This is a genomic window from Paraburkholderia sp. AV2 (assembly GCF_054968425.1).
On the sequence record NZ_JBANLK010000016.1, the window covers coordinates 1 to 115343 of the forward strand.

A 115343-nucleotide genomic window follows, 5' to 3' on the forward strand; every position below is an offset into this window, starting at 1 on the left:
ATGCTGCGCCACCTCACGCGCAACCTCAATCCGCACCGCTACCAGACCATCTATCTGTCCGAGACCGAGTTCGGGCGCATCGACCTGTACCGCTCGCTGGCCCGCGAACTCGGGCTCGAACCCAGCTACCGGCGCGCGGACCTGTGGCGCGACATCAAGCAGCGCATCACCGAGCTGGCCAACGGCAAGCAGGTCCTGCCGGTGTGGATCATCGATGAGGCGCAGAACCTGCCGCCGGAGTTCTTCCGCGACTTCCCCTCGTTCCTGAACTTCGCCTTCGACGCCCGCAGTCTCATCACCGTGTGGCTTGCCGGCCATCCGGAGCTGGCCCCGATGCTCGAGCGCAACGCTTACGCCGCGCTCTACAGCCGCATCCAGACCCGCGTGCAACTGCAGCCCGTCACCGAGCACGCCCGCTTCGCACAGCTCATCGCCCACGCGCTCAAGGCCGCCGGCTGCAACCACACGCTGATCTCCGAAACCGGGCTCGAACTGCTGCGCCAGGCTTCGCGCGGATTGCCGCGCAATGCCGGGCGTATCCTGCGCACCGCCATGCAGCTGGCTGTGCCCAAAGGGCTGAACCATCTGCCCGACGAGCTGTTGCAGCAGGCGATTGGGGAAATGCGATGAGCCGCCGCCCTCAGCAGCCAGGTCAGTCACGCACACCGTCCACGCGTATCGGGCCACGACCGCCGCCGCTACCCGCGCTCACCGACGAGGCGGCGGCCCAGATCCAGCAACTGTTGTGCGACTGGCTGCTGTGGTTCAGCAGCGCATACGCAGAGCAGATCCAGCGCAGCAGGCAACCATGGTCCGCCCCGGTGCGGCATCACATCGACGATCCGTTCTGAGCGACGGCCCCGGGCGAGCATCCCGGGGCCGTTGCTCTTGCAGCGCGCGACAACATTGCGCCGGGTGTCGATCTACGTCTCGCGTTCGACTGCGGTTCATTCATTCTCGCTGAGCGCGAGACATCCGCCACTGTCTCAACGCCAAATATCTCGCACTACAGAATACCGTTTAGATCGCGACGGAACAGTGTGGCGCGAACAGCGGGCCGGATTGCATTCGCGCGCCTTTGCGTACAACGCGTGATGCGCGGCGAGAAGCGTACGGTCGTCGCCGGCGTGACGCTGCGCGGCAGTGTCGCAGTAAGGCACTGCGATGGAATTTTTCCTCCCCACCTGCGTGAAGACCACGATGACGAAAACGAAGAAGACACTGCCGCCCGGCATCGGCAAGGTACTCAAGCACCTTCATTATCCGCTTGACGTCATTTTGGTATGCGTGCGGTGGTATGTCGCCTACTCGTTAAGCCTGCGCAACCTCGAAGAAATGATGGCCTGACACGGCGTCGACGTGGATCATTCGACGGTGCACCGCTGGTTCCTCAAGTTCGTGCCGCTGTTCGAAAAGGCGTTTCGCCGGCACAAGCGGCCCGTGGGCAGAAGCTGACGCATGGTCGAAACCTGCATTAGGGTGAGTGGTCAGTCGAAGTACCTGTATCGCGCAGTGGACAAGGCCGCCAACACGGTCGACTTCCTGCTGCGCGCCCGGCGTGACAAGGTCGCTGCCGGGAGTTGCTTCGAGAAGGCGATCGAGCACAACGGCGAACCTGAGACGGTCACGATTGAGAAGAGCGGCGCGAACCGGGCTGCGCTCGATGTCCTGAACGGCGAACGGGAAACGCCCATCCGGATCAGGCAGATCAAGTAGCAGAACAACATTGTGGAGCCGGACCATCGCGCGATCAAGAGGATGGTCAGGCCGATGATGGGCTTCAAAAGCTTCCAGTGCGCCCGCGTCATTCTTTCCGGTATCGAGATCATGCATATGATCCGGAAAGGGCAGATGACGGGTGACAATAACCGCAGCGATGCAGAGCAATTCCACTCGCTGGTTATCTGAGGAATCCTGAGCTGATAGCTCCATTGAGCTCACGTCTACTATCGCGACACAACCGATCAGAGTGTCACCACTACGCGGTCCCTTAAGGTTTTCATCAGTTCCGGCCGATAGAATTCCGGCTTGCCAAACAACGCTCCGATCGACACTTCGTTTTGTTCGCGATTTCGATCGGCCTATCCAGAGAATTTGCAGGCATGCCAGGAGACCTGTAATAGATGAACACCAACCGAGAATGCGTACAATCCGACCTTTGGGCCAATTGGCTTCTGCGCGAGCGGTTTGCCGGTGATCCGGCACATGAGCGGGCTTTCCGTGCCGATATCAGTCGATATGCCGATCGTGTTCTCGACGGTGCGCGGCTTGAGGCGGGCATGACCCTTGTCGACGTTGGCGCTGGCGATGGACTTGTTGCGTTTCGCGCGATAGACCGCATCGGCCCTTCTCTGCATACTGTCCTGGTTGACATTTCTGCGGCGTTGCTGCAGCACGCCGAAGCGACCGCGACCCAATGCGGAATTCGAGGGCAGTGCACTTTTACCCAATGTTCTGCGGAGGCGCTTGAGGGCATTGGGGACGCCAGCGTGGATGCCGTTACCACTCGCGCGGTGCTGGCCTATCTACCCGACAAACGCGCCGTGCTGCGCGAGTTCTACCGCGTCGTGAAGCCTGGCGGTCGGATTTCCATCGCCGAGCCCATCTGCCGTGACGACGCGCTTGATGTGGTCGCCTTAAAAAAGAGTGTCGACGCGCTTCCGGCCGGAACTGACGATCATATTTCCCGTTTGCTTTATCGCTGGAAAATCACGCACCTTCCCGGTACCGAGGAGGATATCGCAGCGAATCCAATCACCAACTATAGCGAACGGGATCTGGTTCGGTATGCCATGGATGCCGGGTTTACAGACATTCACATGGAGTTTCATATCGACGTCGGTCCTTCGCCAACCACGTCATGGGATGTTCTATTGAAAAATCCGCCATTTCCTTGGGCGCCCCCCCTCGGTGAATTGCTTCGCAATACGTTCACGAAAGACGAGGGGAAACGCATTGAGCAAGCATTACGTCCTCTCCTCACATCAGGCCAGCAATCCTTTTCCATACGCACCGCATTCCTGAGCGCGACGAAGCCGCTTGCGTCATAGCAGATGCGCCGGAGCGGATTTTTAGATGCGACAGTGACCTCGGCTCGCCATTTGGCGGCGTGTCTGGGCGATAAGCGGTTCGGACGAAGCGAGCGGTTTGTGCTGGGACTACGGTCCAGAGTTCACCGGGAAGGTCCTGGATGCATGGGCTTGCGGCCGGTATAACGCTGTCGTTCATCCGGCCCGACAAGCCAGTGGAGCACGCCTACTTCGAGCGTTTCAACGGGCGCTTCCAGGATGGTTGCCTGAACGAGCACTGGTTTGTCTCCATCCAAAATACCAGAAGCTTGATTGAATCGCGGCGGGTCGGGCATAACACCGAGCGGCCCCACAGTTCGCTCGGCTGTCATACGCCCGAGCAGTTCGCACGGGCGTATGACGCTGCCCGGCAGTTTTTAACCTCGGACTCAAGCTGCGGTCCGGACTACAACCGGGGCAGGTCAGTCCGCGGAAAGCGCGTGTACGGACGCCAGAATGGATGGGTGAAACTGTAAGAAAGCAATAGCGCGATCGTTGGAACTGGCTCAGCGTACCTTAAGCTTCCGGTGTTATCGTCGGTCCGCATGTGTTGGAGCAAGGCAAATTTGTTTCGCACCAACGTCAATTTCGAGCTGCGAATTCCAGCCGGGATTTGAGCCGTGCCCTCTGGCCGGCGAGCAAGCGTCAGGAAAAGTGTCCGTGCGTTACGACAGGAGTGCCAGATTGACTCGTATTATCAGCACCCACCTTTTCGTGGCTTCGCTGTCGGCGATTTGCATCCAATTGATCCTCTTCGTCTCGGCAGCGATTTCGGATGAATCGCTGGAATTTCAACTACCCGAGTCATTCAGGCGCTACGTTTTCTCCCTGATCGTGGCCTCGGCCGTGTGGGTAAAGATCGTTGCTCGACGTGCCTTGATCGTGTTTCGGCCAACCGGGACGCCGTCATTTAAGGCGGCGCGTCACCTACGGTATCCGATTCGAAGCACTGCAGGCTGGACAGACTTGTGCAGCTGCATGTCGGTCGTTCTGGTTGGTCGAGCGAGCCGGTCCGCGGCGTACGAGGGGCAGCCGGGACTAGCCGGTTTTCACGGCAGTGCGTTCGACGACATTGCCCGGACCAGTCACGTCCCTTCAGCCGTATTTGCGCTCCGATAAACATTCAATCCATTTGTGGAGGTCGTACTGGAACGAGAGCACACGAATGAGACAGCGACGCGCAGGAGACTCGTCTGCGTCGCGTATAACTATGCCTTCGAGGCAGCTGTAACCGTAGGGGACGAGCTTTGAAACACCTCAATCGTACGCTCATCGCGACGTTGTTGCGCACACTCTCCATACTTCCCTATAAATTCGTCGCGCGGCTCGGAGTGGCCGCAGGTACCGCGTTGTATGCGCTGCCGAGCCGCCGCAAGCACATCGTCCTGGTGAACTTGCGTCTTTGCTTCCCGCAGAAGAGCAGCGGCGAACTTCGGAGACTCGCACGAGCGCATTTTCGCCATGTTGTTCGCAGCTATCTCGAGCGAGGTATCCAGTGGTTTGGCAGTGCTCAGGCGATCCGCGACATCGTTCAGATCGAAAGCAGAATCGATCTCAACGATGCGGCGGCCCCGCCTACCATTTTCATGGGATTTCACTTTGTGGGCATTGAGGTCGGCTGCATGCTCTACTCGACGCATCATCCCGTGGCCTCACTCTATACACGCATGTCAAGCACTGCCTTATGCGACCTCGCCAGGCAGCAGCGGGGCAGATTCGGCGCGGAGATGATCGAGCGCGCGACCAGCGCGAGAAAAATTGTAGGTTTGCTTCGGACCGGCAAGCCCGTCATGCTGGCAGCGGATATGGACCAGGGTATCGACAACTCAGTTTTTGTACCCTTCTTTGGCGTTCCCGCCTGCACACTCACGGCCGTTTCGCGACTCGCGAGACTCGGTCGGGCGCGGGTTGTGCCTTTTGTCACCGAGGTGCTCCCTGAGTATCAAGGGTACAAATTGACGATCTTCGAACCGCTCGCGGACTTCCCGTCTGGATGCGATGTGGTCGACGCGCGGCGCATGAATGCGTTTCTCGAAGAACAGGTGGTGAAATTTCCCGAGCAGTATTACTGGGTACACCGGCGTTTCAAGCACCGGCCACCGGGCATGGCGTCAGTGTATTGAGCCGCATGTCTGGCCATGGCCCCGGCCGACGGCGTGTTCGGGAATCCACTCGTTGCAGGGCTTCTTAGATTGCGCAGTCGCATGCTCGAGCAAGCCGGTCCTGCACGACGATAACGGTAGTGCACTCAAGGCCGCCACGGTACTGGCGATGCCCAATTGGCTGGGAGCGAAGCCGTCGTACTCTCGCCCGCGCGTCTCGGATGACAACGCCTTTGTGGAATCGCTGTTCAGGAAGGCCAAATACCGCCCTGAATTCCCGGCGAGCGGCTTCGCCGACCGGGTCGGGCATGGCGATATTTTTACTCGCGGGCCACGCGAGGGGGCATGCACATGCCCGTACTACCCAGCTTTCACGGTAACGCTATGACCTAGGACTATCGGCGGCGGAAAGGCAAGCGGCGAGCTGAAGCGTCTTCAACTGGGCGCTATACCAGTGCATGACCAAGAAGGCCGATGGCCCCGAGGACGAAGCTGGCGAGCGAACGTCCGGTGTACGCAGCCCCCCCCGACGTTCGACTGTCCGTCGATGCATGCTAGCGAACGGCCGAAATTGGCCGGCTAGCGCCCGATGACCGAACACAGTGATCGTCGCCGCCACGTCCATTCATGCAATGGGCATAAACGACCCGTTGCTGCCGTTGACAAGCTCCCCGCTCAAATGGCTGCATATGGTGTGCGCCGGACATCCAGAGCGCAGTTGAACAACACGTCTGCTCCCTCAGCTTTCCACCTTGGCGATCTGCGTCTCTCTTGCTAGCTTTGCCTGTCGCCGGGTCTTCTCGTTAAGGATCTGATGACGACGGTGGTCCGTCATCTTCTTCCAGCCCTGGATTTCGTCTCGCGTCCGAAAGCAGCCGATGCAAAGCCCGGTCTTGCCATCGAACGCACATACATCGACGCAGGGTGATTTGACTGCCATCAGTCAGGCGGCGGCCGTCGGATTCACTTCGACTGTCACATGCGACAATCCCTTGAAACGCTTGAGTGCCGCGCGGTAGAACCCCGGGTTGCGCTGCGCTTCACCGGTAGCCACCGATACGATCGCGCTCATGTGCCCCGGACCGACGCGCCACACATGGAGGTCGAGCACTGTGTCGCCGTTGTCTTCAATGACATGACGGACGTTCTCGGCCATGCGCTTGTCCGGATTCATGTCGAGCAGAATGCCGCCCGTATCGCGCATCAAGCCCCACGACCAGTTTGCAATCACCAATGCGCCGATTACGCCCGCCAACGGGTCCATCCAGACCCAGCCAAACGCACGCGCGAGCAGTAGACCGATGATCGCCAGCACAGAAACCGCCGCGTCGGCAATGACGTGAATGTAGGCGGAACGGATGTTGTGGTCACGGTTGGCGGCGGCTTGTGCATCGTCGTGATTGTGCTCGTGTTCCTCGAACTCGATCTGATGTTCACCATCGGGCAGGCGGACAATGGCCCTGAATGCGTGCGGCTCGGGAATGTCGTCCTTCGACTCCAGATAGCCGCCGCGATCGGCAAACGCGAAGGTCTGTTGCGTGCCGTCGGGACGAATTGTCGTCACTGAAACCGCATTGGCGTTCAGTGTCGAGGAAGCCGTTTCGGGCGTAATGCGGAAGACGGGCGGTACACCGTCTTCGAAGACCGACAGGGCAAATACGCCAGCGCTGCCGAAGATGCGGTGCACCTCGTCATCGTGACCGTGCTCGTCTTCATGGCCGTGACCATGACCATGACCGTGGCTATGCCCATGACCATGACTGTGGCCGTGGTGGTTGCCGCTCAGCAGCCAGACGCTCGCGAGATTGACCATCAGGCCAAGCACGGCGATAGGGATCGCCTGACCGAAGTGGATGGGCACGGGCGAGAGAAAGCGCGATACGGCTTCGTATCCAATCAGTAGCGCGATCATCGCGAGCACGATGGCGCTGGTAAAGCCCGCGAGGTCGCCCAGCTTGCCGGTGCCGAATACGAAGCGGTTATCGGCCGCGTGCCTGCGCGCGTAGGTGTACGCCAAGGCCGCGATCAGCATCGCGCCCGCGTGTGTCGACATGTGCAGACCATCGGCGACGAGCGCCAGCGAGCCAAAAAAGCTGCCGCCGACAATTTCCGCCACCATCATCGCGCTGCACAGCACGATCACCATCCAGGTCCTGCGCTCGTTGTCTTCATGGGCTGCACCCAGAAAGATGTGGTCGTGTCCCGCTCCGAAAGCGGAATCTTCGAAGTTGCTCATGGTTCCCTCTTACTTGAAGTAGCTGTGGACTACCTCAATCAGTTGCTCGGTGCCGCTGCCGTGCTCGTCGTCCGGCTCTGCGTCGACGAGATGCGTTCGAATGTGGTCCTCAAGAACCACGGCAAGCAACCCGTTCATCGCCCCACGGCTGCTGGTGATCAGCTGGAGCACATCCATACAGCCCCGCTCTTCTTCAAGTGCGCGCTCTATGGCTTCAATCTGGCCCTTAATGCGGCGAACCCGGTTAAGTAGCTTCTGTTTTTCGCGAATCGTATGGCTCACGGCTAGCCCCCTGAATACGGTAGGGGGCTATGTTACCACTGATAGGGTAGGGGGGTATACGTTTGTATCGAAGGGGATTTGGTTTTGTGCATAGAACATTGCCAGCGCGGCTTTGAGGTCAGAGGAACGTAGCCTGCCGGGTAGGTGCGCCCTTGCCCGCGTGGCTAAGGCAAGTACCGCTTCCAATCAGCTATCGCGACGCACGACCCCGGGCATTCTGGGGTAGCATCCCCATGCGTCCGCCTTGTCACCAGGTAATGAGAACCTTTTGTTTGTACGTCGCTACGGCGATCGCTGAAATCCTTGGCTGCTATCTCCCATACTTGTGGCTTAAGGAGGGCAAGAGCGTCGCGCTGGTGATACCGGCCGCGCTATCGCTCGCCATCTTTGCATGGCTTCTGACTCTGCATCCAAGTGCAGCGGGCCGCGTCTATGCAGCCTATGGCGGGGTTTACATCGCCGTCGCGCTGATCTGGCTCTGGCTTGTCGAGGGAATGCGGCCGACGATTTGGGACTGGGCCGGCGTGGCATTCTCGCTTGTCGGAATGGCGATCATCGCATTTCAACCGCGCTGAGCCGGGCGCTGCCGCGAAGGGCATCGCACTCGTTCATGTGGCCGCATACCGATGCAGACCGGTCGTCCGAATGTCTGTCCGATTGATTCGGCGAATGACGCTTCATGGCGTGCGCCGTGCAAAGGCGGCGCTTTTCCAGTGGGTGAAAGCCCCACCCGGCAACCGCTCCAGCCGGAAGCAACCGGAGCAATCGTGGAGGTAACGAAGCGGTTAAAGCCTTCGGTTGTGAAGCGCAGGGAGTCGCATTCTGTTCATGCGATCGTGGCTCCGCCAAACATGCCTTACCAAACTCGGATCGCCGGCGACGCCCGAACGCTTCGGCTGCCGTTCTCGCGGTCAGACCGCACAGGGGACTTTCACCCCGAAGCTTTCGCACCCTCCCAACACACGAAAAAAGCCCCGGTAGCCAGACCGGGGCAACGAGGAATTACCGCTAACGCTGCCTCGGGGACGGCAGCGATCCAAGTATCGCCTTTCCGGACGGGATATATCGTGACATCAGATGCAGAAAATTTTTAATCTTTCTTTAGAATTCCTTGCCACTTTTCCCAGGCCACTCGAGAGCAGTGTCGTACTCAGAGGACAACATACGCAAAGTCGAAGCGCAAACGGATCGCCCCCAGTGCCAATGGCACCACGATTAAGATCAACCTGCAAGGTCGCGATTGGCCCCGCCTCCGACCACACGACAGCGTCATGATCCGCCGTGTCCCCTTTGAGGGCCCGGGCGAGCTCCCCGCCATTTTTTTCACGTTCGTAATCGTATTCGTCAGCGGCCTGGATAGCGTCGACTAGCTTCCTGGCGTCACTGCTTAAACGCGGGCCCGATGCGCCTGCGCACCGGGCCATTTTCGTCCCGCTCAAGCGGTGGATCTTCGCGCCGATGAGATCCCACGCCAGCGGCGACAGGCTTCCTGTTCCAACGGACGTTGCCGCCGGGCGGACCCGGTGCTCCAAGCCGATGCGCGTTCGGATCGCAAGCTCACCTGGACCGTGCATAGTTCGTTTGCCGAACAATTAACCACTCTTAATGTTTGGACATTGCGCTGTGAAACCACGGTCGCTACGTTGTCACGACCGGAATGTCAAACAGGACGGTGCGGTGCCGCCTCAGGTTCACGGGTTGGCGGGAAGCGCTGGCGATGGCGAGCCGACCCTGCACGTGCACCGCCTCCGACACACCCAGCGTCGCTGGTAGTACCAGTCAATGATTCGCGCAAGAATGGACAACGAGATGCAGAAGCTGTGCGTGATGGGGGTCGCCGCTGCGCTCCTCGCAGGCTGCACGATGGAGCCGTGGTATCACCGGCCGCAGGCGCCGGTCTCGCAGACCTTCCCGGAAGGCGGCGTCTATGCGACGCAGCCGGGCCAGTCGGGCGGCGCGCCGAACGGCCGCAGCGCCAACGGCGCGTCGGCCACCGACATCGGCTGGCGCATCTTCTTCGTCGATCGGCGTCTGCAGGCGCTCGTCGAGATCGCGCTGAAGAACAACCGCGACCTGCGCGTTTCGGTGCTCAACGTCGAGGCGGCGCGCGCCCAGTACCAGATCACGCGCGCCCAGTTGCTTCCGTCTGCCAGTGCCGTGGGCTCAGACGCGCGCACGCGCGTTCCGATGGATTTCCAGTTCATTCCGGAGAATCCATATAGCGATTACAACGTGGGTCTGCAGGCGTCGTGGGAAATCGACTTCTGGGGGCGTATCCGCAGCCTGAAGGACCAGGCGTTGGCGCAGTATCTCTCCACGGCGCAGGCGCGCAAGGCGGCAGAAATCTCGCTCGTCTCGCAGGTGGCCGAGCAGTACCTGACGATGCTGGCCGACGATGACTTGCTGAACGTCACGCAGGGCACGTTGAAGGTCGCGCAGGACTCCTACAACATCACGAAGGCCCAGTTCGACAACGGCACGGGCTCCGAACTCGATCTGCGCCAGGCGCAGTCCGTGGTCGAAACCGCGCAGGCCAACCTGCAGGCCCAGCTGCGGGCCCGCGCACAGGCCGAGAACGCGCTTGTGCTGCTGATCGGCGAGCCGCTGCCGGCCGACCTGCCGCCTGGTCTGCCGCTCTCCTCGCAGAACCTGCTGACCGACATTCCGGCGGGTCTCCCGTCCGACCTGCTCACGCGGCGTCCGGACATCATGGAGGCGGAAGAGAGCCTGCTCGCCGCGAACGCGAACATCGGCGCGGCGCGTGCAGCGTTCTTCCCGAAGGTTTCGCTGACGGCGGCCTTCGGTACGGAAAGCCTGTCGCTTGGCAGCCTCTTCAAGGCCGGCACGGCGGCGTGGAGCTTCGCGCCGCAGATCACGATGCCGATCTTCGAAGGCGGTGCGAACATCGCGAACCTGGACCTCGCGAATGTCGAGAAGCGCATCGAGATCGCCGACTACGAGAAGGCCATCCAGTCCGCGTTCCGCGAAGTGGCGGACGGGCTCGCGGCGCGCGGCACCTACGAGCAGCAAATCGCCGCGCTCCAGCGCAACACCTTCGCGAACCAGCGCAGCCTCGATCTTGCGGAACTGCGCTACAAGAACGGTGTGGACAGCTATATTTCGGTGCTGCTCGCGCAAACCAACCTGTACTCGGCGCAGCAGACCCTGGTCCAGACGCAGCTGGCACGGCAGAACAACCTGGTCGATCTGTACCGCGCGCTGGGCGGCGGCTGGATCGAGCATGCGGGCGAAACGCCGCGCCCGGCCGATGCGCCGGCCGACTACGGCTCGGCGAGCGCGCCGGCCCCAGGCTAGTCTGCCACGCGCAAGTGGATGACGGTCATGTCTGCCGGGAACACCGCGGCGCAACGGCACAGTGTTCTGGCGCTGTGCTGTAGCGGTGACCGAGGTCAATGCCGGACGATTGAAGAGGCCAACTCCGTAGATGGAATTCGGCATCAAGCGACAAGAGCGCACCGCATGTCTGACCATGCACCGGATGTGTGCAAGCCCTCGGCAGGCTCGACTGCGACGAACTGCAGCGTGGCGAGCGCCCACTGCGACGGTGGGGCGGGCGGCCCGCTCAGGCACTTATGTCGCGCGTTCGGGGAACGAACCACAACGCTCGCAAGGCCGGAATCGACCAGCGCGGTTTTGGCCCGCAAAGAGGACGCACGCGCCAATGCGGCAGTCATGGCCCACACTGCTCTACCCACTCATGATGCTGCAGCACCTTGTGGCACACCTGAAAGCGGGCGGCATGGACCGGACTGGAGAGGGCCACAGCGAGCCCCAGAATGATAGCGACGGATGCGAGTTTCATGATGGAACCTCCTGATGGTCGAGCGAAGTCCGTCCGGCCTGGCCGGAGCAGCAGCGTCTGACCGTGCACACAAATGAGCGCGGCCAATGCCGTCGCATGCACAAGTTTAGTCGGAGTCCTCTGCGATAGTAACCGGCAAGGATTAAGCCTTCTTAACGCGCTGGCGCCAAGGCCAGCTAAGGCGCGTGGTGGGCACCGGCTTACATTCTTTCTCCGAACAGCAAGCATTCTTAATGTCCCGGCCATTGTTCCGCGCAGGCGCAACTGCTACGGTATGGTGACCGTAAAGCATATTTAGAAGGCGGTTCCACCATGCAACGTCCCTTGCGGATTGATCTGGTTGGCGAAGGCGAGCGCCGCAGTCTCCGTCTCAGTTGGGGCGAGGACACGACTGTGCTCGACGGCGCCGCCGTTGGCGAGTTGATCGAGAAGCTCGCGCTATACCGCGCCGCCATGCGACCGCCGGTTCGCAGTACCTTGCTGCCGGGCCACAGGTACCATATGACGGTTGATCCAAGCTGGTATGCCGAACCGAGCCAGTTGCTAGACGCGACCGTGCTGTTCTTTCGTCACGAGGGCTTAGGCTGGACCGGGTTCGCGCTCGAAAATGAACAATGCAGGCGTTGGCTTGGCGAACTGCGTGCGGCCGCGCGTTCGGTAGAGGGCAAGGACCGCAAGGGAGCGAGGCCATGCTAGATTTGCTACTCCAGTCCGCTAGCGCGTCTCACGTAGAGCTTGCGCTCGTCAACGAGTACGGGGCGAATGCGCTCATGCTCAGGATCGGCAAAAGCCGGGGGCTGCTCGATCCGGCAGACGTCGACAGTCTCATCGAAGCACTTGGCCACGCCCGCATCGCGCTGACGCCGACCGTCCCCACAGAGGTACCGTTGGACCAGCAGTTTCCCCTTGAAACGCAGCCGCTCTGGCAGACAATCGTCGATCCGGCGTTCGCCGGCGTCGTCGTCTTTCTTAGGCACAGCGGTTTCGGGTGGACCGGCTTTGCAATTTCGCTTGCAAGCGTTGACCGCCTACTCGAAATCGGGTACCGGCGTGCGATACCTCCCGTCAGCAAAACCTTGAACTGATCGCATCCGGTTTGTCCGTCACTCACCATCCGGAGGGAATTGCCATGTTGAGTCCCCACGAGCTTGCTACGCTGATGGTCGTAAAGAATACGACGGAACGGATAGAGCCGAACCTTGACGAGCTCTGTGCGCTCCGCGATCTTCAACTGATCGTGATGGAGTCGCCCGATTCTGGCTTTCCGGTACCGCGTGTCACTTCGCGTGGTGACGCGGTGCTGCGAGCAGTTGGCCGATTGCGCTAACCGGGCCTCGGTAGTTGATAGTCTACTTTCGGAGCCCTTGACGGAATTGTCGCGCCCGTAACTAAAGATCTGTTTGAGTTGGTGGAGCACCGCTCTTCTTTCGAAAGGGCGTCCAGACCACCTCGAGCTTCAGTTACGAAGCCGGGCGATGGTATGTGCAGCCGCGCCGTCATCGCGAAACGGCAGCGCTTGTCGACTGGCGAGTGATGACGGTACCAAGGGGTACGTACGTATCGCCAGGCATTGATGTCTGACGTGTACGGCAAAGATCTGGCCGCGCAAAGCGGTCAGAGCGGCTGGCAGCAGTATCGACGCAGCGGCCTTGGCCCGTTTCGCCCGGGGCCTTTCGGTTGTGCGCGCGCAACGCGTAGACCACAGCAACGGAAGCGATAACGTGGGATTTTCACGGTAAGCGCTTCATCAAGTCTTTTGGCTGAAGTCAATGGGTTCTGACGCTTACGGATAAGCCCTGGCATGCCGAATTTTCACGTTTCCCAGTGCCAACTCCAAGTATATAGGACTCTAAATTATGCAACAGCCTGAACTTTTTCGGCGATTGCAATGACCGGGATTGCATGCTCATGAAATACGGCTATATAAAATTTTAGATATATTCTTTTTGTAAGCAACTGCAGAATTCGGCAGGAGAGCATTGAAAATTTACGGCCACGTGGAATTTTGCATTAGGTCAACGCTGACAAATCAATATGGTTAAAAATTCGTCATTAAGATGATAAATATGTAGGCAAAGAATGGCATGTGCAAGTTAGTTATATGCGACCAAGATTAGCGAGAAATAGACTTGTCGCATGAAATAATGACTTGCTCCAGAAAGAATACTTCCGCCCCCAGAGCGGCCTTCCTCTTACGCAATTTGAGGATAATTCGCAACGCTCATGCATTCACTGCTCCATTCTTTGATTCGATCTTGATACATTGACGGCGAAAACAACAAGGCAGGCAGGAGAGTATCAATTAAGTTCCCTCGCATTGGCTGTGATTGTCCACGAAGCTGGCAAAGGCGGCTGAGTCCATGCATTTGTCGCCGGGGTGCTGCCCGCGACAGACGCTTTGGCTCATTCTGCAAACCATCGGGCAAGGTTAGCAATGCCGCGCCCGGATCCTTAGTGAAGGTATGGAGGCGAACAATGAAGAAGGCTTTGCTTGCCGCAGCACTTATGTCTGCGGGAATCGTCGCGCACGCACAAAGCAGCGTGACGATGTATGGCCGGCTGGATACTGGTGTTCAGTACCGCACTGGAATTCCTGGTGGCAATGCAGTGCAGATGGAAAGCGGTGACTGGGGCGAATCGGAATTTGGCTTCAGGGGTGTTGAAGACCTTGGCGGCGGCACGAAGGCCATCTTCAAGCTGGAAATGGGTCTGGACGTTATGAACGGCGCGTATCAAAACGGCTCGCTGTTCGGTCGCGAGGCCCGTGTCGGTTTGACGAACGATACGTGGGGTACGTTCAAGATCGGTTACGCGGGCGCGGCGGAAATCAGCCAGGACAGCTGGGACGTCGATCCGCAGCTCATGCAGTTTTACTCGATCGCCACGCTGGTGCGGGGCCGTAACTGGGCGCAGGCAGGCAACAGTGTGGAATATACGTCGCCGCAACTCGCCGGCCTCACGCTCAAGGGGCAATACGATCTCGCCAACAGCGCGAACTGGAACGGTAATGGCGGCACGGGTAGTGCACCGGGACAGCTCGGTACGACCTCGGGCTTCGGCAGCAGCCAGGGGCGTTCGGACGGCGCCAAGATTCAGTACAACGCCTCGGCGTTCGAACTACAGGCGATCTACGACGAGATCCGTGACCCGTACGGCCGCTTCAGCAATGTTTATCTGTACTCGCGCTCGATCCTCGCCGGCGGTACCTATTCGCTTGGCCCGGTGAAGTTCTACGCAGGCTACCAGCACCTCTCGGCGCCTGATGCCGACGAAGCCGGTTACGACTTCGCCGCCACGCCGGACGGCGCCAGCCTGCCGACCGCGGTCGATCACGAATGGGGTGGCGTGGGATGGCAGATCACGCCGGTCACGCTGCTTACAGCCGCGGTCTATCACGCCAACGCCAACAACGGCAACGGCAATGCCACGCTGTACACGCTCGCTGGCACCTACAACCTGTCGAAGCGCACGTTCCTGTATTCCGAGCTGGGCTACATCCACAACAGCTCGACGTCAAACATTGGCCTCGGCGACGGCTATGCAGATCCGTACGGTACCGGCGGCGCCAGCAACGCCGATGGCGGCGGCGCGGTGGGCAGCGGCATCAACGAAGGCCCGGGTTATGGTCACAGTCAGTTCGCCGGCAATATTGGCATCATGACCCAGTTCTGAGGGCGGGCCGGCCACAAGCATCGACTCATCGAGCGGGAAGCCGGGCTGGCAAGACCAGACTTCCCGCGCTTGAGGTTCGTCCCGTTAAGCAACGAAGAATTTTCAGAGCAAGGAGAATCGATATGAAGCTGATACAGGTTGCCAGGCTTTCCGTAGCCGCGTTCGCCCTGGTGTTGGCGGCGGGCGCCCACGCACAAGCCAGCGGTACATCTACGGATACGACGACGGCGGCAGCGCCGGCTTTGCCGAAGGCCAGCAAGGCCGCGAATCGGGCGCTCGCGAAGAAGGTCCATCGCGCCCTGTCGCGCACCAACGGCCTTGATCCGACACACATCTACGTCAAGGCCGTCAACGGTGCCGTGACGCTCACTGGCAGTTGCGAAAGCCAGAACCAGATGGATCTGGCGGTCCAGGCGGCGAAAGGGGTTGACGGCGTAACACTGGTAAAAAATGAATTGAGTATCAAGACACCGCAGTAACGGCTTTCTCGTGGTTGCGTCAGGCAGACGCCGAAGTCGCCTGGCGCCGCAAGACCCACACATCAGTTTCAAGAGATGTAGCGAAGCGCGATACCGGCTGCCAGCGGCTCACGACGCGACAGCAGCGCCCCCCGACTGCGCGATCCATCGCCCGCAGGTCCGTGAACTGCATCGCATGGACGAAAACCACCTGCGAATTCCGGTTCACGAGCATTGTGTTGTACTTTCCGTGTAATGCGTCCGCCGAGAGCACGATGCAACTCGGCTCCTGTTGAAGTCTTCCTCGAAGCTTTGCTTTGCAGGACAACGGTACGAAGAGACGAGTTTCTATATGAAAACTCGCGAGCGTGACTCGTACCGCTCAATTTGTCCGACCAGGATCTAATGGCCCCCACCGTGTCCTCCACCACCGTGGCCCCCACCACCGTGGCCGCCTCCGCCTCGGCCATCGTGCCCACCCCGCCCCCATGCGGTGTCGTGACCGCCGCCCCAAGCACCTGCGTGGCCGTGCCAACCACCGTAGTCACCGTACCCCCCACCTCCGCCCCAAATGCCGAGACCAACCCCTCCGTAGGCGGGAACATATCCGTAATCGCCGGGAGCATAGGACGGGTAGTAACCGTACCCATAGTCGTAGCCAGGCGCGACGGCACACCCGGCGAGCATTGCAGCCATCCCAGCCGCGAGAACGAATTTCCGCATTGCGTGCTTCTCCTTTCTATTTTAGAAACCGCGGCGGCGTTCCAGGTTCTCGGAGAATGATGAAGATTAATTAACGTGGATCGGCTAGCGGGTCGACCAAGAGTATCGACCGGCCCGCGCCGCGGGGAATTGCGATCGGAGCGGTAGTCTCGACACGGGTGTCTGTAGCGCGGCAAGGATGTGACTCAACCAGAGCGAATACGATCTCTCCAGCGTAAATCCATTTCTCTTTTGCGGCGATGGCCCGACGCCGACGGGATTTCTGACGGCAATAACATAGGCAACGCGCAGACCGGTCTGATCGAACACGGGCTGCCAGAAAGGCAGGAGGCGCGGATCCTTGAGCGCGAATGTCTTCGCGCGACACATCTCTCTCCGGGCCGAGACGGCCAATAACCAGCGGGAGGATGCTTGAACTCGTGGGGGAATCCACGCGAGTCGACCACAGTCCGTCAAGCGGATATGGCGACGCACGGGTACAGTAACAGAATCGATCGGGGATCAGGTCAGGCGCCATCGAATGCCTCGCGGGGCGGTACGACAGGCGTGCGCGGACGCACAATGCGCAAGGCCACCCCTTCGTCGGGATAATCCACCCAGAGCAGGCGCGTGGGGAAAAGCAGCGGTGAGAGGACGTAGCACCCGCTTTCCTGCATGCCGGAAGCGATCGCACACCATGCGTTCCAGGATTGACCCAGTGCGTGAAGGAAATGGCGATGCAGCCAGTCCCACGGGTCGACTGTGGGCGGCAAATGGGCAGGCATGAAGGCTAGCCATTCGAGCAGTCCAAAAGGCGGATAATCCCCCTGGCAAGGCGCGACTCATTAAAGGTATGTTCCGCGCTGTTCGATGCGGAATTCAAGATACCGTGCGAGCAGCTCGAGGATATTCTCGCGTCCAACGGGGTTTGCGCTGTGGACTGTGAAGTGGAAATCGTTCGGGATATAGCTCCCACCGGCATCCAGATCAAGATCGATAAGCCGCTTCACCACTGCGATGGCGGTGTCGTCGCCACCGAGGTCGTGGTCGAAGGAAATTTCGACCGGGCAACCCTGAGTTTCAAGCAGCTTGATTGCCGTTGCTGAATCACGTGCCACGACCCAATCGGGTGAAGTAGGGTCCCGGAGATCGTCGATGAAGAGGCGGTACTGCATGAGGGCACCTATGCTGCCGGGGTTCAGGGTGCTTCACAGAATACCGCAACGACTTCGCTCTCGTTACGCTCGGCCGTCCTGGTGCCTGTGGACCGCGGGCGGCTAAAAAATATCAAAATGCGGGACGCCTCGTGATACCGAGGGATGGAGGACGCCCAGATTGACAGGCGTCTCGTCGCAACATGCCGGGCGCGGCCGGGCGGGTATCAGCACAGATTGCATTGATTCTTCCGCACAGGGGAGTCAGAAAGAGCGGCACTGATGCGATCTATTGCCATAATTCTTCTTATCGCGACAGGTGCATTTTCGTGCCAAACTGGTGGTCATGAAAACGCGTCACACGCCGGAGCCGCTGGCAGCCAGCGCGCCGGATGTCTTTCCCGATGAGGACGAACTGGCCGCGCTGCGAGCCTGGTACGCCGGGGTGCCCGTGCGCAACGCTGTCTCGCGCTATCTGCCGGCCAGGACGGGGCAAGGGCGCTCGGCTCGCGGCGTGATCGGCGACATCCGGCGCCGGCTTGCGACAGCCGCACGGCGTGTTCATCGCCACGATCTCGCTGACCTGCTGTTGAAGCAATCGGCTGCCGGGCGCGAACGGGACGCGAAGGCGGTTGGGCAGGCCGTCGAAGTCCTGCGCCACGCGAAGCCGCCAGAACCGCAGATCACGGACGGCGTGGACCAGTGGTTCTCGCCCAGGGCGGCGCGCGCGCTGCTGGCGTGCGGCCTCGGAACGCTCACGGATCTTACCGTGCGGGTTCCGCGCCGGCGTCGGTGGTGGACCGCTATCCCGGGACTGGGCCAGACCGGAGCGCGTCGCATTGAGGCCTTCTTCGCCGCGCATCCGCAACTGACCGAACGGGCACGTGCCCTTGTGACTGCAGCTCGGCCCGGCGTGGTTGTCCCCTGGGAGCGGTTGCGGATACCTCAGGAAGTCGATGGCTCGATGGGGAGCTTCCGCGCGCCCAGGCGGGCCTGTGCGCTCGATGCGAACAACGATTACGACGCTGTGCAGGCCTGGCTCGCGTTGCATGAGTCGCCGGCCACCCAGCGCGCCTACCGCAAGGAAGCCGAGCGCCTGATCCTGTGGGCCATCGTCGAGCGTGGAAGGGCACTGTCCTCACTCACAATCGAGGATGCCATCGCCTACCGGAGCTTCCTGCGGCATCCGCAGCCGCGCGAGCGCTGGGTCGGGGCGCCGCGGCCGCGCAATGCTCCCGGCTGGCGCCCGTTCGCCGGAAACCTGTCGGCGCGCTCGACCGCCTACGCGCTTTCCGTGCTCGGCGCACTGTTTCGCTGGCTCATCGAGCAGCGCTACGTGCTCTCCAATCCGTTTGCCGGTATCAAGGTCCGCGGCAGAACGCGTGCCGCGTCACTCGACACGTCGCGGGGCTTCACCGAAGGCGAATGGAGCCTGGTTCGCACGATTGCCAGTGCACTGGAATGGTCCTACGGCTGGGGAGAACCTGCCGCGCAGCGACTGCGCTTTCTGCTCGACTTCTCCTATGCGACCGGTCTGCGCGCAAGTGAACTCGTCAGCGCGACGCTTGGCGATATCCGCACGGACGAACGCGGTGCCCATTGGCTCAATGTCGTCGGCAAGGGCGACAAGGCCGGCAAGGTCGCCTTGCCACCGCTCGCACGCGCCGCGCTCGAGCAGTATCTCGTCCAGAGGCGCCTGCCGGTGACACCGCAGCGGTGGAACCCGAAGACTCCGCTGCTCGCGAACCTTGAAGAGGAAAGCGCAACGGGCATCACGCGTTCCCGTCTGTGGTCCGTGACGCGCCGCTTTTTCCGTCTGGCCGCCGATGCCATCGGTGCCGATCATCCCGTGCTTGCGGAAAAGCTGCGACGTGCCAGTCCCCACTGGACGCGCCACACTCACGCCACGCATGCGCTCGCCCGGGGCGCCGAGCTCACGACTGTGCGCGATAACCTGCGCCATGCCTCTATTGCGACAACCTCGATTTACCTGCAGAGCGACGAAGTCAAACGCTCCCGGCAGATGGACCAGGCTTTCGCCGCACCATAACCGGTTACCTGGGTGCGTTGGGCTGGGAGGCGTCGTTCGAAAGTGTGGGCAGCCGTCGTGCCGCTATCCCTTGCCGCCTGTTGCCGTATCGACTTCAGTAGTGGGTCGAGGTCCAATCAGATGTCGAAGCCGAGTGCTCTGGTCGCCGCCTGCCTTTTACCGGCGCTGCAGTTCGACAGCCGACCGATGAAGGGCAAGAAGTCTCCACGGTCAGGCCGTCCCTGATTCTGGCCCACTCATTCGGCTGTGTCATCGCCAGTTTGCGCGAGGGCCTGGCCATCCTGCACAAGCCCTCGATGGCCTACTGGGTTGCGCTTTCAGCGTGACGCTTCATGACCGCGTCGCGATACGTGCGAGCGACGAGTGCTCCGGTTCTGGCGATGGTTCGTCCGGCTGCCGCTTCCTCAAGGCAGCGTAGCGCGTCGAGCGCATGCTCGCCGCAGGCATTGCCGTCTCGTCGCGCGAAGTCGAGTTCCGCCTTCAGTCCTTTGTGCGCCAGTTGAGACGAAATCCAGGCGAAGGCAGATGCGCTGTCCGTTGGACGCTCGTGAGCCGGCAACGCCAGCATCATTTCGGCGTTGGCTTCATCGAATGCCTTCACGTGCAGGAATTCTCCGACGTCCCGGAGCAGTCTGTCCGGGACGCCGTTGGTGCTCTCGAGAGCGTGCCGCCAGTCGGGGATACAGCGAGATAGCGCGACGGTGATGTACGCGATGTTGAAGTCCTGCCAAAACCGCGGGCGCGGTTGATACACGTATTCCATGGCCAGCGACAGGCACATGGAGTTCAGATGGGATTGGTCGAACCGGCAGTCGGTCATGTACGCGCACATCGCGTCGACCATGTTGGCGTGAGTGTCCTGGGGCTTTTGGGGTTTCATACTGGGCCTCCTCAAATATGCGATGAGCCAGGTATAGAAGCGCCCTTGTACCGTGACGCCGCTCAAGACGAAATCGGACTTATTCTCGCGGGTCTTTTCGAAAAGAGTAAGGGATAAGTCGGTGTAGTCGAGTGGTGGCCCCATCAACCATCGACGTGGGCCGACGAGATGCCGGCGACGTCTTGTCGACGCCAGGTGGGCGGTTGGCCGTTCTCGGTTGGGGTTGCCTATCAAGCTGCGCTCCGGACGCGGTACTGCCTGGCAGGATCAAGCAGGGCACAGCCCGGTAGTAACGGAGTGCGCTCACGGTAGCCACCTGGGGCTGTAATTTTCATCTAATTTGACCCACGTGATTGACTGGGAAGCATCTCCGTTCGTCGCCAGCCTCGACTAGAGGTTTCGAGCAATGATATGAACGCCTCCCACCTACGCCGACACCTCGGCAGTCGGACTATAGTCGGATGGCCAAGGAGTCTTGGTACAGATCGGAGATCGATATGCTGCTCACTCCTGTTGGAATTGATATCGCGAAGTCGGTGTTTCAGGTTCACCATGTAGACACGGACACGGTCAGATCACAAATAAGGCGATCAAGCGCGCCAGCTTTCTGCACTACTTCGCAAATCGGGCCCCTTGCCTTATTGGAATGGAGGCTTGTGGTGGCGCGCAGCATTGGGCGCGTGAACTGACAAAGCTAGGGCATCAAGTGAGGCTGCTCTCGTCGAGATTCGTCAGGGCATTCAACATTGGCAACAAGAGCGATGCGGCGGAAGCACGAGCAATCTGGCTGGCTGTCCAACAGCCTGGCAAGTGCGTTTCAGTGAAAACCGAAGCTCAGCAGGCAGTGCTCGCCATGCACAGGATGCGAGAGCAACTGGTGAAGATGCGCACGATGCAGATAAACGCGCTGCGCGGTTTGATGACTGAATACGGCGAGGTAATGGGGAGAAGCCGCGCGGTCCTGGAACGAGAAATGCCAGGCACTTTGCACCGACTCTCGGAACGTCTGCCGGCGATGCTGATCGACACGCTGCGTGACAGGTGGAACGAAGTTGCAAGAATGGATGAGCAAATCGCGAGGATCGAGCAACGGCTTCGCGTCTGGCTGAAGCAGGACAGAAGTTGTTCGGCCATAGCCGAAATTCCTGGCGTTGGTCTGCTCACCGCAACGGCGGCAGTGGCCACAATGGCCGATCCCAAATCGTTCAGATCTGGGCGAGAATTTGCAGCGTTTTTAGGGCTCGTTCCGCGGCAGCACGGTTCGGGCGGAAAGGTAAGTCTGTTTGGAATCAGCAAGAGGGGCGACACCTATTTACGCACACTCCTGACTCACGGTGCGCGCTGCGTACTGGCAAATGCCAAGGACCCGGGCCTCTGGGTCGAGCAACTGAAAAAACGAAGGCCGGCAAACGTGGTAGTGATCGCCTTGGCGAACAAGCTCGCACGGATCATCTGGGCAGTCCTTGCACACGGACGCCCGTATGAAAAGGGTTACGCGAGCGTTCGGCCAGTCTGAGCACGTTTGCCGGTGGGCCGTGGAATCAGGAAGTTCGTATCAACATCATCGTGTCGTACGTGAACCATCAAGCGGTTGCGCAGGCGCTTCATCTGGAATGACAGAACAGGTAGGACCGGGGCTCGCTGAACCTGTGTTGTAGTGAGAGCTTCGAGCTCGTTTGAGCAATGAGGTGCGAGTCAGCGGATTTCATAGTGGCCAGCAGCGGTAGTCCGAGCTGCAAATAGGCCGGATATACAGCTGCAGCCCGTCTTGTTCTGGAATGCCGACCGAAGCCTCTCGCAAAGGGAGGCGTTCATATACATTACAACGAGAAGCATCCCCATAGCGCGCTGAAATACCGCTCGCCTCGCGAGTTCTGGCACTCGATGGATACTTTAGTGTGACGCTGTGTCCGGGATTACAGGGGCAACTCCACTCGCACGGCCTTGTCGGAGCGCTCCAGCAACTGCATGCCCAGTTGCTCCTCGAACTTGCGGATGTCGAAGCTCAGCGCGGGCTGCGAAATGAAGAGCCGACGCGCGGCCCGGCCGAAATGCAGTTCCTCCGCCACGGCCACGAAATAGCGCAGTTGCTTGAGTTCCATGACGGTGTCTCCCGATCGATAGGGTTTCGTGACGCTGCTGCGCTTGGGAGGCGCTGGGCGCAAGGGAGCAGCGATTGGTATGTAAGGGAGGGTGCGCCGTGTAGGTTCGCGCGACTGGTGACCGAGGTGATGGGCTTGTGAAGGCTCGCGGGATAGCGTTCGCTTTGCGTAAGGCGCAGCGGCAGGCTTCAGGTCTGACGAGATCGAGGGTGCGGATTTGCCGGAGGGAGGGGCAAAAAAAGCGGGTTCGGCGGCAGTCGATTAGTTAGGGAGACACGTTGTGGCAGAAGGCGATGCGGGCGACGAATCGCAGTTGTCTCGGGAAGTATTAGCCCGTTGTCTCGCTAACTAATAGACCGCGACACGATTCGGGCAAGCTTAGGTGCGGTAACGATCACAGTCCAATACAAACGATGTCCTGTACGATAAACAGAATCTATCGAAAAAACCTGTGGAGACCCCGTCATGGAACTCAAGCAACTGCGCTACTTCGTGGCCGTGGCGGAGGAACTGCACTTTGGCCGGGCCGCGCGGCGGCTCTTTATTTCGCAGCCCGCGCTGAGTTTCGACATCCGCAAGTTCGAGGAGCAGTTGGGCGTGCAACTGCTCGAGCGCACCAACAAGGCGGTGTCGCTGACGAACGCGGGCCACGTGCTGCTGGAAGAGGCGCGGCGGCTGCTCGAACAGGCCGATGAGGTCAGGCGCGTCGCGGCGCGCTCGGCGCATGGGCTCGCGGGGCGGCTGCGCATCGGCTTCGTCAACTCGATGCTCTACCGTGGGCTGCCCGAAGCGGTGCGGCGTTTCGAGGCCGATCATCCGGCGGTGGAGGTCGTGCTGCGGGAGATGAATACGACCGAGCAGGTGCAGGCGCTGCAACGCATGCAGATCGATCTCGGCTTTGCGCACTGGGGACGCTTTCCGGCCGAGGTGCAGTCCGAGGTGCTGTTTTCCGAGCCCTTTTTGTGCTGCCTGCCCGTGGATCACGCGTTCGCGCGCAAACGGCGCATCGAGCTTGGCGCGCTCGCGCGCGAGCCGTTCATCCTGTTTCCGCGTTCGGTTTCGCCGCATTATCACGATCAGATCATCGCGACCTGCGTGGAGGCGGGCTTCAGTCCGCAGATCCGGCACGAGGCGCGGCTGTGGCAGACCGTGGTGACGATGGTGGAGTTCGGCATGGGCGTCGCGCTCGTGCCGGCTGCGCTCGGGCGCGCGGGCAGCGAGCGCGCGGTGTTCCGGCCAATATCGAGCAATCCTTACGAGTCGCAGGTGCTCAGGCTCGTGCGGGCCGGCGGGGCTGGCCGGCTCGCGGAGGGGTTTGCGACATATCTGGGTGCGCAGGTGCCCGCCGTGCCGGCTGTGCGTTTGCCCATAAGGTGAAATGGGACGGCAGTAAAACCAGGGGCTTATCAAGGTAAGGCGCATTTCAGCATGAATTGAAATCAATCCCGCTCATAAGCCGAAATTTTCATCTGCGTCGAAGCTTACTGGTGAACGCGTCACGCTTTGCGTATCGCGTCGCGTGAATTGCTCCACTTCCTCGATGGCGCTGGAGGCGAGAGTTGCTGTCGTTGCTTGCCGGGACCTGGTCTTTGCCGGCAGCTAAGCGGCTATCCCAGGACGTTGCTGAACATCCGCGGCACTGTCGAGACCAAAGGAGCGCGTGCATGCGTTCACAAAGCTGCGTACGCGATGCGCAATGGTACCTTGACGCAGGTAGGCGACACCAAGGGCGGCCATCTCGTCGATCAGCTTATGGTCCGGAAAGGCAAGTCGTAGTTTTCCATTGGCCAGATACGGCGCAGCCAGAAATTCGGGCAGTAAGGCCATGCCGAAACCCGACAGTGCTAACCGAACCGCAGTGGATTCTCCGACATCCATTCGAACGCTCCCACGGGATAACGTCGTAATTTTTCCGGCGTTTTCGAGGCGCAACGCCCTTTCATTCTTTGTGTCGTTTTGGCAGGAAAGAATAATGTGACCATTCAGGTCAGGCTGCGCACGATCGAGTTTGAAACTGCTCAAATAAGCATGGTTCGCCACAAGCAAGATAGGCGAATTGAGAACACGGCGGCAAACCGCGTCTGCATCCAGAATGAGATCGGGAGGATATAGGGCTACGTCATAGTGGTCCTGCTCCAGACGCAGAGGGCTCGTACGCATATTCAGTACGACTTCGACCTCCGGCGCACCGCGCTGATATTCACGGACGATCTGCGGTAGTCCCACTTCGATTGCGATCGGATGAGCGGCGATGCGGAGTACGCCGCGCGATGCAGCCCGATCGCCCAGAAGGCGCTGTTCGCCCTCGTAGAGGCGATCGAGCACGTCGACACACGTATTGAAATACTCGTGGGCACCCGGCGCCAGCGAGACGAATCGGGATGAGCGACTGACAAGTCGGGTTTGTGTATGGGACTCGAGATTACCCACGGCGCGAGATAAAGACGCGAGAGAGATGCTCAATTGTCGGGCGGCCTTCGTGAAACTCCCGAGGCGGACGACGGTAACGAACGCCCTGATCGATTGTATGTGGTCCATCGTAGGTTGCTCCCACGAAATGCATATCTTTGGGTTTATCGCAGCCGGCATGCTGGCGCGGCTCTTAACTCGCTATTCGGTGAATACGGAACGCTGTTAACATGGTTAGCGCCGGGTAGCCAAAGACAACAGTTCGAACTGGATGAGTTCCCCCCGGCGATACCCACTCCTGCATCGCAGGGATATCGAGCGGAATTGCGTCGCGGCCAACAAAGCGTTGTAACGACGACACAACCTTGTTGATCGAGTAAGAGAATTGAGTGTCCCTGCGCTCTTCCGCGAGAAGAAACTTCGAAGATACAGAAAATTCCACACGAGAAATACCCTTGTCTGATGCGGTTTGGCATGATCCATCCATTTTTTTTGTACTGCTAATTTTTTGTGAAAGACGCTTCCGCCTGATGCAACCTAGCTTTTCTGTTGTCCTCCACTCGTTAGACCGGAATACGGACCTATACTCGCGCAGCCTTGTGGTTCCGGCATTCAATTCGGTAAGCCCCAATCAAGTCGTTAGTGGAGAATCAAACATGAAATTACGGTATCTGGCGGCGGTGTCGGCGCTGTCTTTCACCTGTGCGGCTCATGCCCAAAGCAGCGTCACGCTTTTTGGTATCGTTGATGAAGGCGTGGTCTACGTAAATAGTCAGCGAACGGGCGGTGCAAGCAGCGGTGGAGCCAGTAGCTGGCTCCTCAATAGCGGTAGCGTGTCGACCACGCGTTGGGGCCTGCGCGGTACCGAGGACCTTGGCGGCGGACTCGGTGCCGTTTTCTGGCTCGAGAACGGCTTTAACGCGTCCACCGGTAAGTTCAACAATGGTGGCGATCTGTTCGGACGCCAGGCTTATGTTGGGCTTACCGACAGGCAATATGGCGCGCTGACGCTTGGCCGCCAGTACGACTTCCTCGTGGATTACCTTGCGCCGCTTTCGGCCGTTGGCGCTGGATTTGGTGGTAACTTCGCCGACCATCCCTATGACAACGACAACCTCGCGAATGATCTGAGGCTTAATAACTCGATCAAATTCAGCAGCGTGGCGTTCAATGGTCTGCGCGTCGGTGCGATGTACGGCTTCTCGAACGACGCGGGTGCGTTCGCGAATAACCGCGCCTACAGCATCGGCACGAGCTACGCTTATGGCACGTTTAGCGTGGGTGCCGCGTTCCTTCAGATCGATCGGGCTGCCGGGGCGGAAAATGCCAACGCGGCAGGCGCGACGAGTACTGCCGACACCAACGTGCTGACGACTGGCGGACGTCAGCAGATTTACGGTGTCGGTGCGAAGTACATGTTCGGCAACTCGCAGGTGGGGGTTGTATGGACCCACTCGTCGACCAACGACGTGACTGGCATCTGGCAGGGCGGCAGCATTGCTTCGCTTACGGGCAGCAATATCAAATTCGATAACTTTGAAGTCAACGGTCGATATTTCCTCTCGCCGGAGTTCAGCATCGGCGCGTCCTATACGTATACGATGGGCCAATTCGATGCTGCCTCTGGAACGCTTAAGCCAAAGTGGAACCAGGTGATGGGGCAAGCCGACTACCAGTTGTCGAAGCGTACCGACCTCTACCTCGAAGGTGTCTATCAGCGTGTTAGCGGCGGAGGCAACAATCCCGCGTTTGATGCGGGCGTTTTCAGTCTGACGCCGGCGTCGGGTAACGAGCAGGTTGTAGTGGCGGCGGGTCTGCGTCATCGCTTCTGAGCCTCGCGGGCTGAGTCGATGCCGGTCCGCGCAAGGCAGGGTGAATTGCCTCTCGCCATGTGAGCCATCTCCGTGGCCATCGCACTGACGGTACGTTGAAAGACGGTGGAGTGCATCGCGCTGTCCGTTACTCGAGGTACGCAGGTTGAAAAGGGGCAGCCGATTCAAGCAACACCCTTATCTGCTTTGGCTGATAGTGAGGACAGCATATCGGCCAATGGAGGAACGGAAAAATATCTTCATGATATTCGCGCGATGCCTTTTTGATATCTGCGTCAACCTTGGCATTTTTATTACGGTTCGCCTGCCATGCGTGGACGTCATCGCGACAGACCATCATCGGCGGGAGTGGAGTTCATTAAAAGCGGGCGATGGCAGTCGTTGCACAGGAGCCGTCCTCTGACCGGAGATGACTATTCTCCGCCACCCGGATTCTGGCCCGATACCTGCGTTGGTCGATTTCAGTTGAGTGAGTGGTAGGACCCAGGGCGCCATTGCTCCAGGCGCCCTTTACCCCGACGGATTAGTCTCCTCCAATCCGTCGGGTTTTTTTTCAAAAGCGATGTTCAGGGTCGGCGATCCGGATTACGGGCGGCCCGTGGCGAGGCACGGCGCATGGAAGAGCCGCTCGAACATCAGGCCACGAATCGTGCGGGTGAGCACGGCGACCCAGAGCAGATCGAGCACCACAGCGAGCAACAGGCCGAATTGAACGAAGCCGTGAAAATGGGTGACTCGCGCAAGGTTGAACGTGGCGAGCGTGTAGACGCCGATCGGAAAGGTGAAGCCCCACCAGCCGAGATTGAAGGGCAACCCCTCGCGGCGATAGCGCCACATGAAGAGTACGGCACAGGCGAGCCACCAGAGCCCGGCACCCCACAGCAACAGCGCACCGAGCACACCGAACGCCTGTGCGACCGTCGCCACGGGCTGGAGCGCGGTGCCGGCGAAAGCCTTCACCGCTGCGTCGCCGAGAGTGATGAGCCCCAGCGCGCCAGTGCCTATCGGGCCGAGCGTGAGCCAACTGGTGACGCCCAGTTCGCGATGCGGCAGTTTGTGAATGACAAGACGGAGCAGCACGATAGTCAGGATGGAGAACGCGAGCGGCACGGAGATGGCCCACAGCACATACCCGGCACCGACCACGAACTGGGCCGTCTGGGCAGGGAGATGGGGAGCAAGCAGAGCAGCACTTGCCGCAGCCACCTCAGGCGCGACGACTGGCAGCAGCAAGGCGGCGGTCAGGCGCTCGACGCTGTGCTGCTGCCTCGTGAAAATCAGATACGGGACACCGATGGCGACGGCGAGCGATATCGCGGCATCGATACCCCACAAATACAGTGCGAGGGAATAGGCTTCATTGCCATAGCGCGCGCCGGCGAAGATCACGACGCCGTTCACGATTGGCGCGAGGCCCATCGGTATGGCGCCGAGAAACATCGATTGCAGCGGGTGGTGCAGCAGCGGCTGGATCGTCTCGCTGAACAGCACAAGGCGGCCGACGAACATCGCGAAGAAGAGTGCATACAGGCCGATGTCTATCTGCCAGAGCAATTCGGCCGCCGCCGTCTTGGCGGGGGACGCGCCGGGTAACGCATTGAGGACAAGGTACACCACGCCAGTACCCATCGTGACAGCGAACCAGTTCGGCGTGAATTGGCGAATCTTCTCCAGCCATTGCGGACCCTGGCGGTTCACAGTGCGCGGCGATAAGCAGGGTTGCTTCATGTCGTTTCCCCATCGTTGTGTGACTGGATGGAGTCAGTTTATGAAGTCATGAGAGATACGAAAAATACATATTTATGATCGCCCCGATGCGTCCTTGATATAGGAAGCACGACAGCACTCACGCTATGCCTTGAAGTGATGGCGCCGATACGTTCATGGTATTTTTCGTGCGAACACGCGTTCCATACACTGGATTTGCGATGACATATCGCAATTCACTTGACCCTCACGCAAGGAACGACCATGTCCAATCTCCTCCAATCAATCGTCCCCGCTGCTATCGCGCTTACCCTGGCGTGCGGAAGTGTCGCCGCCCATGCGACTGGAAACGGTAGCGAAGCCGGTATGCCCGCCGTTGCCCAGTCGCACGTCGATTCGCCGCAGCAAACTGCGCCGGTGGGTACCTCCCCGGCGCAGCATGAACTCACGCGCCAGGATGTCTATAACCAGCTCGTGCAGGCAGAGCGCGACGGTACGCTTGCGCGCCTGAACGCGTTGTACTATGGCTCTTGAGAGAGCGTCCGGAGATCGGCCAGATTTTTTGTGCTAGTTCGCATGTCCGTGCTCACCTTGGCGCAGCACCGTTGGTGCGGCTGCGCAAGGTGCCTCTTGCAGTTCAGCTCGACGCCGTGTTCCTGGGCCGTGTAGAACGCCTGCAATTTGAACCACGGCCAGGCCGGGCCAGCACCCTTGACGAGAGTATTTCGACGCTTGCTTTCGGAACAAGTCGGCGAGCTAGTTGGAGCGCCAATGTCCCGACAATGAGCAGTAGTGCGCCGGCGATGCTGTTGTCGGTGCGCAGAAGGACGTCGGAGAGGGAGATTGACACCGACGTCAACGCCATGTGAAGGGCAAGGAGTACCGATGGCGGTTTCATCACGTCACCTTGTCTTCGTCAGGGGCGGTCGGCAGATGGGGGCATCGCCAGCGACGATGCCCACGAGCGGGCCGGTACTTAGGGTGGAACGTAGGCGGCGCCGTTTGGATGAGCCGTGCGCGATCAGGTTCTGAAACAGGGTGCGCACGACTTTCTCCTGCCGACGCATGCAGACGGCTAATGGCTGGTTGCTGCAGCCGGCCCCCCGGCTTCCGACGTGCCCGACATTGCCGAGCCGCCAACCGCGCTGTTTGCCTGCTCGGCGGCAATCTTCGCTTCCGCGGCCTGAATGTCTTCCGGATAGTTATCGCCATTACTGTTCGGGTTGTAGCCGGCCTTTTCCAGTTGAACCAGTTCCGCACGTACCTCGGCGCGCGTGACCGGCGCAGTGCTTTGGGCAAACGCCATTGCCGAAACGGAGAGGGCGCTGATTGCGATCGTGAGAGTTGCAAGTGCTTTCATGATGTGCTCCTTCAAGTGGATATAGCGAAGCGATGTACTACCCGATAAAGAATTTGGCGGATTGTCTGAGAATTGCTACTCAATGGAACATTGCAAACAAAGGCCTGTCATTTCTCATCGGGAAACTGGTATTCGTGATTTAACGGAAAAAATTAATAACCCTGTCGGCTGGTACTGACGTAGAGCGAACCAACAGTAAAGCCACCACCGATATCTGCTTTTCCCATGTTCGCCATTGAGGGAGACTTGCTGCCATCAATCGCGAGTCGGTATGCAAAGATTAATCGGGCGGAGGCGAAGCGAAAAATACAAACTTTCGATGCGAGCTATGTCAAGCGGTTATGGCAGCCGTGAACGAGGGCGAATAAAGCGCATCTTTGTATGGATGCACTTTCCCGTCAGACGCGATCGCCTCGTCCAGGGCGCCAAACAGGTGACCGTTTATCGGGCGTCTTTGGCGGCTCCGTGCTGTCCGATTGAGGCGTCCCCTGGATGGCCTCGGCCCGGCGTTGAACATTCCATGGAGGGGGCGGACGGTATGCTTTGAAGTGATGGCGGAGATGCCAATATTGTATTTTCGGCGACGAGGTCATTACTTTAGACTTCACGCCGGTAGCCAGGGACGGCCGCTTTAGCGGGAAAATGCAAGGGAAATGCATCACTGAACTCCTCTTCCCGCTTCGGTCCGTTTCCACTGCTTTGATGGTTGCGAGGTAGACGTCCGGCAGAGTTCCATTCTGGCTTTTGCAACAACGCCTGGCGCTGAGTGCCACCCCTCCAGCAAGTGAATCGAATGCGTCGTGGCGCATCGCTTGAATCTCCGATGCATCCGCGCACGATTGTTGGTCGGCCGGATTTTTTTGTACTTTTTCCGCGATATCCGCGAGCAGGAGTTGCTCGAATGACTCATGTTGTGACCGAGAGCTGCATCAAATGCCGCTATACCGATTGCGTCGACGTCTGCCCGGTGGATTGTTTTCGCGAGGGGCCAAACTTCCTCGCAATCGATCCGGACGAGTGCATTGACTGCGCAGTGTGCGTGGCCGAGTGCCCGGTGAACGCCATCTATCCGGAAGAGGATGTGCCTGCCGATCAGAAGCAGTTCACCTCCCTTAATGCCGAATTGGCAAAGGAGTGGCCCAGTATCACCAGGACCAGGGCGCCGTTACCTGAGGCTGAAGAATTCAAGAACATTGCCCATAAATTCGCCCTGCTCGAGCGTTGAAGCCGGCCATTTGCGGGCCGCCTGTGAAGGAATATTCACGTACTCTCCAGGCACATCGGCGAATGACGATGAATAAAAATCGGTCGATATCAAATTCCACTACATCCAACGCAATGAAAGAGCGCACGCCGTACAACGTTCGAAAACGCTTACCTGGTGGACGAAGATCTGCGGTGATCAATATCCGGACCGCGTGGATCGCGGTACTGCTCGGTTTCTCTTTTTGCATTCAACGCGTGGACGCCGGCGAGGACGTCGCGCAGTCGGGGCAGCGTATTGCAGTGATGGGCGATGGGCACGGACATGCGAGTTGCGCTGCCTGCCATGCAGCGAATGGCGCGGGTCAACCGGCATTGGGTATTCCCAGACTGGCTGGTTTGCCGGCCGATTATCTGGTGCGGCAGCTAGCTTATTTCGCTGACGGCGAGCGCGACAGCGTCATCATGGCACCCTACGCAAAGCGGCTCGACGCTGCTCAAAGGGAGGCGGTGGCACGCTACTTCGCGTCTCAGGCTCCCCAGACGTTGGACGCCGCATCACCTGCGCCGTCGGCTGAGTTGCTGGCGCACGGCAAGGATCTCTACGAGCATGGACTCAGCACATTCCATACGCCAGCCTGCGTGCAGTGCCATGGTATTGGCGCGCAGGGCGTCGATGGCTTTTCGCCGTCGCTCGCGGGGCAATCGCCGGGATATGTCGTGCGCCAGCTCAAGCAATGGCGATCAGGAGTACTGCGCGGCGCTACCGGGAAATTCATGCGAGCCGAGGCCGCGCATTTGAGCGATCGGGATATAGAGGCAGTCGCATCGTACGTCGCCACGCTTCCCGCCACTTCCAATGCCGGTTCGAATGGAGACGGACAATGATAAAGCGCGTGAGCGTGGCCGCCGCTGCCCTGATAATCGTCGCCGGCGCGATCTGGGCAGGCGTGTGCGCTCTTCGACATTCGGTCATGGCCGGAGGTGCCGCGCAGGCCGCGGCCTTCCAACCCCCGCCGGACTCCGCCATCCCGAAAGACCAATTCGGTGACATGGTCCGGCAGGGCGAGAGGATCTTTCACGATACCGGGAAGTACGCACCAGCGTTCGTCGGCAACAAACTCAGTTGCGTCAACTGTCATCTTGCGGGCGGGCGGCTGGCCAATTCGGCGCCGATGTGGGCAGCCTACATTTCGTATCCGGCCTACCGGAGCAAGAACGGTCATGTGAATACCTTCGCTGAGCGGCTGCAGGGGTGCTTTCGGTACAGCATGAACGGCAAGGCGCCGCCGCTTGGCGATCCCACGCTTGTTGCACTCGAAACCTATGCTTATTTTCTCGCGAAGGGCGCGCCGACTGGCGTGCCGATTCAAGGGCGTGGCTTTCCCAAGCTCCCGAAGCCGGACAAGCCGGCGGACTATCAACGCGGCATGGGTATCTATGCGCAAAGCTGTGCCATGTGCCATGGAGCCAACGGAGAGGGAAAATATTCAGACGGACACCTAACGTTTCCGCCTCTCTGGGGTGCGCAGTCGTATAACTGGGGCGCCGGAATGGCGGGCATCGGCAATGCCGCCGGGTTCATCAAGGCAAACATGCCGCTGGACCTCGGCGGCACGCTGACCGTTCAGCAGGCGTGGGACGTGGCTACCTACATCGACAGCCAGGTTCGGCCTCAGGATCCCCGCTTTACGGGAGACGTTGGAGAGACGCGCAAGAAGTACCACAACTCGAAATCGTCGATGTACGGGACGACGGTGAACGGCGTCCTGCTGGGCGACCCCGCCCATACGCCGCCATCGGGTACGGTGCCGCCGGCTTCCACTCCCGTGGTCGCGGGACCGCAAACGGAGGTCGATCATGAGTGAGCGCAACACGACCAGGCCGCGAACCCATGAACCGGTCAAGCCGGTGGGCACCTGGGTGGTAGGCGGCTTTCTGCTTGCGACGGTGCTGGGTGTCTGGCTGCTGGTATCGCTGGTGTTTATATCGAGAAGCTAAGGAGAGGGACTCTTGGATTCCATTTCATCGCAAGCGGCGTATGAAGATGCTTTTCACCGGGCCGCGGAGCGGCATGAGCGTGCATGGGTTTTCGTCGTGCTCGTCATGCTTGCCTTGCTGCTGGTCGGGACCATGTTCTACGTGGTATTCGACTACGGCGTCATTACGCGAGGAACCGCGTTCTTCCGTCAGCCTGACGCGGTCATGAACGATCCTGCTTTTCGTGAAGGCAAGGTCGTTCAGACCGGTGCAAACCAATACTCCGTTTACATGGTCGGCCATGCATGGGCCTGGTCGCCCGGCGTAATACACATAAAAGAGGGTGCGCAGGTGACCTTCTATGTCACGAGTACGGACGTACTGCATGGCTTCGAGGTGCAGGGCACGACTATCAACGTCACTGCGATGCCCGGGGCGGTGAGTAGGGTGGAATATAAATTCGAGCGAGCCGGAACGTACTACGTCATTTGCAACGAATATTGCGGAATCGAACATCATTCGATGATTGGCCGCATCGTCGTCGATCCGAAAGAGAAATCATGAGCGCCGTCTTCCCCTCTTCGCCGACATCGGGCACGTCGGCCACATCGGTACCGCGAATGACGCCGGCGCAACGCACGATGCTGGCGTTTCTCGTGACCGGCTTCTCTGCCCTGATGATTGGCGCAACGATTGGCCCGCTTCAGGCGCTCAACTACGGCGGCATCAACGCGTATCCGTTCCTGCGGCCCCTGCTGCAGACTTACTACCAGGGATTGACCCTGCACGGCGTCCTCAACGGCTATGTGTTCACCTTCTTCGTCACGTGCGGACTGCTTGTCTACCTGCCTTCGCAGGAGCTCGGGCTGACGCCGAACCTGCTCGTGTGGCGCGCCGGCTTCGGCTGCATGGCGGCGGGTGTGGTCATGCTGCTCGTGGCCATGTTCGACAATTCCTCCAGCGTTCTCTGGACGTTCTATCCACCGCTGAAGGGGAGTCCCTGGTTCTATCTCGGCATGACCCTGCTGGGTCTCGGCAGCGTGTTCCCGCTTCCTGTGGTGCATGGCATGCGAAAGCGCTGGAAGCGGCACAATCCCGGGCAGATTACGCCGCTTGTCACCTACATGAGTTTGATTACGATGTGGATGTGGGCGCTTTCGGCGATTGGCATCGTGCTGGAACTGGTACTGCAACTCGACCCGTGGGCGCTTGGCATGATCGATACCGTCGATCCGCTGATCAGCCGCACGCTCTTCTGGCTCACAGGCCATCCGGTCGTGTATTTCTGGCTTATGCCGGCCTACGTGTCCTGGTACGGCCTGCTGCCGAAGCAGGCCGGGGGCAAGCTGGTATCCGACCCGATGGCGCGGCTGACCTTCATTCTGCTGCTGGTATTCTCGCTTCCTGTGGGTAGCCATCATCAGTTCCAGGATCCGGGATTCTCAAACGTCTGGCGCGGAATTCTGACTGTGTTGACGATGTCCGTCGCACTGCCAAGTTTGATTACGGCTTTCACCATCGGCCTGTCACTTGAATACGCGGGACGGCTGCGGGGCGGGCAGGGCGTGTTCGGGTGGTTCAAGGCACTTCCATGGCGCGATCCGGGTGTAGCGGGCCAGGTACTGGCTGCCTTGACGTTTATTCTTGGCGGCGCGAGCGGCATCGTGAACGGTAGCTGGCAACTCGACAATGTGGTGCATAACACCACATTTTTGCCGGGTCACTTCCATCTGACCGTCGGCAGCGTTAGCGCGATGACGTTCATGTCGATTGCATTCTGGATGGTGCCGCATCTGACCGGACGAGAACTGATCAGTCGACGCCTCGCGCTCGTTGCTGTCTGGGCCTGGTTTGCAGGAATCCTGACATTCTCGCTCGGCATGCTGTGGGCCGGTCTTTACGGAGTGCCGCGCCGGGCATGGGTTTCGGAGCTGCCGTCTTCCGCATATGATGCGCTCTATGGTGCCGCACATGTCCCGCTCGCACTGGTGGCGTTCGGCGGCATTATCCTCTGGGTGGCCATCGCATGCTTTTACGTCGTGTTCTTCGGCTCGCTTCTTGCCGGAGCACGGCGGGAAGCGCGGGCTCCAATTCCTTTTGCCCAGGCGTTCGGCAGGCGGGAGAGCTATGCGCTCGATGCGGCCGGAACGGCAACTCCCCCGGAACATGAGCACGATTCGCCGACTGCTCGCGCGCTTGAACCGGTTGGCTGGTGGTCCTTGTTTGCCTTCGTGGTCATGCTGGCTGCCTATTTGCCGATCTTCTGGTCGTTGCTGGGGCACGTGGTTCACGCGCCCGGCTGGGTGCTCTGGTAACTGGACCGCCAGATCACGATGACCCGCTTGCTAACCCTCCGGCGCTCGACATGGCGGTCGGCCTTGAAAGCAGCCATGGTGCTCGTGGGCATGCTGGCGATGCTTTGGGGCTACGCTGTGCTGGGCAGGCAGGCGGCATTCGAGGGGACGCCCCTCGTCGCACGGCAGGCTCCGCCGCTCGCCCTGCTGGACGATGACGGCCGCGCGTTCACGCTGGCATCGCTACGGGGGCGCGCGGTGCTTGTCTATTTCGGGTACACGCATTGCCCAGACGTCTGTCCGACGACGCTGGCCGCGCTGCATCCGGTCTTCGACCAGCTCGGCGCGGAGGCGGCGCGCGTGCAGGTGCTCTTCGTTTCTCTCGATCCCCGGCGAGACACGCCTGCATTGCTGCACGGGTATCTCGCTGCGTTTGCGCCGACACCGCTGGGTCTGACGGGTACGCAGCAGCAGGTCGCCGAGGCGGCCCGCGCCTGGGGGATCCATTGGCGATATGCCGGGAACGGCCGCTTCATCGACCATACTTCCGTCGTCACTTTGGTCGACCCGGAAGGACGAATCCGGGTTCGTTACGGGTATGCGCAGCTCGCCGACTCTCGTGCCATGGCGCGTGATGTTCTGCGCATATTGCACGAGTCTGATGGACGGGCATCGTGAGGGCGGACTGGAATGCCGCCGCGCTGGCGGCGTGGCTGTGCATAAGCGGAACGATTCCCGTGATGAGCATCTATGGCGTCACCCGCAGAGGGTGGCACTGGCGCCACGGGCTTGCCGGTCTCGCTGCAGCCGTTTGCATGGCCGGCTCCGTACTCGGCCTGCGCAATCCCCTGGCGTCGATGGCCAGCTACAGCGCGGCGCTGATGGTGCTCAATCAGTGGGTGCCCCCGTTGTTGCTGATGTCGGTTCCCGCTGCCGAATGGACGCGCTGGCGAGGCGTAGCCGCACCGAAGCCGGCTCGCAGTCTGGCCGGCTGGCTGCTGGATCCCTGGGTAGCCATGACGGTGTTCGCGACATTTTCCGTGATGGTGAGCCTTCCAGGCCTATTTGAACCTGCGTTGGCAAATGCACTATTCAGCGCGCCGCTTGGCCTGCTTGAGCTTCTCTCAGGTCTGCTGTTCTGGGCTCAGTTGTCACGCAGCTTGCGCACGTTGCGATACGACTGGCAATCGGGCCTGTATGGGCTCGTCGGTTCGTTGCCGATGATGGCGGTTGCTACTGTCTGGATGCTCTCGGCCGACATTCTCTACATGCCCTACGTGGACGTCGTTTGCCAATGGAATATCTCGCCGCTGGCCGACCAGCATTGGGCGGGCTTCGTCATGCTGGCAATGGGCTTTCCGCTGCAGATAGCGGCCGCCTGGCGTCTGGCGCAGCCAAATGCGTCGGTGCTACAAGACTGAACGACACACGTTGCGATGCCGCGGGCGCACCCATTCTCCACACGGACGCCAGGAAGCCGTTCTCGTGCAGCAGAGCTACGGCAATACGAGTCAATGCTTCGTCTATCGTCTGTTGATTACCACGACACGTGGGTCGTTCACTGACCCGGAACGCACATCGATACAACCAGAAAAATATTCCCATCGCTCCGGAATAAGCGCTGCGCAGCAGTGTTTGCCGGCTTGTACGCCAATTCATAACAGTCCTCACGGAAACCCGTCATGAAGCTCGCAATTCGCGCCGCCGCTGCGCTCTGTCTGTCGCTCGCCTGCGGCTATGCCGCTGCTCAGTCCACACTGCATGTCTATGGCCCGGGCGGGCCGGCACCCGCGATGAAGGAAGCTGCCGCCGCGTTCGAAAAGGAGACCGGCACCCATGTCGAAGTTACAGCCGGCCCCACGCCCGCCTGGATCGACCAGGCCCGTGCCGACGCCGACCTCGTCTACAGCGGCTCTGAAACGATGATGTCCGACTTCGTCGTCGCCATGGGCGACCAGCTAACACCCGCGGCGCCCACACCGCTCTATCTGCGCCCGATGGCGATCCTCGTTCGCCCCGGCAATCCGCATCACATCCGGGGACTGGCCGACGTGCTCAAGCCTGGCGTAAAGGTACTTGTCGTCAACGGCGCTGGGCAGAACGGCGTCTGGGAAGACGTGGCAGGCCGCCTCGGCGACATCCGCACGGTCGAGGCGCTGCGGCACAACATCGTCAGCTACGCAGGCAACAGCGCCATCGCGCGCCAGGCATGGATCGCACAACCGGATATCGACGTCTGGCTCATCTGGAACATCTGGCAAGTGGCGAATCCCGCTCTCGCCGACACGGTACCCATCGAGCCGCGCTACGCCGTCTATCGCGATGCAGGTATTGCGGTAACGAAGCGCGGAACCGACAATTCCGCATCTCAGCAATTCGTCGATTTCCTGAAGTCGCGCGAAGGCGCGGCGATTTTCGCCCGCTGGGGCTGGGTGACGGGCATCCCGCACATGCGCGGCAAAACGGCCGCCTGAGCGCCACTTTTTTTTCGAGTCACCGACGTGATCAACTTCACCCATCTCCTCGCCTTTTATGAAGTGGCGCGTGCCGGCAGCGTCAGTGCGGGTGCCGAGCGGCTGCACGTAAGCCAGCCAGCCGTGACGCGCGAGATCCGCGAACTGGAAGACCGGCTGGGCGTGATCCTGTTCGACCGCCTGCCGCGCGGCGTAGCCCCGACCGAGGCGGGGAAGATACTGTTCGACTATGCGGACCGTATCTTCACGCTCGCGGACGGCGCGGAGAACCAGTTGAAGGAGCTGACGGGGCTCGGCGCCGGTCATATGAAAATTGGCGCGAGCGCCACGCTCGGCGTGTACTTCGTGCCTGAAATGATCGCGCAATTCAATGCTCGCCATCCGCGCGTCGCGATAGACTTGACCGTCACCAATACCGAGCGGGTCGAGACAGGCCTGCGCGACTTGACATTCACGTTGGGATTCGTCGAAGGCCCGTTTGACGACACGGTCCTACATGCGCGCCGCATTGGCTCCGATGAAATTGCGGTCGTCGCTGCGGCAGGCCATCCTCGCGCGGAAACCCGCCTGCGCGCCGGCGATTTGACCGATCAGGTGGTCATTATGCGCGAGCCGGGCTCCGGTACTCGCGCAATTGTTGAGGAGGCCTATTCACGGGCCGGTCTGGCTATTATGCCGCTGATGTCTATTAGCGATACTGAGGCCATCAAGCGCATGCTGCTTTCCCAGCGTGCGTTGGCCTACGTGTCCGTGCTCAGTGTGAAGGACGAACTTCGGCGTGGAGAGCTGAAAATCGTCGATGTCGAGGATCTGCGTATCGAGCGGCCGCTGCATATGGTCTGGAACAAGTGCCGTTCACTGTCCCCCAGCAATCAGGCCTTGTTCGATCTCGTCGTCACAACAGTGGCAGCTATCGGCGACGCTGGCTTATCTGCTGGAAGAGCGCACGATTAAAGTGACGGGAGAGGTTCAGCCTCTCTGAACGCCGTGCCGCTTCACTTATACCGGATTACCCGCACGCGCCCCGAAAAACGCAGCCAGACCACGCGCGTGTCCGGCTGGATCGACGTCCCGCATGATGGACATCTGCACGACGTAGCCGAGGATGATCGACTGCAGCGCCTTGGCCACCTCGGTCGCATCCGTGTGCGGCGTCACCTCTCCTTCCTCCCGCCACCTCAGCACCTGCGCGACGAGCTGTTCGCGAAAGCCCATATAAAAGCCGCGAATGAGCTCGCGCACCTTTTCGTCGCGTTGCGCCTCGCTCCAGCCGTGCATGGCAATGGCGGCGAGGTTGTAGTCCTCGCGTTGACTAAACGCTTCGATGTCGCTCGTCACGCGCTCCACAAGGGCTGCGGGCGCCAGACCCTGCGCGACGATCGGCTCCAGCAGCTTGCCTACCGCGGTGAGCGAACTGGAGATTGCGCTGAAGATGATGTCGTCCTTGCCGCCAAAGTACCGATACATCGCGCTGGCGGACAGGCCCGCTTCCTTGATGATCTGTTCCATGGTCGTGGCCTGGACGCCTTCCCGATAGAAGCAGCGCCAGGCGGCGTCGAGAATCTGCGCACGGCGCATATCCCGGTGGGCGTCGGAAATTTTCGGCATGACGCCAGTGTAGCAGGGAAAGGGAATAAATATTCCTTGATTTTTCAGGGGCGCGTCGTAACATAAGGGAATATTTATTCCTTTTTTGGGGCAGTCCATGGCCAGCCCGAGCACCCTCAAGGTCCATCACCTCAACTGCGCCTGCATCCAGCGTCTGCGCATTCATGGGCGACAACTGGCCTGCCACTGCCTGCTTATCGAGACGCCATCCAGCGGCCTCGTCCTGGTGGACACCGGACTGGGTATCCAGGATCTTGTTGACCCGGTGAAGCGCCTAGGCTTCGCCTTCACGCATCTCTATGCGAATCCCCGCCGCGATCCGTCGCTTTCGGCCGTGGCCCAGATTCGCGCGCTTGGTTTCGATCCGGGCGACGTGCGCCATATCGTGATGACGCACATGGACCTCGATCACGTGGGAGGGCTGGCGGACTTCCCGCACGCGAGCGTCCATCTGCATGACCGGGAGCTGGAAGCCTGCACCGCGCGCCGCTCTTTCAAGGACAAGCATCGCTATCTGCCCGCCATGTGGGCGCACCAGCCGCGCTATGAAACGTACAGCGAGGAGGGCGAGCCGTGGATGGGCTTCGAGGCCATCCGTGCACTGCGCGGTCTGCCGCCCGAAATCCTGCTCGTTCCGTTGTTCGGGCATACGCTGGGACATTGCGGCGTGGCCGTGCAGGATGCGCAGGGATGGATGCTGCACGCGGGGGATGCCTATTTCGACCCACGCGAAGTTCATGGCATTCGACGGCAATGTGCATGGCAGGTGGGCCTGTTTCAGGCGGCCGTCCAGACCGTGCGGCGCGAACGCCTGCGCAATCAGGCGCGGCTTCGCGCGCTGACAGCCACGCATCCCGAGATGCGTGTATTCAGCGCACACAATCCCTGGGAATACGCCGTTGCGCTTGGCGAACCCGTCACCGTCAACGGGGAACAGGCAACGCCCGCGCGGCCAGTGGCCCGGGGACCGCTCGGTGTTGGCTAGCGACTTCGCGTGCCCATCAGGGCAACGTCCGGCACCGCATCGCGCGCAGCGGCGCCGTGATTTGTCTCAGCAACGACATCATCTTGCTATCCGACTTTTCCTGGGGTTGCGCCAGTGTCAACTCGTCGAGATGGCACTGGGCGTCGAGAATCGCCACCTCGAGATCGGCCCGGTACGGCTCTTCGTCAGCGCGACTGACCGCGACCAGCGCGGCGAAAAGCTCGCGCACCTCGTGCGGTATCGCTTGCCTGTGTTCGAGTTCCTGCGTTCCGAATCGCCAGTGTTGAAGTGTCCGGTCGAGAAACTCGCGTTCGAATGTCCGTGTGCGTTCATTGTCGAGCGCGAATCCAAGATGTTTTGCAATCCTCTTCAACTCGTCGAGCGGGGCATCCAGCAGGCTGTCGTATTCGACGATCACGCGCGACTTGCCGCGAGTGGACTCCAGTGCGGAAAGCATGTGGCTCAGCCATAGTAAATACGATCTCTTCAGCGCAAAGCCATTCCTTCTTTGCAGCGATAGCCCGACACTGAGGGGATTTCTGACGGCAATGACATAGGCGACGCGCAAACCGATCTGATCGAACACGGGCTGCCAGAAAGGCAGAAGGCGCGGCAGGCGCGGATCCTTGAGCGCGAATGTCCTGGCGCGGCATTTTTCTCTCAGGATCGAAGCGGCTCTGGCTCGAAGCACAGCAAGTTTCATGGGGTCGATGCTCCCGAAGTCCACGGGTGTCAGCGTATGCCACGTGGACTGCGCAGCGGCGAGAATCTGCTCGTTGATTTCGACGATGTCGAGATCTTCGAAGAAGCCCTTGTCGTTTTCGCCGGCTTTGGGCGTGCCGAGATGATTGCCAAGATCGGCACCCATGGTGTCCATGGCACGGACGATGACGCTCGTGCCTCCCCGATGCATGCCGAGGACCACGATCAGCGTATTGGCATCGGGCGTGGCCGTCGGCGGCGCAATGGCCGGTTGCAGAAGGTCCAGTTCGTCATTTTCTACGGATAGCGGTGTAGTCACCTTGACCCCATCTATATGAACGAGACGCAAGTACGCGCCACCCGATCAGTGCGGGTTTCGACCGTGCGATGAGATGAAGCGATCGAGGAAATCCACGGCGCTACGCGGCTGGCGTGGCCGTGTTGTGCGAAACGCGCGAACACGTTTCCCCGGCGAGCCCGGCGTCGAGACGATCGCTGCGAACGGCGCTTCCTCATCCCTGGTAGCGCCACGCTCCGGATATTTCGGCAGCAACGGAAAGCTTCTGTCTGACCAGTTCTACGATATCCGTTCGCTGGTTTCCGGATTTCGTCATGCGTGCGAGCAGGAATCTTTGCGCGAGGGAATGCACGGGCCCCGGTACCCTTCCGTCGATTCCCAACATCCGGCGAACACCTCTCCGGGATTCGTCGACAAGGTTTCTCGCGTCATTGAAGTGTGGACAGATGCCGGTATGCGCCTGAAATTGCGCGCTTACCTCCGTCGCGTAGTCGGGAGATTGTCCGAGGCGATCCGTGTCGACAATCAGGTCCACGTGGCCAAGCATTTTCCAGGCGTTGAGAATCCATAGGGCAACGAATGCCGTATAGGCGTCGCTACCTTCAACCGTCCGGACATACTCGTTGCAAGCGGCTGCGTAGGCGTCTTGCGAGGAAGGCGCGGCAGGCGGCAGCTTGACCCCGCATGTGGCAATCACTTCCCTGACCAGCGGCTCGCTCTGGTTGAGTCCCAGGACGCGGTACGGTGCGGCAACAAAATACGGGTTTCCCCATTCCTGTTTCAGTAGCCAGCCCGACGCGAACTGCGAGGCAGGATTTCGCAGAACGCCAGCGTGTATGACATCGGGGAACGCATTCTTTAGCCACGCGGTGCGGCCTTGCGAGCGGCAAAACTTCAGGACGGGGATTTTTCCGCAATTTGTCGAGTTGTCGCAAAGATGCCGGAGATACGATTGCAGGGCCGCAAACCCGTCATCCGGTATGTCGCCGAAGCGGTCGATTCCGAAGTCTTTCCGGTATCCCGCTACGCCGCGCGCGTGTGCTTGCAGGAGGGGCCGATACTCTTCGAAGTAGGGCGCGTGCAGTGCCGGGTGGCCCGAGCTATGGACCGGACGCAGGTCGGACAGGGCGGCCGCGTCCAGCTCGCCGATCGTTGCGCTCAGCGGCTCATAAAGGGCATTGACCGACTCCAGTTTGCGGAATCGGGACCATACCCACGTTCCCGCGCTTCTCCACCCCGTATGTAAAAAAATGCCGCGTGCGTGTTCTTTTCCCGATTCGACCGGATTGTGATGATTGGTGGTTTGCATTGTTACTTTTCGAAATGACGGCTGCGTCTGCTGACGGTGCATCGGCAACAGCCCGATTCGGCCGGCAGGTCGGTGATCATGGTGCACTATGGCTGACGCGAAGTGAATTGTCGAAACATTACGATTGGTTTAATTGGGCATGATGGGAAGCAGCGAGAGTCTCTAAAACAAAGCCAGCAAAAAGTGGGAGAAAGGCGGTATGCCCGCTAACATCAAGGAAATTCCCGCGGAATTGGCGAAAAGGTTTAATGAAAATCGTGCTCCAAATTTAAAGTCCATGAACTTGCTGATTGCACTGATGGCGAACCTCCCCCCAACTGCCTGAACCGGCCAACCCCGGCTATCCGCACGATCCGATCTCTCCGCACGCCGTGCAGAAATCGCAGCCGTCCTTGCGGATCACCGCATTGGCGCCGCACGATCCGCACTTGCGGCCAAGCATCGCGTGCGGCGCGGCGAACGTCGCGTCGGGCGGCAGTGCATTGGCGCCGTCCACCACCTGATCGCCGGGACGCGTCGTGCCATCGGCGCCGGCTTGGCTCGATGGCGCCAGGCGTTGCGCCGCGAACTCGCCGCGCAGCGCCTGGCGCCGCTGCGCGAGCAGTCGCGACGGCACCTGGCGGCCTTCGGCATCGAGAAAGCCACGCCGGTGCAAAATCTGCTGGATTGCATACGCGATCGCCGCGACTTCCGAGTCGTGCCAGAGCGGTATGCGTTGCCCGTCGAGCCGCTGCGTTTCGCCGTAGCGCACCTGGCCGCGGTCCCACGACACCTTGCGCAGGTCCTGCAGATTGCGCGCGACGAAGCCGCCGCGCGCGGCGAGCGAGAGCGAGCGCATGGTCGCCGTGATCCATTGTTGCGACTCGTCGCGCTGTCCCACGGGAATGAAGAATTCGATGGGCCGCTCGATCGTCACGGACTCGCCGCCGACCTGACCCGTCACTTCGAGGAACGACACGGCCACGTAGAGCGAGACCTTGCCGGTCTGCGTGAGGTATTCGATCTTCTCGATCACCGCCGGCAGCTCGCCTTTGGGCCGATGGTCGATCGCCACGCGCAAGGGGTCGAGCAGGGCGTCGCCCAACGCATCCTCGGCGGCCGGCAGCGTTTGCAGCACTGCGCCGAGCGTCTCGTTCGGACGGTAGGTGGCGAGCCCCTTGAGGCCGCGCCGCCACGCGTCGAGGTAAAGGCCCTCGAAGGCCTCGAACGGGTAGTCGGCCGGCACGTTGACGGTCTTCGAGATCGAAGTATCCACGAACGGCTGCACCGCCTCCATCATCGCGATGTGATCCTGCGCGCTCATTTCCAGCGCGCTCACGAAGTAGCCGGGCAGCGCGTTCACGTCGCCGCCGAGGGCGCGATAGAGCCGCCACGCATAGTCTTCGACAGTGAAGGTTTCGTTGCTGCCGTCGTTCATCCGGCGCGTGCGTTGATAGGTCCACGAGAACGCGGGCTCGATGCCGTTCGAGGCGTTGTCGGCGAAGGCGAGGCTCACCGTGCCGGTCGGCGCGATGGAGAGCAGATGGCTGTTGCGGATGCCGTGCGTGCGGACCGCATGTTTGATGTCCTCGGGCAGGCGCGAGGCGAACGTGCCGTCTTCCAGATACGTGCCGGCGTCGAACAGCGGGAACGCGCCGCGCTCGCGCGCGAGCTCCGCCGAGGCGCGATAGGCCGCGTCGCGCATCGTGCGCGCAACGCGTGCGCCGAACGCGCAGCCCGCCTCGGTGTTGTAGCGGATGCCGAGCATCACGAGCGTGTCGCCGAGGCCGGTGAAGCCCACGCCGATGCGCCGCTTGGCGGCCGCCTCGGCGTGCTGTTCGGGCAGCGGCCAGAGCGTGACGTCGAGCACGTCGTCGAGAAAGCGGACCTGGGTGGCGGTGCGTTCGGTAAGCGCTTCCCAGTCGAACGATGGCGTGCCGCCCGTCAGTTGTGCGAAGGGATCGGCGACGAAGCGCGTGAGATTGAGCGGGCCGAGATTGCAGCAGCCATAGGACGGCAAGGGTTGCTCGCCGCACGGGTTCGTGGCCCGGATCGTTTCCACGGCGCGCAGATTGTTGTCCTCGTTCATGTGCGAGATGAACACCACGCCGGGCTCGGCCATGTCGTAGGTCGAGCGCATGATCGCGTCCCAGAGGGCGCGGGCGCGCGGCTCCGCGTAGATCCACATGCCGTCTTCGCGCTGGCGCAGGTCGCCGGCGGCGCGCTGCGCGGGCGAAGGTTCGGCGCGATGCACGAGCGGCCAGGTTGCGTCGTTCTCGACGGCGCGCATGAACGCGTCGGTCACCGCCACCGAGACATTGAAATTGTTCCAGCGTCCCTTCGAGTGTTTGGCCTCGATGAACTCGGGCAGGTCGGGGTGATCGCAGTCGAGCACGGCCATCTGCGCGCCGCGCCGCGAACCCGCGCTCTCCACGGTGCGGCACGAGGCGTCGAACACGTCGATGTAGCTGCAGGGCCCGGAGGCGTTCGATCCCGTCGAGTGCACGAACGCGCCGCGCGGCCGGATCGCCGAGAAGTTGTAGCCCACGCCGCCGCCGCGGCGCATGGTCTCGGCGGCCTGCAGCAGCGCGACGTAGATGCCGGGGCGGCCTTCCTCGTCCACCCCCTGGATGCTGTCGCCCACGGGCTGCACGAAGCAGTTGATGAGCGTGGCCTCGATGCCGCTGCCGGCCGCGCTCATGATGCGCCCGGCGCCGAGCGCGCCGTGGCGCAGGTTGTCGACGAAGCGGGCTTCGATCTCCGCGCGCCGTTCGGGCGGCTCGGCCATCGCGACGCCGCGCGCGACGCGGCGGTAGATGTCGTCGGCGCTGCGCTCGTCGCCCTTGGCGTACTTTTCGAGCATCACGTCGAGCGAGAACTGCTGCGGAGCGACCGGCAGCGAAAGGGGCGTGTCGTTCTCGGCCATGGGCAGGATCCCGATGGAGCACCGCGCTCGCGAATCGCACGGCGGTTGACGGACGGGGCGGCGGACCGGCGGCAGGGGCGCGCAGGACACCGCATGCATAGGACGCACCTTACCGCAGCGGCGCGGGGTGTGCACGCTGTCGCGTTGCCGCCGGGGTTACACTGCAGCGCAGACGCGGGAGGCGAGATGGCGATGCGGGAGAGGGCTCAGGTGCAGACAGCGGTGAAAAGAGGCGTCGGCGAGATGAGCGTGGTGTACCGGGACACCGTCCGGGCGGAATGGGTCGATTACAACGGCCATCTGCGCGACGCGTTCTATATGCTGATCTACAGCTATGCGACCGACGCGCTGCTCGACGCGATCGGTCTCGACGCGGCGCAGCGCGAGGCGCGCGGCCGGTCGATGTACACGCTCGAGGCGCATCTGAACTACCTGCACGAGATCAAGGAGGGCGCCGCGGTGCGCGTGGAGGTGCGGCTCTTGCAGCACGACGCGAAGCGCGTGCGCGTCTATCTGGAGATGTACGCCGACGAGGGGCGCGAGCCGGTTTCCGCGAGCGAGCAGCTTTTGCTGCACGTGGACCGCGCCGGGCCGCGCGCCGTTCCGTTCGATGCGGACGTGCTGGCGCGAGTGGCAGCGCTGGCCGCCGCCGATGCGGGCTTCGAGCCGCGCCATGCCGCGCGGGCGATCGCGCTCGCGCAGCCGCGCCCGTAGTGGACCCGGCAGCAGGCTTACTCGGCGACGAGGTCGCCGAACACCTCGGCGGCGATCATCACGGACGCGTTGAGCGGCGCGGGCCGCTCGGCCGGTTTGAACACGGCGTCGCCGCGGCGGATTTTGCGGCGCGACACGGCGCAGGTCCCGGACGTATGCGCCGAGCGGCGGCGCCAGCGTTGCTCCCCGTAGTGGCAGCGCCCCGGCTCGACCCAGCGGATCACGAGAGCGCCGTCCGTCTGTTCGAGCACTTCGATGCGCTCGCCGTTGGCACCGTCTAGCGCGAGGCACGCTTTGGATTTCATTGTCGGCTCCGTAGGTGGGGTTGCCGCGAATTTAGTCCCGCGGAGCGCCGAGTGCCATTGTGTTCGCGTTGAAACACCATTCCAGAATCGGCAACAATGCCCCTGCGACACGTTGCGATTCACGAAGGAATGGGGGTTTACGGGTGATCTGCGTCAACCTCTCGAATTTGTGCAACGCAGTGTTGCGCCGTTGTCGTACAAAGCGCGACGTCAAAACCGACGCCTGGGGAGGGGGGAACGCTTCCGAAGCGGGCGAATCGGAGAGAGTGCGGACGACCGCGTTGGCTTTTTTGCTTGTCTTTTTGCTGCTTCGCACGAACCGGCCTTGCGCCGATCCGTTGATTTTTTTCGAGGTTACATGATTCATCGTCCGCCCGCTCCGAACTCCGCAAATGCGCAGAAACTCCAGCGCATCGCGTCAACGGGGCTGTTTGCCACGCTCGTGCTCGTCGCCCTGTGGGTCGTGCGCGAGTTCCTTCCTGCCGTCGCGTGGGCTGGCGTGCTCGCCATCGTGCTCTGGCCGGCTTATCAGGTCATCGAACGGCATCGCTGGTTCCGCCGCCGCACGACCGCGATCGCCACGGTGCTGACGGCCGCGATCGCGCTGCTGGTCGTGCTGCCGATCGCGATCACCGCGATCCAGGCGGGCGGCGAGGCGCACGATCTCTATCTCTGGTTCCATGCGGCCCAGGAGAACGGCTTGCCGGTGCCCGACTTCGTCGCGCGCCTGCCGGTAGGCGTCCACCAGGTGACCGACTGGTGGCAGGCCAATCTCGCGCAGCCGCTCAAGACGTCGTCGGCGATGAAGAGCCTGCATGGCGATGCGCTCGTCGAGTTCGGGCGGCACTTCGGCGCGCGCGCGGCACGGGCGTCGATGACGTTCGGCTTCATGCTCGTCACGCTGTTCGTGATCTTCCAGGCCGGGCCGCGCCTCTCCGGCACGCTGATGCACGGCGCGCACCGCGCGTTCGGCGACGACGGCGCCGAGCTGCTGCGCTGCATGGCCGAGGCCGTGCGCGCCACGGTTACCGGGCTCGTGGTGGTGGGCCTGGGCGAGGGCGTGATGCTGGGCGCGGCCTATCTCGTGACCGGGGTGCCGCACGCGGCGCTGCTCGGCACCGTCACCGCCGTGGCGGCCATGCTGCCGTTCTGCGCGCCCGTCGTGTTCGGGCTCGCGGGGCTATGGCTGCTGGTGCAGGGATCGGTCGTCGCGGCCGTCGGACTCCTGGTGTGGGGCTGCGTGGTCGTATTCGTCGCCGAGCATTTCGTGCGGCCCGTGCTGATCGGCAATTCCACGCGCCTGCCGTTTCTGCTCGTGCTGTTCGGCATACTGGGCGGGGCGACGACGTTCGGGCTGATCGGCATCTTCATCGGTCCGGCGCTCATGACCGTGCTGATGGTGCTCTGGGCTAACTGGGCCACGGCGTGAACCGCTCGATCGGGGCTCGCACCGTGGCGCGGCCAGCCGGGCTCACTGCGCTTCGCGCACGCACGCGAGCGTGAACTTGAGCGCGGCGGGCAGCAGCGCGCGCCATACGGGCCAGACATGCCCGCCGTCTACGATGCGTAGCGCCGCCGGGTTGCCCGCCTCGCGCAGGCGCGTATAGAGCAGCGACGCCTCGGCCTGGATCACGAGGTCGTCGTCGCCGGCGGCGATAAAGAAGGGCAGCCGCCACGGCTGCGCGAAGTAGCCGTTCCACAGTGCCGGATAGTTGAGCGCGCGCCAGACGGGCGCATCGAACTGGTGCTCGCCGAACACGCCCACGCGCCGCGCCGACGATGTTAGCGGCGGATCGTTCGCGTAGATCGCGGGTGAGAGCAGGAGCGCGCCGCAGAACGCGTCGGGCCGCTCCATCGCATAGCGCAGCGCGCCGAAGCCGCCCATCGAGACACCGCCTATCGCTCGTGCGCCGCGCGTTTCGGCCACCGGGAAATGACGCTCGATCTCGGGCAACAGGTCGTCGAAGAACGCCGTTTCCATCTTCTCCTTGCGATCGACATACCAGTCGGTGCCGCCCTGCGGCATCACGATCACGACCGGCGCGATCTCGTGGCGTGCGATCAGCGTGTCCGCGGCCGTTTGCAGGTCGCCTTGCGTCACCCAGTCCATGGCGTCGCCGCCGTTGCCGTGCAGGAGGTAAAGCACGGGATAGCGCGCCGCGTCGGCACGATATCCCGTCGGCAGGTACACGACGTACGACCAGTCGCGGTCGAGCGCCGCCGAGTGGAACGTGCGCACGGCAATCGTGCTCGCCATGGCGGGCAGGGCCAGCGCGGCGCCGAGCGTCAGTAGCGCGGTTCGGAAGAGTCGGCGCATGGCGGGGAGGGGAAGGGGAATCGGGTGATGCGCCGCCGGCGCGGCGCCACCATGCTAGCAGGCGCATGGGGCAGCCTGCCAGCGTGTTTCAGGCGGAGGACGCTTTGACTCTCGCGGGCAGCAGGCGCTTGAGCGGGTCCGATGCGCGGGCGACGGCAAAAAGCGCGCCGAGGGCGGCGGCATCGGCGGCAAGGCCGAGCGGCACGTTCAGATAGCCGTCCGTGTACCAGTAGAGCACCGAGTCGACAACGAGCGAAATCACCGCGCCCGCCACGAACGAGAGCAGACCCTTGCGGCCGACGAGGCCGATCCAAGGCAGCGCGCGGGCCATGCGCCTTGCCCAGCCCAGCCGGATCGCGTGGGCCGTGAGCCACGCGACGCCGAGGAAGTTCAGCACGCGGAACCACGCAAGATGGCGCTTGAAGTCGCCGTCCAGCACGATGTTGCCCAGATGCAGGCGATAGCCGGCGGCTGCCCCGGCCACACCGAGCGCCGCGAACGTGACGATCCAGCCTAGCCGGTGTGCGTTCGCTCGCTGGAACACCGGCTGCGTCCGGGCAATCACGCCGAGCACGAAGAGCAACTGCCAGGCGAGCGGATTGAAATCCCATTGCATGTCTTCGACGTGCGGCAGCCACGGAGTCGCGAACGGTGCGAGCGCCCACAGCGCCATGCTGAGCCCGAGCAGCCGCCAGGGCTTCGAGCGCGCGAGCGGCAGCGCCAGCGGTGCGGCCAGCGCGAAGCACGCGTACATGGGCAGCACGGCCGCCAGATAGGGCTGGCGACGCAGCAGCACGATGTCGCGCAGCACGGCGGCGGGGGTCAGTGCGAGATCGTCGAGGTCGTCGGTGGCGAGGTTCGGGGCATCGATGTCGCAGGCGGTCAGGATCGCCGTGACGACCAGCATCAGGAGCGCCGTGACCACGAAGGCGCGGTAGATCTCGAACGCGCGGCGCAGGAAGCGCTGGCGCGCGGCGGCTTCCGTGCGGCGCGTGCAGAGCGCGGACCAGGCGGTGGCCGTGGCGTACCCGCCCAGAAAGACGAACACTTCGGCCGCATCGCAAAACGCGTAGGCGTGCAGGGTGACGCGCGACACGATGCTGCCGCCGATGTGATCGACGACGATGATGAGCAGAACGAGGCCGCGGAAAAAGTCGAGTTCGACGAGACGGTTGGATGACTGTGACATGGGTTGGGCGAGCGGGCCGGTCGGGCCGCGACAGATCGGGCCGAGGCGTGTGCGGCGCGATGAGCGGGTTTCCGGTCATCGGGGCCGGAGCAGGGCGTCAATACTACATTAATTTCATATTGCTTTCAGTGCGCGAGGCCTGCCGGCTCAAGTTTTGCCGCCATCCTGCCGATATGGGGTGAAGACCGGTAAGGGTCATATCGGGCCCGCATTCAGCGCTGCATTCGACCCCGCATTCAGCCCGAATACCACTGCTTAAGAGTTGTATCAGAGTGTGAGTCGCGGCCGGAAGAATGTGAAATGCGTTTTACAATGCCGAGTCGATTTTGAGATTGTAATCGTCCGTTCGAGACGGGCGATGCCGTGATATAGCGGTCTTTTCTTCGAAGAAGAGAGACGATTGGGTACAGATCGAAGCGGGCCGGGCGGCTGTGTGCGCCGGGTCGACGCGACGCCGGGAGCGCGCCAGACGCCGCATACCGCGCCGCTTGCGCCCCGCGCGTCCAGCGCCGGCCGCCGAGATTGCAAGGAGGTAAGCATGTTCAACGCTCATGGTGGCCAGCGTGCCAAAGGTCTGAAAGCGCTCTGGGCCGCGATCGGGATCGCAGTCCTGGTCGCGGGTTGCGCGAACGTCGGTCAGGACCAGCAACCGCAGCCGCCGCAACCGCAGCCGGAACCGTCCGCTTCGGCCAGCCCGGCATCGGCGCCGGCCGCCAACGCGGCTTCCGCCGCCGCGGCGACTCAGGCCGATCCGACCACCCGCGTGGTGACGAAGACCACGTGGGTGCGCGTGCGACGCGGCGATTCACTGCAGCGGATCGCTCAGGCGCACGACTGCAGCGTGAAGGACCTCGAGACCTGGAATCACATCAGGCATGGACACGTGCGCACGGGACAGTCGCTCAAGATCGTCTCGAAGCAAACGATTACCGTCCAGGCCGCCGCGAGTACCGGCGGCGCAGCCGCCGCTGCGGCCAACCCGGCCGAAAATCGCGAGGTGGCGTCGGAAGTGGCGCGTCACGCCCAGAGCGTCGCGCTCGTCTGGCCGGCGCAGGGGTCGGTTGTCGAGGGCTTCCAGGCGGGCGAGACGCGCGGTATCGAGATCGCGGGCAAGGCCGGCGACCCTGTGCTCGCGGCCGCGGACGGCAAGGTGATGTACGCGGGTACGGGCCTCAACGAGTACGGCAGCCTCATCATCGTCCAGCACAACAAGGATTTCCTGACCGCGTACTCGCACAACCGGCGCCTGCTCGTGAAGATGGGCGACATGGTGCGCCAGGGGCAGCAGATCGCGGAGATGGGCAACGAGGACAACGATCGTGTGGCCGTGCTGTTCGAGGTGCGCCGCGACGGCAAGCCGGTCGATCCGATGCCGTATTTGCCGCCGCAACCGATCGCGAGCAACTGACGTCCGTTTTTCCTATGAAAAAAAGCCGCCCCCCGCGATGTGTCGGAGAGGCGGCTTTCGGCATTTTCAGGCGAGCTTTGCGGGCGGGTAGGTCAGGTTAGCCCCTGAAAATGCGTATTTCCGGCACCCGCACCCAGCCTTCCATCAGCACGCGCGCACTGCGGCTCATGATGGCCTTCGTGACGGTCCACTCGCCGTTCTCCACTCGCGCCTCGGCGCCCACGCGCAGCGTGCCCGAGGGGTGACCGAAGCGCACCGCGTTGCGTTCGCCGCCGCCCGCCGCGAGGTTCACGAGCGTGCCGGGGATCGCCGCCGCCGTGCCGATCGCCACCGCCGCCGTGCCCATCATCGCGTGATGCAGCTTGCCCATCGACATCGCCCGCACGAGCAGGTCCACGTCCTCGGCGCCCACGCGTTTGCCGCTTGAGGCCGTGTAGGCCTGCGGCTTCGCGACGAAGGCGATCTTGGGCGTGTGCTGGCGTGTGGCGATCTCGTCGAGCGACTTGATGAGGCCCATGCGCAGCGCGCCATGGGCGCGGATCGTCTCGAACTTGTCGAGCGCCGCGGCGTCGCCGTTGATCGCGTCCTGCAGTTCGGTGCCCGTGTAGCCGATAGCTTCGGCATTGACGAAGATCGTCGGGATGCCCGCATTGATCATCGTCGCCTTCAGCGTGCCCACGCCGGGCACTTCGAGGTCGTCCACGAGCTTGCCCGTGGGGAACATCGCGCCGCCCGCGCCGTCTTCTTCGGCGGCGGGGTCGAGAAACTCGAGCTGCACTTCGGCGGCGGGGAAGGTCACGCCGTCCAGTTCGAAATCGCCGGTTTCCTGCACCGCGCCGTGGGTGACCGGGACGTGCGCAATGATCGTCTTGCCGATATTGGCTTGCCAGATGCGCACGATGGCCACCCCGTCGTGCGGAATGCGGTTTGCGTCCACGAGGCCGCCGCTGATCGCGAACGGCCCCACGGCCGCCGAGAGATTGCCGCAGTTGCCGCTCCAGTCCACGAATGCCTTGTCGATGGCGACCTGGCCGAACAGGTAATCGACGTCGTGGTCGGGCCGGCTGCTTTTCGCGACGATCACGGTCTTGCTCGTGCTCGACGTCGCGCCGCCCATGCCGTCGATCTGCTTGCCGTAGGGGTCGGGGCTGCCGATCACGCGCAGGAGCAGCGCATCGCGCGCGGCGCCCGGCTGCTGCGCCACTTCGGGCAGATCCTGCAGACGGAAGAACACGCCTTTGCTGGTGCCGCCGCGCAGGTAGGTGGCGGGAATCCTGATTTGAGGTTCGTGGGCCATGAAAGCTCTGTCCTGTGATCGAAACGGGCGGCACGTCGCTGTGCCGCCCTCGTATTGCATCGAAGCGACGGTTTACGCCGCGGCCCTGGACGATTCGAGGAAGTCCTGCGCGAAACGCTGCAGCACGCCGCCCGCCTCGTAGATCGAAACTTCCTCCGCGGTGTCGAGCCGGCAGGTCACGGGCACTTCCACGCGCTCGCCGTTCCTCCGCTGGATCACGAGCGCGAGATCGGCGCGCGGCCTGCGCTCGCCGATCACGTCGAAGGTCTCGGTGCCGTCGATGCCGAGCGTCGTGCGGTTCGTGCCGGCCTTGAACTCCAGCGGCAGCACGCCCATGCCGATCAGGTTAGTGCGGTGAATGCGCTCGAACCCTTCGGCGACGATCGCTTCCACGCCCGCGAGCCGCACGCCCTTGGCCGCCCAGTCGCGCGAGCTGCCCTGGCCGTAGTCGGCCCCCGCGACGATGATGAGCGGCTGCTTGCGCTCCATGTAGGTTTCGATGGCTTCCCACATGCGCGTGACCTTGCCTTCCGGCTCGATGCGGGCGAGCGAGCCCTTCTTCACGGCGCCGTCCACCACGGCCATTTCGTTGACGAGCGTGGGGTTCGCGAAGGTGGCGCGCTGGGCCGTGAGGTGATCGCCGCGGTGCGTCGCGTACGAGTTGAAGTCCTCTTCGGGCAGGCCCATTTTCGCGAGGTACTCGCCCGCCGCACTGTTGGGCAAAATCGCGTTGGAGGGCGAGAGATGGTCGGTCGTGATGTTGTCGCCGAGCACGGCGAGCGGCCGCAGCCCGCGCAGCGTGCGCTCGCCGGCCAGCGCGCCTTCCCAGTACGGCGGGCGGCGGATGTAGGTGCTTTGCGCACGCCAGTCGTACAGCGGATCGGCCGCCTCGCTGCGCGAGGCAGTGATGGCGAACATCGGTTCGTACACCTTGCGAAACTGCTCGGGCTTCACGCTTTGCACGACGATGGCATCGATTTCCTCGTCGCTCGGCCAGAGGTCTTTCAGGTAGACCGGCTTGCCATTCTGGTCGGTGCCGAGCGCATCCTTTTCGATGTCGAAGCGGATCGTACCGGCGATGGCGTACGCCACCACGAGCGGCGGCGAGGCGAGGAAGGCCTGCTTCGCGTACGGGTGGATGCGGCCGTCGAAGTTGCGGTTGCCCGAGAGCACGGCCGTGGCGTAGAGGTCGCGGTCGATGATCTCCTGCTGGATCTTCGGATCGAGCGCGCCCGACATGCCGTTGCACGTGGTGCACGCGAACGCCACGATGCCGAAGCCGAGCTTTTCGAGTTCGGGCAGCAGTTTCGCTTCTTCGAGGTAGAGCTCGACGGCTTTCGATCCCGGCGCGAGCGAGCTCTTCACCCACGGCTTGCGCGTGAGGCCGCGCGCGTTCGCGTTGCGCGCGAGCAGGGCGGCCGCGATCACGTTGCGCGGGTTGCTCGTGTTCGTGCAGCTCGTAATGGCGGCGATGATCACTGCGCCGTCCGGCATCTGGCCCGGCGTTTCTTCCCACTTGCCCGCGATGCCGCGCTCGGCCAGCGCCGAGGTGGGCAGGCGCTTGTGCGGATTCGACGGGCCGGCCATGTTGCGCACGACGGAGGACAGATCGAATGTGAGCGTACGCTCGTATTGCGCATGAGCGAGCGCATCGGCCCACAGGCCCGCCGTCTTCGCATAGGTCTCGACGAGCTTGACCTGCTCTTCGTCGCGGCCCGTGAGGCGCAGATAGTCGAGCGTCTGGTTGTCGATGAAGAACATCGCGGCCGTCGCGCCATATTCGGGGGCCATGTTCGAGATCGTGGCGCGGTCGCCGAGCGTGAGGCTCGACGCGCCTGCTCCACGGAACTCCAGATACGCACCCACGACCTTTTCCTTGCGCAGGAATTCGGTGAGCGCGAGCACGATGTCGGTGGCGGTGATGCCAGGCTGGCGCTTGCCCGTGAGTTCCACGCCCACGATATCGGGCAGGCGCATCCACGAGGCGCGGCCGAGCATGACGTTCTCCGCTTCGAGCCCGCCCACGCCGATGGCGATCACGCCGAGCGCGTCCACATGCGGCGTATGGCTGTCCGTGCCGACACAGGTATCGGGGTACGCCACGCCTTCGGTGACGCCGATCACGGGCGACATCTTCTCCAGATTGATCTGGTGCATGATGCCGTTGCCGGGCGGGATCACGTCGACGTTCTGGAAGGACTGCTTCGTCCAGTTGATGAAGTCGAAGCGGTCAACGTTGCGGCGGTCCTCGATTGCACGGTTCTTCGCGAACGCGTCCGGGTCGAAGCCGCCGCATTCCACGGCGAGCGAGTGGTCGACGATCAGTTGCACCGGCACGACCGGATTTACTTTCGCCGGGTCGCCGCCCTGGTCGGCGATGGCGTCGCGCAGGCCCGCGAGGTCGACGAGCGCGGTTTGCCCGAGGATGTCGTGGCAGACCACGCGCGCTGGATACCACGGAAAGTCGAGGTCGCGCTTGCGTTCGATGAGCTGCGTGAGCGAGGCGGCGAGCGTGGCCGGGTCGCAGCGGCGCGCGAGGTTCTCGGCGAGCACGCGCGAGGTGTAAGGTAAGGTGTCCCAGGCGCCGGGCCGGATGGCTTCGACGGCTTCGCGCGCGTCGAAGTAGTCGAGCCGGGTGCCCGGAAGGGATTTGCGGTAGGCGGTGTTCATGGGAATTCGCTTCGCGGAAATCAGCGCTTGCCGATCGGCACGAACTTCAGGTTCTCCGGACCGGTGTAATTCGCGCTCGGACGAATGATCTTGTTGTCGATGCGCTGTTCGATGATGTGCGCGCTCCAGCCGGCCGTGCGCGCGATCACGAACACCGGCGTGAACATCGCGGTCGGCACGCCCATCATGTGGTACGACACGGCGCTGAACCAGTCGAGGTTCGGGAACATCTTCTTGATGTCCCACATCGTCGATTCGAGGCGCTCGGCGATGTTGAAGAGCTTCAGGTTCGACTGCTCCTTCGAGAGCTTGCGCGCCACTTCCTTGATGACCTTGTTGCGCGGGTCCGAGATCGTGTAGACCGGGTGGCCGAAACCGATCACGACTTCCTTCGCTTCCACGCGGCGGCGGATGTCGGCTTCCGCGTCGTCCGGGTTTTCATAGCGCGACTGGATCTCGAACGCCACCTCGTTCGCGCCGCCGTGCTTCGGGCCGCGCAGCGCGCCGATCGCGCCCGTGATGGCCGAGTACATGTCCGAGCCCGTGCCCGCGATCACGCGGCCCGTGAACGTCGAAGCGTTGAACTCGTGTTCGGCGTAGAGGTTCAGCGAGACGTGCATCGCATCGACCCACGACTTCGACGGCTCGCGGCCGTGCAGCAGGTGCAGGAAGTGACCGCCGATCGAATCGTCGTCGGTTTCCACTTCGATGCGCTTGCCGTTGTGCGAGTAGTGGTACCAGTACAGCAGCATGGAGCCGAGCGAGGCCATCAGGCGGTCGGCGATGTCGCGCGCGCCCGGCAGATTGTGGTCGTCCTTTTCGGGCAGCACGGTGCCGAGCACGGAAACGCCCGTGCGCATCACGTCCATCGGGTGCGCCGAAGCGGGCACCCACTCCAGCGCCGCTTTCACGTTCGCGGGCAGACCGCGCAGGGCCTTGAGCTTCGTCTTGTAGGCGACGAGTTCGGCCGCGTTCGGCAGCTTGCCGTGCACGAGCAGGTAAGCGACTTCTTCGAACTCGCAGGCGGTGGCCAGATCGAGAATGTCGTAGCCGCGGTAGTGCAGGTCGTTGCCGGTGCGGCCCACGGTGCACAGCGCCGTGTTGCCCGCCGCCACGCCCGAGAGCGCGACCGACTTCTTCGGCTTGAAGCCGCCTGCGCCCTGTGCCTTGGTATCTGCTTCGCTCATGGTGTCGTCCTCTTGATGATGTCTCGAATGGTTCAGATGCGGGAGTGAACGCAATGAATCGCGTGACTGCGCTACGTTTACTTCTTCGCGGCGAACAGCTCGTCGAGCTTGTCTTCGTACGCGTGATAGCCGAGGTATTTGTAGAGATCCTCGCGCGTCTGCATGGTCGAAACGGCCGCTTTCTGCGTGCCGTCGCGCTTCACGGTCTCGTAGAAGTTCAGCGCCGCCGCATTCATCGCGCGGTACGCGCCGCAGCAGTAGAGCGCGATGTCCACGTTCGCGCTCTTCAGTTCTTCCGTCGTGAAGAACGGCGTCGAGCCGAACTCGGTCAGGTTCGCGAGAATCGGCACCTTCACGGCGGCCCTGAAGCGGCGATAGTCGTCGAGCGTTTTCATCGCTTCCGGGAAAATCATGTCGGCGCCGGCCTCGACGTAGGCCACCGCGCGCTCGATCGCCGCATCGATGCCTTCCACCGCGGCCGCGTCGGTGCGCGCCATGATCACGAACTGGTCGTCCGTGCGCGCGTCCACGGCGGCCTTCACGCGGTCCACCATCTCGTCGGTCGGCACCACTTCCTTGTTCGGGCGGTGGCCGCAGCGCTTCTGGCCCACCTGGTCTTCCATATGCACGGCCGCGACGCCGGCCTTGATGAACGACTTGACGGTGCGCGCGATGTTGAAGGCGCCGCCCCAGCCGGTGTCGATGTCGACCATCAGCGGAATCTCGACGGCGTCGGTGATGCGGCGGGCGTCGATGAGCACGTCGTCCATCGTGCTGATGCCGAGGTCGGGCACGCCGAGCGAATTGGCGGCCACGCCGCCGCCGGAGAGGTAGACGGCCTTGAAGCCGGTCTGCTCGGCAAGCTTGGCGGCATAGGCGGTGATGGCGCCGACGACCTGCAGCGGTTGTTCTGCGGCGACGGCCGCGCGGAATTTCGCGCCGGCGCTGGTGGGGGTTCGGTTGGTCATGCTGGATGTCTCCGATGAAATCGCGACTCGATATTGCAGTTACCGTGCCAGGGCGGAGTGGCGGGGCTAACGCATTGATTTTCCGCCAAATTGGCTGGACGGTCCGCGCTGCGCGCATTGCGATTCTGAAATTGGAGTTTCAAATTTGAAATCCGGGCGATAATGTCGCTTCCCGCCTTACCGCAGCGACCGGCACCATGACCCGCTTTCCCGTTCCCTCCGAATTCCGCCCGCGCGTCTGGGCCATGGGCATCAGCCGCCTGCGCGACCTGTTTCGCGATATCGCCCGCGAATACGACGATCTCGCCGACCTGCGGGTGGTCGCGCGCGGCTTCGAGGAGGCGGTGGCCGAGATCGCGGCGGCGGGGCCGAATCAGCGGCCCGACGTCATCGTCGCGGCGGGTTCGAACGGCGGCTATCTGAAGGCGCGTATCGACGTGCCGGTCGTGCTGCTGCAGCCCACCGGCTTCGACGTGATGCAGGCGCTGGCCCGCGCGCGCCGCGAAACCGAGGTCGTCGCGCTTGTCACCTATGGCGAGACGCCCGCCGAGGTGCGCCGTTTCGCGAGCGCCTGGGGGCTCGACGTGGTGTTCGCGTCGTACCGCACCGTGCAGGACGCGGAGGCCTGTGTGCTCGACCTGCGCGACCGTGGCGTGGGCGCGGTCGTGGGGCCGGGCCTCGTCAACGATCTGGCCGCGCGGCTCGGGCTCGTGCCGTTCTTCGTCTACTCGCATTCCTCCGTGCGCGCGGCGTTCGACAATGCGCTCGAAGTCGCGCTGGCCACCTGGCGCGAGACGCAGCGCCGCCAGCGTCTGGACAGCGTGCTGCAGCACCTGCGCGACGGCGTGGTGGCGCTCGACTCGGAAGGGCGCGTGGAGGCGATCAACCAGCGTCTTGCCGCCGTGCTCGGCGTCGATCCGGCGCTGGCGGCGGGCCGGTCGCTCGCCGAGCTGGCGCCGGACATTGCCTTCGCGCTGCCCGAGGCCGACGGCGAATCGCTCGAAACCGTGCGGGGCGTGAGCTATGTCGTGCACCGTGGGCCGCTCGTCGACAACGGCGTGACGACGGGCGCCGTGCTCACGTTCCAGGAGTCGCGCGCGGTGGAGCGGCTCGACCGCACGCTGCGCACGCGCCAGCGCACCCAGCAGTTCGTGGCGCGCTACCGGCTCGACGACCTGAGCGGCGCGACGCCGGGCATCGAGCGCGTGCGCCAGCTCGCGAAGCGCTACGCGAAATCGGACGCCACCGTGCTGATCCGCGGCGAGAGCGGTACCGGCAAGGAGATGGTCGCGCAGGGCATTCACCGCGAGAGCGCGCGGCGCGATTTTCCGTTCGTGGCGATCAACTGCGGCGCGTTTCCCGAGGCGCTGCTGGAGAGCGAACTGTTCGGCTACGAGGAGGGCGCCTTCACGGGCGCGCGGCGCGGCGGCAAGGTCGGCCTGATCGAGGCCGCGCATCGCGGCACGCTCTTTCTCGACGAGATCGGCGAGATGCCGCTGCCGCTGCAGAGCCGCCTGTTGCGCGTGCTGCAGGAGCGCGAGGTGGTGCGCCTCGGCGCGACGGAGCCCACGCGCGTGGACGTGCGCGTGGTGGCGGCGACGCACCGCTCGCTCGCGGGGCAGATCGAGGCCGGCGAGTTTCGCGCCGACCTTTACTATCGGCTGAACATTCTCAATCTCGCGATTCCGGCCTTGCGCGAGCGCGCGGCCGATGTCGTGCCGCTCGCCGCCGAACTATTGCTGCAAGCGGCGCGCCGCGAGCCGCGCGTCGCGCTGCGCATTCGTACGGCGGAATCGGCATTCGCGACGCTCGCGCCGGTCGCAGAGGCGCTCGTGCGTCACGACTGGCCCGGCAACGTGCGCGAGTTGCAGAACGTGGTGGAGCGCATCGTGGTGGAGCTGGCCGACACGGACGTCGAAGCGATTCCGGTGGACGTGCTGCGCTCGATTGCGCCGGAGGTGTTCGACTCGTCTGTGGCGCCCGACGCTGCCGTGGCGGGGGGCGCCGTGCCGACGCTACGCGAGCGCAGCCTGAGCCTGGAGGCGGAAGAGATTCGCGCAGCGCTCGAAGCCTGCGGCGGAGACCGCGACCGCGTGTGCGAGATGCTGGGCATCAGCAAGACGACGTTGTGGCGGCGCCTGGCCGCCGTGCGCGAGGCGGGCGGTTCTGCCACTACGGCTGCGCGCAAGCGCGCGGCGCGCGGCGGGTGAGACAGGAACGGGAGCCGGCCCGCGATCGCGGCGCGGCGCCGTTCGCCTCAGGCGTCCTGCGCGCCGCGCAGGAGCGGCGTGACTTGCCCGTGCAGTTGCGCGACATGCGGGCTCACCTGTAGCAGCGCCTGATAGCGCTCGAAAAACTCCTTCGACTCCTCGCCCGAAAACAACGAGCAGACCGCCTGCGCGGCGCCGATCCGGTCGTCGTCGGTCGCGTCTTTCGCGTCCAGCGATTCGTCGATGTTCGTGATCACGCTCGAAAGCGGCATGAGCCAGCGGAAGCCCGTGCCGTTGATCAGCACCTGGAGGAACGCCGCGGGCGTAACGGGTCCGAACTCGCGTTCGTACTCCGCGCGCTCGTGGTCGAGGATGGCCTTGTGCAGCGTGAGGAGCGGCTTGCGGACTTCGTTGAGAAACTGCCTTGCGCGTTGCTCGTTCATCTTGCGGCTCCTTCGGTGCCGCGCGCGCCGCGCGGCGGGTCGTGGGGTTCTGCGGACGATGGTAGCGCAAGGCCTGCCTCTCCGCGTGTCGCAAGCAGGGCCCGCAACCGCGCGGGAACCTGGACACCCGGGCGGCCGGCTTTCTGCACGCGTTTAACTGCGGCGCTACACTCAACCGGTTCTCGGCAGGTCGCGCTGGCAGGGCCATGCGCATTGGCTTTTCGAAACGGAACAGCCGGCGCATCGGCCCTTCGATTGCTCGATCCATAACGACAAATCCCTACCACCGGAGAGCCCATGACTACGCTCACGATCAACGGCCAGACCCATGACGTCGACGCCCCACCCGACATGCCGCTCCTTTGGGTGCTGCGCGACATCGTCGGCCTGACCGGCACGAAGTTCGGCTGCGGCATTGCGCAATGCGGCGCCTGCACGGTGCATCTGGAAGGCGAGGCCACGCGCTCGTGCGTGCTGCCCGTCGCGGCCGTCGCCGGCCGCAAGATCACGACCATCGAGGCCGTGAGCGCGACGCCCGCGGGCCAGAAGGTGCAGAAAGCGTGGCGGGATCTCGACGTGGTGCAGTGCGGCTACTGCCAGTCGGGGCAGGTGATGTCGGCGGCGGCGCTGATCGCGTCGAATCCGGACCCGAGCGACGCCGACATCGACGCGGCCATGGCCGGCAACATCTGCCGCTGCGGGACCTATAACCGGATTCGTGCGGCCATCAAGCAAGCCGCGAAGGAGGCCTGACATGTCGCGGGGCCTCCTCGATGCACAAAACGGTGCGCCGCACGGCGAATTGCACCCTGCCCGTCACGCCGGCGTGTCGCGCCGCGCGTTCCTGAAGCTCGGCGCGGCGGCGGGCGGCGGTCTGCTGCTCGGCTTCAGCGTCTCGACGCTGGCGCAGGGCGACGCGCCGGCGCGCGCGTCCGTCATCGGCGGCGACGGCAACGAGGCGCCGCAGGACGGCGTCTTCGAACCGAATGCCTTCATCCAGATCGACCGCGCCGGCAAGGTCACGCTGATCATTCCGAAGGTGGAGATGGGGCAGGGCGTCTACACGTCGATTCCCATGCTGATTGCGGAAGAGCTGGAAGTGCCGCTCGACAGCGTGACGATCGATCACGCGCCGCCCAACGCGAAGCTCTTCACAGACCCGTTGCTGGGCGGCCAGTTGACGGGGGGCTCGACCTCGATCCGCTACGCGTGGCAGCCCATGCGCGAGGCCGGCGCGGCCGCGCGCACGGCGCTGATCCAGGCGGCGGCGCAGCAATGGCAGGTGCATCCCGCCACCTGCTCCGCGCGCGCCGGCGAGGTGGTGCACGACGCAAGCGGCCGCCGGCTCGCCTATGGCCAGCTCGCGGACACGGCGGCGAAGCTGCCCGTGCCGCCCAAGGTGGCGCTCAAGGACCCCAGGGACTTCACGCTGATCGGCAAGCCGACGAAGCGGCTCGACTCGCCGGAGAAGGTGGACGGCTCGGCGCTCTTCGGTCTCGACGTGCGCCTGCCCGGCATGGTCTACGCCGCCATCGTGAACTGCCCGGTGTTCGGCGGCACGCTCGCCGGCGTGGACGACACGCACGCGAAACAGATTCCCGGCGTCACCGGGGTCGTGAAGATCGATAACGCCGTGGCCGTGGTCGGCGCGCATACGTGGGCCGCGAAGCGCGGCGCGGCGGCGCTCGTGGTGCAGTGGAACGAGGGGCCGGGCGCGGCGCTCTCGATGCAGCAGATCGTCGCCGACCTTGCCACGGCATCGGAGCAAGGCGGTGCCGTCGCGCGCAAGGACGGCGACGTGCAGCAGGCGTTCGGCAATGCGAAGACGCGCGTCGATGCCGTCTATCAGCAGCCTTTCCTCGCGCACGCCACGATGGAACCGATCAACTGCACGGTGTCCGTGCGGCCCGACGGCTGCGATATCTGGGTGGGCACCCAGGTGCCCACGCGGGCCGTCGACGCGGCCGTGGCCGTGACGGGCCTCAAGCCCGAGCAGATTACGGTGCACAACCATCTGCTCGGCGGCGGCTTCGGGCGGCGGCTCGAAGTCGATGCGATCACCCAGGCGCTCAAGATCGGCAAGGCGGTCAATGCGCCGGTCAAGGTCTTCTACACGCGCGAGGAGGACATCCAGCACGACATGTACCGGCCGTACTATTACGACCGCCTCTCCGCCGGCCTCGATGCTACCGGCAAGCCTCTCGCCTGGCAGCATCGCATCGCGGGCTCGTCGATCCTCGCGCGCTTCGCGCCGCCCGCGTTCCACAACGGCATCGATCCGGATGCTGTCGAAGTGGCCGTCGACCTGCCTTATGACCTGCCCAACCAGTTGATCGAATACGTGCGCGTGGAGCCGCACGCCGTTCCCACCGCGTTCTGGCGCGGCGTGGGGCCGACGCGCGGCACCTTCGTCGTGGAAAGCTTCGTCGACGAACTGGCCGTGGCCGCGAAGACCGACCCCGTCGCCTACCGGCGCGCGCTGCTCGACAAATCGCCGCGCGCGCTGAACGTGCTCGACGTCGCCACGCGTGCCGCGAACTGGGGGGCGCCGCTGCCCAAGGGGCAGGGGCGCGGCGTATCGGTGATGCATGCCTTCGGCAGTTTTCTCTGCATGGTGGCCGAGGTGAGCGTGGACGACGGCGAGGTGCGCGTGAACCGCGTGGTCTGCGCCGTCGACTGCGGCATGGCCGTCAATCCCGAGACGATCGAGGCGCAGATCGAAGGCGGCATCATCTTCGGCATTACGGCGGCGCTGTACAGCGAGATCACGATCGACCGCGGCCGCGTCGCGCAGACGAACTTCACCGACTACCGGATGCTGCGCATCGACCAGTCGCCGCAGATCGAAGTGCGCATCGTGAAGAGCACGGAGGCGCCGGGCGGCATCGGCGAGCCGGGCACGGCCGCGCTTGCGCCGGCCGTGACGAACGCGATCTACGCGGCCACGGGCAAGCGCCTGCGGCAGTTGCCCGTGGGGCGTCAACTGCAGAACGCGCAGTCGGCCTGAGGGAGGCGAGTCACCATGAAAATGAACAACGCATTCGGCGCCGCGCTGGCATTCGCGGCGCTCGCGCTCACGCCCTCGCACGCGGCGTTTGCCGCGGCAACCGACGCCGACAGGGTTCAACGCGGCGCCTATCTCGCGGCGGCGGGCGATTGCGCGGCGTGCCACACGGCGCCGCACGGCAAGCCGTTCGCGGGCGGCTTGCCGATGAGCACGCCGCTGGGCCCCATCTACACGACCAACATCACGCCCGACCCCGAGACGGGCATCGGCGGCTACACGGAAGAGGACTTCGCGCGCGCATTGCGCGAAGGCGTGGCGAAGGACGGCCACAACCTTTATCCGGCCATGCCCTATCCGTCTTATGCGAAGGTGCGCGACGAGGACGTCGCCGCGCTGTACGCGTACTTCATGCACGGCGTGCAGCCGGTGAAGCAGGCCAACCGCGAAGCGGATATCCCATGGCCCATGAACATGCGCTGGCCGCTGAAGATCTGGAATGCGTTCTTTCTCGACAAGGGCGTGTATCAGGACAAGCCGGGGAAGGACGTCGCATGGAACCGCGGCGCCTACCTCGTGCAGGGCCTCGGCCATTGCGGCTCCTGCCATACGCCGCGCAGCGTCGCGTTCAACGAGAAGGCGCTCGACGAAAGCGGCAGCGCGTATCTCACGGGCGCGCTGCTCGACGGCTGGTTCGCGTCGAACCTCACGAGCGAGCACAACACGGGCCTCGGGCGCTGGAGCGAAGCGGATCTCGCGCAGTTCCTGAAGACGGGGGCGAACCAGCACGCATCGGCGTTCGGCGCGATGACGAGCGTGATCAACAACAGCACCCAGGCGATGAACGACGCGGACGTCAACGCGATCTCGGCCTACCTGAAGTCGCTGCCGGCGGCGGGAGGCAACGGCGGGTCGCAGTATGCGTACGACGGGCAGGCGACGAAGGTGTCGCTCACGCGGCCGGCGAACGATGCGGGCGCCCGCGTCTACGCGGCGTACTGCATGCATTGCCACGGCACCGACGGGCGCGGCTTCGCGCCGATGCTCGCGCCGCTCGCGGGCAATCCGAACGTGCTCGAGCCGAACGCGTCGTCGCTCATCAACGTGACGCTGAACGGCACCGGCGACCTCGTGATCCAGGGCATTCCGGCGCCGTATCCGATGCCGGCTTATGCCGATGTCCTGACCGATCGCCAGATCGCCGACGTGCTGACTTTCATCCGTGCGGGCTGGAACAATCAGGCGGCGGCGGTGGGGGTGGCCGATGTAGCGAAACTGCGTGCGCAGACGCAGGCGTCGCGTTGAAGCCGCGCGCCATCCCGGCCGGGTTGCGCGGAGCGAGTCGGGAGGGGCCGACGGGCGAGGGTAGCCTTGCGCCCACACTGGCTCGTGCGCGAACGGCGATGGCCGCGACTTCGTCGCCGCGGCTGCCGATCGTCGCGCTGCGCCGCGCGGACCTGCCCGTGGACACCGTCGAGCTGGCGCGCTTCATGGTCGGCAAATACCTGATCCATGATTGCGCGCAGGGCCGCGTCAGCGGGCGGATCGTGGAAATGGAGGCCTACCCGGTGGGCGATTCGACCAGTCACGCGTTCATCGGCCGGCGGCGCTGGAACGCCTCGCTGTTTCTCGAGCGCGGCCATGCCTATGTGCGGCTCACCTATGGCGCTTCATGGATGCTCAATATGTCGAGCGAGGAGGCGGACGTTGGCGCGGGTGTGCTGATTCGCGCCGTCGAGCCGCTGGAAGGGCTGGCGGAGATGGAGGCGCGCCGGCCAGACGCACCTTTGCGCGACCTCGCGCGCGGGCCAGGCCGCCTGACGCAGGCGTTCGGCGTTGGCGCGGCCTTCGACGGCGTGGACTTGTGCCGCGGGCGCGGCCTCTGGATCGGTCGCGTGGACGAGCCCGCCCGGCCTGTCGGCGTAACGACGCGTATCGGCCTGTCGCGCGAAACCGAACGGCCGCTGCGCTTCTTCGAAGTCGGCAGCCTGTTCGTCAGCGGGCCGCGCAGGCTGTTGGCAACCGGAGTCTGAATCGATGCCGGCCGGCGTGCGATTGTTGTGGGGTACGAAACGGTGTGTTGGAAAACCGGGTATTTGCCCTGGTCGCTTGACTGCCTAGACTGTAGCCATAGGCGATACCGCGCGCACGGCACGCATCGTGTCGCCTGGCTTTCATGCGTGAAACCTCCGCCGCCGCAAGGCGGCTTGGCCCAACCCGGCTGGATTGGGCTTTTTTCATGCGGCGCTTCGCGCAGTGCCGCGAGGCGGTTCAGGTGCCGGGGCCGCCGGTGATGTAGTGTTCCAGCTGCGAGATCGTGAACTGCTGCTCGGCGATGATCTCCTTGACGAGGTCGCCGATCGACACCATCCCGATCAGCTTGCCGTCTTCTATCACGGGCAGGTGGCGCATGCGGCGCTCGGTCATCAGCGCCATGCAGTCGTAGGTGGTTTGCGCGAGTTCCACGAAGCGCACGTGCGGAGTCATGATGTCGCGCACCGCCGTGGTTTTCGACGAACGGTCCATCAGCACGATCTTGCGCGCATAGTCGCGCTCGGTAACGATGCCGACGATCGCGTTGTCGTCCGTGACGACCAGCGCCCCGATCCCTTTTTCCGCCATCAGGCGGATTGCGTTATAGACGGAATCCGAGGCGGCAATCGTATAGACCACCTGTTCCGGCTTCGACTTGAGTACCTGTGCAACGCTTGTCATAGGGCGACTCCCATTCGTCCTGCGGTGGGTTTTCAGTCATTGCGCGGCGCAGCACGACGGGCTGGGCGCCGGCCGTGCCATTGGAAAACGCTTTCAGTATAGGCGGACGGGTCGTGTCGCGGCGTCTGGATATGCGCGCGGGGCAACGCCTGAGGGACGACTGTCCGCCGGATCGCTCCGCAGGCGACGCGCGGCGAGGGATGCCAAATGGCGGTAAACTCCGGTTCCTAACTTCAACCCGGTCGCGAGCCGGTATTTGCCAGTCTTCTGTTCCAGATCATGCCTACGCTTCCTGAGTCGTCCTGCGCGGACGGCGAAAACGCCAACGAATGCGTCGTGCTCGACGCCACCGCTTCGCTGCCGACTCGTTACGGCACGTTCACGTCCTACGTCTATCGGGTGAGGGACGGCGGTGCCGAGCACCTCGCGCTCGTGATGGGCAACGTGGGGAGCGGCGAGCCCGTGCTGACGCGGCTGCACTCCGAATGCCTGACCGGCGACGTTCTCGGCTCCTACCGCTGCGACTGCGGCGAGCAACTCGATCAGGCGTTGCGCTACATCGCGGCCGAAGGGCGCGGCGTGCTGCTCTACCTGCGCGGTCACGAGGGCCGCGGCATTGGCCTGTCGAACAAGATCCGCGCGTACGCGCTGCAGGAGCAGGGCCGCGACACCGTCGAGGCCAATCTCGACCTGGGCCTGCCCGACGACGCGCGCGAATACGATTCGGCTGCGGCAATCCTGCGGCTCCTGAACGTGTCGTCGGTGCGCCTCATGAGTAATAATCCCAAGAAGTTCGACACGCTTTCGAAGCACGGCATTCCGGTGCTCGAACGCGTCGCGCTTGCCATTCCGATGCGGGAAGAGAACGAACGCTACATCCGCACGAAGCAGGTGAAGTTCGGACATTACTTCGAAGAAAACGAATAGGCCGGGTACGCAATCTGCTTGCCCGGCCCGTATTGAAGCTGGACAAGGCAAGGGAGAGAAAAATGCGTAAGCGGCAGACGATGCGCGCGCCGGCGTGGGCGCTCGCGGCAGCGTCGGCCTGTCTGGGGCTGGCCGCCCCAGGGGCTTTTGCCCAGGCGCAGGCCTGGACGAGCCAACCGGTCGACCTTTACGCCGGACCTTCCGGCGATTACCCCGTGGTCAGCGAAGTCGATCAGGGCGTGCCTGTCGAGGTCATGGGCTGCGTGAGCGACTACTCGTGGTGCGACATCGTGCTACCCGGCCTGCGCGGCTGGATCTACGCGGGGTATCTCACCTATCCGTATCAGGGCGGCTACGTTCCCGTCGAAGGCTATGGCGCGGCGATCGGGCTGCCCATCGTGACCTTCGCCATCGGCACGTACTGGGGTAGCTTCTATCGCGACCGCCCGTGGTACGGCGAGCGCGATCACTGGGCACGCGTGCCGCCGCCGGGTTATGGCGGGCGGCCGCCAGTGCCGCCTCCGCTCATGCACGGCGGACCTGGGGCAGGCGTATACCACCCGCCGCCCGGCACGCCGCATGGACCGCCGGAGGGCGCATACCGCGCTCCGGCCGGCCCGGGTGGACCGCCCGAGCAAGGCAACGTGGCGCGTCCCCCGGCTGCTGCGCCTCCGCGGCCGTCCGGGCCGCCTCCGGCGGCTGCCCGGCCACCCGGCCCGGCGCCGCAACCGCAATATGGCGGTCGCCCTGGCGGTCCGCATCAGCAGGGTTATGGCCGCCCCCCCGGCCCGCAGCCCGCCGGCGCCATGCATGCGCCCGGGCCCGCGCCCGGCAATGCGCGTCCGGAGCCCGCTCGTCCCTCCGGTCACGAGGAAGGCGGCCACGGCGAATCGCGGCAGCAGAACTGACCGCATTCCCGACTCTCTTGCGGGCGGGACTCGCGTTTCGGGTCCCGCCGCGCCGTTTACGTTAATTAATATGGATTGCTAAATAATTGAGTGGCTAAGCATCGTTCGAAGCCTCGGCGATCTCGCTTTATTCGTTCATGCGATCGGGATACGGGGCGAGCAGCGCGCCTGGCGGCGCCGATTCGGGACGCCGGGTCGGCACCGCCCGCCGGTTTTGCTATTCACCGTCAGATTTAACAATCCCTGACAGTACATTCTGTCACTTCCGGCGACAATGGGCCGTCGCGGAAAAAGCACGACCTGCCGCCGACAAACGATTTTGCTACGGGGGCTGGCGCGGCCGGATACACGGCCGTACGCATGCCGGCGCGGAGGAAGTCAGAGCGAACCCGAGTTCGCCGGATAACGCTGGGAGGCCAGCGCTTTGAGGTGGAGTGGCGATGGCTGGGGTTGTTCGTCGTGCCTTGAGGGCGGCGGCGACAGGCAGGCGGTCATCGGGCGGTGATGTTGCTTGCGGGTCGCAGCCGGTACGGCGGTGACTGTGTCGGCGGACCAATCCCGGGGAATAAACCGGGGGGCCGCGCAGTTCGCAACGAAGGCCGTCGCCACTCGTTTTTCATCTCTCGCGTCCGGATTGCAGGGCGCTCGGCACCGATACACGATACGCAGGAACGGGGCGGCATGATGGCTGCCCCATTCCATTTGCATTTGGCAGACACGCGAGGCCGTCCCGCCGGGGCGCCGCCGCGGGGTTGGCACGGACCAGCGAGCGAGGACGCATGTTTTTTCGATTTGGCAGGCTTCGGTTTCCGCCTGCTTCACGGGTCGAGGGCGACGGGCGCGCTTTCGGGCGGGTCGAGCTGGACCTGGTCCGCGACCGCCACGCGCGCTCGGCCATGGAAGCTTACGCGGACGCCTGCGAGGCCGACATGCCCTGGCTTGCAGAAGCATTGCGCCAGTCGCCGTTCGGACGTTCGGAGCGGCTGACCCAATGCCCGGCGACCGTGCTGCGCGTTTTCGTACTGGCGCAATCGCGCGCCGCGGTTCAGCCGGACTACGCCCACGCCGCGTGGGAGCACGTGCGCAAGCAACTCACGGCGTTGCTGTCCGCGCGGCCCGAGGCAGAGAACGAAGCGGAGCAGGACGCACCGCCGCCCGGCCATCCCGCGGACATCGCGGCGTGCGAGGACGAGCGGCAAGGGTAGGCGGGAGTCTCGCGAGTTCGCGTGACTCGACTCGTTAAATCGGGCTTGGGCGTTTTCGACTACTATGAGCGAAATCCGATTCCAGACAGCGACCGCCGTTTCACTCTCCCATTTTATTCAAGATGAAGCGAGAGTAGCGGATGGGGCGCGCCCGCCACGGCGAGCGCGCAGGGAGTGTAAGGATGGACGTCTGGCGACACGAGGCCACCGGGCGCGCTTGCGCGGCCGGCGGCCGGACCGGCGCCAAGGTCGCGCGACCGGCAGGCGAGTCCGTCCCGAAAAGATGAATAACGATCCTGGGTGCGGGGCATGATGAGAATTGCGGTACTGGACGACGATCCAGCTCAAACCGATTTTGTTTGCCAGACCTTGACGGCGGCCGGGCATGCCTGCCACGCGTTTGCCAAGGGCGGCGAGCTCGTTCGGCAGTTGCGGCGGGAGACGTTCGATCTGCTCGTGCTCGACTGGAACGTGCCGGACATGGCCGGCGACGAGGTCTTGCACTGGGTGCGGCAGAGCCTCTCGAACCGCCTGCCCGTGCTGTTCATGACGAGCCGCAGTCGCGAGACCGATATCGCGCAGATGCTCAACAACGGCGCCGACGACTACGTGGTCAAGCCGGTTTCCGCGCCGGTGCTGCTTGCGCGCGTGGGTTCGCTGCTGCGCCGCGCCTATCAGTTGCATGCGCCCGCGATCAAGGAAACCTTCGGCGACTACGAATTCGATCTGAAGTCGCGCCAGGTGGCGGTGGGCGGCAGGCAGGTCGCCCTTACGCACAAGGAGTTCGACCTCGCGCTCCTGCTGTTCCAGCACCTGAGCCGTCCGCTTTCGCGCGCACACATCCTCGACGTCATCTGGAAGCAGTCCGACGACATCCCGTCGCGGACGATGGACACGCATGTCTCGATGCTGCGCTCGAAGCTGGGGCTGCGCCCCGAGAATGGCTACCGGCTGACACCGATCTACGGCTACGGCTATCGACTCGAGAGGATCGAAGGGGACGCCGCGTGAGCACAGCCCGTTCGATGCGGCCCGCCGAAGCCCGGCGAGCCGCGCGCACGCTGGCGGCGCCGGCCGGCCGTACCTTTGCGCGCCTTGATGTTTGCACAGTTTGCGCGCTGGTCTGCGGAACATGGCTGGCGGCATCTCCGGCGCAAGCGCATGAAGCGCGCGCCCACGCCGGCGCGCCGGACACGATCACCTATGTCACGCGCGCGGGCGACTCGCTTTACAACGTGGCGACCCGCTATCTGCGCGACTCCTCGGACTGGATGCAGCTTGCCCGTCTGAACCATGTGAGCACGCCGCGCCACCTGCAACCCGGCACCGTGCTGCGCGTGCCGGTCGCGCTGCTGCGCGAGGACGGCCTGAGCGCGAAGGTGATCGCCACGAGCGGACCCGCCACGCACGCCTTTCGCAACGAGCCGTCGCTTCCGCTGGTCGTGGGGTCGAGCCTCGTCGAAGGCGACCGGCTGCAAACCGGCAAGGACGGATTCGCCACGCTCGAACTGGCCGACGGCACCCACCTGATCATTCCCCCCAACACCTCGCTCGAGTTCGGCACGCTGCGCCAGACGGCGCTGACCGGCACGACCGACCGCGTCATCAACCTGCAGCACGGCGAGGTCGACAGCGAGGTCACGCACGCCACGCGCAAGGACGACCGCTTCCAGATCCGTTCGCCCTCTGTCGTCGCCGGTGTGCGCGGCACGAGCTTTCGCGTGAATTACGACGGCGGCAACGAGTCGACCGCGGTCGAGGTGCTGGATGGCGCGGTGGGCGTCGACGCGGCGCATGGCGGGGCAGGCACGCCCGCGCCGGGCGTGCCGCTCGCCGCTTCGACGCAGCTCGTCACGGCCCGCCACGGCAGCCTGACGACGGCGGGCGGCGCGGTTGGCGGCCCGGTGGCGCTGCTCGACGCGCCCGCTATCGCGAATCCGTCGAAAGTGCAGGACGACGCGAACGTCGCCTTCGACGTCGTGCCGATCGACGGCGCGCACGGTTATCGCGTGCAGATCGGGCGCGACGCGGGCCTGCTCGAAATGATCCACGACGAGCGTTTCGATTCGTCTCATGCGGATGTCGGCGCGCTGGCCGACGGCACTTACTTCGTGCGCGTCGCGGCCATCGATCAGAGCAGTCTCGAAGGCATGCCCAGCACCTATGCGTTCGAGCGCCGGCATCTTGCGCTCGGCACGTCGGCGGGCCGGGTCGACAACACGCACAACTATGCGTTCCGCTGGTTCGTCGACCGCAATGCGACGAACCTGCATTTCCGCTTCGTCCTCGCGGCAGCGCCGGACCTGCGCGTGCCGCTCGTCGACCGCACGGATCTCTCAGGTGGAGAAGTCGTGGTGAGCGATCTGCCCAAGGGCGTCTACTACTGGACCGTGATCGCCGAGCAGTTCGACAACGGCCGTTACTACCAGAAGGCCAGCCCCGTCCAGTCGTTCCGGCTCGACTGGTGACGAGGCCCGTCATGAGCGTCAAGCCGCGTCAGCGCCTTGGCCGCTCGGTCGGGCGCCGCTTCCTCTTCGAGTGGGTGGGCGTGAGTTGCGCGGGCATTGCGATCGTGCTGCTGAGCGTCGTGTGGCACTGGACCGCCGGCGCCGACCATCTCGTCTACGACCGCTTTCTCACCGCGCGCTCGCACCCGGTGTCGCCCGACATCGTCATCGTCGAGATCGACAATGCGAGCGTCACGGCGCTGGGCCGCTGGCCCTGGCCGCGCAGCGTTCACGCGCGGCTCGTCGATCAGCTCGCGAAGGCCGGCGTGGCCGCCGTGGTCTACGACGTGCTCTTCACCGAACCTTCGCCTGACGACGCGCGCCTTGCCGAGGCGTTCGCCGCGCGTCCGGTCTACCTGCCGATCCTGCTGTCGCAGGCCGACGCGGCCGGCAACCGTCAGGTCGCGCTGCCCGTCGCGCCGCTTGCGAATGCGGCCGCGGGGCTAGGGCACATCAATCTCGAGGTGGACAGCGACGGCATCGTGCGCAGCGTCGCGCTCTTCGAGGGCGACGCGCATCAGCGCTGGCCGCAGCTCATGGTGCCGCCGTGGCGCGCGGTGCGCGCCGGCAAGGTCGTGCTGGCGGACGGCGTGCCGCAGGTCATGCACGGCGCCGATCTGACGCTCGCGGGTGGCCCGGACAGCGAGGCGCGCTTCCTGATTCCGTTCAGCACGAACGCGCAGACCTATCGCAAGGTATCGTTCGACGACGTGCTGCAAGGCCGCGTGCCCCCCGACGTGCTGCGCGGGCGGGTGGTGGTGGTCGGCGTCACGGCGTCGGGTCTCTTCGACCGGTTCGCGACGCCGCTCTCGGGTACGCTGGGCCCGCTGCCCGGCGTCTACATTCATGCGAGCGTTCTCGACACCCTGCTTTCGGGCACCGCCATCGAGCCCGCTTCGACCTTCTGGGTCGTACTGGCCACGCTCGTGCCTTTTGCCCTGCTGCTGGCGGGTTTTCTCTGGCTCTCGCCGTGGCGCGCGCTGCTGCTTTCGGCAGGGCTGGGCGCGGCGTCGTTCGGCGTGAGCGCGGCGCTGCTCTACGGGGCGCGCGTATGGCTGAGCCCGGTCCCCTCGGTCGTCGTGCTGCTCGTGGTCTATCCGATGTGGAGCTGGCGCCGTCTCGAGATGACCATGGCGTACCTGCGCAAGGAACTGCGCCAGCTTGCCGACGAGCCTTATCTGCTGCCGGAGGCGCACAGCACTCGCCGCGAATTCGCGGGCGATGCGCTCGCGCAGCAGATGGCGCTGATGGCCCAGGCCGCGCAGCGGCTCCAGGACATGCGCCGCTTCGTGTGGGACAGCCTCGATTCCGTGCCGGAGCCCATTCTGGTCGCCGATCTGCGCGGCTCCGTGCTGATTGCCAACCACGCGGCGCGCGAGTCGTTCGACCGGCTCGGCATCGGCGCAGCGGAAGGCCGGCCGATGGCCGCCGTGTTCGGCGGCTTCACGCTCGTCAAGCCGATCGACCCCAGCCCCGAGGCGACGGCCTTCGCGCATGCGCACTGGCCCGCGCCGCTCGATCCGGCGCGCAGCGAATTCGCCGAGCTCATGGAGCGCGGCGTGGAAGTGCGCGCGGCCGACGGCAGCGACTACCTGCTGCGCTACGCGCGCTGCACGAACGCCCAGGGCCAGGCGGTGGGCTGGATCGCGGGCCTCGTGGACGTGACCGCGCTGCACGATGCCGAACGCCAGCGCGAAGATGCGCTGAGGCTGCTTTCGCACGACATGCGTTCGCCCCAGGCATCGATCGTCGCGCTCGTGGAGACCGAGCGCGAGCGCGGCACGCTGAGCTCGGGCCCCGTGGGCGACGTGATGGACCGTATCGAACGCTACGCGCGGCGGGCGCTCACGCTTGCGGACGACTTCGTGCAACTCGCGCGCGCGGAGTCGCAGGTGTACGCGCTCGAACCCGCGAGCCTCGCCGACCTCGTGATCGACGCGAGCGACGAAGTCTGGCCGCAGGCGCACGCGAAGCGCATCCATATCGAGACCGTGTTCGAGGACGATCAGATGGGCTGGATCAACGCCGACCGGTCGCTGATGACACGGGCGCTGGTGAATCTCCTGAACAACGCCGTGAAGTACAGCCCACCCGATACGCGAATTGTCTGTACTATCTCTGCCACGGCGGGAAGCGTGGCGCCGCAGGCGGCACGTGTGATCTGCTCGATTCGCGACGAAGGTTACGGCATTTCGCTGGAAGACCAGGCGAGGCTTTTCGAACCTTTCCAGCGCTTTCATGTGGAGCAGCGGCCCGAGGTGAGCGGGGCCGGGCTCGGCATGGCGTTCGTGAAGACGGTGGTGACGCGCCACGGCGGCGAGGTCGACGTGGAGAGCGAGCCCGGCAAGGGCACGACTCTGAGGATGTCGCTTCCCGCGCTCGACGCGCCTCTCTGAGGTGCTTGCGTGCCAATGAGCGGTTGGCGGTGAGTTCGATGGAGTTTGCGGTGAAGATCCTGTTGACGGTATGCCTCTTTCTGACGGCTGGCGCGTTGGCTGGTTGCGCCGGCGTGAACGCCGACGTGAGCGCACGCGGCGCCTTGCCGGACGCAGGCCAGCGTACCGTGGTCTATCGTCTGGCGCGTACCCCGGCCGAGGCTGAGGCCGTATCGAATCCGCCGTACGAAGCCTTGTTGCGCGATGGCCTCGCGAAGCGCGGCTTCGTGGACGGCGCGCCGGAGAAGGCGGCCTACGTGGTTTCTGCTGCCTGGTCGACGCGCCCGGCCGATGTAGGGATTGCCCAGGGCGACTGTGCGCCGGCTTGCGAGCCGGCCGCCGGTTCGCCATTCCCGTGGTTCGGGCGGCCGTACGTGCATGCGCTCACGCTGCGTTTCTTCGCGTTGCCCGGCGGCGCCGAGGCGTACCGCGTGAGCGTCGTGAAGCACGACCGCAACGCCAATGCCCAGGAGGCGCTGCCGTATCTCGTCGCGAGCGCGCTCGCGCGGCTGCCTTATGCCGGTGCGGCCGGTGCGCCGCAATGGCGCGTGAAGCTGCGCGAGGCGGGGGCAGAAGCGGGTGCGGGGGGCGAGGGCGGCGCGGGCGCGCTGCCGGAAGTCATTTCCGTAAAGGCAGTCGCCCCGGCGCAGTGACGTCAGGCCGAAGGCGGCCGATCGTCTTCGGCGCCATCCCGCGGCCAGCGGTTTTCGTAGACGCATTCGCCGAGCGCGCGGCGCTCGGCCCAATGCTCCATCTCCAGCATCGGCTGCGGATAGAATTCGGCCACGTGGCCGAGGCACAGGATTGCCACCGGCTTGGCGCCCGCCGGCATGGCGAGCAGCCCGCGCACTTCGTCCACGTCGAAGATCGACACCCAGCCCATGCCCAGCCCTTCGGCGCGCGCCGCGAGCCACAGGTTCTGGATCGCGCAGGCTACCGAGGCGAGATCCATCTCGGGCAGCGTCCGCCGCCCGAAGATATGCGGCTCGCGGCGATCCATCAGCGCGACGACGAGCAGTTCGCCGCATTCGCGCATCCCTTCGACCTTCAGCTTCATGAACTCATCGTGCCGCTTGCCTAGCGCATCGGCGGTGGCGAGGCGCTCGCGCTCGACCGCCGCATGCAGTTGCGTGCGCAACGTTGCGTCGGTGATCCGCACGATGCGCCATGGCTGCATGAAGCCCACGCTCGGCGCGTGATGCGCGGCGTCCAGCAGGCGCTGCAGCGTGGCTGGATCGACGGGGCCGGGCACGAAGTGCCGCATGTCGCGCCGTTCGTAGATCGCGCGGTAGACCGCCGCGCGCCCGGCTTCGTCAAAGGGTTGAGCCATGAAAGAGTGCGGCCGTGAAAGCGGGGTTGGAGGGCCACCAGGCATGCAGGTAGGTGGCGACGATCGGGCCGTGGCGGTAGAGCGGCTCGCCCGCGGCGCCGGTCTGCGCATGGCGCGCGACGAGTGTGGGCGCAAGCGGTGTGCTCACGCGCGAGTAGTGGAACGTGTGGCCCCTGAGCGTGCCGTGCGCGCTGTCGATCTGCTGCATGCCGAGCGCCGCGAAGCGCCGCTGCATGACCGCCTCGCCCGGCAGCAGCCCGAGCATGGGGGTGCGCGTGCCTTCGGTATCGGTCAGGCCTTCGAGCAGCCAGAGCATGCCGCCGCACTCGGCGACCAGCGGCTTGTCGGCCTCCACATGCGCGCGCAGCGACGCCGCGCTGCGGGTATGGCGCGCGAGCGCCGCGGCGTGCAGTTCGGGGTAGCCGCCGGGCAGATAGATCGCATCGGCGTTCGCCGGGGCGGCCTCGTCGGCGAGCGGCGAAAAGGTCGTCACGCGCGCGCCCAGCGCTTCGAGCAGCGCGACGTTCGCCGGATAGACAAACGAGAACGCCGCGTCGCGCGCAATCGCGATGTGCCGGCCTTCGAGCAGGCGCGGAAGGGGAGTCGGCGCGCTCGCGAGCGAGAATTCGACGGGCGGCGGCAGGTCCGCTAGCGCGGTTTGCGCGAGCGCGTCGGCGGCGCGTTCGATGCGTGCGTCGAGGTCGGCGATCTCGCTCGCCTGATGCAGGCCGAGATGCCGGTCGGGCAGTTCGATGAGGGCGTCGCCGGCCACGTGGCCCAGCCAGCGGAGGTCGGCCGGCAAGGCTTCCTGCAGCATCTGCGCATGCCGTGCCGAGCCCACGCGGTTCGCCAGCACGCCATGGAACGGGACGTCGAGGCGAAAGCGCGCGAGCCCGAATGCGACGGCGCCGAAGGTCTGCGCCATCGACTTCGCCGAGATCACGGCCGCCACCGGCACGCCGAAGGTCGTGGCGAGATCGGCGCTGCTGGGCGTGCCGTCGAAGAGGCCCATAACGCCTTCGATCAAAATCAGGTCGGCTTCCTGCGCGGCCTGCGTGAGCAGCGTGCGGCAATCGTGCTCGCCCACCATCCACAGATCGAGCGACATGACCGGCGCGCCGCTTGCGCGCGCGAGGATCATCGGATCGAGAAAGTCGGGCCCGGTCTTGAAGACGCGCACGCGCCTGCCGGCGCGGCGGTGCAGGCGCGCGAGTCCCGCCGTGAGCGTGGTCTTGCCCTGGCCCGAGGCGGGTGCGCTGACGAAGAGCGCGGGGCAGGCAATGCTGGCAGCGCGGGCAACCATCGGCTCAGAACTCCACGCCCTTTTGCGCTTTCACGCCCTGCTCGCGGTACGGATGCTTCACGAGCCGCATTTCGGTGACGAGATCGGCGGCTTCGATCAGCGCGTCGGGCGCGTGGCGGCCCGTCACGACCACGTGCTGCAGCGGGCCGCGCGCATTCAGCACGGCGAGCACTTCGTCGAGCGGCAGGTACTCGTACTTGAGCACGGTATTCAGCTCGTCGAGGATCACCATGCCGTATTCGCCGCTTTCGATCATGCGCTTCGCCTCGTTCCAGCCCTTGCGCGCGGTGGCGATGTCGGCGTCGCGATTCTGCGTGTTCCAGGTGTAGCCGTCGCCCATCGTCACGAAATCGCAATGGGCGACGCTGCTAAGGAAGTCGCGCTCGGCCGTGTGCAGCGCGCCCTTGATGAACTGCACGACGCCCAGCTTCATGCCGTGGCCCAGCACGCGCACGGCCATGCCGAAGGCCGCCGTGCTCTTGCCCTTGCCGTTGCCGGTGTTGACGATCAAAAGCCCTTTTTCGACGGAAGCCGCCGCCTGCTTCTTTTCGTGGCCTTCACGGCGGCGTTGGGTCATGCGCAGGTGCGAATCGGGATCGGTTTTCATGGGCGAAACGAGGTCTGAGGATGCGGGGTTCTTAACGTGTGCGTATGCACCGCCGGTTTAGCGCGGCGCCTGCGCGGGAGTAACGACTGCGGCAACGACCACGGCAACCGCTACGGTCACGCCGTCGAGCGCGAGCTTGCCGCACGCCAGCGGTCCGCCGCCGGCGGCGAGCCGGGCGCAAGGCTCGCTCACGCCATCGACGCCGAACTTCGTGCGCGCTGCACCCGATGGCTCGGCCTCAACCGGCACGGCAGCGATGGCTTCGCGTGTGTACGTGTGAAGCGGCAAGCCATGTGCCGCGCAGAACGCGAGCAGCGCAGGTTCGTCGGCTTTCGCGTCGAGCGTCCCCACGGCCGCAACGCGAGCCATCGGCAACACCGCGAGCGCAGCCCGCACGGCGCGCTCGATCTGCGCGAGCGTCGCGCCGCGGCGGCAGCCGATACCGAGCGCAAGCGCTGCGGGGCCGGGTAAGGCGGAGGGCGCGGGAAGCAGGCTTGCAGACGTAGCGGAATTCACGGTGAGTGCTTGGAAACAAGGCAGCGGACAGGGCAGCAGACACCGCGGCGCGGGCTTTGCCCGTTGCCCGGCGGATGCGCGCATACGATAGCACACGGTTTTTCGCGCCCGGGCGCGAGGTCCCGGCGCCAGGGGTAAACAACAGCGGGCGTCCGGGCCTTTCCTTGACGATCCCGTGGCCCACGCCTACACTCGCACGCACTCTGGTGCTCGCGCGCGCGTTCCTTGCGCGCGCAGTTAAACGGGAATCAGGGAGCCATCCCGGCGAGGGACTGGCCAACCTGAACTGCACCCGCAACGGTACAACGATCGCTTCGCCCTGCATGGGCGAGGCAAGCCGCTTCGACGCATGCGCGCCGCATGCAGCTCATGCCACTGTGCAGACGGTCCGCGAGGACCGGCGCGCGGGAAGGCGGAGCGGCGTTTCGTCAGTCCGGATACCGGCCAGACACGAGGGATTCGCGCTGCGGGGAGGCGGTGCCGGATCCATGCTCCACGCCCGCGGCCATTCGCGCCGAAGGAATACCTCATGAACATGCGCAAGATCCCGGTCACCATCGTCACGGGCTTTCTCGGCAGCGGCAAAACCACGCTGCTGCGTCACATTCTTCAGCACGCGGGCGGCTTGCGCGTGGCGGTGATCGTCAACGAGTTCGGCGAACTCGGCATCGACGGCGAAATCCTGCGCGGTTGCGGCATAGGCTGCGACGAGAACGGCAACGAACGGGAAGGCCAGCTCTACGAACTGGCCAACGGGTGCCTTTGCTGCACCGTGCAGGAAGAGTTTTTCCCGGTGATGGAGCAACTGCTCGAGCGCCGCGGCGAGATCGATCACGTGCTGATCGAAACGTCGGGGCTCGCGCTGCCCAAGCCGCTCGTGCAGGCGTTTAACTGGCCATCGATTCGCAACGCCTTCACGGTCGATGCGGTAGTGACGGTAGTGGACGGCCCCGCCGCCGCGAGCGGCCAGTTCGCCGAGAACCCCGAAGCCGTGGACGCGCAGCGCAAGGCCGACCCGAATCTCGACCACGAATCGCCGCTGCACGAGCTGTTCGAAGATCAGCTTTCGGCCGCGGATCTCGTCATCCTCAACAAGACCGATCTGCTCGACGCGGCGGCGCAGGATGCGCTCATCGAGGAACTGCGCGAGGAACTGCCTCCGCAGGTGAAGATCGTACGCGCGCAACATGGCCAGCTCGATCTGCATACGCTGCTCGGGCTCGAAGCGGCCTCGGAGGAAAGCATCCATCTGCGCCACGACCATCATGGTTCCGCCGACGATGCCGATCATCACCACGACGAATTCGATTCGGTCGTCGTCACGGCCACGGTTGCCTCGCGCGAGGGCGCGATCGAGGCGCTGCAGCGCCTTGTGGACGCGCACACGATCTATCGCGTGAAGGGCTTCGCCGCGCTGCCCGGCGCTCCAATGCGGCTCGTGGTGCAGGGCGTGGGGCGCCGTTTCGACAGCTACTTCGACCGCCGCTGGAACGCGCAGGAAGCCGCGTCGCAGTCGCTCGCGAGCCGCTTCGTGCTGATCGGCGAAAATCTGGACGCCGCCACGCTGCAACGCGCATTCGAAGCCGCGCTCGCACCGGGCGCGCTGGCCTGATCGACCCACGCCAACGCCAGCGACACTTCTCTCATGCATTTGTTGCGAACGACGCCGGGCGGCTTCGTCGACGATACGGCCGGCGTGGTCCGTATCGACCAGCAGCCCGCCGACATCGTCATCCTCAGTTCCGCCGACACGACGCTCGCGCTGCTCGCGAGTATCGTGCCGCGCCTGCCCGCCGGGTTCCCGAGCGTGCGGCTTGCGAACGTCACGTATCTGCGCCAGCCGGCCTCGGTGGACTTCTATGTCGACGACGTGTTGCAGCATGCGCGCGTTGTCGTGGTCGATCATCTGGGCGGCGAGGCCTACTGGCCCTACGGCATCGAGCAGGTGGTCGCGCTCGCCAAACGCCGCGATCAGTTGCTCGCGATGTTCTCCGGCGACCTTCAGGAAGATCCCGGCCTGATCGCGAAGAGCCGTGCCGAGCCCGAATTCTGCCGGCTGCTGTGGCGGTACCTGCGCGAAGGCGGCGCGGCGAACGCCGAGGGTTTCCTGCGCGCGCTCGCGTGGCGCGCCTTCGGCTGGGGCAGCGAACCGGCACCGCCGCTCGCGCTGCCCGCGGCCGCGCTCTATCATCCATCGCGCGACGTTGCCACGATCGAAGACTGGCGCGCGCGCTGGCAGCCCGATGCGCCGGTGGTCATGCTGCTCTTCTACAAGGCGCATCTGCAGGCCGCCAACACGGCGGCGTTCGATGCCCTGATCGATGCCTTGACGGAGCGCGGCATGAATCCGCTGCCGCTTGCCGTCACTTCGCTCAAGGACACGTTGAGCCGCGACGTGATCGACGGGCTCTGCGCCGCGCACGACATCGCGCTCGTGCTGAACACCACGGCTTTCGCGGCCTCGTCGCTCGACGATCCCGCGCCGCTCGCGCTCGCGGGCGACGCGCCGGTGCTGCAGGTGATCCTCTCCGGCGGCAACCGCGAATACTGGCTCAAGGACAATCACGGCCTTAATTCGCGCGACATTGCCATGCATATCGCGCTGCCCGAAGTGGACGGCCGTCTCATCACGCGGGCGATCAGCTTCAAGGGGTTGGCGTACCACTGCAAGGAAACCCAGGTCGACGTCGTGCGCTATCAGCCCGATGCCGAGCGCGTGGCGTTCGTGGCGGAGTTGAGCCGCCGCTGGTGCCGTTTGCGCCGGCTGCCGAATGCGGAGAAAAAGCTCGCGCTCGTGCTCGCGAACTATCCGGCGAGCGAAGGGCGCATTGGCAACGGCGTGGGACTCGACACCCCGGCCTCGGTGGTTGGCCTCCTGCGGATGCTGCGCGACGAAGGCTACGCCGTGGCCGACCTGCCCGATCTACCCGAGGATGGCGACGCGCTCATGGCGCGGCTCACGCAGGGCGTGACCAACGATCCGGACACGCGCGCGCTGCGGCCCGCGTGGCAAAGCCTCGCCCTCGACGACTACCGGCGCGCGTTCGCGCGCTTGCCCGCCGCCGCGCAGAACGCGCTCATCGCGCGCTGGGGGCCGCCCGAGCAGGATCCCACCGTGCGCCGCGGCCGCTTCATGATTGCGGGCTGGCGCTGCGGCCAGGTCTTCGTCGGCATCCAGCCGTCACGCTCGCGCGGCGACGACACCTACGCGAACTATCACGACGCCGAACTCGTGCCGCCGCACGCGTACCTAGCATTTTACTTCTGGCTGCGCGAGACCTTCGGCATCGACGCGATCGCGCACGTGGGCAAGCACGGCAACCTCGAATGGCTGCCGGGCAAGAGCGTCGCGCTGGCCGATACCTGCTGGCCCGACATGGCGCTCGGCCCGCTGCCGCACGTCTATCCGTTCATCGTCAACGACCCCGGCGAGGGCAGCCAGGCCAAGCGGCGCGCGCAGGCGGTGATCATCGATCATTTGATGCCGCCGCTCACGCGCGCCGAAAACTACGGCCCGCTGCAGGATCTCGAACGGCAGGTCGATGAGTATTACGAAGCATTGATGGTCGATCCGCGCCGCGCGAAACTGTTGCGCCGGACCATCCTGGAGACGATCGTCGAGCACCGGCTGCACGAGGAACTCAGCATGCCGGCGCCGCAGGACGAAGCGACGGAAGACGCGTTGCTCACGCGTGCCGACGCCTGGCTCTGCGAACTGAAGGAAGCGCAGATTCGCGACGGGCTGCATATCTTCGGCGCGTCGCCGCAGGGGACGCAGCGGCGCGACACACTGCTGGCGCTGGGCCGCTATGCGTGCGGCGACGGGCAGGGCGCGAACGCCGGACTGATCGACGCGCTCGCACGCGATCTGCGGATCGATCATCTGCTCGACCCGGCCGCCGTGGACTGGGCCGCGCCGTGGACCGGGCCGCGCCCGGCGCTGCTCGAAGCGGTGAGCGAGACGCCCTGGCGCCACACGGGCGATACGCGCGAGCGGCTGGAGGCGCTGGCGGGATCGCTGGTCGCGCGCGTATGCGACGCCGGCACGGTGGAATGCGAAGCATCGTTGCCACAAGCTGCGAAAGTGCTCGCGCGCCTTGCCGACGACGTGCTGCCGCGCCTCGACGCCTGCGGCACGGAGGAACTGCGCCAGTTCCGCCGCGCGCTGGAGGGCCGTTTCGTGCCGCCAGGCCCGAGCGGATCGCCCTCGCGCGGCCGCCCCGACGTGCTGCCGACAGGCCGCAACTTCTATTCGGTCGATACGCGCGCGGTGCCGACGCAGGCCGCCTGGTCGCTCGGCATGAAGTCGGCGCAACAACTGATCGAGCGCCATCTGCAGGAGCATGGGGACTACCCGCGCGCCGTGGGACTCTCGGTCTGGGGCACGGCCACCATGCGTACGGGCGGCGACGACATCGCGCAGGCGCTCGCGCTGATCGGCGTGCGGCCGAAGTGGGCGGCGGGCAGTCATCGCGTGATCGACTTCGAGATCATGCCCGCCGAGGCGCTCGACCGGCCGCGCATCGATGTGACGCTGCGCGTTTCCGGATTCTTCCGGGACGCGTTTCCGAACGTCATGCATCTGTTCGACGCGGCGGTGCAGGCCGTGGCCGACCTCGACGAGCCGCCGCACTTGAACCTCCTGCGTGAGCGCGTGCTGCGCGAGCGCGATGCGCTCGTCAAGGGCGGCATCGAGCCAGCCGAAGCGCGCCGCCGCGCCGGCTGGCGCGTGTTCAGCGCGCGGCCGGGCCATTACGGCGCGGGCCTGCAGGACCTGATCGACCAGCGCCAGTGGCAGACCGATGCCGATCTTGCGCAGGCCTACCAGGCGTGGGGCGGCTATGCGTATGCCCAGAACAGCGCGGGCGACGAGGCGCGCGAGGCGTTCGGCGCGCGTCTCGCGGCCATCGACGTCGTGCTGCAGAACCAGGACAACCGCGAGCACGACGTGCTCGACTCGAACGACTACTACCAGTTCCAGGGCGGCATGGCGGCGGCGGCACGGCACTTCTCGCGCGAGCAGCCGAGCCTCTATCACGCCGACCACAGTAACCCTGCCGCACCGCGCATCCGCCCGCTCGCCGAGGAGATCGCGCGCGTGATCCGCTCGCGCGTGGTCAATCCGAAATGGATCGACGGCGTGAAGCGCCACGGCTACAAGGGCGCGGCGGAAATGGCGGCGACCGTCGACTATCTGTTCGGCTACGATGCGACGGCGCGCGTGGTGGGCGACCACCAGTACGCGCTCGTGGCCGACGCCTATGTCCACGACGACACCACGCGTGCGTTCCTCGCGCGGCACAATCCGCACGCACTGCACGCTATCTGCGAGCGCCTGCTCGAAGCGATCCAGCGCGGGCTGTGGCAGCAACCCGGTGCTCATCGCGCGCAACTCGAACAACGTCTGCTCGAAGCCGGGCAGCAACTGGAAGGATTAGCACCATGAGCGCAGCGGCGCTTCCCCCCGATTTTCGACCCGCCTTTCCGTTCACCGCACTGGTCGGCCAGGCGCCCTTGCAGCAGGCGCTGCTGCTCGCGGCCGTCGATCCGGCCATTGGCGGCGTGCTCGTGAGCGGCCCGCGCGGCACGGCGAAATCCACGGCGGCGCGTGCGCTGGCCGCGCTGCTGCCCGACGGCGCATTCGTCACGCTGCCGCTCGGCGCGAGCGAGGAAAAGCTGATCGGCTCGCTCGATCTCGAAGCAGCGCTGCGCGAGAGCGCCGTGCACTTTTCGCCGGGGCTGCTCGCGAAGGCGCATGGCGGCGTGCTCTACGTCGACGAGGTCAACCTGCTGCCGGATGCGCTCGTGGACGTGCTGCTCGACGCGGCGGCGAGCGGCACCAACACGGTGGAGCGCGACGGCATTTCGCATACGCACGACGCGCGCTTCGTGCTCGTGGGCACGATGAACCCGGAGGAGGGCGAGTTGCGGCCGCAACTGCTCGATCGCTTCGGGTTGATGGTGGAACTGGAGAACAGCTTCGATGCCGCGGAGCGGCAGCGCATCGTCAAGGCACGGCTCGCCTTCGACGCGGATCCGCATGCGTTCTGCACGTCCTGCGAGGCGGCACAAACGGCGTTGGCCGGGCGCTTGCGCGCGGCGCGCGAGCGCGTGGCCACGCTTATGTTGAGCGACGCGGTGCACGAGCGCGCAGCGGCGTTGTGTGTCGAAGCGAGGGTCGACGGCATGCGCGCGGACATCGTGATGCTGCGCGCGGCGCGCGCGCTCGCGGCGTTCGAGGGCGCGCACGACGTGAGCACGGCGCACGTCGATCAGGTGGCGGCGGCCGTGCTCGCGCACCGGCGCCGGGCGTTTCAGGATCCCGCCCCAGCGGGCGCCAGCGCCGACCGCTCGCCCGCAAGCACGGACGATCGGCAGTCCCAGGCAGATGCGGATTGGGGTGCGCTGCCGCCCGAGCCGGTGGCCGTCACGCCTGTGAAGGGTGTGATTCCGCTGCCCGCAAAAAAACGCTGACCCGTCGGGCAAGGGCTGCCGCCTCCGCACAGGGCGGCGCCCGGCGGCTGAAAGACCCAGATCCGGGCCCAGGCTCGGGCCTCGCCCGCGCAACGCGCGACGGCGGGCCGGGCGCGCGCATTGCGTGGGCGCCAACACTCGCCGCCAAATGCCAGGCGCGGCTGCATATCGATCATCTGCGCTACGCGCGCAGGCGAGCCGGGACGGGGGCGCTGCACTGCTTCGTGCTGGATTGCTCCGCATCGATGCTGGCGCGCGGACAGCTCGCGCTCGCCAAGGGCGTGCTCGTCGCCTTGTTCGATCGCGCGCGTCACGCACGCTTCCAGGTCGCGCTGATTTCGTTCGGCGGCGCGGGGGCGGAACTGCGCTTCGGCCCGGCCGTGCCGCGCTGGTGGAACGAACGCTGGCTCGCGCCCATTGGCGGTGGAGGCGGAACGCCGCTCGCGGCGGGTATCGCGGCGGCGGCACGCGTGCTGGAGTCGGCCGCGCGTCGCGATCCGGGCCGCTCCCGCCATCTGTGGCTCATGAGCGACGGACGCAGCACGCAATGGCTCGCGCGTCCGCGCCATGCAGATCGCGTCACCGTAGTCGATTTCGAAGCGGCGGCCGTGCGGCTCGGCCGTTGCGCCGTGCTGGCCGAGGCGTGGGATGCGCAGTGCATCGACGCGCGCACGCTGCTTGCTGAAGCAACAGCAGAAGCAAAAGCGGACGCAACGCCGGCATCAGCGGACTGAGCCGCTCCAGTAAAGCACGTCGTCCTGGCGGTCGAAGACATAGACCTTCATCGCCATCTGCTCGGTGGCGCCGAGCTGGTCGAGTTCGAGGCCGAGCGTGGCAGGTGCGTCGGGACCCGCATCGGGGCCGCCTTCCTGCTGCACGTTGCGAATCACGGCGCCCGTTTCGATCGGCGTGATTACCTCGCCCGACTGCACGGTGAAGGCAATGCGCAGCCGCTCGCCGACCTTGCCGAGCGCCCACGGCGCGGAGATGGACAGCCCCAGCGAACTGATGCTGCGCGCGAGTGCAATGCCGTCGTAGCCGGCGCCGCTTTCGCCGAGCCCGTAGCGCACGGGAATATGCGCGCGCACGCGGATCGACTTGCGTTCGCGCAGGCGGCGCACGGCGCCGGGCTTCGAGAGGATGAGGTATTCGAGCGGCGCCTGGCAGATCGCCTCGACGGAGCAGACGAAGCGGTAGACCGCCTGGCTGGCGATGGCGACGAGCTCGACGTTCTCGCCCGGCATCAATTCGAGCATGCGCCCGCTCACGTGCGGCGGCGTCACGAACATCATGTCGTTGGGTGCGAAACCAATCAGCCGGCACGGCTGCATCGGCCCGCTGCTGCCGCTCATCTGCGAGCGCAGGCCCATGAGGGCGCCGAGCGTGAGGTGCATTTCGCGCAGAGCCGGTGGCGCATCGACGTTGCGCGGACCGGTTTCTTCCTGCGGGGCTTTGAGGGCTTCGGGCGCATCGAGATCCCCACGCTGCGGCGCGAAGTGCTCGAACAGGAAGCGCCGCTCCGTTTCGTTGACGAGAACGGCGCCGCGCGCGAGAAGCAGCGTTCCATCGCGATCGACCACGGGCCAGGCGAGCGGCTGGCCAAGCGGCAACGACTCGGGCGTGAGCAGAACCACATGCGTAATGGATTCTTCTGCAGGGGTCATCGGCGCGCTCCGGGGAAATGACACGGTCTACGTGTTTACGGCGCGCTGCGGGAAAAGTTCAAGCGAATCGCGGATGGCGCAACAAGTTAGAAGGACTTACGGCGGGAGCCGTAAGTCCGCATCCTCTGCGCGAGGCGTGGGCGCGTCAGAACTTGTGGAGCATCGCCACGCGGGCCACGACCTGGTTTTCGGTCGAAGAGGCGCCCGGCGCGGCGACGATCTGCGCGTCGTCGAACTGCGTGCCCGTGTTGCCGCCCGCCACGTGCTGATAAGCGCCCTGGATGTAGACCGACGTGCGCTTGCTGAGGTCGTAGTCGAACGTGATTTCAGCCGTATGCCACTTCGGGCTGTAGTTGCCGGCCGTCGTGTCGAGCTTGCCCATCGTGTAGATGTACGACGCGCCGAGCCAGAGATTCGGACGGAGGAAGTACTGGCCGTTGATCTGGAAGTTGTCGAATTGCCAGCGCGTCCACGCGCCGCCGTTGGCCGGCGTCAGCGAGCCGGAGAGATAGCTGTTGGCGGTCGGCTGGTCGATGTTGGTGTGCGAATACGCGAAGGCGATGTTGAACGTCTTGAAGTCGTACGCAATGCCCGCGTCGATGTTCTCCTGCGTCGAGCCGGTGAACACCGAGTCGTTGGTCACGGCGCCGGACGTACCCTGGCCCGGGTTGTCGATGCGCATATAGGCGGCCACGGCGGTCAGGCCGGCGTACTGGTACTGGCCCGCGACGCTGATGAGACGGTTGTCCGCGAAGCCGCCCGCGGTATTGCTGAAGCCGTACATCGCTTCGCCCGTGAGGCCGGCGATGGTCGGCGAAACGTACTTCACCGAGTTGTTGACGCGGTAATCCCAGTCCGTATTGTCGTTGTCGAACGGCGTGGCGCCCACGTCGCCGGCCCAGTTGCCGCCGGCGGTGATCGGGCTGAACAGGTCGACGGTCGGATCGTACTGGCGGCCGAGCGTCAGCGTGCCGTAGTTCTGCGAGGCAAGTCCCACATAGGCCTGGCGGCCGAACATGCGCTGGCCCTGGCCCGCTTCGCCGTTGCTCGCGTTGAAGCCGTTTTCGAGGCGGAAGATCGCGCTATAACCGCTGCCCAGATCTTCGGTGCCCTTGAGGCCAAAGCGGCTGCCTGCCACGTCGCCGCTCTTCATTGTCCAGGCCTGTCCGTTGCCGGCGTTGTTGGTGAAGTTGATGCCTTCATCGATCATGCCGTACAGCGTGACGCTGCTCTGTGCGTGAGCGCCGGTGCTGATCAGCAGGGCTGGAATCAGCACTTTCCACTGGGTACTCATTGTCCTTTCATCCCATGTCAGGTTTGGCGACACCCCTTCGTCGCCGGATCGGTTTTATTTGCTGCAACGAGCGACGCAAGGGCCACGTCGCCCGAGCCTGCGGGGCGGGTTGCATATTATTGGCAATATGTGTCAATTTTGGGAAATTGTGGCGTGGACGAGGCAGGCCAATGCGAGCACCAGGCGTGGCGTGTGCGGGCGGATTCCTGCATTACGATTGGAAAACAGGGGATTGGCCGGTGCAGTATTGAATTGGCGACCGGCTCGGGGAGTTTGCACGCGAATGGTGCGTTATGTGGAAATCGGTGGCGGATTGGGTGACGGGCGTTGCGCCCGCCACATTTCAGTTTTCGGGCGCTGCATCCTCGCGATACCAGCGCGGCGTATAAACCCACTCGCCACCGCCGTCACGCCCGAAGCCCCGCGTCGCCGACGACCCGACGATCACCATCGTGCGCATATCCACGTCTTCCGCGCGCAGCGCGCCGAGCGTCGTATTGCGCAGCGTCTGCGCAGGCCGCTCCACGTCGCGGCCCAGCACCACGCGGGTTTGCGCGGTGCGATGCCGGCGCACGATTTCCAGCGCGCGGTCGAGTTGCCACGGCCTCGCGCGCGAGATGGGGTTGTAGAACGCCATCACGAGGTCGGCCTGCGCCGCGTGCGTAAGGCGTTTTTCGATGACGGCCCACGGCTTGAGGTTGTCGGAGAGCGACAACAGGCAGAAGTCGTGGCCGAGCGGCGCGCCTGCGAGCGCGGCCGTGGCGAGCGCCGCCGAGATGCCGGGGACGATTTCGAGTTCGACCGCGTGCCAGCGCGCGTTGTCCGAGGCTTCGAGGGCTTCGAGCACGGCGGCGGCCATTGCGAACACGCCGGGGTCGCCCGACGAGACCACGGCCACGCGCCGTCCGGCGCTCGCCAGTTCGAACGCATGCCGCGCGCGCTGCAACTCTTCGCGGTTGTCGGTGGCGTGGCGGTGCTGGCCCGCGCGCAGCGGGCCAGCCATTTCGACGTAAGTCGCGTAGCCGACGATGTCGGTGGCGTCGTCGAGCGCGGCCCGGGCGGCGGGGGCGAGCAGGTCGGCGCGGCCGGGGCCGAGACCGAGCACCGTGAGCTTGCCGCGCGCCACGCCCAGCGTGTGCGGATCGACCGGCGCATCGGCAACGGCGAAGGCGACGCCACCGGCGTCGAAGCGGGCCTGCAGACCGCACGCTTCGAGCAGCGCACCGGACGTCGCGGCCGGCGCATCCGCAAAGCGCAGCGGCACGCCGAGGCCGGCCGCGGCCTCGGCCCACGCGGGGTCGCTCATGCGCGCGGCCGGCGCGAGCAACGCGGCGAGCGCGAGCGGCGCATAGGCTTGCGAAGCGAGCGCATCGCGCACCGCATCGGCGAGAGTCGCGCGCGTCTCGCTCACGGCGGCGACGATGCTGCGCGGATGAATCACGAGTGCCTCGCGCGTGCCGTCCCAGGCCCGCGGGCTCACGCGGATCGCGTGACGCGCGGCGCCGTCGCGCGGCAGGTCCACGTAATCGAGCCAGGGCGCGGCACCTTCGATGCGCGTGGATTCTCCCGCAAGCAGGTCGGAAACGAAGCGCTTGCCCTGATCGAGACTCGAAAGCGCATAGCCCGCGGGCGGGTCGAGCAGGCAGGTGCCGAAGCGCAATTCGCCGCTCGTGGTGATGGCCGGCGCGATGCCGAGCGCTTCGCCTATCGTGCGCGCCATGACGTTCACGCCGGCGAGGCCGCCCAGCAGCGGCACCACGGCGCTCCCGTCCTCGGCGAGCGCGAGCACGGGAGGCTCGGCGCCCTTGTTGGCGAGCAACGGCGCCACGCAGCGGATCACGATGCCCGCGGCGCACAGCGCGACGATGGGCGTGCCTTCGGCATAGAGCGCGCGCAGATGCGTGCCGAGCTCGTTGAATGCCACGTCGCCTTCCACGCGCCCCTGCAATGCATGCACGCGGGCGCCTTCGTAGCAGCGCTGTACGCGCCGCGCCGTGGAGAGTGCGCCCGGCCCGAGAATCACGATGGCGGGCGCTGTTTTCGACGTCGCTTTCAGCGTTGCCATTTTTCCCCCGGCACCACCAGCAGCGAAAAGTAGGGCGACGCCATGGGATCGACTTCGTCGAGCGGCACGATGCGCTGATTGGCCATGGTCGCGCGTTCGACGTATAGCGCGCGTTCGGCGAGGCCGAGTTCGCCCAGCACGCGGCGCACCTTGTCGAAATTGCGGCCGAGCTTCATGATCACGGCGGCGTCCGCTTCGGCGAGGCGGCGGCGCAGTTCGCCCTCGGGCAGCACCCCCGAGAGCACGGAAAGGCTCTGGTTGCGGTAGACGAGCGGCGCGCCCAGCACCGCCGCGCCGCCCAGCATCGAGCACACGCCGGGTACGACTTCGGCTTCGTAGCGCGCGGCGAGCCGGTCGTGCAGATACATGTACGAGCCGTAAAAGAACGGGTCGCCTTCGCAGATCACGGCCACGTCGCGGCCCGCGTCGAGATGCTCCGCGAGGAGGGTCGACGCCGTGTCGTAGAAGTCCGCGATGATCGCTTCGTACGAGAGCGGCGGCTCCAGCGCCTCCGTCGTCACGGGATAGACGAGCGGCAGATGCGTCTGGTCCGGTTCGAGGTGGGCTTCGACGATACCGAACGCGTTGCCCTTCTTGCCTTTCGCGACGAAGTACGCGACCACGGGCGCCGCTTTCAGCAATCGCACAGCCTTGAGCGTGAGCAGTTCGGGGTCGCCGGGGCCCACGCCGATGCCGTAGAGACGTCCTTGCCGCGCCATTTATTCGGTCTCCGAAGCGAGTGCGTTGACGGCGGCGGCGGCCATGGCGCGGCCGCCGCGGCGGCCGTGCACCGCGACGAACGGCACGCCGTGCGCGCCTTCGGCTTCGGCGAGCAGCGCCTTCGATTCCGCGGCGCCGACGAAGCCCACCGGCATGCCGACGATGAGCGCCGGGCGCGGCGCGCCGGCGGCGAGCAGGTCGAGCAGATGGAAGAGCGCAGTGGGCGCGTTGCCGATGGCGACGACGCTGCCGGCCAGATGCGGCCGCCACAACTCGAGGGCGGCGGCCGAGCGCGTATTGCCGATCTCGCGCGCGAGACCGGGCACGCGCGGATCGTCGAGCGTGCAGATCACTTCGTTGGCGGCGGGCAGGCGCGCGCGCGTGATGCCGTAGGCCACCATCTTCGCGTCGCAGAGGATGGGCGCGCCGGCCGCGAGCGCCGCGCGGCCCGCGTGGCCCGCGCCCGCGGAAAACGCGAGATCGGCGGCGACGTCGACCATGCCGCACGCGTGGATCACGCGCACGGCGAGTTTTTCGAGGTCGGGCGGAACGTGCGCGAGGTCGGCTTCGGCGCGGATCGTCGCGAACGACTCGCGGTAGATCGCCGCGCCGTCGCGAATATAGTCAGGCATCGGGGGTGCTCCGGGGCCGCTGCAAGAGCACATCCGCAGCGGCATCGATCGTCAGGTGAGGCGCGACGAGGCGGCCGAATCCGGCTGCGGCTTCGTCGCGTGCGTAGAGGTCGTAACAGTCGGGCGCGACAGCGAGCAGCGTCCACGGTGCGCGATGCACCGCTGCGCATGAGCGCTCGCAGCCGCTCAGGTGTACCTCGGCAGGCGTGTTCCGGCCCAGGCGGGCGGCGAGGCGCAGCGCGTCGGCCTTGGTGTCGGCGCGGCTTTTCGCGCAGCCCTCGGAGCCCGTGCAGGCGATCAGCCGAGCAAGCGGCGCGGCACTTTCGGTCATCAGGCCGAGCGCGCCCAACTGCGTTAGCGTGGGCGCAAGCTGGTGCGTCGCGACGCCGGGCAGCAGCACGCCTTGCCACGGCGTGATGCGCAGGGCGGCGGTGGCGTGCGATTGCGCGAGCGATGCGAGTGCGTCGAGCGTGGCGGCGTCGAGACGGCCGAGCGGCGGCTGGGCGCCGATATAGCCGCTATCGGCACGCAACGCATGGGCACCGAGCCGAGCCGCCGTGTCAACCGGCGCGCGTTGCCATTGGCGCACGGTTTCGTCGCGCATCGGCGCGAAGTCCAGATACCGTTGCGCCTGCAACAGCACGGCTTCCGAGCCCCGGCTTGCGCGCACGTCGCGCATGCGCCGCTGGCCGGCTTCGGCGAGATCGAGGAAAGCATGCAGCAGCGCGCGGAGCAGGGCGGGAACGTGCCGCGGCTCGACGGCGCCCAGCGCTTCGTCGCCGGGGCAGCCCGCGAGGCCGAACATGAACACCGGGCGTTCGCCGTGCTTTGCCGCGGCGAGCCAGATGTCGTGCGGATGATCGAGCGCCGCGAGGCGTTCGCCACCATCCACCAGCAGTGCGAACTTGGGCGTGAGCGCCGCAAAACGCGGTTCGTGCTGCAACAGGTCGAGGATCGGCTCGGTCAGCGTCGTCGTGTCGAACAGCGCGTCGGGGTCGCAGCCCGCCAGCGGGCTCAGCATCAGATTGCGCCGATCGTCGGCGAGCGAAGCGTGGGCGCAGGCGTTTTCGTCGTCGCCAGACGTGGGCGCGGGTAGATCGGGCCCGAGGCCCGCGTGCATGAGCATTTCGCTCAGGGCGTGCTCGTGGCCGGGGCGCACACCGCGCAACTGCACGTTCGCGCGATTCGTCAACTCGATCACGCCGCTCGCATGCGCGCGCGCCGCTTCGGCGATGGCATGCGCTTCTGCGGAGGCGAGCACGCCGCCAGGCAGGCGAACGCGGCACAGGCCGCCGTCGCGCGCCGCGACCACGCGCAGCAGGCCCGGGCACGCAGAACGGCGGTCGGTGTCGGGAGTGGCGGCGATGGGCTTGTCGTGCCCAGGGTGCTGATCGTGCTTCAAAGAGATACCAGGTTGAGCGCTCGGGCGCGGGCACAGTTGCGCTGTGTTCCGTTTTCAGCCCATCGGGCACCGGCGGACACGGTATTATGCCCGTTTTCATGGGGGGCCCGAGACTCGGGGCGGCCTCCCCGGGACTCGAACGGAGATGGCATGCAGGGCACGCGTGCGTGGCTGACGGTGGTCGGCATCGGCGACGACGGATATGCGGGACTGGGACGCGCGGCGCGGCATGCGCTCTTCGACGCGCAGGTGGTGACGGGCGGCGCGCGCCATCTGTCGATGCTGCCCGCGCGCGTGCGGGCGCGCCGCGAACCGTGGCCGCAGCCGTTCAGCGTCGAGCCGCTGCTCGCGCAGCGCGAAGCGGGCCTGCGCGTGTGCGTGCTCGCGAGCGGCGACCCCATGCTGTTCGGTGTCGGCGCCACGCTGGCGCGCCATCTCGTGCCCGGCGAGATGGCGGTGCTGCCCGCACCGTCGTCGTTGTCGCTCGCCGCGGCGCGGCTTGGCTGGGCGCTGCAGGATGTTGCGGCTCTCTCGCTCGTCGGCAGGCCGATCGATGCGCTGCGGCGCCATCTTTATGCGGGTTCGCGCGTGCTGGTCCTGAGCGCCGACGGTCGCACGCCCACCGCGCTCGCAGCGTGGCTCGCATCGGCGGGCTTCGGCGCCACGCGTCTCACCGTGTTCGAACATCTGGGCGGCGAGCGCGAACGGCGCCTCGACGGCCGTGCCGATGCCTGGCACGCCGATGAAGTTGCCGCGCTCAACCTGGTCGCATTCGAGTGCGTGGCCGCTGCCGGTGCACAAGCCTGGACGCTCACGCCGGGGCTGCCCGACGACGCCTACCTTCACGACGGCCAGCTCACGAAGCGCGACGTGCGCGCGCTCGCGCTCGCGCGGCTCGCGCCCACACCGGGCGCGCTGCTCTGGGACGTGGGCGCGGGCAGCGGATCGATCGGCATCGAATGGATGCGCGCGCACCCGGCTTGCCGTGCGATTGCGATCGAAGCGAACGAAGCGCGCCAGCGTTTCATCGAGCACAACCGCGAGGCGCTGGGCGTGCCTGCGCTGCGGCTCGTGGCGGGCCGCGCGCCCGACGCCCTGGTGGGTCTCGCCGCGCCCGACGCCGTGTTCGTCGGCGGCGGCGTGACGGCGCCGGGCGTGCTCGAAACCTGCTGGAACCGGCTCGCGCCCGGCGGCCGGCTCGTGGCGAACGCCGTGACCGTGCAGAGCGAGGCGGCGCTCGTGGCGTGGCGCGAGCAGCATGGTGGCACGCTCACGCGCATCGGCATTGGCGAGGTGCAGCCGCTCGGGCGCTTCGACACGTGGCGTCAGGCGTTGCCCGTCACGCTCTACGAGGCAATGAAGCCGTGATATCGCGTTTGCTGCTGCTGGGCGGCACCGGCGACGCGCTGCAGATTGCACGTCGACTCGCGCCGCGGCACGTCTACAGTCTCGCGGGCCTCGGTCGCGTGCCGAAAGACCTCGCGTGCGAGGTGCGTGTCGGCGGTTTTGGCGGTGCCGAGGGACTCGCCCGTTATCTGAGCGAGGCGCGCATCGATCTCGTGGTCGATGCGACGCACCCGTACGCGGCGCAGATCAGCGCTAACGCGGCGAACGCGTGTGCCGAAGCGGGCGTGCCTCATTGGGCGCTGCGCCGCGCGCCGTGGCAGCCGCAAGCCGGCGACGACTGGCGTTTCGTCGATGGCTGGTCCGGCGCGATGGCCGCGCTCGCGTCCTTCGAGCGGCCGCTCTTCACGCTCGGGCGCGAGCCGCTCGCGCATCTGAATGAAGTCCCGCTGCATCAGTGCTGGACGATACGCTGCCTTGAGGCGCACCCCGGCCACGCGCGCGCACGCGTGATCGACGCGCGCGGTCCGTTCACGCCCGAGGGCGAGCGCGAACTGTTCGCCTCTGCCCACATCGATGTCGTCGTCAGCAAGAACAGCGGCGGCGCGGCTACGGAAGCGAAGCTCGGCGTCGCGCGCGAACGGGGCTTGCCCGTCGTGATGCTGCGGCGTCCGGTACTCCCTGCCGCCGTGCGCGAGTTCGACTCGGCGGAGGATCTGCTCGCGGCGCTGGGCGCCGCGCAAACGCTTCGGAATACCCTGCAATGACTGTCTTCTTCATCGGCGCCGGACCGGGCGACCCGGAACTCATCACGGTAAAGGGGCAGCGCCTCGTGCGCAGTTGCCCCGTGATCCTCTATGCCGGCTCGCTCGTACCGCCTGCCGTGCTGGACGGGCATCGCGCCCGCCAGGTGGTGGACACCGCGCCGCTCACGCTCGACGAGATCGTCGCGCTGCTGCACGAGGCGCATCGAAACGGCCACGACGTCGCGCGCGTGCATTCGGGCGACCCGTCGCTCTACGGCGCGATCGGCGAGCAGATCCGCCGCCTGCGCGAGCTTGGCATTCCTTATGAAATCGTGCCGGGTGTCACGGCCACGGCCGCCTGCGCGGCGGCGCTGGGTTGCGAGCTTACGCTGCCGGGCGTCTCGCAGACGCTCATCCTCACGCGTTATGCGACGAAAACCGCGATGCCCGAAGGCGAGCAACTGGGCGACCTCGCCCGCCATCGCGCGACGATGGCGATTCACCTGGGCGTGCGCCATCTCGCGCGCATCGTGGACGAACTGCGCCCGCACTACGGCGAGGCCTGCCCGGTCGCGGTGATCTACCGGGCGAGCTGGCCCGACGAGGAGCGCGTGACGGGTACGCTGGGCGATATCGTGGAGAAGGTGTCGGCGACCGACATCGAGCGCACCGCGCTGATTCTGGTCGGCGACGTGCTGGCCGCGGAAGGCTTCGCCGATTCGACGCTCTACGGCGCGGCGAAACGCTGAACGTAGAGGCTCGTCGCCGGGCGCACACCGCGCGCGCACCAGGCGCCCGCAACGGCGCCTCAGCGCACCTCAGTGCGCGCTCGCGTGCGTATGCCCCGCCTGCGCACGCGGCTGCGTCGCCGCGCTCACGACCGCCAGCACGACCACGTTGATGCCCAGTGCGAGAAAGCCGATGTTGATGTCCTTGAGCGCGTCCGGCGCAAACGGCATGAGCTGCGCCACGCTCACGTGCAGGAGCGTGGTCGCGACGACCACCGCCACGCCGGCCAGAATCCCGCAGAACGCCCCCTGTTTCGTGGCGCGGTTGCGCGGCGCGAGGCTGCACACGAGCGCGGGAAAGAGCTGCGTCACGAAGCTGTAGCCCATCAGCAGCAGGGCGACGATGGTATCGCCGCCCTTGAGCGTAAAGCCCACGGCGACGAGCGCGATCACCGGCACGAGGAAGCGCGCGAGGCGGGCGACGCGGGCGTCGTCGGCACGCTTGGCCATCGCGCCGCGATAGACGTCGTTGGCGAGCAGCGTGGACGCCGTGGTGAGAATCATCGAGCCCGGCACGAGCGCCGTGAGCACGCCCGCCGCGCCGATGATGCCGATCACCCACGGATCGAAGGTCTGCAGCGAGAGCCGGAAGAGCGAGAGGTCGATGTCGGCGCCCTTGAGGCCGGGCACCTTCAGCACGGCCGCGAAGCCGCAGAAGAACACGAACAGCAGGATCAACTGATAGAGCGGCAGCAGCATGGCGTTGCGCCGGAAGATGCGTTCGTCCTTCGCGGTATAGACCGAGCCGAAGCTGTGCGGCCACATGAAGAAGCCGAGCGCCGTGAGCAGCACGGTGGACTGGAACCACGTCACGCTCTGCCCTTTGGCCGGGAACGCCAGGAAGCCGGGCTTCGCCGCGTCGATGGCGTGGAACATGTCGCCGAGGCCGCCGTAGTAGTGGATCGGCAGATAGAGGCCGAGAAAGATCGCCACGCCGAGGATCAGCCCATCCTTGACGACCGAATTCCATGCGCAGCCGCGCACGCCCGAGACGATCACATAGGCGGTGACGACGACGGCGCCGGTCCAGATGGCGGCCGTCGAGGGGATGGCGCCGTACGAGGTCGTCGCGACGATGATGCCGAGTCCCTTCAGTTGCAGGACGAGATAGGGCACGAGAGCGGTCACGCCCACGAGCGCGACGAGCACGCCGAGCGCGGGGCTCTGGTATTTGCGCGCGAAGAAGTGCGGCTGCGAGACGAGCCGGTGCGTTTTCGCGTAGCGCCAGATGGGCGGCAGCATCCAGTACGAGAGGATGTACGCGAGCGTGGCGTAGGCGAGGATGTAATAGACGGGCGCGCCCTTGCCGTAGGCGAAGCCGCTGCCGCCCAAGAACGTGAAGGTGGTGTAGATCTCGCCGGCCATGAGCAGGAACACGAAGGCCGTGCCGAAGCTGCGGCCTCCCACCGACCACTGTTCGAGATCCATGTCGTGGCCGCGCCGCGCGCGCATGCCGAGGCCGAGCGCGACGAGCGTGACTGCCGCGATGAGCACGAGCGCGCTCATGATCGCGCCTCGCCCGCGTTGTCGGCCTCGGGGTCCGCCTGCATCCCGGCCTGGCGATGGGCGGGATCGAGCCGGTAGACGACGGCCATGATCGCCGAGGTCAGCACGACCCACATGACGATCCACGCGAGCACGAACGGCATGCCGAGCACGAGCGGTTCGGTGCGGTTGACGAACGGCACGCCGAGCAGGATGCCGATGAAGGGCAGGGCGGCGAGCAGCTTCAGTGACATGGACAACTCCTCTTCCAGGCAAGAACGATCGCGTGGCCAAAGACGGTTCGGTCACTCTATGCCGGGCGGGACTGCGGCGTAAAGGCTTCAAAAATGACCGTATGTCTTTCGAAAGCATGGTGCGGCGCGGGATTGCAAGCGGGATTGTGAAGCCGCGCGCCTGGCACCGAGCCGTCACGCGCGCCGCCGATCCAGTTACACTTCTGGCAGCCCGGCCGCCGTGGCGGCACTGCCCCGGCCGGCCTGGCCCAAACCGGATCGACTCCATGATCGAGAGCCTGATTTCAGACATTCTGTTCGGTTTCACCGGACTGATCAGCATCATCAATCCTGTCGGCGTTGCGTTCGTCTTTCTCGACCGCACGGCCACGTTCAGCGACGAGGAGCGGCGCCTGCTCGCCAAGCGCGTGGCGATGAACGCATTCTTCGTTCTGATCGTGGCGTTCTTCGTCGGTACGCCCATTCTGCATTTCTTCGGCATTTCGATGGAGGCGCTGCGCATTGGCGGCGGACTTGCCGTGGCCGTGAGCGGCTGGCAAATGCTCAACGCGCCCGAAGCCGCGCCGCGCCCGGCCGACGAAGCCGCGCTCAAGGCCCTCAATGCCGAGTCGGCTTCCGGCAAGGCCTTCTTTCCGCTCACGGTGCCGCTCACCACGGGGCCCGGCTCGATCGCCACCGCTATCGCGCTGAACGCGAACCGCACGCACAAGCTTTCGGCGTGGCTGATATCGAGCATCGCCTCGGTCGCCATTTCGGTGCTCGTGATGATCGTTATCTATTACGTCTACAGCCGGGCGGCGCGCCTTGCGCAATACCTCGGCGTGGAGGGCACGCGCGTCGCCATGCGCGTGTCGTCGTTTCTGCTGCTGTGCATCGGCGTGCAGATCATCCTGACCGGCCTCGACGGTTTCCTCACGCCGATCGCGGCCCTGCACGTCACGAAGTGAGTACGCCGTTACAGAGGAGTGCGTCATGTGCCGCTGGCTCGCCTATTCGGGCAACCCCGTTCATCTGCAAACCGTGCTGTTCCGCTCGCGCCATTCGCTGATCGACCAGGCTCTGCACTCGAAGCTCGGTGCGACGACCACCAACGGCGATGGTTTCGGTCTCGGCTGGTATCAGCAGTCGCACGACATTCCCTATCGCTATCGAAGCATCCAGCCCGCCTGGAACGACCATAACCTGCACGAACTCGCGCGCGCCGTGAGAGCGCCGATGTTCATCGCGCACATTCGCTCGGCCACGCACACACCGGTGCAGGAGACCAACTGCCATCCGTTCCGGCACCGGCGCTGGCTCTTTGCCCATAACGGGCTGATCGAGAACTTTCCGATCGTGCGCCGCGATCTGCTGGTGGCGATCGATCCGGGGCGCTTCAACGGGCTCGAAGGATCGACGGATTCGGAGGTGATGTTCTATCTTGCGATGTCGTTCGGCCTCGAGCACGAACCGGTGCCGGCGCTCGAACGCATGGTCGGTTTCGTCGAGGCGAAGGCGCGCAGCCACGGAATCGAGAATCCGCTCAACATGACCGTGGTCGCGACCGACGGCGAGCAGATGGTGGCGGTGCGCTATTCGAGCGAAGGCAAGTCGCGTTCGCTCTATCACAGCACGTCGTTCAGGCATCTGCACGAACTCTATCCCGACGACCCGCGCATTACGGCCGCCGGCGACGACGCCTATCTGATCGTTTCCGAGCCGCTCGTCGATCTGCCCGACGCCTGGGCGGAGGTGCCCGAGGCCACGGCGATCGTCGTGCGCGGCCCGCAGGTGGATTACCGCCAGTTCGTACCGGTCGCGCCGGTCACGACCTGAGCGCGCCGCTCGGCGGCCCGCGCGAGCACCTCGTCGAACAGCGCGACGTCCACGGGCTTCACCAGATGCATTTCGAAGCCCGCCGTGCGCGTGAGTTCGACGTCGGCGGCCTGGCCGAAGCCCGTCATCGCGGCGAACAGCGTGCGCGCGAGCGGCGCATGGGCACGCAATGCCTGCAGTGCCGCATAGCCGTCGATCTCGGGCATGGCGATGTCGATCAGCGCCGCGTCGGGCGTGAAGTCCTGCACCTGCTCGTGGGCGTGCCCGGCGCTATACGCCACTCGTACCTCGTGTCCCTTCAGTTCGAGCAGCATGGCCAGGCTGTCGGCGGAGTCGCGATTGTCGTCCACGATCAGCACGCGCAGCGCGGGCGGTGCGTGCGATGCGTGGAGATCGCGCGCCGTCTGCGCGGGCGCCGGCGGCTGAGCCGCCGGCATATATGCGCCGGCGCGCTCGAGCGGCAGGCGGATCGTGAAAGTGCTGCCGGTGCCGGGCCCTGCGCTCGTCGCCGAGATCGTGCCGCCGTGCAGTTCGACGAGCGAGCGGCAGAGCATCAGGCCGATGCCCAGACCGTTTTCGCTCGGGCCGGGCATCGAGCGGTCCTGGCTGAAGAGACCGAAGATCGATTCGAAGGTGCCGGGCCGCAAGCCGCATCCGTTGTCGCGCACCTGAATCTGTACGGTGCGCGCGCCGGCATGCACGTCAATGGTGATGCGGCTGCCGTCGGGCGAAAATTTCGAGGCGTTGTGCAGCACGTTCTGCAGCACCTGGACGAGCCGCGTGTGGTCGCCGATCATCCGCAGCGCGCTCGCCGGTAGCTGCACGATCACCTGCTGCTCGCGCGCGGCGGTGAAAGGCTGGGCCGCTTCGACCGCGTGCGCGATCACCTCGTGCAGATCGAGCGGCGCTTCGCGCAGTTCGATCCTGCCGGACGTGATGCGGCCGACGTCGAGCAGGTCGTCGACGAGCCGCGTGAGATGCGCGATCTGCCGTTCGATGAGGTCGCCCGCGCGGCGCGTTTCGGGGCTCGCGTGCTGCGCAAGACGCATCGCGGCGACGGCGTTGCGCACGGGTGCAAGCGGATTGCGCAGTTCGTGGGCGAGCAGCGCGAGGAACTGCTTCATCTGCTCGCTCGAATGTTCGAGCTCCTCGTTGCGGCGGCTTTCGGTCATGTCGCGCGTGACCTTCGCGAAACCGGAGAGGCGTCCCTGGCTGTCGTGGATGGCCGTGATCGTGACGTAGGCCCAGAACATCGAGCCGTCCTTGCGCACGCGCCAGCCTTCGCTCACCGAACGGCCCTGGCCGGCGGCGCGGCGCAGCTCGCGTTCGGGCACGCCGTCGGCCACGTCCTCGGTTGGATAGAACACCGAAAAATGCTGGCCCACGATCTCGGCCGGGCGATAGCCCTTCAGGTTGGTCGCGCCGCTGTTCCAGCTCACCACGAAGCCCTCGGGGTCGAGCATGAAGATGGCGTAGTCGCCGACGTTCTCCACGAGCAGGCGGAAGCGCTCCTCCGACTGGCGCAGCGCCTCGACCTGGCGGCGTTCGACGGTGAGGTCGCGCGTGACCTTCGCGAAGCCCGCGAGCGAGCCGTCCTGCTCGTACAGCGCGGTGATGACGACATTGGCCCAGAACATCGAGCCGTCCTTGCGCACGCGCCAGCCTTCGTCGTTGAAGCGGCCATGGAGCACGGCCTGTTCGAGCTCGTGCTCGGGCCAGCGGCGCGCTTTGGCGTCTTCGGTATAGAAGCGCGAGAAATGCTGGCCGACGATCTCGTGCGCCTCGTAGCCCTTGATGCGTTGGGCGCCGCGATTCCAGGTCGCGACGTTGCCGCCGGGATCGAGCAGGAAGATCGCGTAGTCCTCGATGGGCTGCACGAGCGCCTCGAAACGGCGGTCGTTGTGACCGACGGCGGCAAAGTTCGCGTCCTTCCGGGCGGAACCGGGCTGCTGGGCGATGCCGGGCTCGGGCGTCGTCATGGTCCTTGGATGAATGAAGGGCCGTTCAGGCGGGGCAGCTTACCATGCACGCTGTCCCGATCGATCGTACTTCTCGGCCATCGCGGGAATGCCGAGGCGCACCTGGTGTTGGGCGCGGCGCACCTGGCGCGTGAGCAGCACGACATGCGGCGGCACCACGCGGCGGCGGCGCAGTGTCCAGAACGCGCCGCGCAGCAGGGCGAAGCCCGCCGGCCCGAGCGAGCGCTGGCGCGCGAAGACCGCGAGTGCGTGGCCGGTGGCGGCGAGCGCGTCGCGTGCCGGCAGGCGCATCCAAGCGACCCACGCGGCGTTGCGCGCGAGCGTGCAATGCTGCGCGCGCGTGAACCAGCGATAGAGCGGCTCGCGATGCGCGAGCGCGCCCTCGCAATAGACGATTGCGTGTCCGGCGGACAGCACGTCGAGCGCGGCGAGCTCTTCGGCGCCGCCGCGCGCGAGCCGCTCGTCGTAGCCGCCGAATTCGCGGAACACGTCCGCGCGGAAGAGGCAGGCGCCCGGCATGAAGCTCGCGAGCGCGGGGCCGGCGAGGCCCTCGCTGCCGGGGGAGGTGGCGGCGAACATTTGGCAGGCCGGATGAATCTCCCGTTTGCCCTCGTCGGCAACGCGGGCGCTCAGGACGGCGACGTTCGGGTGCGCGTCGAGCAACTGGGCCGCGCTCGCGAGCGCACCCGGCGCGAACCAGGTGCTGTCGTCGCAGCAGGCGACGTAATCGGTCTGCGCGAGTGTGACGGCACGGTTGAAACCGGCCATGCCGAGGTCGCGCAGACCCTGGACGATGTGCACCTGCGGAAACAGCGAGGCGAGCAGGCCGACGGTGGAATCGCTCGAGCCGTTGTCGGCCACCATCACGTCGGGGTGCTCCGGCAGCGCGAGGAGGCGAGCGACGGTATCGACAGTCTGGCGAACATGGTTGCGCGTCAACACGACCACCGTCACGCGCGGCGCGGACTGGGAACCTGGGGCGGGAGCGGAGGCGTTCATCGCGGTCGAACGGCGCAAGCCGGACGTCTATATCGTAGTAGTCGTAATCAGCATACGCCTAAGGCGTGCGGTATGCACCACGCCCGGTGGGCCGTAGCGGCGGCCCGGCGGCGCGTTGTGCGCGCAGGCCGCCGACCGCCATGCCGAAAGGAAACAGCAAACGCCGTGCCTGGTTCAGCCGGCACGGTTTCACGGCGCGGCCGGCGCACCTATGGCCGGCGTTACCGGTGTGGAGGCGTGCGGATACATGAGCAGCAGCACGCGCAACACGCCGTTGGTCCAGCCGAAGCCGTCCTGCAGCGGATATTCGCCGCCGCCCGCCGATGAAGCCTTCGCTGCCGCCGCGCTTATGTCATATTTTTCGACGAGCTTGTGCGTGTGCCGGTAATAGACGAGGTTCGTCGCGACCCAGCGTGTAGCGATGGTCTGCGCGAGCGCGTTTTCGCCATAGCGGCGCAGTCCCATGATCGCGAGATATTGCAGCGGCGCCCAGCCGTTGGGCTCGTCCCATTGCTGGCCGCTCGACACCTGGGTCGTGGCGAGGCCCCCTGGCCGGAGCAGTCCGGCGCGCACGGCGGCGGCCACTTCGCGCGCCTCGCCGCGCGTGGCGACGCCCGCATAGAGCGGATAGACGGTGGCCGCGGTGAGGCGATGCGTGAGTGTGTGCTGCACGAAATCGTAGTCGCCGAACGCATGCAGTTTTGGATCCCACAGCACGCGTTCGATTGCGGCGGCGCGGCGCTGTGCGCGCTGCGAGAACGCCTGCGCATCGCCGGCGTCGCCCTGGATTCCATAGGCCTTCGCGAGCGTGCGTTCGAGCACGACCAGCAGACAGTTCAGGTCGACGGGCACGAGCGAGGTCACGTCGATGGTGCCGAGCGTACGGTTGTCCGCGAGCCAGCGCGAGCTGAAATCCCAGCCCGTTTCGCCGCCCGCGCGCAGGTTGCGCCACAGATCGGCGGGATCGCGCTGCGGCGTGGCCTGCGCGGTCAGCACGTCTTCGCGGTACGACTCGTCGCGCGGCGTATCGCGCGCGTCCCAGTAGCGGTTCAGGAGCGTGCCGTCGGCAAGGCGCACGACGTGGCCCGCCGCGTCGCCCGCCTTCACGCTGTCCGCGCCGTCCATCCAGTAGTCGTACTCCTTGCGCAGTTGCGGCAGGTAGCGCAGATACACGGCGTCGCCGTCGCGTTCCGCGACGAGGCTCACCATCTGCGCAAAGAACGGCGGCTGCGAGCGGCTGAGATAGTAGCTGCGATTGCCGTTCGGAATGTGGCCGTAGCGGTCGATCAGCGTGGCGAAGTTGTTGAGCTCGTCGAGCGAGAGGTCGTGCCGTCCGCTTGCTTCGAGGCCGAGCATGATGAAGTACGAGTCCCAGTAGTAGATCTCGTTGAAGCGGCCGCCCGGCACGACGTAGCGATACGGCAGCGGCAGCAGCGACGAATCCGCGTGCTGCGCGGCGTCCGGGCCGCGGCGCAGCACGTTCCAGAGCGTGTCGATATGGGCCGCGACGTTCTGGTTCGGATCGGAAACGTAGTGATCGTCGGCCAGCGCCGGGGCCGTGAAGTTGCGTTCGACGAACTGCGTGAGCGCGGCCTTGCGGGCAGCGGGGTCCTGCAACGCGCTGTTCTGTTGCCGCCAGGCCGTGTAGGCGGCAACGATCTGCGCGGGCGGCGCGTTGGGGATCATGTCAGCGAACGTCTTGCTGTCGGGGTAGATCTGGGCAAGCTCGACGTCGCGGTAGAGCGCGCCGTAGAGTTCCGACGGCGGCAGCGGCGTAGCCGGTAAATCCTGCCCGGCCTCTGTAATCCGGGTCGGCGGAGCCGGCGTCGATGCCGGTGTTGCACTCGCCGCTGCTGTGTCGGTGGCCGTTGCCGACGCGTACGCTGCCGGCGCGGCGGCGAGCGCGAGGCACAGCGCGAGGGTCGACGCGAGCGCTCCGGCATGCGGGCGCTGTGTGCGGCTCTGAAAAGACGGGACAAAAAGACGGATGGGCTTGAGCATGACTCTCGGATGAGGTTGAGCGGAAGGCGGGCAGGTTGCCGGCGCCGCAGCGCACAGCAAGTCGCGTTCCGCGCGGCCGTCTTGCTCCTGCCCGGCGAGTCTCGAACCGGGAGGCCCGCCGCCCGCAGGCGCCGCTTACGACGCGCGGGCTGCCGCGAGCGGCGTCACGCCCAGTTGCGCGGCGAGTTCGCCAAACGTTCTTTGCACGGAATCCGGAAGATCGATCGTGAGCGTATGGCGCGCGCGGTTCTCCGCCTCGTACTGGCCGGGGTATTGCACCGGCGCGTCGGGATGCTGCGGCGGGCACCCCAGCAGATAGTCGAGGAAGGTCTCGACTTCCTGCGAGCGCCACGTCTGGTTGAAGTCCACTTGCGGATCGAGTACGAGCGCAAACAGGTTGTTGGTCGCGATGCCGTTGCGCGGATTGTCCGCGTGGATCGTGCCGCCGCCCGAGAGCACGCCGGCCAGCAGTTCGGCGACGAGGCCGAGCGCATAGCCCTTGTGCGCGCCGAACGGCAGCAGCGCGCCGGGCGGGTCGGAGAACAGCACGTTCGGGTCGGTGCTCGGGTCGCCGTTGGCGTCGATCATCGTGCCGGGCGGCGCGGGGCGGCCGTTTTCCGCGAGCACGCGCGCCTTGTTGACGGCAATGGCGCTCGTCGCGATATCCACGACGAATGGAGGGCGCCCGCCTGGCAGCGGGCCTGCGAAGCATAGCGGATTGGTCGTGAGGCGCGCCTCGCGTCCGCCATAGGGCGCGACGACGGGCGGCCGGTTCACCACGTTGCTGAAGGCGAGCAGCACGTAACCGTGCTGCGCGACCATCTCGCCGTAATGTCCCATGCGCCCGAGGTGATGGCTATGGCGCAGCGTCACGATGCACTGGCCGTGCTCGCGCACGCGCGCGATGGCGTCGTCGATCACGATCTTGCCCACGTGCTGGCCGAAGCCATGATGGCCGTCGTAGGCGATCAGGCTGCCGCGGTCCACGACCCGCTCCGGGCGGCCGTCGGGCGTGACGAATCCCGCTTCGAGCCCGAGCCGGTAGTTCGGCAGGATCGAGAGGCCGTGGCTCGCGTAGCCCACGCGGTCGGATTCGATCAGGTGGTCGGCGACATCGGCGGCGATGTCGGGCGGCACCGAAAGTTTGGCCAGCACGTCGGTGGCGAAGCGGCGTGCCTCGTCGATTGCAACTTCCATCTGCGGCTCCTTGCCGGTTGGACCTCGCGGTTGTGCCTCGCCATCGCAACGAGCGATGCGTGGGCGGCCAACCAGCGGGTGACGTCAAGGCAAGCGTAATCGTTTCGACGCCGTCATGTCCTCAATCTGTCCCATCCCCTTCATGGAATTCCGTCGACGTTGCCGCGGTGTGGCGCCCGGTCATGCGGCCAGGTTTCATTCGTCATCCTCTGCGTTGCTGCCGTTGCAGCGCTAGAGTCGCGCCGCCGCCTCGTGAACGAGCCGCGTGCGCGCCGCCACCGACGCCGCGTTTGCGGCGCGCACCCGCTCCACGACCGCACGCGGCGCGGTGTCGGGGCTGCCCGCATCGAAGGGGGGCGCCGGCGCATATTCGAGTTCGAGCTGCAACGCTTCGGCGGCTTCGCGGCCGATCAGCTCCGCCGCGAGCGTCAGCGCGAAATCGATGCCGGCCGTAATGCCGCCGCCTGTGATGACATTGCCGTCGCGTACCACGCGCTCGCGTACAGGGATCGCGCCGAATGGCTCGAGCAGCGCGTGGAAGGCCCAGTGCGTGGTGGCGCGGCGTCCGCGCAGGAGGCCGGCCGCGCCCAGCACGAGCGCACCCGTGCAGACCGAGGTGATGTAGCGCGCATGCGCGGCCTGACGGCGCAGGAACGCGAGCGTTTCCTGATCGGGAATCAGGTCGCCCACGCCACTGCCGCCAGGCACGCAGAGCACGTCGAGCGGCGGGCAGTCCTCGAAACTGGTATCGGACCTCATGACCAGGCCTGTATTTGACGTGATACAGTCGCGCGTTTTCGAAATAAGCCGGACCTCGGTGTCCGCCATCGACGCGAGCACGTCGTAAGGCCCTGTAAGGTCGAGCAGTTGCACGCGAGGAAAGATGAGAAAGCCGATCTGGAGTGCCATGGCGAAATCCCGTGCGAGAGAAGGGGGGAAAGGCGGCGGTTGCCGTCCATGCCGCCACTCTATTGCCGCGACTTTGCCCGGGGCTGCCAAAAAAGGCGCAATGCCTGCCAGGCAGGGTGCCGCCGCCCCATTGCACGAGGTCGGCACCCATATCGGATGCGTTTTCAGGCAAGGAGAACAATGACTACCCCCGCTTCGCCAACCCGTTCCCAGACCCGTTCGTTCACGACGGTCTTCCTGATTGAAATGTGGGAGCGCTTCGGCTTTTACGGCATGGCCGCGCTGCTCGTCCTTTTCATGGTGAGCAAGCTCGGCTTTGAAGACAGCCAGGCAAATCTCACGTGGGGCGCCTTCACGGCGCTCGTTTATGCGGCGCCGGCCATCGGCGGCTGGATAGGCGACCAGATTCTCGGCGCGCGCCGCTCGATGGTCGCGGGCGCGCTGATTCTCGCGGCCGGCTATCTCATGCTCGCGATGCCCGACGACAGCCTCCATCACATGTTCGCCTCGCTCGCCGTGATCGTGGTGGGCAACGGGCTCTTCAAGTCGAACGCGGCCAACCTCGTGCGCCGCATTTACGAAGGCGACGATGCGCGTCTCGACAGCGCCTTTACCATCTATTACATGGCGGTGAACATCGGCTCGACCGTGTCGATGCTCGCCACGCCGTGGATCAAGGACCAATGGGGCTGGCACGCGGCATTCGCGGTGTGCTGCGCGGGCATGCTGCTGGGCGTGCTCAACTTCCTGCTGATGCGCCGCACGCTCGCGCATATTGGTTCCGTGCCCGACGATGCGCCGCTGAACTACCGCCGGGCCGCGCTCGTTGCCGTAGGCGCCGTCGCGCTGGGCGCGGCGACGCTGTTCGTGCTGCAGCACAAGGCGGTGGCCGTGGCCTGCGTCTATGCCGCGGGCGTTGCCGTGCTCGCGGTGTTCGCGTGGATGCTCGTGCGCTCACAGCGCGCCGAGCGCGCGGGCCTTGCCGCCGCGCTGATCCTCACGCTGCAGGCGATCCTTTTCTTCGTGTTCTACCAGCAGATGTCGACCTCGCTCACGCTCTTTGCGCTGCGCAACGTCGATCCGCAGTTCTCGCTGTTCGGCGTGTCGCTCTTCAAGTGGAGCGCGGCCCAGTTCCAGGCGCTCAATCCCATCTGGATCATGCTGCTTTCGCCGGTGCTCGCTTCGCTCTATACGTCGCTCGCGCGGCACGGACGCGATTTTCCGGTGGCGGTGAAGTATGCGCTGGGTTTCGCGGTGGTTGCGGCGGGCTTCTTCGTGTTCGCGGCGAGCGGAAACTACGCCGTGGCGGGACGTGTCTCGTCCTGGTTCATGGTGGGCGGCTATGGGCTCTACTCGCTCGGCGAACTGCTCGTGAGCGGGCTCGGCCTCGCCATGATCGCGCGCTACGTGCCGGCGCGCATGAGCGGCTTCATGATGGGTGCGTATTTCGTGGCCAGCGGCGTTTCGCAGTATCTCGGCAGCGTGGTCGCGAATTTCGCGCAGATGCCCTCCGGCGAGCTCGATCCGCTCGTTTCGCTGCCGCTTTATACGCACCTCTTCTCAGGACTCGGCTGGCTCGCCGCGCTGGGCACGCTTGTCGCCATCGTGCTGCTGCCGCTGATGCGCCGCCTGTCGCGCGAGCATCACGAGGCCGGCGCGCAACGGGTGGCCCAGGTCGCCGCGCAGCACGAAGGCGCGCATTGAGCGAACGTCGGCAGCGAAGCTGCCTGCATTCAGGCCGTGCCGGATAGCCGGCTAGCCGCCGAAAAGCCCGGACGTCCGCGACGTGTCCGGGCTTTTTTCTTCGGGCTCGTCATACGCAGCGCAGCGCTCGCCCGCAGAAAAACGCCATACGGTTCGCCTTCTTGCATCGCGGCGCCAGGCTTCGCGAGCGCCTGTCCAGGGTATTCGAGGAGTCTGGCGAGCACGATTACCCCTGTAAACAGGCGTCAAAATGCACACGGCAGTCAGCGCCGCGCAACAAATTTGCTTCGACAATGCAAAAGAGTCACGCAAAACGCTTGCGCGCTTGTAGAATCCGCCGTTGAAGTACATGCATTCTGCGGTGCTTCGCCGATTCACTGACCAACACTGGTAGGAGAAACATGCCGACTTCCGCAAAGAAAGTGGCCAAAAAGGCAGCTGCCCCGGCCAAGAAGGTTGTTGCAAAGAAAGCACCGGCCAAGACGGCCGCAGCTAAGAAGGTCGCCGTGAAGGCGTCTGGCGCTCCGTCGCCGATCAAGGACACCTTCACGAAGGCCTCGCTGGCTGCTCACGTCGCTGAGCGCGCCGGTGTCGAGCCGAAGGCCGCCAAGGCCGTGCTCGCCGCTCTGGAAGACACGATCCTCGGTTCGGTCCACAAGAAGGGCGCCGGCGAATTCACGCTGTCGGGTCTTCTGAAGATCGTCGTGCAGGCCGTGCCGGCGAAGAAGAAGCGCTTCGGCAAGGACCCGTTCACGGGCCAGGAGCGCTGGTTCCCGGCGAAGCCCGCCTCGGTTCGCATCAAGGCACGCGCACTGAAGAAGCTGAAGGACGCAGCGGCTGCGTAAGCACCGTTTTCCGCAGCCGCGAGGCTGTGTGCGAGTCAGTACCCAAAAATCCCCGCCGGTGTCGAGCTCGCGGGGATTTTTCATGCGCGCTCGCCGGGCGTCGTTCGATCCGCGTGGACAGCGCTTCGCGAGAGGATACGGCCGATGGGTCATACGCGAATGTTATGGATGACTGACCTTGCTGCCGGTTTTTTTGCTGCGCCTGCTTCGCATGAGGGTCTTCTTGCGCCCATGAAAAAACCAGCCTTGGCTTGCACCGAAGGCTGGTTTTTCCGTTAAGCGTGTGGTTTTTAGCGGCCACGCCATTCTGACACGGCCGGAACCGGTTGGGAACCGGCTCTGACGCCGGGCCGAAGCCCGGCTGTGCCGTTCTATTAGAACTTGTGGCGAATGCCGAGGCTGACCAGTTCCTGCGAGCTGGAAGCCGAGTTGTACCCGTACGAACCGATCGATGCGCCCGCGGATGTGCCGGAGGCCGCGCCCGGCTGCTGGCCGTTGGCGTGCTGATATGCCGCGAGCGCGTACAGGTCGGTACGCTTCGACAGGTTGTAGTCCGCGCCGAGCGAGACCTGGTTATAGGTGTTCGACGCATTGCCCGAGCCGTGCGTGTAGGTGTAGCCGAGACCGAGCAGCACGGCCGGGTTCACCTGATAGCCGAAGTAGCCGCCGGCGACGTTGTAGCGCTGCGTCGTGGCGAACGTCGAGAAGCCGTCGGCCTTCAACTGGACGTTGCTGTAACGCGCGGCGAACGTGAATGGGCCCGTGACGTACTGCGCCGCCACCGCCGCCGTGCCGACCGACTTCGCCGAGGCATAGGCCTGGTTGATCTGGCTGTCGAACATGGCGCCCGATGTCGAGCCTGACGCCCAGCCCACCGTGCCGTCCGTTCCGGTGCGGTCGGCCAGCGACGACGCGTTGTCCATCATGAAGTAGCCGGCCGCGATGTTGAACGAGCCGATGGCGTAGGTGCCTGCCGCACCCCAGCTCTGTCCCGAGCCGTTCGAGCCGGCGACGCCGCCCAGGGCATACATGCCTTCGAACTGGAAGCCGTCCAGAAGCGGCGAGGTGTACTTGATCGCGTTGTTCGTGCGCGAGCTGTTGTCGTTGTTGTCGACGTCGCCCGGCGTCGCGAACGTGCTGCCGAAGTCGTTGTCGTCGGTAAGCGGCTGGATCATGTCGACGAGCGGGTCGTACTGGCGGCCCAGCGTGAGCGTGCCGTAGTGATCCGAAGCAAGCCCGACGAAGGCCTGGCGGCCGAACATCTTGCCGCCCTGGCCGGCCGCGCCGGTATTGATGTCAAAGCCGCTTTCCAGTTGGAAGATCGCCTGCAGGCCGCCGCCCAGGTCTTCCGTGCCCTTCAGGCCCCAGCGGTTGCCCGAGATGTTGCCGCCGTACATGCCGACCAGATTCTGGTTCTGGCCCGGGGCGTTCGAATTCGTGGTGTTGTGGGCCCACTGGATCGACTCGTCGATCACACCGTAGAGGGTCACGCTGCTTTGGGCATGGGCCGCACCGGCGCCGGTCAGCATGGCCAGCGAGAGGGTCGAGAAGGCGACGCGTTTCATCCAGATTTCTCCACGCAGATGAGGGTTTCGTTATTGCGCGATGGAGAATAACGCAGTTGTATAAATTGAAAGAAATGAAAAGTTCAGACTGTGGCAAAAAGCTGACAAATACATCGATGCCTTGATGGGTGGGGCATGGATGAGTCGTACCTGCTTTTTCCAGATTGAATCGCAATTTTTAATTATTGTAATTTGTGACGATAATAAGTTAGCTGATTGTCAGTTTTTCTCCTGGGTCGAGGGAAGCGTTGCGTCCGCCTCGCTGTCCTCGCCGGCGCCGTTGCGGCGCCCCGCGGCAGCCGTCATCGCGATGGCGGCGCCTGCGGCGAGCAACACCGTACTCCACGGATGCCGCTTGACGTAGCGATCCGCGGCGACGACCGTGCGTCCCGCGCGAACCAGTGTCTGCGCGGCGGCCCGGGTCGCGCCGTCTTCCATCCGCACCACCGAGCGTCCAATCTGCAGAACGGCGCCGGGACGTCGCCCGAACGCGCCGCCCCGCGCGCTGGCCTGCGCCATGGCGCGCAGCGGTGTTCCGGCGTGCGGCGCATCGTCGTGTGCGGCGGCCGAGGCAGCGGCATACAGGGGCACTTCGCCGGTCGCCGCAACCGGGTTGTTTCCGATCGGCACGGAAAGCGTACCGGGGGGTGCAGCGGCGGGGTCATGGGGCTTGACGATGGTCGACGCGGCCAGCACCGAGGCGAGCTTGGCGCGGCTGCCGGGCGGCGTTTCCTCGAGGAAACCCCATGCGCCGCGCGGATCGTGCAGCCGCCCGCGCGCCGCGGAGAACTCGGCGCCGAGCAGCAGCACGGCCGCGGAAAAGTACAGCCACATCAGCAGCACGGCGAGCGAACCGGCGGCGCCGAACGCGGTGGCCATGCCGGCATGGGCGAGGTAGAGCGCGAACAGCTTCTTGCCTGCCGAGAACAGCACGGCGGCGACGCCGCCGCCCACCATGGCATCGCGCCAGAGCACGTTGGCGTCGGGCAGGAAACGCAGGAGCGCGGCGAACGCGGCGGCCAGCACGATCAGTCCGACCGCGAGCTGCAGCAGATTTCCGATGATCACATAGGGCGAGTTGCCCCACAGCCACTGGCCGACGAAGGTGATCGCCGCGTCCAGCACGAGCGAGACGATCAACAGGAACGCAACGCCCAGCACGAGCGAGAACGAGATCAGCCGCACCCGCACGAGCGCGAATACGCTCGAGGCGCGCGTGCCGTCCGGCGGCCAGACGACATTGAGCGCCGCGTGCAGCGACGAAAACGTGGCCGAGGCGCCGACGGCGAGCAAGGACAGCGAGATGATCGTGGCGATGCCGCCGGCCTTGCCCGCGCGGTGTGCGTTTTGCACGATGGTCGTGATGCCGGCGGCGGCATCGTCGCCGAGGACGTTGTGAACCTCGCGGAACAACTCGCCGCGCGCGGCGGCGTCGCCGAAGAACCAGCCGGCCACGGCGATCACCATGACGAGCGTTGGCGCAAGCGAAAAGGCCGAATAGAACGCGATGCCCGCGGCGAGCGCCGGGCAGCGGTCCTTGAAGAATTGCCGGAAGGCGCCCACGACCCAGGACGCTTCCTTGCGCGCGGCGGCTTGCAGTCGTTCCGAAGAGAGCGTGGCCATGATGTCCGTTCCGCGTGCCTGTTTTGTCTCAATATTAGCAAGCGCGGCTCCCGGGCGCGCTTTGGCTGTGCCTTTGCGCAGCTTCCGTGATCCGTCGCTGAAATCCGCCTATACTGAAAATCACCCACAACTCGACAGGCCGAGGACGCACCATGCTGCAAATGTCCCGGCGCCAGTTCCTCAAGGTCACGGCAACATCGCTGGCAGGTTCCAGCCTCGCGTTGATGGGCTTCGCGCCCGACAACGCGCTTGCCGAGGTCCGCCAATACAAACTGGCGCGTACTACCGAAACCCGCAACACCTGTCCGTACTGCTCGGTCGGCTGCGGGATCCTCATGTATGGTCTTGGCGACGGCGCGAAGAACGCCACGGCCAGCATCATCCACATCGAGGGCGATCCCGATCATCCGGTCAACCGCGGCACGCTCTGCCCGAAGGGGGCGAGCCTGATCGACTTCATCCATAGTCCGAACCGTCTCAAGTACCCCGAGTACCGGGCGGCGGGATCGAACGAGTGGAAACGCATTTCGTGGGACGAGGCGCTCGACGGGATCGCGAAGCGGCTGAAAGAGGACCGCGACGCGAACTTCGTCGAAAAGGCGGAGGACGGCAAGACCGTCAACCGCTGGCTCTCCGTCGGCATGCTCGCCGCTTCGGCGGCCAGCAACGAGGTGGGGTACCTCACGCACAAAGTGGCCCGCAGCATGGGCCTCCTCGCATTCGACAACCAGGCGCGTGTCTGACACGGCCCGACGGTGGCAGGTCTTGCCCCGACGTTTGGCCGTGGTGCGATGACGAACCATTGGGTCGACATTCGCAATGCGGACGTGATTCTGGTGATGGGCGGCAATGCGGCCGAGGCGCACCCGTGCGGCTTCAAGTGGGTCACGGAGGCGAAGGCGAACCGCAAGGCGCGCCTCATCGTGGTCGATCCGCGTTTCACGCGCACCGCTTCGGTGGCGGACTTCTACGCGCCGATCCGCACCGGCACGGACATCGCGTTCCTTGGCGGGGTCATCAATTACCTGCTCACGAACGACAAGATCCAGCACGAGTACGTGAAGAACTACACGGACTTCTCGTTCATCGTGCGCGACGATTTCGCGTTCAACGACGGCATTTACTCGGGCTACGATCCGCAAAAGCACGCGTATCCCGACAAGTCGTCGTGGGACTACGAGACCGGCGACGACGGCTTCGTGAAAACGGACGACACGCTGCAGAACCCGCGTTGCGTCTACAACCTGCTCAAGCAGCACTACTCGCGCTATACGCCCGAGATGGTGGAGAAGGTCTGCGGCACACCTAAGGAAAAATTCTTCAAGGTGTGCGAAATGCTGGCCAGCACGGCCGTGCCGGGCCGCGCGGGCACCATCATGTACGCGCTCGGCTGGACGCATCACTCGATCGGCTCGCAGATGATCCGCACCGGCGCCATGGTGCAACTGCTGCTTGGCAACATCGGCATCGCAGGCGGCGGCATGAACGCGCTGCGCGGCCACTCGAACATCCAGGGGCTCACCGACCTCGGCCTGATGTCGAACCTGCTGACCGGCTACATGACGTTGCCCAACGAAGCCGAGCAGGACTACGACAGCTACATCAAGAAGCGCGCCTCGCAGCCGATGCGGCCGAACCAGCTCAGCTACTGGCAGCATTACGGCGCCTTCTTCGTGAGCTTCATGAAGTCGTGGTGGGGCGACAACGCGACGAAGGACAACAACTGGGGCTACGACTGGCTGCCGAAGCTCGACAAGCCGTACGACCTGTTGCAGACCATCGAGCTCATGAATCAGGACAAGCTCACAGGTTATATCTGCCAGGGCTTCAACGTGATCGCCTCGGCACCCGACAAGGCCAAGACGCTGGCCGCGCTCGGCAAGCTGAAGTGGCTCGTCATCATGGACCCGCTGGAGACGGAAACGTCGGTGTTCTGGAACAAGTACGGCGACTACAACGATGTCGATACGGCTTCGATCCAGACCGAGGTGTTCCGTCTGCCCACCACGTGCTTTGCGGAGGAAAACGGTTCGCTCGTGAGTTCCAGCCGCGTGCTGCAGTGGCACTGGAAGGGCGCGGAGGCACCCTACGAGGCGAAGAGCGATCTCGAGATCATGTCGGGCCTGTTCCTGCGCATTCGCGCCGCGTACCAGAAGGACGGCGGCAAGTGTCCCGACCCGATCCTCAAGCTGAGCTGGCCCTACTCGGATCCCGCGAGCCCGACACCGGAAGAGCTTGCGATGGAGTACAACGGCAAGGCTCTCGCAGACCAGACCGATGCGAAGGATCCCACGAAGGTGCTCGTGAAGAAGGGCGAGCAGCTTTCGGGCTTCGCGCAGTTGAAGGACGATGGCACAACGGCGAGCGGCTGCTGGATCTTCTGCGGCGCGTGGACCCAGGCGGGCAACCAGATGGGCCGGCGCGACAACTCGGACCCCACGGGCATTGGACAGACCTTGAACTGGGCATGGGCATGGCCCGCGAACCGGCGCGTGCTCTATAACCGCGCTTCGTGCGATACGGCGGGCAAGCCCTTCGACCCCACGCGCAAGCTGATCGGCTGGACCGGCGCGGCGTGGACCGGCGCCGACATCCCCGACTACAAAGTGGACGAAGCGCCCGATCTGGGCATGGGGCCTTTCATCATGAATCCAGAGGGGGTTGCGAGGTTTTTCGCGCGCGACCAGATGAACGAGGGGCCATTTCCCGAGCACTACGAACCATTCGAAAATCCGCTCGGCTACAACCCGTTCCATCCGAACAACCCGCAGGCGACGAGCAACCCCGCCGCGCGCGTGTTCCCCGACGACCGCGCGACGTTCGGCACGGCGCAGTCGTTCCCGCATGTCGCCACCACCTATCGCATCACGGAGCACTTCCACTTCTGGACCAAGCACGCGCGCCTGAACTCGATCATCCAGCCGCAGCAGTTCGTGGAGATCGGCGAGGAACTCGCGAGCGAAGTGGGCGTGGTCGATGGCGGACGCGTGAAGGTGTCGAGCAACCGCGGTTACCTGATCGCGGTGGCGGTGGTCACGAAGCGCATCAAGCCGCTCACGATCGAAGGCAAGAAGGTGCATACGGTGGGTGTGCCGCTGCACTGGGGATTCACGGGGCTGACGAAACCGGGCTATCTGACGAATACGCTGACGCCGCCGGTGGGCGACGGCAATTCGCAGACGCCCGAGTTCAAGTCGTTCCTCGTGAAAGTCGAAAAGGCATAAGGGGGCGCGAGACATGGCACTGCAATCGCTCGACATCAAGCGCCTTTCCGCGACCACCACGCCGCCGCCGGGCGTGCGCGAACCGGTCACGGGCACGGTGGCGAAGCTCATCGACGTCACGAAATGCATAGGTTGCAAGGCTTGCCAGACGGCCTGCATGGAGTGGAACGACCTGCGCGACGAGATCGGCGTGAACCACGGGGTCTACGACAACCCGATGGATCTCACCGAGCATTCGTGGACGGTGATGCGCTACACGGAGTACGAGAACCCGAACGGCAACCTCGAATGGCTGATCCGCAAGGACGGCTGCATGCACTGCGAGGATCCCGGCTGTCTCAAGGCCTGTCCCTCGCCGGGCGCGATCGTGCAGTACACGAACGGCATCGTCGATTTCCACGAGGAGAACTGCATCGGCTGCGGCTACTGCATTGCCGGTTGCCCGTTCAATATCCCGCGGCTTTCGAAGAAGGACCATCGCGTCTACAAGTGCACGCTCTGCTCGGACCGGGTGGCCGTGGGGCAGGAGCCCGCCTGCGTGAAGACCTGTCCTACCGGTGCGATCGTGTTCGGCACCAAGGAGGACATGAAGCAGCACGCGGCGGAGCGCATCGTGGACCTCAAGGAGCGCGGCTTCGAAAACGCGGGCCTTTACGACCCGCCTGGCGTGAGCGGCACGCACGTCATGTACGTGCTGCATCACGCCGACCAGCCCTCGCTCTATCACGGCCTGCCCGACAGTCCGCGCATCAGCCCGTTCGTGCGGCTCTGGAAGGGCGTGGCCAAGCCGCTCGCGCTGGCGGGCATTGCGTTGGCCGCGCTGGCGGGCTTTTTCCACTACACGCGGATCGGCC

The 115343-nt window shown here is 64.9% G+C and carries 97 protein-coding genes, 4 pseudogenes and 1 riboswitch (1 of these 102 running past the window's edge); of the genes and pseudogenes, 57 read left to right on the plus strand and 44 right to left on the minus strand.

The genetic code is table 11. The features are described from left to right. From V8683_RS13575 to V8683_RS13605, 7 genes and pseudogenes are all read left to right on the plus strand, one after another. Positions 1-630 (plus strand): ExeA family protein (locus V8683_RS13575; RefSeq protein ID WP_462880647.1); only part of this gene is annotated, 630 nt, incomplete at its 5' end. Beyond that, positions 627-851, plus strand: a complete 225-nt coding sequence (locus V8683_RS13580; protein WP_411188278.1) for a hypothetical protein — start codon at positions 627-629, stop codon at positions 849-851. The genes V8683_RS13575 and V8683_RS13580, both read left to right, overlap by 4 nt. A 349-nt stretch (positions 852-1200) precedes the next feature. Next, positions 1201-1908, plus strand: a pseudogene (locus V8683_RS13585) (IS6 family transposase). Positions 1909-2123: 215 nt separating this feature from the next. After that, positions 2124-3050, plus strand: a complete 927-nt coding sequence (locus tag V8683_RS13590; protein ID WP_411191425.1) for a class I SAM-dependent methyltransferase — start codon at positions 2124-2126, stop codon at positions 3048-3050. A gap of 140 nt (positions 3051-3190) precedes the next feature. After that, positions 3191-3544 carry an integrase core domain-containing protein gene (locus tag V8683_RS13595; RefSeq protein ID WP_411191424.1) on the plus strand — a complete coding sequence of 118 codons (354 nt, stop codon included), beginning with the start codon at positions 3191-3193 and terminating at the stop codon, positions 3542-3544. Between the two features lie 771 nt (positions 3545-4315). Next, positions 4316-5191 carry a lipid A biosynthesis lauroyl acyltransferase gene (locus V8683_RS13600; RefSeq protein WP_411191423.1) on the plus strand — a complete coding sequence of 292 codons (876 nt, stop codon included), beginning with the start codon at positions 4316-4318 and terminating at the stop codon, positions 5189-5191. Positions 5192-5270: 79 nt separating this feature from the next. Continuing rightward, positions 5271-5465: pseudogene (locus V8683_RS13605) on the plus strand (IS3-like element ISAzo10 family transposase); the annotation flags it as partial. A gap of 444 nt (positions 5466-5909) precedes the next feature. On the opposite strand, the gene V8683_RS13610 reads toward V8683_RS13605, so the two are convergent. The 3 genes from V8683_RS13610 to V8683_RS13620 are packed head-to-tail and all read right to left on the minus strand — an operon-like array spanning position 5910 to position 7688. Beyond that, positions 5910-6110: a DUF1289 domain-containing protein gene (locus V8683_RS13610; protein WP_411191422.1), complete on the minus strand. Its 201-nt coding sequence runs from the start codon at positions 6108-6110 to the stop codon at positions 5910-5912. 3 nt (positions 6111-6113) lie between these two features. Then, on the minus strand, positions 6114-7406 hold the full coding sequence (dmeF, locus tag V8683_RS13615) for a CDF family Co(II)/Ni(II) efflux transporter DmeF (protein ID WP_411191421.1): 1293 nt from the start codon (positions 7404-7406) through the stop codon (positions 6114-6116). A 9-nt stretch (positions 7407-7415) separates the two neighbouring features. Continuing rightward, positions 7416-7688: a metal/formaldehyde-sensitive transcriptional repressor gene (locus V8683_RS13620; protein ID WP_411191420.1), complete on the minus strand. Its 273-nt coding sequence runs from the start codon at positions 7686-7688 to the stop codon at positions 7416-7418. A gap of 257 nt (positions 7689-7945) precedes the next feature. Here V8683_RS13620 and V8683_RS13625 point away from each other — a divergent pair, with 257 nt between their 5' ends. Together V8683_RS13625 and V8683_RS13630 are read left to right on the plus strand one after the other, a co-directional pair. Continuing rightward, on the plus strand, positions 7946-8263 hold the full coding sequence (locus V8683_RS13625) for a YnfA family protein (RefSeq protein WP_411191419.1): 318 nt from the start codon (positions 7946-7948) through the stop codon (positions 8261-8263). A 1222-nt stretch (positions 8264-9485) separates the two neighbouring features. After that, positions 9486-11003, plus strand: a complete 1518-nt coding sequence (locus tag V8683_RS13630; RefSeq protein ID WP_411191417.1) for an efflux transporter outer membrane subunit — start codon at positions 9486-9488, stop codon at positions 11001-11003. Between the two features lie 376 nt (positions 11004-11379). Here the strand turns inward: V8683_RS13630 and V8683_RS13635 are convergent, their stop codons facing one another. Continuing rightward, a complete protein-coding gene (locus V8683_RS13635; RefSeq protein ID WP_411191416.1) occupies positions 11380-11511 on the minus strand; it encodes a hypothetical protein in 132 nt (43 codons plus the stop codon). 312 nt (positions 11512-11823) lie between these two features. Between V8683_RS13635 and V8683_RS13640 the strand changes: the two genes are divergently transcribed. The 4 genes from V8683_RS13640 to V8683_RS13655 all read left to right on the plus strand — a co-directional run bounded on the left by V8683_RS13640 (position 11824) and on the right by V8683_RS13655 (position 15662). Then, positions 11824-12207, plus strand: coding sequence for a hypothetical protein (locus V8683_RS13640; RefSeq protein WP_411191415.1), 384 nt, complete (start codon positions 11824-11826; stop codon positions 12205-12207). Next, entirely contained in the window at positions 12201-12596 is a 396-nt protein-coding gene (locus V8683_RS13645; RefSeq protein WP_411191414.1) for a hypothetical protein, read from the plus strand. The genes V8683_RS13640 and V8683_RS13645 overlap by 7 nt, the downstream gene beginning before the upstream one ends. A gap of 1390 nt (positions 12597-13986) precedes the next feature. Then, entirely contained in the window at positions 13987-15183 is a 1197-nt protein-coding gene (locus tag V8683_RS13650) for a porin (RefSeq protein ID WP_411191412.1), read from the plus strand. Positions 15184-15305: 122 nt separating this feature from the next. Then, on the plus strand, positions 15306-15662 hold the full coding sequence (locus V8683_RS13655) for a BON domain-containing protein (RefSeq protein ID WP_411191411.1): 357 nt from the start codon (positions 15306-15308) through the stop codon (positions 15660-15662). Between the two features lie 1208 nt (positions 15663-16870). On the opposite strand, the gene V8683_RS13660 is transcribed toward V8683_RS13655, so the two are convergent. Together V8683_RS13660 and V8683_RS13665 are read right to left on the minus strand one after the other, a co-directional pair. Beyond that, on the minus strand, positions 16871-17128 hold the full coding sequence (locus V8683_RS13660) for a hypothetical protein (RefSeq protein ID WP_411191410.1): 258 nt from the start codon (positions 17126-17128) through the stop codon (positions 16871-16873). 60 nt (positions 17129-17188) lie between these two features. Beyond that, positions 17189-17518, minus strand: coding sequence for a cyclic-phosphate processing receiver domain-containing protein (locus V8683_RS13665; protein ID WP_411191409.1), 330 nt, complete (start codon positions 17516-17518; stop codon positions 17189-17191). A 325-nt stretch (positions 17519-17843) separates the two neighbouring features. On the opposite strand from V8683_RS13665, the gene V8683_RS13670 reads away from it, so the two are divergent. Continuing rightward, a complete protein-coding gene (locus V8683_RS13670) occupies positions 17844-19547 on the plus strand; it encodes a phage integrase family protein (RefSeq protein ID WP_411191408.1) in 1704 nt (567 codons plus the stop codon). Positions 19548-19848: 301 nt separating this feature from the next. On the opposite strand, the gene V8683_RS13675 is transcribed toward V8683_RS13670, so the two are convergent. Further along, positions 19849-20427 (minus strand): hypothetical protein, encoded by a 579-nt coding sequence (locus tag V8683_RS13675; RefSeq protein WP_411191406.1) that lies wholly within the window; start codon positions 20425-20427, stop codon positions 19849-19851. A 497-nt stretch (positions 20428-20924) separates the two neighbouring features. Here V8683_RS13675 and V8683_RS13680 point away from each other — a divergent pair. Next, positions 20925-21943, plus strand: a pseudogene (locus V8683_RS13680) (IS110 family RNA-guided transposase). A 421-nt stretch (positions 21944-22364) separates the two neighbouring features. Here the strand turns inward: V8683_RS13680 and V8683_RS13685 are convergent. Then, a pseudogene (locus V8683_RS13685) lies at positions 22365-22529 on the minus strand (LysR family transcriptional regulator); the annotation flags it as partial. A 465-nt stretch (positions 22530-22994) separates the two neighbouring features. Between V8683_RS13685 and V8683_RS13690 the strand changes: the two are divergent. Beyond that, the gene (locus tag V8683_RS13690; protein WP_411191405.1) at positions 22995-23906 is read left to right on the plus strand and encodes a LysR family transcriptional regulator; all 912 of its coding nucleotides are present in this window, start codon (positions 22995-22997) and stop codon (positions 23904-23906) included. Positions 23907-24128: 222 nt separating this feature from the next. On the opposite strand, the gene V8683_RS13695 is transcribed toward V8683_RS13690, so the two are convergent. After that, positions 24129-25067, minus strand: a complete 939-nt coding sequence (locus tag V8683_RS13695) for a LysR family transcriptional regulator (RefSeq protein ID WP_411191404.1) — start codon at positions 25065-25067, stop codon at positions 24129-24131. A gap of 527 nt (positions 25068-25594) precedes the next feature. On the opposite strand from V8683_RS13695, the gene V8683_RS13700 reads away from it, so the two are divergent. Continuing rightward, on the plus strand, positions 25595-26770 hold the full coding sequence (locus tag V8683_RS13700) for a porin (RefSeq protein WP_411191403.1): 1176 nt from the start codon (positions 25595-25597) through the stop codon (positions 26768-26770). A gap of 585 nt (positions 26771-27355) precedes the next feature. Here the strand turns inward: V8683_RS13700 and V8683_RS13705 are convergent. Further along, complete coding sequence (locus V8683_RS13705; protein ID WP_411191402.1) at positions 27356-28498, minus strand: TDT family transporter; 1143 nt, start codon at positions 28496-28498, stop codon at positions 27356-27358. Positions 28499-28741: 243 nt separating this feature from the next. Here V8683_RS13705 and V8683_RS13710 point away from each other — a divergent pair, with 243 nt between their 5' ends. After that, positions 28742-29011, plus strand: a complete 270-nt coding sequence (locus V8683_RS13710) for a DUF4148 domain-containing protein (RefSeq protein ID WP_411191400.1) — start codon at positions 28742-28744, stop codon at positions 29009-29011. A gap of 541 nt (positions 29012-29552) precedes the next feature. On the opposite strand, the gene V8683_RS13715 is transcribed toward V8683_RS13710, so the two are convergent. Continuing rightward, positions 29553-29837: a DUF4148 domain-containing protein gene (locus V8683_RS13715; RefSeq protein WP_411191399.1), complete on the minus strand. Its 285-nt coding sequence runs from the start codon at positions 29835-29837 to the stop codon at positions 29553-29555. Positions 29838-30738: 901 nt separating this feature from the next. On the opposite strand from V8683_RS13715, the gene fdxA reads away from it, so the two are divergent. From fdxA to V8683_RS13765, 10 genes are all read left to right on the plus strand, one after another. Then, positions 30739-31062: a ferredoxin FdxA gene (fdxA, locus tag V8683_RS13720; RefSeq protein WP_411191398.1), complete on the plus strand. Its 324-nt coding sequence runs from the start codon at positions 30739-30741 to the stop codon at positions 31060-31062. Positions 31063-31124: 62 nt separating this feature from the next. After that, a complete protein-coding gene (locus V8683_RS13725) occupies positions 31125-31928 on the plus strand; it encodes a c-type cytochrome (RefSeq protein ID WP_411191397.1) in 804 nt (267 codons plus the stop codon). Further along, a complete protein-coding gene (locus tag V8683_RS13730) occupies positions 31925-32908 on the plus strand; it encodes a c-type cytochrome (protein WP_411191396.1) in 984 nt (327 codons plus the stop codon). Before V8683_RS13725 ends, V8683_RS13730 begins: the two co-directional genes overlap by 4 nt. After that, on the plus strand, positions 32901-33041 hold the full coding sequence (locus tag V8683_RS13735; protein WP_411191395.1) for a hypothetical protein: 141 nt from the start codon (positions 32901-32903) through the stop codon (positions 33039-33041). The genes V8683_RS13730 and V8683_RS13735 overlap by 8 nt, the downstream gene beginning before the upstream one ends. Before the next feature lie 12 nt (positions 33042-33053). Then, the gene (locus V8683_RS13740; RefSeq protein WP_411191393.1) at positions 33054-33584 is read left to right on the plus strand and encodes a cytochrome c oxidase subunit II; all 531 of its coding nucleotides are present in this window, start codon (positions 33054-33056) and stop codon (positions 33582-33584) included. Further along, positions 33581-35335, plus strand: a complete 1755-nt coding sequence (locus V8683_RS13745) for a cbb3-type cytochrome c oxidase subunit I (RefSeq protein ID WP_411191392.1) — start codon at positions 33581-33583, stop codon at positions 35333-35335. Before V8683_RS13740 ends, V8683_RS13745 begins: the two co-directional genes overlap by 4 nt. Before the next feature lie 63 nt (positions 35336-35398). Beyond that, positions 35399-35992 (plus strand): SCO family protein, encoded by a 594-nt coding sequence (locus V8683_RS13750; protein WP_411191391.1) that lies wholly within the window; start codon positions 35399-35401, stop codon positions 35990-35992. A 62-nt stretch (positions 35993-36054) separates the two neighbouring features. Continuing rightward, entirely contained in the window at positions 36055-36735 is a 681-nt protein-coding gene (locus V8683_RS13755; protein WP_411191389.1) for a cytochrome c oxidase assembly protein, read from the plus strand. A 261-nt stretch (positions 36736-36996) separates the two neighbouring features. Continuing rightward, positions 36997-37788, plus strand: coding sequence for a substrate-binding domain-containing protein (locus V8683_RS13760; RefSeq protein WP_411191388.1), 792 nt, complete (start codon positions 36997-36999; stop codon positions 37786-37788). A gap of 27 nt (positions 37789-37815) precedes the next feature. After that, the gene (locus V8683_RS13765; protein ID WP_411191387.1) at positions 37816-38742 is read left to right on the plus strand and encodes a LysR family transcriptional regulator; all 927 of its coding nucleotides are present in this window, start codon (positions 37816-37818) and stop codon (positions 38740-38742) included. Positions 38743-38787: 45 nt separating this feature from the next. Here V8683_RS13765 and V8683_RS13770 read toward each other — a convergent pair whose 3' ends face one another. After that, complete coding sequence (locus V8683_RS13770; RefSeq protein ID WP_411191386.1) at positions 38788-39495, minus strand: TetR/AcrR family transcriptional regulator; 708 nt, start codon at positions 39493-39495, stop codon at positions 38788-38790. Between V8683_RS13770 and V8683_RS13775 the strand changes: the two genes are divergently transcribed. After that, positions 39494-40381 (plus strand): MBL fold metallo-hydrolase, encoded by an 888-nt coding sequence (locus V8683_RS13775; RefSeq protein ID WP_411191384.1) that lies wholly within the window; start codon positions 39494-39496, stop codon positions 40379-40381. The genes V8683_RS13770 and V8683_RS13775 overlap by 2 nt on opposite strands. 16 nt (positions 40382-40397) lie before the next feature. Here the strand turns inward: V8683_RS13775 and V8683_RS13780 are convergent, their stop codons facing one another. From V8683_RS13780 to V8683_RS13790, 3 genes are all read right to left on the minus strand, one after another. Continuing rightward, positions 40398-41402 carry a sulfotransferase family protein gene (locus V8683_RS13780; protein WP_411191382.1) on the minus strand — a complete coding sequence of 335 codons (1005 nt, stop codon included), beginning with the start codon at positions 41400-41402 and terminating at the stop codon, positions 40398-40400. Positions 41403-41595: 193 nt separating this feature from the next. Continuing rightward, entirely contained in the window at positions 41596-42690 is a 1095-nt protein-coding gene (locus V8683_RS13785) for a hypothetical protein (protein WP_411191381.1), read from the minus strand. 340 nt (positions 42691-43030) lie between these two features. Next, the gene (locus V8683_RS13790; protein ID WP_411191379.1) at positions 43031-45595 is read right to left on the minus strand and encodes an adenosylcobalamin-dependent ribonucleoside-diphosphate reductase; all 2565 of its coding nucleotides are present in this window, start codon (positions 45593-45595) and stop codon (positions 43031-43033) included. 210 nt (positions 45596-45805) lie between these two features. Between V8683_RS13790 and V8683_RS13795 the strand changes: the two genes are divergently transcribed. Next, complete coding sequence (locus V8683_RS13795; protein ID WP_411192515.1) at positions 45806-46309, plus strand: thioesterase family protein; 504 nt, start codon at positions 45806-45808, stop codon at positions 46307-46309. 17 nt (positions 46310-46326) lie between these two features. Here the strand turns inward: V8683_RS13795 and V8683_RS13800 are convergent, their stop codons facing one another. Both V8683_RS13800 and V8683_RS13805 read right to left on the minus strand, forming a co-directional pair. Continuing rightward, the gene (locus tag V8683_RS13800) at positions 46327-46614 is read right to left on the minus strand and encodes a DUF3331 domain-containing protein (protein WP_027793824.1); all 288 of its coding nucleotides are present in this window, start codon (positions 46612-46614) and stop codon (positions 46327-46329) included. Between the two features lie 31 nt (positions 46615-46645). Further along, positions 46646-46981, minus strand: coding sequence for a hypothetical protein (locus V8683_RS13805; protein WP_411191378.1), 336 nt, complete (start codon positions 46979-46981; stop codon positions 46646-46648). On the opposite strand from V8683_RS13805, the gene V8683_RS13810 reads away from it, so the two are divergent. Next, positions 46973-48043 (plus strand): AI-2E family transporter, encoded by a 1071-nt coding sequence (locus V8683_RS13810; RefSeq protein ID WP_411191377.1) that lies wholly within the window; start codon positions 46973-46975, stop codon positions 48041-48043. The genes V8683_RS13805 and V8683_RS13810 overlap by 9 nt on opposite strands. 42 nt (positions 48044-48085) lie before the next feature. On the opposite strand, the gene V8683_RS13815 is transcribed toward V8683_RS13810, so the two are convergent. Both V8683_RS13815 and V8683_RS13820 read right to left on the minus strand, forming a co-directional pair. Continuing rightward, positions 48086-48931 carry an alpha/beta hydrolase gene (locus V8683_RS13815; RefSeq protein ID WP_411191376.1) on the minus strand — a complete coding sequence of 282 codons (846 nt, stop codon included), beginning with the start codon at positions 48929-48931 and terminating at the stop codon, positions 48086-48088. 88 nt (positions 48932-49019) lie between these two features. After that, positions 49020-50120, minus strand: a complete 1101-nt coding sequence (locus V8683_RS13820) for an OpgC domain-containing protein (RefSeq protein WP_411191375.1) — start codon at positions 50118-50120, stop codon at positions 49020-49022. Positions 50121-50658: 538 nt separating this feature from the next. On the opposite strand from V8683_RS13820, the gene V8683_RS13825 reads away from it, so the two are divergent. Further along, positions 50659-51528 (plus strand): peptidoglycan DD-metalloendopeptidase family protein, encoded by an 870-nt coding sequence (locus V8683_RS13825; protein ID WP_411191374.1) that lies wholly within the window; start codon positions 50659-50661, stop codon positions 51526-51528. 97 nt (positions 51529-51625) lie between these two features. Here the strand turns inward: V8683_RS13825 and prpF are convergent, their stop codons facing one another. The 4 genes from prpF to prpB all read right to left on the minus strand — a co-directional run bounded on the left by prpF (position 51626) and on the right by prpB (position 57650). Beyond that, positions 51626-52825: a 2-methylaconitate cis-trans isomerase PrpF gene (prpF, locus tag V8683_RS13830; RefSeq protein ID WP_411191373.1), complete on the minus strand. Its 1200-nt coding sequence runs from the start codon at positions 52823-52825 to the stop codon at positions 51626-51628. A gap of 72 nt (positions 52826-52897) precedes the next feature. After that, positions 52898-55495, minus strand: a complete 2598-nt coding sequence (gene acnD / locus V8683_RS13835) for a Fe/S-dependent 2-methylisocitrate dehydratase AcnD (RefSeq protein ID WP_411191372.1) — start codon at positions 55493-55495, stop codon at positions 52898-52900. A 20-nt stretch (positions 55496-55515) separates the two neighbouring features. Then, positions 55516-56682: a bifunctional 2-methylcitrate synthase/citrate synthase gene (gene prpC / locus V8683_RS13840; RefSeq protein WP_411191370.1), complete on the minus strand. Its 1167-nt coding sequence runs from the start codon at positions 56680-56682 to the stop codon at positions 55516-55518. A 77-nt stretch (positions 56683-56759) separates the two neighbouring features. Beyond that, positions 56760-57650, minus strand: coding sequence for a methylisocitrate lyase (gene prpB, locus V8683_RS13845; RefSeq protein WP_411191369.1), 891 nt, complete (start codon positions 57648-57650; stop codon positions 56760-56762). 197 nt (positions 57651-57847) lie between these two features. On the opposite strand from prpB, the gene prpR reads away from it, so the two are divergent. Next, positions 57848-59860 (plus strand): propionate catabolism operon regulatory protein PrpR, encoded by a 2013-nt coding sequence (prpR, locus tag V8683_RS13850; protein WP_411191367.1) that lies wholly within the window; start codon positions 57848-57850, stop codon positions 59858-59860. Between the two features lie 47 nt (positions 59861-59907). Here the strand turns inward: prpR and V8683_RS13855 are convergent, their stop codons facing one another. Then, positions 59908-60303 (minus strand): thioredoxin domain-containing protein, encoded by a 396-nt coding sequence (locus V8683_RS13855; RefSeq protein WP_411191366.1) that lies wholly within the window; start codon positions 60301-60303, stop codon positions 59908-59910. A gap of 297 nt (positions 60304-60600) precedes the next feature. Here V8683_RS13855 and V8683_RS13860 point away from each other — a divergent pair, with 297 nt between their 5' ends. The 4 genes from V8683_RS13860 (at position 60601) to V8683_RS13875 (ending at position 65340) form a co-directional block, all read left to right on the plus strand. Further along, positions 60601-61056, plus strand: coding sequence for a (2Fe-2S)-binding protein (locus tag V8683_RS13860; protein ID WP_411191365.1), 456 nt, complete (start codon positions 60601-60603; stop codon positions 61054-61056). Between the two features lies 1 nt (position 61057). After that, positions 61058-63310, plus strand: coding sequence for a xanthine dehydrogenase family protein molybdopterin-binding subunit (locus V8683_RS13865; protein ID WP_411191364.1), 2253 nt, complete (start codon positions 61058-61060; stop codon positions 63308-63310). Positions 63311-63325: 15 nt separating this feature from the next. Then, complete coding sequence (locus tag V8683_RS13870; protein WP_411191363.1) at positions 63326-64612, plus strand: c-type cytochrome; 1287 nt, start codon at positions 63326-63328, stop codon at positions 64610-64612. Between the two features lie 98 nt (positions 64613-64710). Next, on the plus strand, positions 64711-65340 hold the full coding sequence (locus V8683_RS13875) for a DNA-3-methyladenine glycosylase (RefSeq protein ID WP_411191362.1): 630 nt from the start codon (positions 64711-64713) through the stop codon (positions 65338-65340). A 238-nt stretch (positions 65341-65578) separates the two neighbouring features. Here the strand turns inward: V8683_RS13875 and V8683_RS13880 are convergent, their stop codons facing one another. Beyond that, positions 65579-66022, minus strand: coding sequence for a CBS domain-containing protein (locus V8683_RS13880; RefSeq protein WP_411191361.1), 444 nt, complete (start codon positions 66020-66022; stop codon positions 65579-65581). Between the two features lie 279 nt (positions 66023-66301). On the opposite strand from V8683_RS13880, the gene ribA reads away from it, so the two are divergent. The 7 genes from ribA (at position 66302) to V8683_RS13915 (ending at position 74657) form a co-directional block, all read left to right on the plus strand. Further along, positions 66302-66949, plus strand: a complete 648-nt coding sequence (gene ribA, locus V8683_RS13885; RefSeq protein ID WP_411191360.1) for a GTP cyclohydrolase II — start codon at positions 66302-66304, stop codon at positions 66947-66949. Between the two features lie 62 nt (positions 66950-67011). Further along, positions 67012-67857: an SH3 domain-containing protein gene (locus V8683_RS13890; protein WP_411191359.1), complete on the plus strand. Its 846-nt coding sequence runs from the start codon at positions 67012-67014 to the stop codon at positions 67855-67857. Positions 67858-68636: 779 nt separating this feature from the next. Continuing rightward, on the plus strand, positions 68637-69062 hold the full coding sequence (locus V8683_RS13895; protein ID WP_411191358.1) for a hypothetical protein: 426 nt from the start codon (positions 68637-68639) through the stop codon (positions 69060-69062). A 312-nt stretch (positions 69063-69374) separates the two neighbouring features. Next, entirely contained in the window at positions 69375-70073 is a 699-nt protein-coding gene (locus V8683_RS13900) for a response regulator transcription factor (protein ID WP_411192514.1), read from the plus strand. A 14-nt stretch (positions 70074-70087) separates the two neighbouring features. Continuing rightward, complete coding sequence (locus V8683_RS13905) at positions 70088-71530, plus strand: FecR family protein (protein ID WP_411192512.1); 1443 nt, start codon at positions 70088-70090, stop codon at positions 71528-71530. Between the two features lie 11 nt (positions 71531-71541). Next, positions 71542-73965, plus strand: a complete 2424-nt coding sequence (locus tag V8683_RS13910; RefSeq protein ID WP_411191357.1) for a CHASE2 domain-containing protein — start codon at positions 71542-71544, stop codon at positions 73963-73965. Positions 73966-74015: 50 nt separating this feature from the next. Beyond that, positions 74016-74657: a DUF4136 domain-containing protein gene (locus tag V8683_RS13915; protein WP_411191356.1), complete on the plus strand. Its 642-nt coding sequence runs from the start codon at positions 74016-74018 to the stop codon at positions 74655-74657. Between the two features lie 2 nt (positions 74658-74659). Here the strand turns inward: V8683_RS13915 and bluB are convergent, their stop codons facing one another. From bluB to V8683_RS13935, 4 genes are read right to left on the minus strand one after another with little or no spacing between them, the layout of a single operon-like run. Next, positions 74660-75334 carry a 5,6-dimethylbenzimidazole synthase gene (gene bluB, locus V8683_RS13920; protein ID WP_411191355.1) on the minus strand — a complete coding sequence of 225 codons (675 nt, stop codon included), beginning with the start codon at positions 75332-75334 and terminating at the stop codon, positions 74660-74662. Further along, positions 75318-76637, minus strand: coding sequence for a cobyrinate a,c-diamide synthase (locus tag V8683_RS13925; RefSeq protein ID WP_411191354.1), 1320 nt, complete (start codon positions 76635-76637; stop codon positions 75318-75320). Before V8683_RS13925 ends, bluB begins: the two co-directional genes overlap by 17 nt. A gap of 4 nt (positions 76638-76641) precedes the next feature. Then, positions 76642-77244 (minus strand): cob(I)yrinic acid a,c-diamide adenosyltransferase, encoded by a 603-nt coding sequence (cobO, locus tag V8683_RS13930; protein WP_411191353.1) that lies wholly within the window; start codon positions 77242-77244, stop codon positions 76642-76644. A gap of 57 nt (positions 77245-77301) precedes the next feature. Then, positions 77302-77736 (minus strand): cobalamin biosynthesis protein, encoded by a 435-nt coding sequence (locus tag V8683_RS13935; RefSeq protein ID WP_411192511.1) that lies wholly within the window; start codon positions 77734-77736, stop codon positions 77302-77304. Between the two features lie 211 nt (positions 77737-77947). Continuing rightward, positions 77948-78223, plus strand: a riboswitch (cobalamin riboswitch). A gap of 72 nt (positions 78224-78295) precedes the next feature. On the opposite strand from V8683_RS13935, the gene cobW reads away from it, so the two are divergent. The 4 genes from cobW to V8683_RS13955 are packed head-to-tail and all read left to right on the plus strand — an operon-like array spanning position 78296 to position 84968. Continuing rightward, on the plus strand, positions 78296-79372 hold the full coding sequence (gene cobW / locus V8683_RS13940) for a cobalamin biosynthesis protein CobW (protein WP_411192509.1): 1077 nt from the start codon (positions 78296-78298) through the stop codon (positions 79370-79372). A 33-nt stretch (positions 79373-79405) separates the two neighbouring features. Beyond that, positions 79406-83206 carry a cobaltochelatase subunit CobN gene (gene cobN, locus V8683_RS13945; protein WP_411191352.1) on the plus strand — a complete coding sequence of 1267 codons (3801 nt, stop codon included), beginning with the start codon at positions 79406-79408 and terminating at the stop codon, positions 83204-83206. Further along, entirely contained in the window at positions 83203-84234 is a 1032-nt protein-coding gene (locus tag V8683_RS13950; protein ID WP_411191351.1) for an ATP-binding protein, read from the plus strand. Before cobN ends, V8683_RS13950 begins: the two co-directional genes overlap by 4 nt. Before the next feature lie 47 nt (positions 84235-84281). After that, complete coding sequence (locus tag V8683_RS13955; protein ID WP_411192508.1) at positions 84282-84968, plus strand: vWA domain-containing protein; 687 nt, start codon at positions 84282-84284, stop codon at positions 84966-84968. Here V8683_RS13955 and V8683_RS13960 read toward each other — a convergent pair. The 6 genes from V8683_RS13960 to cobG form a co-directional block, all read right to left on the minus strand. Further along, positions 84957-85898, minus strand: coding sequence for a flagellar brake protein (locus V8683_RS13960; protein ID WP_411191350.1), 942 nt, complete (start codon positions 85896-85898; stop codon positions 84957-84959). The genes V8683_RS13955 and V8683_RS13960 overlap by 12 nt on opposite strands. A gap of 145 nt (positions 85899-86043) precedes the next feature. Beyond that, entirely contained in the window at positions 86044-87192 is a 1149-nt protein-coding gene (locus tag V8683_RS13965) for a porin (RefSeq protein WP_411191349.1), read from the minus strand. Positions 87193-87535: 343 nt separating this feature from the next. Beyond that, positions 87536-89257: a precorrin-3B C(17)-methyltransferase gene (gene cobJ / locus V8683_RS13970; protein WP_411191348.1), complete on the minus strand. Its 1722-nt coding sequence runs from the start codon at positions 89255-89257 to the stop codon at positions 87536-87538. Continuing rightward, the gene (locus V8683_RS13975) at positions 89245-89976 is read right to left on the minus strand and encodes a precorrin-2 C(20)-methyltransferase (RefSeq protein ID WP_411191347.1); all 732 of its coding nucleotides are present in this window, start codon (positions 89974-89976) and stop codon (positions 89245-89247) included. The genes cobJ and V8683_RS13975 overlap by 13 nt, the downstream gene beginning before the upstream one ends. Further along, positions 89977-90609: a precorrin-8X methylmutase gene (locus tag V8683_RS13980; protein ID WP_462880649.1), complete on the minus strand. Its 633-nt coding sequence runs from the start codon at positions 90607-90609 to the stop codon at positions 89977-89979. Continuing rightward, entirely contained in the window at positions 90602-91975 is a 1374-nt protein-coding gene (gene cobG / locus V8683_RS13985; RefSeq protein WP_411192507.1) for a precorrin-3B synthase, read from the minus strand. Before cobG ends, V8683_RS13980 begins: the two co-directional genes overlap by 8 nt. A 186-nt stretch (positions 91976-92161) precedes the next feature. On the opposite strand from cobG, the gene cbiE reads away from it, so the two are divergent. From cbiE to cobM, 3 genes are read left to right on the plus strand one after another with little or no spacing between them, the layout of a single operon-like run. Then, a complete protein-coding gene (gene cbiE, locus V8683_RS13990) occupies positions 92162-93379 on the plus strand; it encodes a precorrin-6y C5,15-methyltransferase (decarboxylating) subunit CbiE (protein WP_411191344.1) in 1218 nt (405 codons plus the stop codon). Next, positions 93376-94122, plus strand: coding sequence for a cobalt-precorrin-6A reductase (locus tag V8683_RS13995; RefSeq protein ID WP_411191343.1), 747 nt, complete (start codon positions 93376-93378; stop codon positions 94120-94122). The genes cbiE and V8683_RS13995 overlap by 4 nt, the downstream gene beginning before the upstream one ends. After that, entirely contained in the window at positions 94119-94850 is a 732-nt protein-coding gene (gene cobM, locus V8683_RS14000) for a precorrin-4 C(11)-methyltransferase (protein WP_411191342.1), read from the plus strand. The genes V8683_RS13995 and cobM overlap by 4 nt, the downstream gene beginning before the upstream one ends. A gap of 69 nt (positions 94851-94919) precedes the next feature. On the opposite strand, the gene V8683_RS14005 is transcribed toward cobM, so the two are convergent. Both V8683_RS14005 and V8683_RS14010 read right to left on the minus strand, forming a co-directional pair. After that, entirely contained in the window at positions 94920-96395 is a 1476-nt protein-coding gene (locus V8683_RS14005; protein WP_411191341.1) for a sodium:solute symporter family protein, read from the minus strand. Then, positions 96392-96628, minus strand: a complete 237-nt coding sequence (locus V8683_RS14010; RefSeq protein ID WP_411191340.1) for a DUF3311 domain-containing protein — start codon at positions 96626-96628, stop codon at positions 96392-96394. Before V8683_RS14010 ends, V8683_RS14005 begins: the two co-directional genes overlap by 4 nt. 266 nt (positions 96629-96894) lie before the next feature. Here V8683_RS14010 and V8683_RS14015 point away from each other — a divergent pair, with 266 nt between their 5' ends. Further along, positions 96895-97575: a MarC family protein gene (locus V8683_RS14015; RefSeq protein WP_411191338.1), complete on the plus strand. Its 681-nt coding sequence runs from the start codon at positions 96895-96897 to the stop codon at positions 97573-97575. Positions 97576-97600: 25 nt separating this feature from the next. Further along, positions 97601-98443: a class II glutamine amidotransferase gene (locus V8683_RS14020; protein ID WP_411191337.1), complete on the plus strand. Its 843-nt coding sequence runs from the start codon at positions 97601-97603 to the stop codon at positions 98441-98443. Here the strand turns inward: V8683_RS14020 and V8683_RS14025 are convergent. The 5 genes from V8683_RS14025 to V8683_RS14045 all read right to left on the minus strand — a co-directional run bounded on the left by V8683_RS14025 (position 98404) and on the right by V8683_RS14045 (position 105528). Beyond that, positions 98404-100422, minus strand: a complete 2019-nt coding sequence (locus tag V8683_RS14025; protein WP_411191336.1) for a PAS domain-containing hybrid sensor histidine kinase/response regulator — start codon at positions 100420-100422, stop codon at positions 98404-98406. The genes V8683_RS14020 and V8683_RS14025 overlap by 40 nt on opposite strands. 39 nt (positions 100423-100461) lie before the next feature. Continuing rightward, positions 100462-101421 (minus strand): glycosyltransferase family 2 protein, encoded by a 960-nt coding sequence (locus tag V8683_RS14030; protein ID WP_411191334.1) that lies wholly within the window; start codon positions 101419-101421, stop codon positions 100462-100464. 189 nt (positions 101422-101610) lie between these two features. Beyond that, positions 101611-103422, minus strand: coding sequence for an alpha,alpha-trehalase TreF (gene treF / locus V8683_RS14035; RefSeq protein WP_411191333.1), 1812 nt, complete (start codon positions 103420-103422; stop codon positions 101611-101613). 135 nt (positions 103423-103557) lie between these two features. Further along, complete coding sequence (locus V8683_RS14040) at positions 103558-104619, minus strand: Ldh family oxidoreductase (protein ID WP_411191332.1); 1062 nt, start codon at positions 104617-104619, stop codon at positions 103558-103560. A gap of 231 nt (positions 104620-104850) precedes the next feature. Continuing rightward, positions 104851-105528: a DJ-1/PfpI family protein gene (locus V8683_RS14045; protein ID WP_411191331.1), complete on the minus strand. Its 678-nt coding sequence runs from the start codon at positions 105526-105528 to the stop codon at positions 104851-104853. Between the two features lie 180 nt (positions 105529-105708). On the opposite strand from V8683_RS14045, the gene V8683_RS14050 reads away from it, so the two are divergent. Together V8683_RS14050 and V8683_RS14055 are read left to right on the plus strand one after the other, a co-directional pair. Beyond that, a complete protein-coding gene (locus tag V8683_RS14050) occupies positions 105709-107232 on the plus strand; it encodes a peptide MFS transporter (protein WP_411191330.1) in 1524 nt (507 codons plus the stop codon). 401 nt (positions 107233-107633) lie between these two features. Then, positions 107634-108077: an HU family DNA-binding protein gene (locus tag V8683_RS14055; RefSeq protein ID WP_027793866.1), complete on the plus strand. Its 444-nt coding sequence runs from the start codon at positions 107634-107636 to the stop codon at positions 108075-108077. A 374-nt stretch (positions 108078-108451) separates the two neighbouring features. On the opposite strand, the gene V8683_RS14060 is transcribed toward V8683_RS14055, so the two are convergent. Continuing rightward, positions 108452-109642, minus strand: coding sequence for a porin (locus V8683_RS14060; RefSeq protein WP_411191329.1), 1191 nt, complete (start codon positions 109640-109642; stop codon positions 108452-108454). Positions 109643-109861: 219 nt separating this feature from the next. Further along, positions 109862-111265 (minus strand): YihY/virulence factor BrkB family protein, encoded by a 1404-nt coding sequence (locus V8683_RS14065; protein ID WP_411191328.1) that lies wholly within the window; start codon positions 111263-111265, stop codon positions 109862-109864. A gap of 152 nt (positions 111266-111417) precedes the next feature. Between V8683_RS14065 and fdnG the strand changes: the two genes are divergently transcribed. After that, positions 111418-114489 carry a formate dehydrogenase-N subunit alpha gene (gene fdnG / locus V8683_RS14070; protein WP_411191326.1) on the plus strand — a complete coding sequence of 1024 codons (3072 nt, stop codon included), beginning with the start codon at positions 111418-111420 and terminating at the stop codon, positions 114487-114489. Between the two features lie 13 nt (positions 114490-114502). Continuing rightward, positions 114503-115343: the 5' portion of a formate dehydrogenase subunit beta gene (gene fdxH / locus V8683_RS14075; protein WP_411191324.1), read on the plus strand. 92 nt of this gene lie beyond the right edge of the window; the window shows 841 of its 933 coding nt (coding positions 1-841); it begins with the start codon at positions 114503-114505; its stop codon lies off the right edge, out of view.

Bases quoted from the DNA above. Each gene is read 5' to 3' on its own strand.
- V8683_RS13960 (WP_411191350.1), bottom strand. From the start codon at position 85,898: ATGACCCCTGCAGAAGAATCCATTACGCATGTGGTTCTGCTCACGCCC.
- prpF (WP_411191373.1), bottom strand. From the start codon at position 52,825: ATGGCCCACGAACCTCAAATCAGGATTCCCGCCACCTACCTGCGCGGC.
- V8683_RS13725 (WP_411191397.1), top strand. From the start codon at position 31,125: ATGACGATGAATAAAAATCGGTCGATATCAAATTCCACTACATCCAAC.
- V8683_RS13895 (WP_411191358.1), top strand. From the start codon at position 68,637: ATGTTTTTTCGATTTGGCAGGCTTCGGTTTCCGCCTGCTTCACGGGTC.
- V8683_RS13745 (WP_411191392.1), top strand. From the start codon at position 33,581: ATGAGCGCCGTCTTCCCCTCTTCGCCGACATCGGGCACGTCGGCCACA.
- V8683_RS13785 (WP_411191381.1), bottom strand. From the start codon at position 42,690: ATGCAAACCACCAATCATCACAATCCGGTCGAATCGGGAAAAGAACAC.
- V8683_RS13925 (WP_411191354.1), bottom strand. From the start codon at position 76,637: ATGGTTGCCCGCGCTGCCAGCATTGCCTGCCCCGCGCTCTTCGTCAGC.
- V8683_RS13805 (WP_411191378.1), bottom strand. From the start codon at position 46,981: ATGAATCATGTAACCTCGAAAAAAATCAACGGATCGGCGCAAGGCCGG.
- ribA (WP_411191360.1), top strand. From the start codon at position 66,302: ATGCCTACGCTTCCTGAGTCGTCCTGCGCGGACGGCGAAAACGCCAAC.
- V8683_RS13770 (WP_411191386.1), bottom strand. From the start codon at position 39,495: ATGGACTGCCCCAAAAAAGGAATAAATATTCCCTTATGTTACGACGCG.
- V8683_RS14005 (WP_411191341.1), bottom strand. From the start codon at position 96,395: ATGAGCGCGCTCGTGCTCATCGCGGCAGTCACGCTCGTCGCGCTCGGC.
- V8683_RS13730 (WP_411191396.1), top strand. From the start codon at position 31,925: ATGATAAAGCGCGTGAGCGTGGCCGCCGCTGCCCTGATAATCGTCGCC.
- V8683_RS14055 (WP_027793866.1), top strand. From the start codon at position 107,634: ATGCCGACTTCCGCAAAGAAAGTGGCCAAAAAGGCAGCTGCCCCGGCC.
- V8683_RS14045 (WP_411191331.1), bottom strand. From the start codon at position 105,528: ATGGCACTCCAGATCGGCTTTCTCATCTTTCCTCGCGTGCAACTGCTC.
- V8683_RS13710 (WP_411191400.1), top strand. From the start codon at position 28,742: ATGTCCAATCTCCTCCAATCAATCGTCCCCGCTGCTATCGCGCTTACC.
- V8683_RS13810 (WP_411191377.1), top strand. From the start codon at position 46,973: ATGATTCATCGTCCGCCCGCTCCGAACTCCGCAAATGCGCAGAAACTC.
- V8683_RS13625 (WP_411191419.1), top strand. From the start codon at position 7,946: ATGAGAACCTTTTGTTTGTACGTCGCTACGGCGATCGCTGAAATCCTT.
- treF (WP_411191333.1), bottom strand. From the start codon at position 103,422: ATGCTCAAGCCCATCCGTCTTTTTGTCCCGTCTTTTCAGAGCCGCACA.
- V8683_RS13595 (WP_411191424.1), top strand. From the start codon at position 3,191: ATGCATGGGCTTGCGGCCGGTATAACGCTGTCGTTCATCCGGCCCGAC.
- V8683_RS13900 (WP_411192514.1), top strand. From the start codon at position 69,375: ATGAGAATTGCGGTACTGGACGACGATCCAGCTCAAACCGATTTTGTT.
- V8683_RS14060 (WP_411191329.1), bottom strand. From the start codon at position 109,642: ATGAAACGCGTCGCCTTCTCGACCCTCTCGCTGGCCATGCTGACCGGC.
- V8683_RS13815 (WP_411191376.1), bottom strand. From the start codon at position 48,931: ATGCGCCGACTCTTCCGAACCGCGCTACTGACGCTCGGCGCCGCGCTG.
- V8683_RS13695 (WP_411191404.1), bottom strand. From the start codon at position 25,067: ATGGACCACATACAATCGATCAGGGCGTTCGTTACCGTCGTCCGCCTC.
- V8683_RS13650 (WP_411191412.1), top strand. From the start codon at position 13,987: ATGAAGAAGGCTTTGCTTGCCGCAGCACTTATGTCTGCGGGAATCGTC.
- cobO (WP_411191353.1), bottom strand. From the start codon at position 77,244: ATGAAAACCGATCCCGATTCGCACCTGCGCATGACCCAACGCCGCCGT.
- V8683_RS13735 (WP_411191395.1), top strand. From the start codon at position 32,901: ATGAGTGAGCGCAACACGACCAGGCCGCGAACCCATGAACCGGTCAAG.
- V8683_RS13800 (WP_027793824.1), bottom strand. From the start codon at position 46,614: ATGAAATCCAAAGCGTGCCTCGCGCTAGACGGTGCCAACGGCGAGCGC.
- V8683_RS13635 (WP_411191416.1), bottom strand. From the start codon at position 11,511: ATGAAACTCGCATCCGTCGCTATCATTCTGGGGCTCGCTGTGGCCCTC.
- fdxA (WP_411191398.1), top strand. From the start codon at position 30,739: ATGACTCATGTTGTGACCGAGAGCTGCATCAAATGCCGCTATACCGAT.
- cobJ (WP_411191348.1), bottom strand. From the start codon at position 89,257: ATGGCAACGCTGAAAGCGACGTCGAAAACAGCGCCCGCCATCGTGATT.
- dmeF (WP_411191421.1), bottom strand. From the start codon at position 7,406: ATGAGCAACTTCGAAGATTCCGCTTTCGGAGCGGGACACGACCACATC.
- V8683_RS13980 (WP_462880649.1), bottom strand. From the start codon at position 90,609: ATGCCTGACTATATTCGCGACGGCGCGGCGATCTACCGCGAGTCGTTC.
- V8683_RS13950 (WP_411191351.1), top strand. From the start codon at position 83,203: ATGAGCGCAGCGGCGCTTCCCCCCGATTTTCGACCCGCCTTTCCGTTC.
- V8683_RS13665 (WP_411191409.1), bottom strand. From the start codon at position 17,518: ATGCAGTACCGCCTCTTCATCGACGATCTCCGGGACCCTACTTCACCC.
- V8683_RS14050 (WP_411191330.1), top strand. From the start codon at position 105,709: ATGACTACCCCCGCTTCGCCAACCCGTTCCCAGACCCGTTCGTTCACG.
- V8683_RS13775 (WP_411191384.1), top strand. From the start codon at position 39,494: ATGGCCAGCCCGAGCACCCTCAAGGTCCATCACCTCAACTGCGCCTGC.
- prpR (WP_411191367.1), top strand. From the start codon at position 57,848: ATGACCCGCTTTCCCGTTCCCTCCGAATTCCGCCCGCGCGTCTGGGCC.
- V8683_RS14015 (WP_411191338.1), top strand. From the start codon at position 96,895: ATGATCGAGAGCCTGATTTCAGACATTCTGTTCGGTTTCACCGGACTG.
- acnD (WP_411191372.1), bottom strand. From the start codon at position 55,495: ATGAACACCGCCTACCGCAAATCCCTTCCGGGCACCCGGCTCGACTAC.
- V8683_RS14065 (WP_411191328.1), bottom strand. From the start codon at position 111,265: ATGGCCACGCTCTCTTCGGAACGACTGCAAGCCGCCGCGCGCAAGGAA.
- V8683_RS13705 (WP_411191402.1), bottom strand. From the start codon at position 28,498: ATGAAGCAACCCTGCTTATCGCCGCGCACTGTGAACCGCCAGGGTCCG.
- bluB (WP_411191355.1), bottom strand. From the start codon at position 75,334: ATGGCTCAACCCTTTGACGAAGCCGGGCGCGCGGCGGTCTACCGCGCG.
- V8683_RS13790 (WP_411191379.1), bottom strand. From the start codon at position 45,595: ATGGCCGAGAACGACACGCCCCTTTCGCTGCCGGTCGCTCCGCAGCAG.
- V8683_RS13580 (WP_411188278.1), top strand. From the start codon at position 627: ATGAGCCGCCGCCCTCAGCAGCCAGGTCAGTCACGCACACCGTCCACG.
- V8683_RS13905 (WP_411192512.1), top strand. From the start codon at position 70,088: ATGCGGCCCGCCGAAGCCCGGCGAGCCGCGCGCACGCTGGCGGCGCCG.
- V8683_RS13590 (WP_411191425.1), top strand. From the start codon at position 2,124: ATGAACACCAACCGAGAATGCGTACAATCCGACCTTTGGGCCAATTGG.
- V8683_RS14030 (WP_411191334.1), bottom strand. From the start codon at position 101,421: ATGAACGCCTCCGCTCCCGCCCCAGGTTCCCAGTCCGCGCCGCGCGTG.
- cobW (WP_411192509.1), top strand. From the start codon at position 78,296: ATGCGCAAGATCCCGGTCACCATCGTCACGGGCTTTCTCGGCAGCGGC.
- V8683_RS14025 (WP_411191336.1), bottom strand. From the start codon at position 100,422: ATGACGACGCCCGAGCCCGGCATCGCCCAGCAGCCCGGTTCCGCCCGG.
- V8683_RS13715 (WP_411191399.1), bottom strand. From the start codon at position 29,837: ATGAAAGCACTTGCAACTCTCACGATCGCAATCAGCGCCCTCTCCGTT.
- V8683_RS13660 (WP_411191410.1), bottom strand. From the start codon at position 17,128: ATGCCTGCCCATTTGCCGCCCACAGTCGACCCGTGGGACTGGCTGCAT.
- V8683_RS13825 (WP_411191374.1), top strand. From the start codon at position 50,659: ATGTTCAACGCTCATGGTGGCCAGCGTGCCAAAGGTCTGAAAGCGCTC.
- V8683_RS13880 (WP_411191361.1), bottom strand. From the start codon at position 66,022: ATGACAAGCGTTGCACAGGTACTCAAGTCGAAGCCGGAACAGGTGGTC.
- V8683_RS13755 (WP_411191389.1), top strand. From the start codon at position 36,055: ATGAGCATCTATGGCGTCACCCGCAGAGGGTGGCACTGGCGCCACGGG.
- V8683_RS13655 (WP_411191411.1), top strand. From the start codon at position 15,306: ATGAAGCTGATACAGGTTGCCAGGCTTTCCGTAGCCGCGTTCGCCCTG.
- V8683_RS13890 (WP_411191359.1), top strand. From the start codon at position 67,012: ATGCGTAAGCGGCAGACGATGCGCGCGCCGGCGTGGGCGCTCGCGGCA.
- prpB (WP_411191369.1), bottom strand. From the start codon at position 57,650: ATGACCAACCGAACCCCCACCAGCGCCGGCGCGAAATTCCGCGCGGCC.
- prpC (WP_411191370.1), bottom strand. From the start codon at position 56,682: ATGAGCGAAGCAGATACCAAGGCACAGGGCGCAGGCGGCTTCAAGCCG.
- cobM (WP_411191342.1), top strand. From the start codon at position 94,119: ATGACTGTCTTCTTCATCGGCGCCGGACCGGGCGACCCGGAACTCATC.
- V8683_RS13855 (WP_411191366.1), bottom strand. From the start codon at position 60,303: ATGAACGAGCAACGCGCAAGGCAGTTTCTCAACGAAGTCCGCAAGCCG.
- V8683_RS13865 (WP_411191364.1), top strand. From the start codon at position 61,058: ATGTCGCGGGGCCTCCTCGATGCACAAAACGGTGCGCCGCACGGCGAA.
- V8683_RS13690 (WP_411191405.1), top strand. From the start codon at position 22,995: ATGGAACTCAAGCAACTGCGCTACTTCGTGGCCGTGGCGGAGGAACTG.
- cbiE (WP_411191344.1), top strand. From the start codon at position 92,162: ATGCAGGGCACGCGTGCGTGGCTGACGGTGGTCGGCATCGGCGACGAC.
- V8683_RS13630 (WP_411191417.1), top strand. From the start codon at position 9,486: ATGGACAACGAGATGCAGAAGCTGTGCGTGATGGGGGTCGCCGCTGCG.
- V8683_RS14020 (WP_411191337.1), top strand. From the start codon at position 97,601: ATGTGCCGCTGGCTCGCCTATTCGGGCAACCCCGTTCATCTGCAAACC.
- cobN (WP_411191352.1), top strand. From the start codon at position 79,406: ATGCATTTGTTGCGAACGACGCCGGGCGGCTTCGTCGACGATACGGCC.
- V8683_RS13875 (WP_411191362.1), top strand. From the start codon at position 64,711: ATGGCCGCGACTTCGTCGCCGCGGCTGCCGATCGTCGCGCTGCGCCGC.
- V8683_RS13700 (WP_411191403.1), top strand. From the start codon at position 25,595: ATGAAATTACGGTATCTGGCGGCGGTGTCGGCGCTGTCTTTCACCTGT.
- V8683_RS13870 (WP_411191363.1), top strand. From the start codon at position 63,326: ATGAAAATGAACAACGCATTCGGCGCCGCGCTGGCATTCGCGGCGCTC.
- V8683_RS13675 (WP_411191406.1), bottom strand. From the start codon at position 20,427: ATGAAACCCCAAAAGCCCCAGGACACTCACGCCAACATGGTCGACGCG.
- V8683_RS13610 (WP_411191422.1), bottom strand. From the start codon at position 6,110: ATGGCAGTCAAATCACCCTGCGTCGATGTATGTGCGTTCGATGGCAAG.
- V8683_RS13910 (WP_411191357.1), top strand. From the start codon at position 71,542: ATGAGCGTCAAGCCGCGTCAGCGCCTTGGCCGCTCGGTCGGGCGCCGC.
- V8683_RS14040 (WP_411191332.1), bottom strand. From the start codon at position 104,619: ATGGAAGTTGCAATCGACGAGGCACGCCGCTTCGCCACCGACGTGCTG.
- V8683_RS13760 (WP_411191388.1), top strand. From the start codon at position 36,997: ATGAAGCTCGCAATTCGCGCCGCCGCTGCGCTCTGTCTGTCGCTCGCC.
- V8683_RS13645 (WP_411191414.1), top strand. From the start codon at position 12,201: ATGCTAGATTTGCTACTCCAGTCCGCTAGCGCGTCTCACGTAGAGCTT.
- V8683_RS13860 (WP_411191365.1), top strand. From the start codon at position 60,601: ATGACTACGCTCACGATCAACGGCCAGACCCATGACGTCGACGCCCCA.
- V8683_RS13965 (WP_411191349.1), bottom strand. From the start codon at position 87,192: ATGAGTACCCAGTGGAAAGTGCTGATTCCAGCCCTGCTGATCAGCACC.
- V8683_RS13670 (WP_411191408.1), top strand. From the start codon at position 17,844: ATGAAAACGCGTCACACGCCGGAGCCGCTGGCAGCCAGCGCGCCGGAT.
- V8683_RS14010 (WP_411191340.1), bottom strand. From the start codon at position 96,628: ATGTCACTGAAGCTGCTCGCCGCCCTGCCCTTCATCGGCATCCTGCTC.
- V8683_RS13975 (WP_411191347.1), bottom strand. From the start codon at position 89,976: ATGGCGCGGCAAGGACGTCTCTACGGCATCGGCGTGGGCCCCGGCGAC.
- V8683_RS13820 (WP_411191375.1), bottom strand. From the start codon at position 50,120: ATGTCACAGTCATCCAACCGTCTCGTCGAACTCGACTTTTTCCGCGGC.
- V8683_RS13640 (WP_411191415.1), top strand. From the start codon at position 11,824: ATGCAACGTCCCTTGCGGATTGATCTGGTTGGCGAAGGCGAGCGCCGC.